92 protein-coding genes, 3 tRNA genes and 1 riboswitch are annotated in these 111,405 nt (G+C 40.6%); of the genes, 37 read left to right on the forward strand and 58 right to left on the reverse strand.

What is annotated here, in order from left to right; translation table 11 throughout:
- Positions 1-23: 23 nt before the first annotated feature.
- On the reverse strand, positions 24-590 hold the full coding sequence (gene gmhB / locus M998_RS06045; RefSeq protein WP_068441349.1) for a D-glycero-beta-D-manno-heptose 1,7-bisphosphate 7-phosphatase: 567 nt from the start codon (positions 588-590) through the stop codon (positions 24-26).
- Between the two features lie 170 nt (positions 591-760).
- Between gmhB and metN the strand changes: the two genes are divergently transcribed.
- From metN to proS, 6 genes are all read left to right on the forward strand, one after another.
- Entirely contained in the window at positions 761-1,792 is a 1,032-nt protein-coding gene (gene metN / locus M998_RS06050) for a methionine ABC transporter ATP-binding protein MetN (RefSeq protein WP_068441345.1), read from the forward strand.
- A complete protein-coding gene (metI, locus tag M998_RS06055; protein WP_068441342.1) occupies positions 1,785-2,438 on the forward strand; it encodes a methionine ABC transporter permease MetI in 654 nt (217 codons plus the stop codon). The genes metN and metI overlap by 8 nt, the downstream gene beginning before the upstream one ends.
- 120 nt (positions 2,439-2,558) lie before the next feature.
- Complete coding sequence (locus M998_RS06060; protein WP_068441339.1) at positions 2,559-3,380, forward strand: MetQ/NlpA family lipoprotein; 822 nt, start codon at positions 2,559-2,561, stop codon at positions 3,378-3,380.
- Between the two features lie 236 nt (positions 3,381-3,616).
- On the forward strand, positions 3,617-4,018 hold the full coding sequence (rcsF, locus tag M998_RS06065; protein WP_068908064.1) for an envelope stress sensor lipoprotein RcsF: 402 nt from the start codon (positions 3,617-3,619) through the stop codon (positions 4,016-4,018).
- Between the two features lie 7 nt (positions 4,019-4,025).
- Positions 4,026-4,745, forward strand: a complete 720-nt coding sequence (gene tsaA / locus M998_RS06070) for a tRNA (N6-threonylcarbamoyladenosine(37)-N6)-methyltransferase TrmO (protein WP_068441333.1) — start codon at positions 4,026-4,028, stop codon at positions 4,743-4,745.
- Positions 4,746-4,865: 120 nt separating this feature from the next.
- Positions 4,866-6,596, forward strand: coding sequence for a proline--tRNA ligase (gene proS / locus M998_RS06075; protein WP_068908065.1), 1,731 nt, complete (start codon positions 4,866-4,868; stop codon positions 6,594-6,596).
- 91 nt (positions 6,597-6,687) lie between these two features.
- Here proS and chbG read toward each other — a convergent pair whose 3' ends face one another.
- The 7 genes from chbG to nlpE form a co-directional block, all read right to left on the reverse strand.
- Positions 6,688-7,443: a chitin disaccharide deacetylase gene (gene chbG / locus M998_RS06080; protein WP_068908067.1), complete on the reverse strand. Its 756-nt coding sequence runs from the start codon at positions 7,441-7,443 to the stop codon at positions 6,688-6,690.
- A gap of 49 nt (positions 7,444-7,492) precedes the next feature.
- Positions 7,493-8,842: a 6-phospho-beta-glucosidase gene (locus M998_RS06085; RefSeq protein ID WP_068441323.1), complete on the reverse strand. Its 1,350-nt coding sequence runs from the start codon at positions 8,840-8,842 to the stop codon at positions 7,493-7,495.
- Positions 8,843-9,005: 163 nt separating this feature from the next.
- A complete protein-coding gene (gene chbR / locus M998_RS06090; RefSeq protein WP_082787524.1) occupies positions 9,006-9,872 on the reverse strand; it encodes a transcriptional regulator ChbR in 867 nt (288 codons plus the stop codon).
- A 27-nt stretch (positions 9,873-9,899) separates the two neighbouring features.
- On the reverse strand, positions 9,900-10,244 hold the full coding sequence (chbA, locus tag M998_RS06095; RefSeq protein WP_068441320.1) for a PTS N,N'-diacetylchitobiose transporter subunit IIA: 345 nt from the start codon (positions 10,242-10,244) through the stop codon (positions 9,900-9,902).
- A gap of 42 nt (positions 10,245-10,286) precedes the next feature.
- Positions 10,287-11,645, reverse strand: coding sequence for a PTS N,N'-diacetylchitobiose transporter subunit IIC (chbC, locus tag M998_RS06100; RefSeq protein ID WP_068441316.1), 1,359 nt, complete (start codon positions 11,643-11,645; stop codon positions 10,287-10,289).
- Positions 11,646-11,760: 115 nt separating this feature from the next.
- Positions 11,761-12,081, reverse strand: a complete 321-nt coding sequence (locus tag M998_RS06105) for a PTS sugar transporter subunit IIB (RefSeq protein WP_068441313.1) — start codon at positions 12,079-12,081, stop codon at positions 11,761-11,763.
- Between the two features lie 370 nt (positions 12,082-12,451).
- Positions 12,452-13,108: an envelope stress response activation lipoprotein NlpE gene (gene nlpE, locus M998_RS06110; protein WP_068441731.1), complete on the reverse strand. Its 657-nt coding sequence runs from the start codon at positions 13,106-13,108 to the stop codon at positions 12,452-12,454.
- A 271-nt stretch (positions 13,109-13,379) separates the two neighbouring features.
- On the opposite strand from nlpE, the gene rof reads away from it, so the two are divergent.
- Positions 13,380-13,643, forward strand: a complete 264-nt coding sequence (gene rof / locus M998_RS06115) for a Rho-binding antiterminator (protein WP_068441311.1) — start codon at positions 13,380-13,382, stop codon at positions 13,641-13,643.
- A 63-nt stretch (positions 13,644-13,706) separates the two neighbouring features.
- On the opposite strand, the gene tilS is transcribed toward rof, so the two are convergent.
- From tilS to rpsB, 18 genes are all read right to left on the reverse strand, one after another.
- On the reverse strand, positions 13,707-15,059 hold the full coding sequence (tilS, locus tag M998_RS06120) for a tRNA lysidine(34) synthetase TilS (RefSeq protein ID WP_068908068.1): 1,353 nt from the start codon (positions 15,057-15,059) through the stop codon (positions 13,707-13,709).
- A 135-nt stretch (positions 15,060-15,194) separates the two neighbouring features.
- Entirely contained in the window at positions 15,195-16,154 is a 960-nt protein-coding gene (accA, locus tag M998_RS06125; RefSeq protein ID WP_068441305.1) for an acetyl-CoA carboxylase carboxyl transferase subunit alpha, read from the reverse strand.
- A gap of 12 nt (positions 16,155-16,166) precedes the next feature.
- The gene (gene dnaE, locus M998_RS06130; protein ID WP_068908070.1) at positions 16,167-19,649 is read right to left on the reverse strand and encodes a DNA polymerase III subunit alpha; all 3,483 of its coding nucleotides are present in this window, start codon (positions 19,647-19,649) and stop codon (positions 16,167-16,169) included.
- Between the two features lie 11 nt (positions 19,650-19,660).
- A complete protein-coding gene (gene rnhB / locus M998_RS06135) occupies positions 19,661-20,254 on the reverse strand; it encodes a ribonuclease HII (RefSeq protein WP_068441297.1) in 594 nt (197 codons plus the stop codon).
- Entirely contained in the window at positions 20,254-21,408 is a 1,155-nt protein-coding gene (gene lpxB / locus M998_RS06140; RefSeq protein WP_068908072.1) for a lipid-A-disaccharide synthase, read from the reverse strand. Before lpxB ends, rnhB begins: the two co-directional genes overlap by 1 nt.
- 52 nt (positions 21,409-21,460) lie before the next feature.
- On the reverse strand, positions 21,461-22,258 hold the full coding sequence (gene lpxA / locus M998_RS06145) for an acyl-ACP--UDP-N-acetylglucosamine O-acyltransferase (protein WP_068441291.1): 798 nt from the start codon (positions 22,256-22,258) through the stop codon (positions 21,461-21,463).
- Position 22,259: 1 nt separating this feature from the next.
- A complete protein-coding gene (gene fabZ, locus M998_RS06150) occupies positions 22,260-22,712 on the reverse strand; it encodes a 3-hydroxyacyl-ACP dehydratase FabZ (RefSeq protein ID WP_068441286.1) in 453 nt (150 codons plus the stop codon).
- 130 nt (positions 22,713-22,842) lie between these two features.
- Entirely contained in the window at positions 22,843-23,880 is a 1,038-nt protein-coding gene (gene lpxD / locus M998_RS06155; RefSeq protein WP_068441281.1) for a UDP-3-O-(3-hydroxymyristoyl)glucosamine N-acyltransferase, read from the reverse strand.
- Positions 23,881-23,883: 3 nt separating this feature from the next.
- The gene (gene skp, locus M998_RS06160) at positions 23,884-24,378 is read right to left on the reverse strand and encodes a molecular chaperone Skp (RefSeq protein WP_068441278.1); all 495 of its coding nucleotides are present in this window, start codon (positions 24,376-24,378) and stop codon (positions 23,884-23,886) included.
- Positions 24,379-24,466: 88 nt separating this feature from the next.
- Positions 24,467-26,887 (reverse strand): outer membrane protein assembly factor BamA, encoded by a 2,421-nt coding sequence (gene bamA / locus M998_RS06165; RefSeq protein WP_068908073.1) that lies wholly within the window; start codon positions 26,885-26,887, stop codon positions 24,467-24,469.
- 42 nt (positions 26,888-26,929) lie between these two features.
- Positions 26,930-28,282 (reverse strand): sigma E protease regulator RseP, encoded by a 1,353-nt coding sequence (gene rseP, locus M998_RS06170; RefSeq protein WP_068908075.1) that lies wholly within the window; start codon positions 28,280-28,282, stop codon positions 26,930-26,932.
- 8 nt (positions 28,283-28,290) lie between these two features.
- Complete coding sequence (cdsA, locus tag M998_RS06175) at positions 28,291-29,151, reverse strand: phosphatidate cytidylyltransferase (protein ID WP_068908076.1); 861 nt, start codon at positions 29,149-29,151, stop codon at positions 28,291-28,293.
- Between the two features lie 12 nt (positions 29,152-29,163).
- Positions 29,164-29,916 carry a polyprenyl diphosphate synthase gene (gene uppS, locus M998_RS06180; RefSeq protein WP_068441266.1) on the reverse strand — a complete coding sequence of 251 codons (753 nt, stop codon included), beginning with the start codon at positions 29,914-29,916 and terminating at the stop codon, positions 29,164-29,166.
- Positions 29,917-30,103: 187 nt separating this feature from the next.
- Complete coding sequence (gene ispC / locus M998_RS06185) at positions 30,104-31,297, reverse strand: 1-deoxy-D-xylulose-5-phosphate reductoisomerase (RefSeq protein ID WP_068441263.1); 1,194 nt, start codon at positions 31,295-31,297, stop codon at positions 30,104-30,106.
- Between the two features lie 147 nt (positions 31,298-31,444).
- On the reverse strand, positions 31,445-32,002 hold the full coding sequence (frr, locus tag M998_RS06190; RefSeq protein WP_068441260.1) for a ribosome recycling factor: 558 nt from the start codon (positions 32,000-32,002) through the stop codon (positions 31,445-31,447).
- A 108-nt stretch (positions 32,003-32,110) separates the two neighbouring features.
- Positions 32,111-32,839, reverse strand: coding sequence for a UMP kinase (pyrH, locus tag M998_RS06195; RefSeq protein ID WP_068441256.1), 729 nt, complete (start codon positions 32,837-32,839; stop codon positions 32,111-32,113).
- Between the two features lie 192 nt (positions 32,840-33,031).
- On the reverse strand, positions 33,032-33,889 hold the full coding sequence (gene tsf, locus M998_RS06200; protein WP_068441254.1) for a translation elongation factor Ts: 858 nt from the start codon (positions 33,887-33,889) through the stop codon (positions 33,032-33,034).
- A 133-nt stretch (positions 33,890-34,022) separates the two neighbouring features.
- Entirely contained in the window at positions 34,023-34,748 is a 726-nt protein-coding gene (gene rpsB / locus M998_RS06205) for a 30S ribosomal protein S2 (RefSeq protein WP_068441251.1), read from the reverse strand.
- A gap of 645 nt (positions 34,749-35,393) precedes the next feature.
- Between rpsB and map the strand changes: the two genes are divergently transcribed.
- The 4 genes from map (at position 35,394) to M998_RS06225 (ending at position 40,652) form a co-directional block, all read left to right on the forward strand.
- Positions 35,394-36,191 carry a type I methionyl aminopeptidase gene (gene map / locus M998_RS06210; protein WP_068441248.1) on the forward strand — a complete coding sequence of 266 codons (798 nt, stop codon included), beginning with the start codon at positions 35,394-35,396 and terminating at the stop codon, positions 36,189-36,191.
- Positions 36,192-36,296: 105 nt separating this feature from the next.
- Entirely contained in the window at positions 36,297-38,936 is a 2,640-nt protein-coding gene (gene glnD, locus M998_RS06215) for a bifunctional uridylyltransferase/uridylyl-removing protein GlnD (RefSeq protein WP_068908078.1), read from the forward strand.
- A 64-nt stretch (positions 38,937-39,000) separates the two neighbouring features.
- The gene (gene dapD, locus M998_RS06220; RefSeq protein WP_068908115.1) at positions 39,001-39,828 is read left to right on the forward strand and encodes a 2,3,4,5-tetrahydropyridine-2,6-dicarboxylate N-succinyltransferase; all 828 of its coding nucleotides are present in this window, start codon (positions 39,001-39,003) and stop codon (positions 39,826-39,828) included.
- A gap of 437 nt (positions 39,829-40,265) precedes the next feature.
- Complete coding sequence (locus M998_RS06225) at positions 40,266-40,652, forward strand: DUF3461 family protein (RefSeq protein ID WP_068441243.1); 387 nt, start codon at positions 40,266-40,268, stop codon at positions 40,650-40,652.
- A 173-nt stretch (positions 40,653-40,825) separates the two neighbouring features.
- On the opposite strand, the gene M998_RS06230 is transcribed toward M998_RS06225, so the two are convergent.
- From M998_RS06230 to M998_RS06240, 3 genes are read right to left on the reverse strand one after another with little or no spacing between them, the layout of a single operon-like run.
- On the reverse strand, positions 40,826-41,278 hold the full coding sequence (locus M998_RS06230) for a flavodoxin (RefSeq protein WP_068441240.1): 453 nt from the start codon (positions 41,276-41,278) through the stop codon (positions 40,826-40,828).
- A 24-nt stretch (positions 41,279-41,302) separates the two neighbouring features.
- Positions 41,303-42,061, reverse strand: coding sequence for a tRNA pseudouridine(65) synthase TruC (gene truC / locus M998_RS06235; RefSeq protein WP_068441237.1), 759 nt, complete (start codon positions 42,059-42,061; stop codon positions 41,303-41,305).
- A gap of 3 nt (positions 42,062-42,064) precedes the next feature.
- On the reverse strand, positions 42,065-42,403 hold the full coding sequence (locus tag M998_RS06240) for a YqcC family protein (RefSeq protein WP_068441234.1): 339 nt from the start codon (positions 42,401-42,403) through the stop codon (positions 42,065-42,067).
- A gap of 249 nt (positions 42,404-42,652) precedes the next feature.
- Between M998_RS06240 and M998_RS06245 the strand changes: the two genes are divergently transcribed.
- Complete coding sequence (locus M998_RS06245) at positions 42,653-43,558, forward strand: DUF535 family protein (RefSeq protein ID WP_068908079.1); 906 nt, start codon at positions 42,653-42,655, stop codon at positions 43,556-43,558.
- Between the two features lie 704 nt (positions 43,559-44,262).
- Here the strand turns inward: M998_RS06245 and syd are convergent.
- The gene (gene syd, locus M998_RS06250) at positions 44,263-44,823 is read right to left on the reverse strand and encodes a SecY-interacting protein (RefSeq protein WP_068908081.1); all 561 of its coding nucleotides are present in this window, start codon (positions 44,821-44,823) and stop codon (positions 44,263-44,265) included.
- A 126-nt stretch (positions 44,824-44,949) separates the two neighbouring features.
- Here syd and queF point away from each other — a divergent pair, with 126 nt between their 5' ends.
- From queF to xni, 3 genes are all read left to right on the forward strand, one after another.
- Positions 44,950-45,795, forward strand: a complete 846-nt coding sequence (gene queF / locus M998_RS06255; RefSeq protein ID WP_068908082.1) for an NADPH-dependent 7-cyano-7-deazaguanine reductase QueF — start codon at positions 44,950-44,952, stop codon at positions 45,793-45,795.
- A 97-nt stretch (positions 45,796-45,892) separates the two neighbouring features.
- Entirely contained in the window at positions 45,893-47,260 is a 1,368-nt protein-coding gene (ppnN, locus tag M998_RS06260; RefSeq protein ID WP_068441221.1) for a nucleotide 5'-monophosphate nucleosidase PpnN, read from the forward strand.
- A 62-nt stretch (positions 47,261-47,322) separates the two neighbouring features.
- The gene (xni, locus tag M998_RS06265; RefSeq protein WP_068908085.1) at positions 47,323-48,078 is read left to right on the forward strand and encodes a flap endonuclease Xni; all 756 of its coding nucleotides are present in this window, start codon (positions 47,323-47,325) and stop codon (positions 48,076-48,078) included.
- A 52-nt stretch (positions 48,079-48,130) separates the two neighbouring features.
- Here the strand turns inward: xni and rlmM are convergent, their stop codons facing one another.
- Genes rlmM through M998_RS06280 form a run of 3 tightly spaced genes read right to left on the reverse strand, consistent with a single transcriptional unit; the run spans position 48,131 to position 50,591 of the window.
- Positions 48,131-49,234, reverse strand: coding sequence for a 23S rRNA (cytidine(2498)-2'-O)-methyltransferase RlmM (rlmM, locus tag M998_RS06270; RefSeq protein WP_068441213.1), 1,104 nt, complete (start codon positions 49,232-49,234; stop codon positions 48,131-48,133).
- The gene (locus M998_RS06275; RefSeq protein WP_068441209.1) at positions 49,227-49,622 is read right to left on the reverse strand and encodes a DUF423 domain-containing protein; all 396 of its coding nucleotides are present in this window, start codon (positions 49,620-49,622) and stop codon (positions 49,227-49,229) included. The genes rlmM and M998_RS06275 overlap by 8 nt, the downstream gene beginning before the upstream one ends.
- A 27-nt stretch (positions 49,623-49,649) precedes the next feature.
- Positions 49,650-50,591 (reverse strand): transcriptional regulator GcvA, encoded by a 942-nt coding sequence (locus M998_RS06280; RefSeq protein WP_068441206.1) that lies wholly within the window; start codon positions 50,589-50,591, stop codon positions 49,650-49,652.
- A gap of 602 nt (positions 50,592-51,193) precedes the next feature.
- Between M998_RS06280 and csdA the strand changes: the two genes are divergently transcribed.
- Positions 51,194-52,399, forward strand: coding sequence for a cysteine desulfurase CsdA (gene csdA, locus M998_RS06285; RefSeq protein ID WP_068441202.1), 1,206 nt, complete (start codon positions 51,194-51,196; stop codon positions 52,397-52,399).
- Between the two features lie 20 nt (positions 52,400-52,419).
- The gene (csdE, locus tag M998_RS06290; protein WP_068441199.1) at positions 52,420-52,878 is read left to right on the forward strand and encodes a cysteine desulfurase sulfur acceptor subunit CsdE; all 459 of its coding nucleotides are present in this window, start codon (positions 52,420-52,422) and stop codon (positions 52,876-52,878) included.
- 61 nt (positions 52,879-52,939) lie between these two features.
- On the opposite strand, the gene tcdA is transcribed toward csdE, so the two are convergent.
- Both tcdA and mltA read right to left on the reverse strand, forming a co-directional pair.
- A complete protein-coding gene (tcdA, locus tag M998_RS06295; protein WP_068908086.1) occupies positions 52,940-53,752 on the reverse strand; it encodes a tRNA cyclic N6-threonylcarbamoyladenosine(37) synthase TcdA in 813 nt (270 codons plus the stop codon).
- Positions 53,753-53,779: 27 nt separating this feature from the next.
- Positions 53,780-54,874 (reverse strand): murein transglycosylase A, encoded by a 1,095-nt coding sequence (mltA, locus tag M998_RS06300; RefSeq protein ID WP_068908088.1) that lies wholly within the window; start codon positions 54,872-54,874, stop codon positions 53,780-53,782.
- A gap of 225 nt (positions 54,875-55,099) precedes the next feature.
- Between mltA and M998_RS06305 the strand changes: the two genes are divergently transcribed.
- The 3 genes from M998_RS06305 (at position 55,100) to M998_RS06315 (ending at position 55,428) form a co-directional block, all read left to right on the forward strand.
- Positions 55,100-55,176, forward strand: a tRNA-Met gene (locus M998_RS06305).
- 66 nt (positions 55,177-55,242) lie between these two features.
- Positions 55,243-55,319 (forward strand) — tRNA-Met (locus M998_RS06310).
- A gap of 32 nt (positions 55,320-55,351) precedes the next feature.
- Positions 55,352-55,428, forward strand: a tRNA-Met gene (locus M998_RS06315).
- A gap of 161 nt (positions 55,429-55,589) precedes the next feature.
- Here the strand turns inward: M998_RS06315 and amiC are convergent.
- Positions 55,590-56,840 carry an N-acetylmuramoyl-L-alanine amidase AmiC gene (amiC, locus tag M998_RS06320; protein WP_068441189.1) on the reverse strand — a complete coding sequence of 417 codons (1,251 nt, stop codon included), beginning with the start codon at positions 56,838-56,840 and terminating at the stop codon, positions 55,590-55,592.
- A gap of 367 nt (positions 56,841-57,207) precedes the next feature.
- Here amiC and argA point away from each other — a divergent pair, with 367 nt between their 5' ends.
- Entirely contained in the window at positions 57,208-58,551 is a 1,344-nt protein-coding gene (gene argA / locus M998_RS06325; RefSeq protein ID WP_068441186.1) for an amino-acid N-acetyltransferase, read from the forward strand.
- A 75-nt stretch (positions 58,552-58,626) separates the two neighbouring features.
- On the opposite strand, the gene M998_RS06330 is transcribed toward argA, so the two are convergent.
- The 13 genes from M998_RS06330 to rppH all read right to left on the reverse strand — a co-directional run bounded on the left by M998_RS06330 (position 58,627) and on the right by rppH (position 78,048).
- Positions 58,627-59,196, reverse strand: coding sequence for a hypothetical protein (locus M998_RS06330; protein ID WP_068908090.1), 570 nt, complete (start codon positions 59,194-59,196; stop codon positions 58,627-58,629).
- A 55-nt stretch (positions 59,197-59,251) separates the two neighbouring features.
- Entirely contained in the window at positions 59,252-61,114 is a 1,863-nt protein-coding gene (recD, locus tag M998_RS06335) for an exodeoxyribonuclease V subunit alpha (protein WP_197713332.1), read from the reverse strand.
- Positions 61,114-64,722 (reverse strand): exodeoxyribonuclease V subunit beta, encoded by a 3,609-nt coding sequence (recB, locus tag M998_RS06340; protein ID WP_082913002.1) that lies wholly within the window; start codon positions 64,720-64,722, stop codon positions 61,114-61,116. The genes recD and recB overlap by 1 nt, the downstream gene beginning before the upstream one ends.
- Positions 64,719-67,616 carry a pitrilysin gene (gene ptrA, locus M998_RS06345; protein WP_068908093.1) on the reverse strand — a complete coding sequence of 966 codons (2,898 nt, stop codon included), beginning with the start codon at positions 67,614-67,616 and terminating at the stop codon, positions 64,719-64,721. Before ptrA ends, recB begins: the two co-directional genes overlap by 4 nt.
- Positions 67,617-67,633: 17 nt before the next feature.
- On the reverse strand, positions 67,634-71,008 hold the full coding sequence (gene recC, locus M998_RS06350; RefSeq protein WP_068908095.1) for an exodeoxyribonuclease V subunit gamma: 3,375 nt from the start codon (positions 71,006-71,008) through the stop codon (positions 67,634-67,636).
- Entirely contained in the window at positions 70,986-71,357 is a 372-nt protein-coding gene (locus M998_RS06355) for a type IV pilus modification PilV family protein (protein WP_111750964.1), read from the reverse strand. Before M998_RS06355 ends, recC begins: the two co-directional genes overlap by 23 nt.
- Positions 71,354-71,800 (reverse strand): DUF2509 family protein, encoded by a 447-nt coding sequence (locus tag M998_RS06360; RefSeq protein WP_232007514.1) that lies wholly within the window; start codon positions 71,798-71,800, stop codon positions 71,354-71,356. Before M998_RS06360 ends, M998_RS06355 begins: the two co-directional genes overlap by 4 nt.
- Positions 71,797-72,414: a prepilin peptidase-dependent protein gene (locus M998_RS06365; RefSeq protein ID WP_068441170.1), complete on the reverse strand. Its 618-nt coding sequence runs from the start codon at positions 72,412-72,414 to the stop codon at positions 71,797-71,799. Before M998_RS06365 ends, M998_RS06360 begins: the two co-directional genes overlap by 4 nt.
- Complete coding sequence (locus tag M998_RS06370; RefSeq protein WP_068908119.1) at positions 72,408-72,893, reverse strand: prepilin-type N-terminal cleavage/methylation domain-containing protein; 486 nt, start codon at positions 72,891-72,893, stop codon at positions 72,408-72,410. Before M998_RS06370 ends, M998_RS06365 begins: the two co-directional genes overlap by 7 nt.
- A gap of 453 nt (positions 72,894-73,346) precedes the next feature.
- The gene (locus tag M998_RS06375; RefSeq protein ID WP_068908098.1) at positions 73,347-74,198 is read right to left on the reverse strand and encodes a thymidylate synthase; all 852 of its coding nucleotides are present in this window, start codon (positions 74,196-74,198) and stop codon (positions 73,347-73,349) included.
- Between the two features lie 64 nt (positions 74,199-74,262).
- Positions 74,263-75,168, reverse strand: coding sequence for a prolipoprotein diacylglyceryl transferase (lgt, locus tag M998_RS06380; RefSeq protein WP_068441161.1), 906 nt, complete (start codon positions 75,166-75,168; stop codon positions 74,263-74,265).
- A gap of 95 nt (positions 75,169-75,263) precedes the next feature.
- On the reverse strand, positions 75,264-77,510 hold the full coding sequence (ptsP, locus tag M998_RS06385; RefSeq protein WP_068908100.1) for a phosphoenolpyruvate--protein phosphotransferase: 2,247 nt from the start codon (positions 77,508-77,510) through the stop codon (positions 75,264-75,266).
- Positions 77,511-77,514: 4 nt separating this feature from the next.
- Positions 77,515-78,048, reverse strand: coding sequence for an RNA pyrophosphohydrolase (rppH, locus tag M998_RS06390; RefSeq protein WP_068441156.1), 534 nt, complete (start codon positions 78,046-78,048; stop codon positions 77,515-77,517).
- A 114-nt stretch (positions 78,049-78,162) separates the two neighbouring features.
- A riboswitch (TPP riboswitch) is annotated at positions 78,163-78,259 on the forward strand.
- Between the two features lie 60 nt (positions 78,260-78,319).
- On the opposite strand from rppH, the gene thiB reads away from it, so the two are divergent.
- From thiB to rluA, 6 genes are all read left to right on the forward strand, one after another.
- Entirely contained in the window at positions 78,320-79,324 is a 1,005-nt protein-coding gene (thiB, locus tag M998_RS06395; RefSeq protein ID WP_068441153.1) for a thiamine ABC transporter substrate binding subunit, read from the forward strand.
- Positions 79,300-80,904 carry a thiamine/thiamine pyrophosphate ABC transporter permease ThiP gene (gene thiP / locus M998_RS06400; protein WP_068908101.1) on the forward strand — a complete coding sequence of 535 codons (1,605 nt, stop codon included), beginning with the start codon at positions 79,300-79,302 and terminating at the stop codon, positions 80,902-80,904. The genes thiB and thiP overlap by 25 nt, the downstream gene beginning before the upstream one ends.
- A complete protein-coding gene (thiQ, locus tag M998_RS06405; protein WP_068441149.1) occupies positions 80,897-81,607 on the forward strand; it encodes a thiamine ABC transporter ATP-binding protein ThiQ in 711 nt (236 codons plus the stop codon). Before thiP ends, thiQ begins: the two co-directional genes overlap by 8 nt.
- Before the next feature lie 61 nt (positions 81,608-81,668).
- Complete coding sequence (locus M998_RS06410) at positions 81,669-84,020, forward strand: DNA polymerase II (protein ID WP_068908103.1); 2,352 nt, start codon at positions 81,669-81,671, stop codon at positions 84,018-84,020.
- 351 nt (positions 84,021-84,371) lie between these two features.
- Complete coding sequence (gene rapA, locus M998_RS06415) at positions 84,372-87,278, forward strand: RNA polymerase-associated protein RapA (protein WP_068908104.1); 2,907 nt, start codon at positions 84,372-84,374, stop codon at positions 87,276-87,278.
- 219 nt (positions 87,279-87,497) lie between these two features.
- Positions 87,498-88,148 carry a bifunctional tRNA pseudouridine(32) synthase/23S rRNA pseudouridine(746) synthase RluA gene (rluA, locus tag M998_RS06420; protein ID WP_175403155.1) on the forward strand — a complete coding sequence of 217 codons (651 nt, stop codon included), beginning with the start codon at positions 87,498-87,500 and terminating at the stop codon, positions 88,146-88,148.
- Positions 88,149-88,404: 256 nt separating this feature from the next.
- Here rluA and djlA read toward each other — a convergent pair whose 3' ends face one another.
- Positions 88,405-89,220: a co-chaperone DjlA gene (gene djlA / locus M998_RS06425; RefSeq protein ID WP_068441137.1), complete on the reverse strand. Its 816-nt coding sequence runs from the start codon at positions 89,218-89,220 to the stop codon at positions 88,405-88,407.
- A 195-nt stretch (positions 89,221-89,415) separates the two neighbouring features.
- Between djlA and lptD the strand changes: the two genes are divergently transcribed.
- The 6 genes from lptD (at position 89,416) to apaH (ending at position 96,163) form a co-directional block, all read left to right on the forward strand.
- Positions 89,416-91,767: an LPS assembly protein LptD gene (gene lptD / locus M998_RS06430; RefSeq protein ID WP_068441720.1), complete on the forward strand. Its 2,352-nt coding sequence runs from the start codon at positions 89,416-89,418 to the stop codon at positions 91,765-91,767.
- Positions 91,768-91,835: 68 nt separating this feature from the next.
- Positions 91,836-93,155, forward strand: a complete 1,320-nt coding sequence (gene surA / locus M998_RS06435; RefSeq protein WP_068441717.1) for a peptidylprolyl isomerase SurA — start codon at positions 91,836-91,838, stop codon at positions 93,153-93,155.
- Complete coding sequence (gene pdxA, locus M998_RS06440) at positions 93,136-94,131, forward strand: 4-hydroxythreonine-4-phosphate dehydrogenase PdxA (RefSeq protein ID WP_068908107.1); 996 nt, start codon at positions 93,136-93,138, stop codon at positions 94,129-94,131. Before surA ends, pdxA begins: the two co-directional genes overlap by 20 nt.
- Positions 94,128-94,937, forward strand: a complete 810-nt coding sequence (rsmA, locus tag M998_RS06445) for a 16S rRNA (adenine(1518)-N(6)/adenine(1519)-N(6))-dimethyltransferase RsmA (RefSeq protein WP_068908110.1) — start codon at positions 94,128-94,130, stop codon at positions 94,935-94,937. The genes pdxA and rsmA overlap by 4 nt, the downstream gene beginning before the upstream one ends.
- A gap of 18 nt (positions 94,938-94,955) precedes the next feature.
- Positions 94,956-95,333 carry a Co2+/Mg2+ efflux facilitator ApaG/CorD gene (apaG, locus tag M998_RS06450; protein ID WP_068441129.1) on the forward strand — a complete coding sequence of 126 codons (378 nt, stop codon included), beginning with the start codon at positions 94,956-94,958 and terminating at the stop codon, positions 95,331-95,333.
- 2 nt (positions 95,334-95,335) lie between these two features.
- Positions 95,336-96,163, forward strand: coding sequence for a bis(5'-nucleosyl)-tetraphosphatase (symmetrical) ApaH (gene apaH, locus M998_RS06455; RefSeq protein ID WP_068441126.1), 828 nt, complete (start codon positions 95,336-95,338; stop codon positions 96,161-96,163).
- Positions 96,164-96,459: 296 nt separating this feature from the next.
- Here the strand turns inward: apaH and folA are convergent, their stop codons facing one another.
- On the reverse strand, positions 96,460-96,951 hold the full coding sequence (folA, locus tag M998_RS06460) for a type 3 dihydrofolate reductase (RefSeq protein WP_068441123.1): 492 nt from the start codon (positions 96,949-96,951) through the stop codon (positions 96,460-96,462).
- A gap of 299 nt (positions 96,952-97,250) precedes the next feature.
- Between folA and M998_RS06465 the strand changes: the two genes are divergently transcribed.
- Complete coding sequence (locus M998_RS06465; RefSeq protein ID WP_068441120.1) at positions 97,251-97,865, forward strand: LysE family transporter; 615 nt, start codon at positions 97,251-97,253, stop codon at positions 97,863-97,865.
- A 59-nt stretch (positions 97,866-97,924) separates the two neighbouring features.
- Here the strand turns inward: M998_RS06465 and ftsP are convergent, their stop codons facing one another.
- From ftsP to nudF, 7 genes are all read right to left on the reverse strand, one after another.
- Positions 97,925-99,331 (reverse strand): cell division protein FtsP, encoded by a 1,407-nt coding sequence (gene ftsP / locus M998_RS06470; protein WP_068908111.1) that lies wholly within the window; start codon positions 99,329-99,331, stop codon positions 97,925-97,927.
- Between the two features lie 441 nt (positions 99,332-99,772).
- Positions 99,773-100,510, reverse strand: coding sequence for a 1-acylglycerol-3-phosphate O-acyltransferase (locus M998_RS06475; RefSeq protein WP_068441116.1), 738 nt, complete (start codon positions 100,508-100,510; stop codon positions 99,773-99,775).
- A 96-nt stretch (positions 100,511-100,606) separates the two neighbouring features.
- Positions 100,607-102,862 (reverse strand): DNA topoisomerase IV subunit A, encoded by a 2,256-nt coding sequence (gene parC, locus M998_RS06480; RefSeq protein WP_068908113.1) that lies wholly within the window; start codon positions 102,860-102,862, stop codon positions 100,607-100,609.
- Between the two features lie 39 nt (positions 102,863-102,901).
- Entirely contained in the window at positions 102,902-104,797 is a 1,896-nt protein-coding gene (gene parE, locus M998_RS06485) for a DNA topoisomerase IV subunit B (RefSeq protein ID WP_068441109.1), read from the reverse strand.
- 88 nt (positions 104,798-104,885) lie between these two features.
- Positions 104,886-105,467 (reverse strand): esterase YqiA, encoded by a 582-nt coding sequence (gene yqiA, locus M998_RS06490; RefSeq protein ID WP_068441106.1) that lies wholly within the window; start codon positions 105,465-105,467, stop codon positions 104,886-104,888.
- Between the two features lie 7 nt (positions 105,468-105,474).
- On the reverse strand, positions 105,475-106,314 hold the full coding sequence (gene cpdA, locus M998_RS06495; protein WP_068441103.1) for a 3',5'-cyclic-AMP phosphodiesterase: 840 nt from the start codon (positions 106,312-106,314) through the stop codon (positions 105,475-105,477).
- A 270-nt stretch (positions 106,315-106,584) separates the two neighbouring features.
- Complete coding sequence (gene nudF / locus M998_RS06500; protein ID WP_068441100.1) at positions 106,585-107,223, reverse strand: ADP-ribose diphosphatase; 639 nt, start codon at positions 107,221-107,223, stop codon at positions 106,585-106,587.
- A gap of 328 nt (positions 107,224-107,551) precedes the next feature.
- On the opposite strand from nudF, the gene tolC reads away from it, so the two are divergent.
- The 3 genes from tolC (at position 107,552) to M998_RS06515 (ending at position 111,288) form a co-directional block, all read left to right on the forward strand.
- A complete protein-coding gene (gene tolC, locus M998_RS06505; RefSeq protein ID WP_068441097.1) occupies positions 107,552-108,943 on the forward strand; it encodes an outer membrane channel protein TolC in 1,392 nt (463 codons plus the stop codon).
- A gap of 479 nt (positions 108,944-109,422) precedes the next feature.
- Positions 109,423-110,118, forward strand: coding sequence for a DUF1190 family protein (locus tag M998_RS06510; protein WP_068908120.1), 696 nt, complete (start codon positions 109,423-109,425; stop codon positions 110,116-110,118).
- A gap of 6 nt (positions 110,119-110,124) precedes the next feature.
- The gene (locus tag M998_RS06515; RefSeq protein WP_068908114.1) at positions 110,125-111,288 is read left to right on the forward strand and encodes a glutathionylspermidine synthase family protein; all 1,164 of its coding nucleotides are present in this window, start codon (positions 110,125-110,127) and stop codon (positions 111,286-111,288) included.
- Positions 111,289-111,405 lie beyond the last annotated feature (117 nt).

Consider the following 111,405-nt stretch of genomic DNA (forward strand, 5'->3'; position numbering starts at 1 on the left):
CGCTGACTTATCATCCAAAACGCTTATTTTTTGATTCTTTTTAAGGCTTCTGGCAGCTCTGCAATGCTATTAATGACAATATCCGCGTTCGCAATAGCATCATCAGTAACTGGTTCGCCGCTTTTTACTAATATAGTCGTGCCTACTTGCGCCGCTTTACCTGCTTGCATATCAGCAAGTTTGTCACCTACCATAATAGAAGAAGCCATATCAATGTTTAGAAATTCCTGAGCTTCTAATAACATTCCTGCTTTTGGTTTACGGCAATTACAGTCTTGACGGTATTCTTCTTCCGTTGCTTCTGGGTGATGAGGGCAGAAATAGATGCCATCAAGTTCAACATCACGGTCAGCAAGAGACCAATCCATCCACTCAGTAAGTTGCATAAATTGGTCTTCGCTATAAATACCACGACCAATTCCTGACTGGTTTGTGACAACCACTAATGCGTAACCCATTTTTTTCAATTCAGTCATCGCTTCAATAGCACCTTCGATAAATTGAAAGTCATCTATTTTATGCACATAGCCATGATCGATATTAATCGTACCGTCTCTATCTAGAAAAACTGCAGGTATACCTTTGCTCACCGGTTAACTCCTAAAAATAAAATGATTTTTAGTATCTCACGAAAAGAAAAGAAATGAGAATAGAATAAATACATCAAACCTTATTGACTTAGACGTCTAGACGCCTTAACATCCAACCATATTAGATACATTATCTAGAAAACAATTCCGGTAAAAATTAGAACATATAAATGATAAAGCTCTCAAATATAAATAAAGTTTTCCAGCAAGGAAGCCGTAACATTCAAGCGCTAACCGATATTAGCCTGCATGTTCCTGCTGGTCAGATATATGGCGTTATAGGTGCTTCAGGTGCAGGTAAAAGTACATTAATCCGCTGCGTTAACATGCTTGAGCGCCCAACATCAGGACAAGTCATTGTTGGAGGCCAAGATTTAACCTCTTTACCTGAAAAATCTTTGACAAAAGCTCGTCGCGGAATTGGTATGATTTTCCAGCATTTTAATTTGCTATCTTCCCGTACAGTTTTTGACAACGTGGCATTGCCGTTAGAGTTAGACAATACGCCAAAAGATAAAATTAAGCAGAGAGTGAACGAACTTCTTGAACTTGTTGGCTTAATGGATAAGAAAGATGCTTATCCTGCAAACCTTTCTGGTGGGCAAAAACAGCGCGTTGCGATTGCCCGTGCGCTCGCGAATTCACCAAAGGTTTTATTATGTGATGAAGCAACCAGTGCATTGGATCCTGCAACAACACGCTCTATCCTTGAGTTATTAAAAGATATTAATCGCCGTTTAGGGTTAACTATTTTACTCATCACCCATGAAATGGACGTTGTTAAGCGTATTTGCGACCAAGTGGCTGTTATTAGTGGTGGCCAACTAATTGAGCAAGATAAAGTCAGTGAGGTTTTCTCTCATCCGAAAACACCTGTTGCTCAAGAATTCATTAGATCGACATTAGTCATCGATATCCCTGATGATTATAAAGAACGTATGCAGAATGAGCCTGGCAAAGATTTATCTCCATTATTAAAACTTGAATTCACAGGCCAATCTGTTGATGCACCTTTAATTTCTATGGTAGTCCGTAAATTTGACATCGATATTAATATATTGAGTTCGCAAATTGACTACGCCGGTGGCGTTAAATTCGGTGTTATGTTAGCTGAATTACATGGCGTTAATGGCGGAATTGAATCCACAATTGAATTTTTAAAAGAACATCATGTCAAAGTAGAGGTTTTAGGGTATGTCTGATGGAATGATTGCACTGCTCATATCAGGAACGATTGATACCATTATCATGACTATCGTTTCTGCAATTTTGGGCTTTATTATGGGTGTACCTACCGGCGTTTTACTTTTTATAACTCGCCGTGGGCAGGTAATGGAAAACACTCTTCTTTACAGTGTGATTTCAGCGGTTGTAAATATTTTCCGCTCAATTCCGTTTATAATTTTATTAGTTTGGATTAGTCCATTCACTAAGTTTCTTGTGGGATCCGCAATAGGAATCGAAGGCGCAATTGTTCCACTGACGGTTGGTGCAATTCCTTTTATTGCCCGTATGGTTGAAAACGCATTATTAGAAGTACCAAGTGGCTTAATTGAGGCATCAAGAGCGATGGGTGCAACCCCATTACAAATTATCAGAAAAGTTTTAATTCCTGAATCATTACCAGGGATTATCAACGCCGCAACGATTACCTTAATTATGTTAGTCGGCTATTCTGCGATGGGCGGGGCTGTAGGTTCTGGTGGTTTAGGACAAATTGCAATGCAATACGGTTACTATACTTATAATCCGATGATCATGAATACCGTCCTCGTATTGTTAATTATCTTAGTATTCATCATTCAGTTTTGTGGTGAGTATTTAATGAAGAAAGTCTCACACCGATAGGTTATCTATATAAATACTTTAAGGCGCATGTATTCGATATAACCTGCGACTTGAAATAGAAAGGGTGTAAATAGCAGCGCCGTGAAGGTGCTTTAAAGCAAGTATTTAAAGGGGTTAATTATGTCTATCAAGTTAAAATCTATTGCAGTTGTCGGCGCGCTATTAGGTACTCTCGTTCTCACCGCCTGTGGCGAAAAAGAAAAAGATCCAAATAGTATTAAAGTCGGTGTAATTATGGGCAAAGAATTAGAGGTTGCTGAAGTTGCACAGAAAGTGGCTAAAGAAAAATACGGTTTAAATGTCGAACTCGTTGCTTTTAATGACTTCGTTTTACCGAACGAAGCACTAAGCAAAGGTGATATCGACGCTAACGCATTCCAGCACAAACCGTATCTTGAACAACAAATCAAGGATCGCAACTATAAGCTTGTCCCTGTTGGTAATACCTTCATTTACCCAATTGCAGCTTATTCTAAACAAATTAAATCAGTTGAAGAGCTGGCTGATGGCTCGCAAGTTGCGTTACCGAACGACCCAACTAACTTAGGCCGCTCTTTACTATTGTTACAACAGCAAGGTCTGATCAAATTAAAAGATAGTACAGGTTTAATGCCTACAGTTTTAGATGTTGTTGAAAACCCAAAAGGCCTAAAATTTGTTGAATTAGAAGCACCTCAATTACCTCGTTCACTTGACGACCAAAAAATCGCATTGGCAATTATCAATACAACTTGGGCAAGCAGTGCAACACCAAAATTAACGCCTGCAAAAGATGGTTTGTTCGTTGAAGATAAAGATTCTCCTTATGTAAACGTTATTGTTGCTCGTGAAGATAATAAAGACAGTGAGAATGTGAAGAAATTTATTCAAGCATATCAATCAGATGAAGTCGCAAATAAAGCCGATGAAGTTTTTGATGGTGGTGCAGTTAAAGGCTGGTAATCTTTTTTATTATTAAAAAAATGATTAATATACTAGATGGCTTCGCGCCATCTAGTTTTTTTTGTATTATATACTCCCATCTTACTTCAAAATGTATGGCTTGTACTGTTATCGGTCATCGCGTTATTTAGGCTACTTTAGCTATCATCGCGTGCCACCTGCATGCATTTCGAATTATTTTGTGTATAAACACATAGCAAAGAAATTTTTATAAACATATAAGAAAGGTATAACTTATGAGACTGTTATTGCTCACCTTAGCGACTTTTGTTTTAGCTGGGTGTGGAATTAACCAATACACGAGTCCAGGGCAGAATAAAGGTTTCTCTAGTATGAAATTGTCAAAACCCGTACCGAGTGTAGCTAAAAAAGACACGGCAAATGTTAAGTTAATGAATAGCCCTGAAGAATTGTTAGGTATGCCTTTCAAAGATTTAGGTGTTGTTTCTGGTGAGTCTTGCAGAGAAAGCGTGCAAAGCCCACCCGCTAATCTTAACTCTGCAAAAAACAGTATGCTAACGCAAGCCGCTTATATTGCTGCTGATGCCGTATTACTGCATCAATGTCAGACAATGACCTCTCCAGGTTGTTATCAAGCAACAATCTGTGAAGGCAGTGCATTACAAATTGTTGAATAATCAAGACATGCAATCCTTCCAATTTAATGTTATTGGGCATATCAAATCCCCATATAAAGAGAAGTTTGCTATTCCACGCCAACCTGGGCTCGTTCCAGGTGGTGTTGGAACATTAGTCTTAAGCCCGCCATTTAATGATCCTAATGCAATTAGAGGAATCGCTCAGTTTAGCCATATTTGGATTATTTTTGTTTTCCATCAGACTATGAATGCTGGTTGGAAACCGTTAGTAAGGCCTCCTCGTCTTGGTGGAAATGAAAAACTAGGCGTGTTTGCAACCCGCTCTACTTTCAGACCGAATCCTGTCGGTATGTCACTTGTTGAGCTAAAAGGAATAAATGCAAGCAATAACCAAGTCATACTTGAATTGGGTAGTCTTGATTTAGTCGACGGTACACCCGTTATTGATATTAAGCCTTATCTACCTTTCGCAGAAGCAATTACAACGGCTAAAGCGGGATATGCGCAAGATACCCCTTGCGATAATATGCAGGTTATTTTTAGTTCTCAGGTACAGCAAGAATTAGAAAGCTATCAAAATGAATATCCCGGGCTTGCACAGTTTATTGAACAAGTTTTAAGGCAAGATCCTCGACCTGCTTATAAAAAGCAATCGACTGAAATACGTGACTATGCTGTCCATTTATTAGATTTTAATGTCCGCTGGCGAGTCGTTGATAGTGTAACCGAAGTATTCGCTATCGAACGCCACGAAAAAATGACTTAACCCCTTTTGGCAAGGCTCTGTCACTGGTAGACTAGATCCTTACATCGCTGCTCAGCAGCCATAAATTATTTGGCCAGCAATCTGCTTGCCAAGATTTGTTGTTCTAATGGAACCTATACAATGCGTACTAGCAAATATCTGCTCTCAACTCTAAAAGAGACCCCTGCGGATGCGGAAGTTATCAGTCACAAACTGATGCTGCGTGCAGGAATGATCCGTAAACTTGCTTCTGGTCTTTACGATTGGCTACCCACTGGCGTACGTGTTCTGCGTAAAGTAGAAACAATTGTTCGCGAAGAAATGGAAAATGCAGGTGCTATCGAAGTCTCTTTGCCCGTGGTTCAACCAGCTGATTTATGGCAAGAAAGTGGGCGTTGGGAACAATATGGACCTGAGTTACTGCGTTTTGTAGACCGTGGTGAGCGCCCTTTTGTTCTTGGCCCAACACATGAAGAAGTGATTACCGATTTAGTGCGCACCGAGCTCACCTCTTATAAGCAATTACCTTTGAACCTATTTCAAATTCAAACTAAATTCCGAGATGAAGTTCGCCCACGCTTTGGTGTGATGCGCTCTCGCGAATTTATTATGAAAGATGCTTACTCATTCCATATAAGCCAAGAATCATTGCAAGAAACTTATGATGCAATGTATGAAGCCTATAGCAAAATTTTCACTCGCATTGGTTTTGATTTCCGTGCCGTTCTCGCGGATACAGGGTCTATTGGTGGAAATGCGTCTCATGAATTCCAAGTATTAGCACAAAGTGGTGAAGATGATGTTGTTTTCTCAACTGACTCTGATTTTGCTGCAAATATTGAATTTGCCGAAGCCGTTGCACCAACAACACCACGTTCAGCACCAACAGAAGAAATGCGCTTGGTGGATACACCAAATGCAAAAACTATCGCTGAATTAGTTGAGCAATTTAGCTTACCTATTGAAAAAACAATCAAAACATTGATTGTTCATGCGGAAAAAGATTCAGGACATACTTTGGTTGCACTCTTGATCCGTGGTGACCATGAGCTAAATGAAATCAAGGCAGAAAAACACCCTTTAGTCGCTAGTCCTCTTGAGTTTGCAAGCGAAGAAGAGATCAGAAATGCGATCAATGCAGGTCCTGGATCTTTAGGTCCAATCAACATGCCTTTACCGATTGTTATTGATCGCAGCGTTGCAGTAATGAGTGATTTTGGTGCTGGTGCAAATATTGATGGTAAGCACTATTTTGGTATTAACTGGGAACGAGACCTTGCTCTACCAGCTACTTTCGATTTACGTAATGTTGTTGAAGGTGATGTTAGCCCAGATGGTAAAGGTACATTACAAATTAAGCGTGGTATCGAAGTTGGTCATATCTTCCAGCTAGGGACTAAATATTCAGAAGCAATGAAAGCTTCAGTGCAAAATGAAGAAGGTCATAACCAAGTTGTTACAATGGGTTGCTATGGCATCGGTGTAACGCGAATTGTTGCTGCTGCTATTGAGCAAAGCCATGATGAGCGGGGGATTATCTGGCCTGACGCAATTGCACCATTCCAAGTGGCTATTTTGCCAATGAATATGCATAAGTCTTACCGTGTTAAAGAAGTCGCCGAAAAGCTGTATGCAGACTTAAAAGCACAGGGTATCGATGTCATTTTCGATGACAGAAAAGAACGTCCAGGTGTTATGTTTGCAGACATGGAGCTGATCGGTGTTCCTTATACCATCGTTATTGGCGATCGCAATCTAGACAACAATCAGGTTGAATATAAAGCTCGTCGCAGTGATGATAAAGAATTAGTTGGCCTTGATAATGTGGTGAGTTTCCTTAAAGAAAAATTAGCATCTTGCCTACGTAAATAAGACTTAACTCGCCCGCGAGTATAGTAAATATAAAGAAAGCCCAAACTCGAGATAAGTATTATTTTTATCTCATAAAGTTTGGGCTTATTCTTTAAATATCTAAATACGAACCTAATTTGAAACCACGCGTTAAAATCTGCTGTTTTAACTCTACTGATGTTAGTACTTCTAACTCAGTAAGTCTCTGGTAAGCATAATTACTTTTCAGCAATGCATTATCAATAAAAGCGGGATGGCTCATGATTTCAATTGATTGATCCCCCCGATTTTTTGAAGCATCTAAAATTTTCAAAAATAATGTTTCAGTAATCACATCACCATAAAATTCATCGCTAAAATAATCTGTGCTCCTAACGCAATAAGACATTGGTGGCCAATTTTTTTCTAATTGGCGATCAACTCTTAATGCCACGCCTTTTTCTTCCGCGAACCTAACGGCGATAGGAAAAATACCTGAAAGCATATGAACATGATGATGACTATCAATATGACTTGGTTTTCTACCAAAAATTTTGACGAAATGATCATACTGCTGATGTAATTCTTGCTCAATTTCTTCTAATGGTAAATCATTCGAATCGATTTCCCACAGCCATTTACCTAAAATACCTTCTCGAGTTAGAGTTGGCATCGAAGAAAAAGGCATTCCTGCCGTTAAAACAAAATGCATGCCAACCGCTAAACTCGGATATTCATGGCTTAATTTGGCAGCATGACCTATTGCTGGCATATTCATCATTGCACTTGTTGAGTGCACTATACCATTTCGATGAGCCTCAATAATGCCATAATTCACCGCTTGGCATAGTCCGAAATCATCTGCATTAACAATTAATAAAGATGCCATTCTTTTTCCTTGGTTTATCCCATTCACAGGCTATTGAACAAATGAACCATTATTCTTCTTCAAGTTTTTTTATCGCAGCATCAAATTGAGGAAGATAAGCTTTATGGGCAATTAACAGCTCTTTTGATAACAAGCGTGCGTCTTTATCTGAATGAATTAACGGGTTGAGATTCATCGCTAATAAAACATCATTAAAGTCACCATTGGTTGCCGCACGACTAGTTGCGATTTCAAAACCTTTTAAGGTATAGATAAGCCCAAGGACTTTATCATCAAAGTGTGTCAACCTCGGATGCGGTTTTGCCCCATTACGCCCTAAAGTACAGGTCATTTCAACCGTCCAATCTGCAGGAATGTTATCAATATGCCCCAGATGTGGAATATTGACATAGTGCTCGGTGTTTTTATCATTATAAATTGCATTAATGACTTCACAAGCGGCATCTGAATAATAAGCGCCACCACGCAACTCTAATTCTTTTGGTTTAACATCTAACGATGGATTTTTATAAAGCTCAAATAATTGATGTTCAACTTTTTGAACAATCTGAGCTCTCGCACCGCCTTTATAATATTCACCCAACTCTATAGCTAACATTTCTTTAGGCTTAAAGTAATACAGTAAATAGGAACATGGAATTAAGTTTAATGAACGTATCAACCCTTCATCAAAAGCTAAGTCAGTAATATTTTTTACTGAATTTGCACTCAGCGTTCCCGATGCAATTCCATCTAATAACTCACCAAAGCGTGACGAGCCATTAACAACGACATCCTTGATAAAAACCATATGGTTTAAACCAAATAAATCAATTGATAAATCATCTGTATCTGACAGATTAAGAACATCTGTGATAAACATTTTCATACCAATTGGAATATTACACACACCAATAAAGCGTTTAAAGTTTGTGTGCCGATAAACAGCCTCAGTAACCATTCCAGCTGGGTTAGTAAAATTAATAACCCATGCATTAGGACAGATTTCTTCAACATCTTTGATAATATCGAAGATCACAGGAATAGTACGAAGCCCTTTAAATAGACCACCAGCACCATTCGTTTCTTGACCTAAATAACCATGTTTTAGCGGAATAGACTCATCAATTTCTCGTGCTTTTAATTGCCCTACTCTTAATTGCGTTGTCACAAAATCAGCATCTTTTAATGCTTCTCTACGATTTAGGGTTTTATATACTTTTAATGGAATGCCAGCATGCTTTATCATTCGTTCACAGAGATCAAAAATAATATCTAATTTTTCTTTTCCCTCTTCAACATCAACAAGCCATAACTCAGTCACTGGAAGCTCATGATAACGCTTAATAAATCCTTCTAATAATTCAGGTGTATAGCTACTACCACCACCGATAGTGACAATCTTTAACTTCTTACTCATATTAGCCTCATTTATATCTAAAATAATTCAATATACGTATTTGCGTATCATCTATTTGAAATATAATGGATATACTTTTATATTTTGAATATAGAAAGCACTCCACTTTGTAAAAAGTGGATATGCTTAAGTTTCTCAACTAATTAATTTTCAATTAAGAATGTTAACCAACCATTCTTTGTTCAACACTAAATAAATTTTTTCGATAATCACTTGGTGTTAAAGATGTTAATTCTTTAAATTTTTTGACAAATAGGCTTGGACTGCTGTAACCCGATTCAAATGCAATATCTGTTATTGAATAATTTGTTATTTCTAATTGTTTTTTAGCAAAATTAATTCGAATATCATTAATAATTTGCATCGGTGTTTTACCATAAAAACGCTTTGTAGCTCTTGTCAGATACTCTTGTGATTTCCCTGTCATTGTTATCATATTTTGTAATGCACTCTCACTGAACATAGCAATATCATGCATTTCTTCTAATGTAGATTTAAGCCATTGAGGTGCATCATCTTGTAGGCTCTTTTCACGAAAATGGCGCAATCGATTAACTACATTGAAGGTGACTAATTCAACAAATTCATTGAATTCGTTATCACGAAAATTTAGAGATGCAATAACCGATTCAATGTAAGCCATAAATTCATTTTTTAATTGATAGCTTTGAGAGGCAACAAAGCAACTCGGTAATAATGATAGATAATGTTTATCAAAAAATGATTTACTAATTCCTACATTCAAAACTCGAGTCGGGCCAAACTCATAAGAGCTTTCGTGATTAGAGCCTATTGGTAAAAAAACAAAATCGCCTCTTTCTAATAAAACGCGTTTACCATTAATGATTTGATAGCAACGTCCTGTTAGGACAATCATATATTCATAATAGTCATGTTGATGCAATCCGCTTGCACTCTCAATTTTATTATAAATAAATACATGAAAGGTTTTGTTATTAAAAAGCTCACTTTCCTGAACCATTTTAATATCCGCATTAGTATCGGTTCTATTCATTAGTATCTGCATCATGATCCCCTTTCCTATCGGCTTACCTTTTTATCGTTCTAGCTTTTCATGAAGTTCAATTAATTCAGTAATTAACTCACGAGCCAGCATCGCATTCATTAAATGATCTTGTGCATGAACAAGAACTAAACTGACTTTTATTCGCCCTTCGCCCATGTCACTTTCAATTAATTGCGTTTGTACTTTATGTGCTTCATTAAGAGCGGAATGAGATTGTTCCATCAAGATTTTTGCATTATCAAAGTCGCCCTGTTTTGCCTTTTTTAATGCGGTATAAGCAAGGCTTCTAGCCTGTCCCGCATTAATAATCAGCCCCATAACGACTTCTTCTAATTCATTTACTGTATCTTCTTGAATATCATCGAGCTCAAACATGTTTTTATCTCTATTTTAATGGGGAGAGAACTCCCCTTAATTTTAAAATTTTAATGAGTTTGCGATATCTTCTTCACTTTCTTCTTCATCAATCGTATTTTGCGCTTTGTTCGAAATCACGACGAAAGGAATGTAAACCAATACTGCAACACCAAGGTTAAATAATGCGAGTAATAATGCAGCAATACTCCCATTTGTATTAAAGAATGCAGCTAACCCTGTAGGCATTGTCCACGGCGCAATATTTGTCACCGGTGGGATAATCCCTAAATAATAGGCTGCTACCATTATTCCGGCTAACAATGGCTGTATCAGAATAAATGGGATAAACATGACTGGGTTCATAATAATCGGCAATCCAAAGATAATAGGTTCATTAATTTGGAAGATACCTGCTGGCAACGCAATCTTAGCAACTTGGCGGTGGTCTGCGCGACGTGATGCAATGAAAATAGCAATAATCAAGCCTAGCGTTGCCCCTGTACCACCAAGGAATACATAAGAATCAAGCATAGGCTTCGCCCACATATGGAATGATTTACCCGCTGCAATTGCCGCATCAACCGAGCCATATTCTGCATATAAAGACACGTTTTCCAGTGCCCATGGCGTCATAATGCCACTATCTAAAGCGGTAAGCGCCAGTGAGCCATGAATACCAAAGAACCATAATAATGATGTAAAAATGACATATGCCCAACCCACGACATTACCCATTGATGCAAGTGGTGTTGAGACTGAATCCATAATTATTTGATGGAAGTTACTACTAATTCCAGCCAATGCCCATGAAATTATCCCCATGATAGACAGGATAATAAAACCCGGAATAAGTGCAGAGAATGAACGAGCAACGGAAGGAGGTACGCTATCAGGTAATTTAATAACCCAATTACGGCGAACAATAAAGGTAAACATCTCGGCAACAACTAACCCCAAGATGATCCCCGAGATAATATTTGCGCCACCTAGCCAATTCGCACCAACAGCATAAGCACCATTAACTTCATAAGGTGTTACGGTCATAAATGAAGCAACAGCCAATAGACCTGCCGCGAGTGGATCGACTTTGCGCTCTTCAGCTAATGCCATTGCGATAAAAAAGGGCGCCATTAGAGACATTATTCCGAGCGTTCCGTTATAAACATTCCCCCCTATGGCCTTAAACCCATTGAGAGTCTCAATCGTTGCCGGTTCAAGCCGTACACCTAATGAGTAGAAAAATGACCCTGTATCAAAGCTAAGAAAAACATTATTAATTAGAACAAACATCGCACCAACTAACGTTAGTGGCATGATACGAATAAAACCATTCTTTATTGCATTAACATGAGGTTGCTTTCCTAATCGAACAGCAAAAGGAAGGAGTACCTTTTCAAGAGAAGTGATGACGAGACTCATAAAAATACCCTCAATTATTTGAGTGTGCTCCATTTTCTAATGACAAAATCGCTGAGGATAATATCAATAGTGATGAAGTCATTATTTAGTAGAGGTAGTAAGTAGCTCTCTAGGATTAATTCGTTGTTTTACTTTTTATTATTGCAACTGCTGCTTTCAATACACCAAGCCCATCCACTTTGCCGTATAAAAGCGAATCAATAACCTCAACAGTTTTATTAGGTAATAATTTTTTAATATCATCTAACATCCAAGCAATTTGAGGCCCTAATAGCACCAGATCAGCATCAACACCTTTTTCTGCCGCTAAGCTTTCAGGGAAAGCTTCAATATTGACAGGGACATCATATTTTTCTGCCTGCATTCTCATTTTGTTAACTAACAGAGAGGTAGACATACCTGCAGAACAAAATAAGTAGATATTTTTCTTCTTCATTCTTTATCCTTGATTCATTCTTGTTATTTTGATTACCATTGTAATTTATAAATTTTCTTGCTGGCTTATCGCTTTACTCTATAAAGCCTTTAGATATATAAATTACTTCTAGTTGAATGAAGTATACGTACTTCCCCATAAAGACGATATTTCTTTGTTATCAAGAATTATCTCTCATTGACCAAGCACTATGACACCCTTCACATTTATGCAAATATTTTGCGTCAATAAAAAAGTTATACTGATATCAAATAAAGAAAGGCTTATATAGTGGAATAGACAAACTGAGGTTATTAACCAGAATTGAAACGCTTGAATAGCAAAAAGGCCCAATAAAATTGGGCCTTTTATATGAATAATTTAGTTTAGATTATTTGCAAGAAGCTGATTTATCAAATTTAACTTTACCTGTTTGTACTAAAGCAGAGTCAAATTGGCCATCTTCCATTGAGGGGCGAACTGAATAATAACCTTCAACCTCAACATATACAGGTGTTCCACCTTCTACACCCGATTCGCTATAGCCTTTTTCCAGTTCAATGCCTGAAGCAGTATATTGACGCCCTGATCCGCACTCTTTAAATACCGCGGCATCCGCCATATAACGGTACTCACCGATTTTTTTACTTGGCTTAACTTGTTCAAGGGTATAATTCATTTGTGTTTCGATTGGATTACCATCCAAATCTAGCAAGGTGACTGATTGACCATCTTCAGCTTGAGCAAAATAGGTTTTCTCATCTTTTGAATTAGCTAAATGTAATTTTTTACCCTCAGCTTCCCATTTACCCGCTTCACGAAATGCGCGGTCACCTTCTTTCGTTCCCAAATAAACAAGCTGTTCCACATAGCTACCATCCTGGTTAACTAAAAGAGTCGCCTCAATACCAGAACAATCAGCACAAGGAATAACCCCTGTATATACTTTATCAATTTGTGCCGTATTGGTATTCGTTGTAGTAGTTTGACAGCCTGCTAAGGTAATCGCACTGACAGTCATTAATGCTAACAATAGTGATTTCTTCATTATAATTCCTTTAAAATCATTCATATTTGACTCTTTAATCAACATATACATCATATCATCTTGAGTCACAAAAAGACGTGATGCTTTAGATAATTAGGACATTACTGATAAAATACGTCATGCATAAATTTAATGAATAAGAATTGTCTTTTTCATCTAGCACCGATTATAGTTATTAAAATTACTGTGCTATTATCGATTAAAGCACATTATGCTTGGTACAACATGTTCAAGGCGGCAATAACCGCCACTAACACAGTGGTGAGGGAATATGTCTACAGATACTGAATATCAACCTATCAATTGTGATGATTACGAATATCTAGAAATCGCATGCCAGCGCCAGCTAAAGTTACTCATTGAGCTTAATGGCGGCGAGAATATTGAAGGGCAAGCCAGTGATTTGCTCCTACGTAAAAAAGTAGAGTACCTGATTGTTGAAACACATGAAGGAACAAAAGAATTACGTCTGGATTGCATTAACACCTTCAGTCATCCAGAAATCGGCACGATAGTTGTCGACCACTCTCACTAACACTCGCAATTTCGAGTTCTTCTACATCCCCTTATGATAGTCACAGTCATAAGGGGTTTCTCTTTATAAACTTACTTGAAATTCATTGTTTTTTTGCCAGTTAATCGCAATCCCAACTTTCCCTTCATCAACTAAACCGAAAGGTGTAATAAAGCTGCCTACCGCGGCTATAAGTTCATCATTATAGTAAATAAGTGGTGTGCGCTCTCGCATCCAAGGAGCGATACCTAACTCTTGCCATATTTTTTTACTGCTTCTTGAATGGGTTCTTCCCACAATATTAATTGTGCCTTGTAAGCCAAAACGGACAGTCACTTTTTCATGTTCGTTGGGAGGACGAATTTGCCCTTGCCCATGCATAATTTCAAGTTGCCCAAGAGATTCCGGTAATGTGAATAAATTCGGATAATCCCAATCATATTGCTTATTAGTTAAACGAGTTATGCGCCTAACAATCCACAAAGCACCTTGGTAGCGTCTAATTTCTACATCCCCTAGGCGACAAACTGGCTCTGCATCTTGCCGAGCCAAAGCAACTTCTTGCCAAATGCGTTGTAGTTGATTAAACGGTGGCATGGGTAACTGGTGTAAACCCACCCAGCGGCGGATCAGCCCATTGCGTTTTGCCGGCGAACAACTATTTAGGCTATCAATAAATAGTCCACCATGATAATCCATCATTTCATCTAACGAATCTTGCAATAATTCATCAAGTAATGTTTCTTGTTCCCCACACAGCGCCGCACTACGCGATACTGCACTCGAAAAATGAGGCCAGCGTTCGGTCAATAACGGCATGATATGTAAACGAAGAAAATTTCGATCATATTTATCATTTTGATTACTATCGTCTTCAACCCAAGGTAGCTGGTTTTCTTGCATGTATTCTTCAAGCTTTTCTCGGGGTATCGACAATAATGGTCGTAATAAATATGTGTTACCTATCGTTGCCTTAAATGGCGTAATCTGTGGCATCGATGAAAGCCCTGTAGGCCCACTTCCTCGCTTTAACGCTAGCATAAAGGTTTCAGCCTGATCATCTTGATGCTGAGCCGTCACAATTATTTCATTCTCATGTAGTTCATCACGATAAGCTTGATAACGAGCATCTCGCGCTGCGGCCTCTATTCCGCTATGAGTTGGGTCGACTTGAACCTGTTGGCAAATAAACGGAACACTCCACTCCTTGCACAATGAAGCACAATGTTTTTCCCATGCATCCGCCTTTGTGTTTAAACCATGGTGAATATGAATTGCGCGGATTTGGAGCAAGGGATTTAGGTTATTTTTGATTTGGCAAAGGGCATGCAACAGCACAGTAGAATCAATTCCACCACTGAATCCAACCAGTATTTTTTGAAAATCTTTTATTTTGCTGAATATTTGCTCAACGATGACTTGTGATTGTTTCACCATTCATTTGCCCTTCTTCATTTTTTACGACTTTTTTCAGTTCAAATACATAGATGCCGAACACAATAACAAAAAAAGCGGGGGCTGGTAAAAACCAATCCCCGCCAGTCAATAAACGCTTAAGACAAAGTAGCGCGATTAACAGTAGCCATATCCCATCAATCGCTGATAACGACGATTTTTTAAGGCTTCAGCATCAAACTCTTCGAGCTCATTAAGGTCTTCAATAAGACGCGCTTTGAGCGATGCTGCAATTTCTTCATAATTACGATGCGCACCACCTAAAGGCTCAGGAATAACATTGTCAACAAGCTTCAATTCTTTAAGGCGTGGCGCAGTAATCCCCATCGCTTCAGCTGCTAATGGCGCTTTGTCTGCACTTTTCCAAAGGATAGATGCACAACCTTCTGGCGAAATAACAGAATAAGTGCTGTATTGCAGCATATTCACTTTATCACCAACACCGATAGCTAACGCGCCACCTGAACCACCTTCACCAATAACGGTACAGATAACCGGAACAGATAAACGTGACATTTCACGCAGGTTACGGGCAATCGCTTCAGATTGACCACGTTCTTCAGCGCCGACGCCAGGATATGCACCTGGGGTATCAATGAAAGTGATAATAGGGAGATTAAAACGATCGGCCAGTTCCATCAGACGTAATGCCTTACGGTAACCTTCAGGGGCCGGCATACCAAAGTTACGACGTATTTTCTCTTTGGTCTCACGACCTTTTTGATGACCAATAATCATGACTGGGCGACCATCTAAGCGCGCCATTCCACCAACGATAGCTTTATCGTCAGCATAAGCACGGTCACCTGCCAATTCCTGAAAATCAGTAAAAATACGTGGAATATAATCCAATGAATAAGGGCGTCGAGGATGACGAGCAAGTTTTGCAATCTGCCATGCACCAAGATCAGAGAAAATTTTACGTGTTAGTTCAACACTTTTCTCACGTAAACGAGCAACCTCTTCATCCAGGTTGACTTCTAAGTTGTTATCTTGACGGCTAACTGCAGTTAGGGAATCAATTTTCGCCTCTAATTCAGCAATCGGCTGTTCAAAATCAAGAAAATCCAGACTCATAATATTCCTATTTTAGTCAAATTCTAATTCTACCTGCTCACTACCTAGCAGAGTTCGAAGATCGTTCAGAAGGGGATCCACGGGTGTCACACGCCAAACAACGCCAAATTTAAGCTTGGCTCTGGCATCATCCTTCTGATAATACAAATGAACCGGGATCGTTCCTGAACGGTGAGGTTCAAGCGTATTACGAAGCCGGTTCAACAATTGATCGTTAATTTGTTTATCTGACAGTGATATAGCAAGTCCTCGTGCATATTTTTCCCTTGCTTCACCAATATCCATTAACTCGCGCACTGTCATTTTATTACCACCATTGAAATCATCAAAGCTGACCTGGCCGGTGGCGATTAATATATTATCTTTTTCCAGCATGTGCTGGTATTTCTCCAGAGCATCTGAAAATAACATAATATCCAGACGACCGGAACGATCATCAAGCGTGCAAATACCAATTCTATTTCCACGCTTGGTTGTAATAACTTTTGCTGAGAGTACTAAACCTACCACAGTTGTCATTTGACCACGAGGGGTTGGGTTCACATCTTTCAACCTGAGACCATTAGTATAACGCTCAATCTCACTTAAGTACCGTGTTATCGGGTGCCCAGTTAAGTAAAGCCCTAATGTTTCTCTTTCGCCATCAAGTACAACTTGCTCTGGCCATTTAGGTACACTTGCATAAGAACTTTCAACCTGTTCAGGTGCATCAGCAAGCACACCAAACATGTCAGCTTGTCCAATGGCTTCCGCTTTTGCATGTTGATCCGCCGCTTTTAATGCATCTTCAAGAGAAGACATTAACGCTGCACGATGCGGGCCTAAACGATCAAATGCCCCTGCCATGATCAATTTTTCCATCACACGGCGATTAATTTTTTTTATATCAACACGGGCGCAAAGATCAAAGATTTCTTTAAAGAACCCACCTTGTTGGCGAGCTTCAACGATTGCTTCGATAGGACCTTCACCGACACCTTTAATGGCGCCAATACCGTAAACTATCTCACCTTCATCATTCACATGGAAGTGATATAATCCGCTATTAATATCTGGCGGCAATACTTTTAACCCCATTCGCCAGCATTCGTCAACCAAACCAACCACTTTTTCTGTGTTATCCATATCTGCGGTCATTACCGCTGCCATAAATTCAGCAGGATAGTGAGCCTTTAACCATAAGGTTTGATATGAAACTAATGCATATGCAGCTGAGTGCGATTTGTTAAAACCATAACCGGCAAATTTCTCTACCAAGTCAAAGATTTTCATCGATAGCTCGCCATCAATACCATTTTTGATGGCACCATCTTTAAAAATAGAGCGCTGCTTCGCCATCTCTTCAGGTTTCTTTTTACCCATCGCACGGCGCAGCATATCTGCACCACCAAGGGTGTATCCAGCAAGAACCTGAGCAATCTGCATAACCTGTTCTTGGTACAAAATAATACCATAAGTTGGCTCTAGAACAGGTTTTAATGATTCATGTTGCCACTCTACATCAGGGTAAGAGATTTCCTCGCGACCATGCTTACGATCAATAAAGTTATCTACCATGCCTGATTGCAACGGCCCTGGGCGGAAGAGTGCCACAAGAGCTATCATATCTTCAAAGCTATCTGGACGTAGCCGCTTGATCAAATCTTTCATACCACGGGATTCTAATTGGAATACCGCCGTTGTTTCTGAACGCTGTAGCATATCGAAACTTTTTTGATCTTGCAGAGGGATCGCTGCGATATCTATAGGCGCTAAATTTTTCTTGGTGCGCCGCGCGTTGATCATTTCCAACGCCCAATTGATGATAGTTAGAGTACGCAAACCCAAGAAGTCGAATTTGACTAGCCCCGCATACTCAACATCATTTTTATCAAACTGGGTAACTGGGTTATTACCTTCCGCATCACAATAAAGTGGTGCAAAGTCGGTGATTTTTGTTGGTGCAATAACCACTCCACCCGCATGCTTACCTGCGTTTCGTGTTACACCCTCAAGCTTGCGAGCCATGTCTATCAATGCTTTAACTTCTTCATCGGCAGCATAGATTTCAGGTAGCTGAGGCTCAACTTCAAACGCTTTTTCCAGTGTCATACCGGGATCTAACGGGATTAATTTGGATATTCTATCGACAAACCCATAAGGGTGTCCTAGTACACGTCCTACATCTCGAATAACGGCTTTAGCCGCCATTGTACCGAACGTGATGATCTGTGATACCGCATCACGTCCATACATTTGCGCAACATGATCAATCACTAGGTCGCGTTTTTCCATACAGAAATCGACGTCAAAGTCAGGCATGGAAACACGTTCAGGATTCAAAAAGCGCTCGAATAATAGATCAAATTCAAGTGGATCTAGATCAGTAATTTTTAGCGCATAAGCAACAAGCGAACCCGCTCCTGAACCACGCCCTGGGCCAACAGGTACGCCATTATCTTTCGACCATTGGATAAATTCCATGACGATAAGAAAGTAACCAGGAAACCCCATCTGATTGATAACGTTCAATTCAATTTCTAAACGCTCATCATATTCTTTGCGTTTCTCAACTCTTTCTTTTTCATCAGGAAATAAGAATTCAAGGCGCTCTTCTAAACCTTTTCTCGAGCACATAACCAAGAAATCTTCAGTCTTCATATCACCCGTTGGAAACTGTGGTAAGAAGTATTCACCAAGACGAATAGTTACGTTACAACGCTTAGCAATCTCTACACTGTTTTCTAACGCTTCAGGAATGTCGGCAAATAACTCGCACATTTCCGCTTCTGAACGTAAGTATTGCTGAGGGCTATAATTTTTAGGTCTTTTAGGGTCAACCAAAGTAAAACCATCATGGATAGCAACCCGAATTTCATGGGCATCAAAATCGCTACTCTCAATAAAACAAACTTCATTGGTTGCAACGACAGGCAAACCTTTTTTTGCCGCTAGCTCTACCGCTGCATGCAAATAACTCTCTTCATCAGGACGCCCTGTTCTGATGAGCTCTAAGTAATAGCTATTCGGAAAGTGTGTTTGATAAAACTCAATGCATTCATCAACAAGCGTTTGGTTACCACGCAATAAAAATTGCCCAACATCCCCTTTTCGACCACCAGAAAGTAAAATTAAACCTTCTTTGTGCTTTGCTAGCCAATCACGATGTATTGTTGGTCCTATCGGCCCATACCCTTTCTGATAAGCTTCAGAGATAAGTAAAGTAAGATTTTGGTAGCCTTCATTATTGCGGGCTAGCACAGTTAAGTGAGCAACTTCATCACCTAACATTTCACTTTCCACACAAAAATCTGCACCAATGATAGGCTTTATACCCGCACCATGAGCCGCACCATAAAACCTGACTAATCCACATAGATTAGTAAAATCAGTAATTGCGAGTGCAGGCATGCCCATCGCAGCAACTTTTTTAACTAATGGCGCCGTTTTCGCCAGCCCATCAATCATGGAGTAGTCACTATGGACACGCAAATGAATAAAACGAGGAGAAACCATCAACCTTATACCTATTGTTTAATTTCTAAGGCGCGCCGTACTGGTGCGAAGCTCTTACGATGAAACTCAGTGGCTCCGTGTTGTGCCAGTTTTTCTAAATGGTAAGGCGTTGGATAACCTTTATGTTTCGCAAAACCATATTCAGGGAAGATTTTATCAAGCTCTACCATTTCCCTATCCCTTACTACTTTTGCTAAAATAGAGGCTGCACTTATCTCTTGAACCAGACTATCACCTTTAACCACCGCTTGTGATGGCATCAATAATTCAGGGCAACGGTTACCATCAACCAACACAAAATCAGGCGTGATAGATAACCCAGCAACGGCACGTTGCATCGCTAACATTGTCGCATGCAATATATTTATTTTATCAATTTCTTCGGGTTCTGCACGACCAATACACCAGCAAAGTGCTTTTTCTTTTATTTCATCGAACAATTTTTCACGTTTTTTTTCTGTTAGCTTTTTTGAGTCCGCTAATCCTACTATTGGATTATTAGGATCAAGGATCACGGCTGCCGTCACCACTGCCCCAACGAGAGGACCACGTCCGACTTCATCTACACCAGCAATTAAGTTGGCTTTAGGGTATATAAAATCCATTATTTTCTAACCAAATCGAGTACTGCGTCAGCAGCTTGTTTGTCTGCATCACAGCGAATAAGTTGATGCAATTGCAAAAAGGTTTCTTTCAAATCATCAACCTGCTCACCACCATTTAATAAAGGGATAAGGTACTGTGCTAATTTTTCAGGTTGGCATTCTTCTTGTAATAGCTCTTTAACTATCTCTTTTTCTGCTAGCAAATTAGGTAAGGAAACATACGGCGTTTTGACTAAACGTTTTGCCAACCAAAAAGTAAATGGCTTCATTCGATAGCCTACGACCATTGGACATTTCGTCAACATACATTCAAGGGCGGCGGTTCCCGAAGCAAGTAATGTTGCATCGGCAGAGATCATCGCATCACGAGCTTGCCCATCGAGAATATGAACATGTAGCTCGGGTGCAACCTCTTCCCTAATAGCGTCAAATTGTTGACGTCGCTTTGCATTTACCAACGGAACGACAATATGTAGATTTGTGAAGTGTTGATGTAAGATTTTTGCCGTTTTTAAAAAATCGGCACTCAACATTTCAACTTCTGAATGACGGCTTCCAGGTAATAAAGCCAAGCATTTTGCGGTCTCAGGAATACCTAATCGTGCTCTAGCGGCCTGTTTATCGGGCTGAAGTGGTATCGCATCTGCCATCGTATGTCCGATAAAACGACAAGGTACATTAAAACGATCATAGAACGCTTTTTCGAATGGTAGGAATGCGAGCACGAGATTAGTTGCGCGTCCAATTTTAAACACGCGTTTTTGACGCCATGCCCATACAGATGGGCTGACATAATGAATTGTTTTGATGCCTTTTGCTTTTAATCTGCCCTCAAGAGTGATGTTAAAATCAGGGGCATCAATGCCGACAAAAATATCGGGCTGCAATTGTGTAAAGCGTTGCGTTAAATCTTTACGAATAGAGAGCAGTCGAGGTAAACGACCTAATACCTCAACAATACCCATGACGGCAAGCTCTTCCATTTCGTACCAGGCTTCACATCCTTCGGCTTGCATCAGTGGACCTGCAACACCAACAAAACGCGCATTTGGCACTTGTTCTTTTAGTGCACGGATAAGGCCCGCACCTAAAATATCACCTGACGTTTCGCCGGCAACAAGGCCAATAGTAAGTGGGCGGTTATTATTCACCAAAATTCGCTCCTTAATAAAGGCCTTTACTTCATTCGTCTGTTAATAAAAAAAATTAACGAATGATACCACGATTAGATTGTGCCGAGTCTTCGAGGAAGTCGCTGAACACTTTGACATGCTCATTATTTTTTGCCATTTCAGCAATTTCTTCACGGGCTTCTTCTAACGATTTACCTGAACGATATAATGTTTTATAGGCATTTCGGATCGCATGAAGAGACTCTTTGTCAAACCCGCGGCGTTTTAATCCTTCGAGGTTTAAACCATACGGCGTCGCGTGGTTACCCTGAGCAATTACGTATGGAGGTACGTCTTGTGCAACCCCAGAACATCCCCCCACCATGACGTGTGCGCCGATTTTGCAAAACTGATGAACCGCAGTCATTCCGCCGATAATTGCAAAATCACCAAGGAAGACATGCCCACCTAAAGTGCCGTTATTTGCAATAATACAGCGATTACCAATGATACAGTCATGAGCAATATGCACATTAACCATCAGCAAGTTATCATCACCAACTTTTGTTAAACCGCCACCTTGTGTTGTACCTCGATGGATAGTAACGCTTTCTCTGATGCGATTTCTATCCCCGATTTCAACTCGTGTCGGCTCACCTTGATATTTTAAGTCTTGGTTAATTTCGCCGATAGAGGCAAACTGAAATATCACGTTATCACGGCCAATTTGTGTATTACCGTTAATAACAATGTGTGATTTCAATTCTGTGCCTTCGCCTATTTCAACGTCAGCACCAATATAACAAAAAGGGCCAATACGAACATTGGCTCCGATGATAGCTCCATCTTCTACGACAGATGAAGGATGAATATAGGCTGTCTTATCAATCATATCAGACCTCACGGCGACGGGCGCACATCATTTCTGCTTCGCAGGCCACTTCTCCATCAACTTTTGCAACACCTTTAAAACGTGCGACTCCACGGCGTTCTTTGATAAATTCTACTTCCAGAACCATTTGGTCTCCAGGTAGAACTGGACGCTTAAAGCGCGCACCATCGATTGCTGCAAAATAGTACAATTCACCGGGTTCTAATTTTCCAACACTTTTAAATGCAAGGATACCCGTGGCCTGAGCCATAGCTTCTAAGATTAACACGCCAGGGAAAATAGGCTTACCTGGGAAATGCCCTTGGAAAAATGGCTCATTAAAAGAAACATTTTTGACTGCGCGCAAAAATTTACCTTCTTCAAAATGCAATACGCGGTCAACCAAAAGGAAAGGATAACGGTGCGGTAGCAGTTCTAAGATTTCTTCTATATTCAGAGTATGATTATCACTCATCGAAATACTCTTCCTGTCTATTAATACGATTTAATTAACGAATCGGCCTGCTTTAACCTTTAAAATAGGTTAACTGGCAGGCCGGAAAAACGTAACTCAGATGACTATTTTAGCCTGAATTACAAAATGTTTACTGTTTTTTTTGGTTTTGGCTATCTAATTCACGCTCAATAGTTTTCAAGCGCTTATTCATCTCATTGATACTTAAGACTAAAGCTGCTGTCTTACGCCAAACTTTATTAGGCTGTAAAGGAATACCTGAAGAGTATACACCGGGCTCTGTAATTGGTCTCATGACCATACCCATTCCTGTTACTGTTACCTTATCGCAAATTTCCATATGACCATTAATAACACTTGCTCCGCCAATCATACAGTAACGACCAATTTTTAAACTGCCCGCCATGATGACACCACCAGCAACCGCAGTATTATCGCCAATAATCACATTATGCGCAATTTGACACTGGTTATCTATAATAACACCATTACCAATAACTGTGTTATCTAATGCTCCACGGTCAATTGTGGTGCAAGCACCAATTTCGACTCGAGATCCAATGATCACTGTACCTAATTGAGGTATTTTGATCCAATTACCACGATCATTTGCATAACCGAAACCATCAGATCCAATAACAGTACCGGATTGGATCAAGCACTGATCGCCAATCTCGATATTATGATAGATACTGACATTGGCCCATAAACGGGTTCCAGCGCCAATATGTGTATTTTTACCGATAAAGCAACCTGCTCCAATCACCACGTTATCACCCAGCACCACTCCGCTTTCGATAACGGCATTAGCGCCAATTGCAACATTGAGACCTAATTGGGCATCATCAGCAATAACCGCTGATACATGGATATTTTCAGCCGGACTTGGCGTGGTGTCCATGATTTGAGCCATACGTGCATAAGCAAGGTAAGGATTATCAACAACTAATGCTGAAACCTTACAAGCTTCGAGATCTTTTGCTGTGAGGACAACCGCGGCAGCCTGACATTCAGCCAGTTTATCACTATAGCGGCTATCAGATAGAAAAGTAATCTGCTGATTATTTGCTGAATGCATCGGGGCAATACCGGTGATGACGATATCGCCATCACCGTGTAATTGCGCATTCAACTGCTGAGCAAGGTCAGCCAATCGAATTGAAGACATCTATTATTTAACCTGTTTTTGAACCTGACTTGTGATGTCAATGCTATCTTTTGCATATGCAACCGCATTTGCATCAATAACCACATCATAGCCTTCTTTCGCAGCAACAGATTTAATAGAATCTTGAATACGAGTTAAGATTTTATTACGCTCTTCACCTTGACGACGACGATTGTCTTCTTCAAATTTTTGAGCTTTTTCAGCAAATTGGTCACGTTTAGTCATGAGTTCTTTTTCAAGCTTTTCGCGATCGCTTTGCTTCATTGTCGCACCATCACGACGCAGTTTTTCTACGCGTGATTGCAAATCTTTTTCTAGATTTTGCAATTCAGTACCACGACTTTTGAACTCACTCTCGAGCTGTTTAGCAACGGCTTCACGAGCAGGCATATTTTGGAAGATTTCGCCTACGTTTACGATAGCGATTTTCTCAGCATAAGCACCTGCTGACATAGCTAAAGCAATACTAACACCCGCTGCACACAACAATTTTTTCACACTAAACTCCTTAACCCATATTTATGGCTGGAAATTTTGGTTGCCCTCATTCGAAAATGAGGGCTTTCTTCGATAGAGACTGACTAGATTACCAGGTTCTACCAATATTAAATTGGAACTGTTCTGATTTATCGCCTTCGTAATCCTTAATAGGTTGCGCATAGGAGAAGACCAGAGGCCCAAGTGGTGACATCCATTGTAGAGCGATACCTGCAGAAGCGCGGATATTGGTTGCCTTACCGTAGTCAGGCATTCCCGCACGCCAATCTGAAGGAACGCTGTTCCAGTTTGTATCCCATACCGTACCCGCATCAACAAAGAGAGAAGTACGAACAGCATTCGCATATTTCTCATCTATAAATGGCGTTGGTGTAATCAATTCAAATGAGGCTGCATACATAGCGTTACCACCAACTGCATCACTTGACGGACTCCCTGGTTCAGGCTCTCCTTTACCAGTAATAGCGTTACGCTTCAAATAAACTGCTTTAGGTCCGATATTATTCGAACGGAAACCACGAATGGTACTGGAACCACCGGCATAGAAGTTTTCATAGAACGGCATTTGCTTGCTGCCAATACCATCACCATAACCTGCTTGCGCACGACCAAGAACAACCCAAGTTTCATCGGTATCAATTGGGTAGTAATGTGCGGTATCAAAACGCAGTTTATAGTATTCGTTATCAGAGCCAGGAATTGTCACTTTAGCCGACAAGTTGGTTTTATTACCCGATGTTGGGAAGAAACCACGGTTCAGTGAGTTATAGCTCCAACCTACGTTGACGGTAAAGTCATCTGCATCAAAGCTTTCTTTATTACGCCCATTTTCAGTGATTGGTGGGTTTTTACCCATCGAATCAAGATAATCCCACATTGCAGCCTGCGCTCGCATGTCAGATAGATCATTATGGACATAACCTGCCCCCACACGGAATGAGTTATTCTCATTGAATGGGAAGCTCAAGAAGCTATCTAAACCATAGGTTTTATTGTTATAACCCGAAAGGTCAGCATCTTTTGCACTAAAGTCGTTATAGAAAATACGACCACCCAAGCTGACACCATTAACGGTAAAGTACGGGTCAGTGAAGGAGAATTCAACGTTAGTTGAATAGTCGTTTTTACTTGCGTTGATACCAACCGCATTACCTGTACCCAGCCAGTTATCTTGTGTTACACCGACTTGGAAGCTCACGCCACTTTCAGTACCAAAACCAACACCAAAGTTCATTGAACCCGTGTTACGCTCTTTAACTTTATAGATGACATCAACCTGATCTGGGCTACCCGGGATTCGTTGAGTTTCAACATCGACAGTTTCAAAGAAACCCGTACGATTAAGACGTTCTTTACCTAATTCAACTAAATCGTTACCTAACCAAGCACCTTCCATTTGACGCATTTCACGGCGTAAAACGGTATCTTTACTGGTGTCATTACCTTGGAAACGAATTTGACGAACATAGAAACGATTCCCTGCATCAACATTGACATGCAGTTTAACTGTTTTATCTTCATCATTGATTTCAGGCTGAGTCATTACACGAGGATAAGCATAGCCATAACGACCAAATAGTTCTTTTATTTGGTTTTCCATGCGTGTTACTTGTGCACCGTTATATAACTCACCCGGTGTAATGGTGATGAGTTCTTTGATATCTTCTAAATGTTCAGCGGTATTACCATTAACTTCAACGCCAGAAATTTTATACTGGTCGCCTTCGGTAATATTGATCGTGATATAGATATCTTTTTTATCAGGCGTCAAACTCACTTGAGTTGAATCGATATTGAAACGAGCATAACCACGGTCAAGATAAAAACTGCGTAAGGTTTCTAAATCACCTGCCAGTTTTTGTTTTTGATATTTTTGGTCTGCTGCAAAGTTCCACCATGGCACATCATCACGTAACTGAAGTTTATTAACCAGTTCCGCTGTCGTGTAATTTTTGTTACCGACGATATTGATCTGCTGAATTTTGGCAGAAACACCTTCAGAGAAAACAAATTTCAAATCTACACGGTTGCGTGGTAATGGCGTTACGACGGCTTTTACAGTGGCGTTGTATTTACCAACACTGTAGTAAAAGTCTTCTAAACCTTTTTCAATATTCGCAATCGTCGTGCGGTCGAGAGCTTCACCAACACGGATATTTGATGCTTCCAAGTTCTGCTTTAGCATGTCATCTTTCACAGATTTGTTACCTGTAAAAGTGATACTTGCGATGGTTGGTCGTTCTTTAACTTGAACGATCAGCGTGTTTCCATCACGCAGGACCCTTACATCTTCGAAGTTACCGGTTGAGAATAGGGAACGAATCGAGCGACTAATGTCTTCGTTATCGACTGAATCACCTACCCGGACAGGTATGTTCAATAATGCTGCACCAACGGCGACGCGTTGTAGACCTTCGAAACGAATGTCTTTAACTACGAATCCGTCTGAACCGTATGCAGTGGCGCTGCCAAGAAGCAGCGACGCTATGAGCAACTTTTTCATCGCCATCGTTGTTATGCGTATTCCTTACTGGTCCCAAGCTTACAAAAATTAGAAGCGAGAGAAATCATTAAAAAGTGCAAGTCCCATTAACAGAATCAATGCCATTGCACCTATCCGAAAACTAAAGTCTTGTACACGCTCAGACACTGGACTTCCTTTAATTTTTTCAATTAACAGAAAGAGTAGGTGTCCCCCATCTAAAACAGGCAGTGGAAACAGATTGATGATACCTAAATTCACGCTAATAAGCGCAATAAACATCAAATAATATACCAAGCCTGACTCGGCTGATACCCCCGCACCTTTCGCGATAGATATCGGACCGCTCAAGTTATTGAGTTTAACATCCCCAACAACTAGTTTGCCCATCATGTTGACCGTTAGCTTCATCAACTGCCACGTTTTATCACTTGCTTGGTAAAACGCATCGAATGGTCCGTATTGCTGAACCATTCTATATTCATCTGCTAACGGTAACACTGAAAGTTCAACGCCCGCAAATCCAATTTGCTCTCCACGCTGACCATTTTGAATATCAGGGGTCAATGTGAGAGTGATGATTTGATCGGATCGCTCTACCTCTAATTTCAATGGTGTACCTGGGTTACTACGAATTATTCGCGTCACTGGATTCCATAAATCCAGTTTTTCCCCACTTACACCAATAATTCTATCTCCGGGCTTTAATCCTGCTCGCTCACCAGCAGAACCCTCAGTCACTTTCTGTATGACTGGATCGATTCTCGCAGAAACAGGCATGATACCAATAGATAATATTGGATCCTGCTTTTCAGGATCAAATTGCCACGATGTTAAATCAACTGTTTTAGTAATTGGCTCACTATACCCTTGAGGCAATACTTCAGCAGTAAATTCACGATCGCCAATTTTCCCCACTAACGCTAAACGAACTGAATTCCAATCAGGCGTTTCGATACCGCCAATCGATTTTAGTTCCATTTTCGGCGTAAAATTTGCGGCTGAGGCAATTGAATCTGCTTTTACATCTTCAATAATAGGACGGACTGATGGTATCCCAATCATAAAGACTATCCAGTAGACAACAATAGCAAGCAAAAAGTTCGCTATCGGTCCCGCACTAATAATTGCAGCACGTTGCCCAACGGTTTTATTATTGAATGCTTGGTGACGACGTTCAGGTGTTACATCCCCTGCTCGCTCGTCGAGCATTTTGACATAACCGCCTAGTGGTATCAGCGCCAGCACGAATTCCGTGCCCTGTTTATCAACTTTGCGCCATAACGTTTTCCCGAAGCCAATAGAAAAACGTTCGACATAAACACCACAACGGCGCGCAATCCAAAAATGGCCAAATTCATGTACTGTTATTAACACGCCTATGGCAATGATAAACGCAGCTAAACTCCAGATAAATCCCATTTATAATCCTAAAGACCAAAACCGTTAAAAACTAACAAATTCAGCCCCGCGAAAACGGGGATTGCGGCAGTCAGGCTATCAATTCGATCGAGTATTCCACCATGACCTGGAATTAAATGACTGCTGTCTTTTATACCCGATTGACGCTTAAACATACTTTCAGTCAAGTCGCCAAATACCGAGACAACAACAACAATAATTGATGTAACGAGTAAATAATCAGGCATCACTGGAATCGGTGCAAATGTACTAAACAACCATGAAATAATACCCGCGGTAATTAGCCCACCAATAAGGCCTTCCCACGTTTTACCCGGCGAAACTTTAGGTGCTAATTTATTACGTCCCATGGTACGACCAAATGCATAAGCACCTGAGTCCGCCCCCCAGACAAGTAACATCACATATAGCAGCCACCATGCACCAAAGAAGGTGTCACTCTGATAGCCAATAGTTCTAAGTACCATCATGCCACAATAAAAAGGAATGATAGTCAAAGCACCAAACAATAATCGAATAACAACCGATTTTCCCCATGAAGCCGAGGCGGGATAAGTCACCACTAAAAGAATCGCAATAACCCACCAAATTAGCCCCGCCCATAAGCCATAAAGAATAAGAGGCTCATTGATGAGAACATTGATATCCGGTAAAGAGAATTGGATTGCCAAAAGCACAGCAGCAAAAACAATGGCAAGCCCAACACGCTTAGTTTGTGAATGCCATCCTGCAAATTGAGCCCACTCCCATGCACCCAATGCACTAACGGCAATGACGACAAAACCAAAATTGGCAGGAGAAAGTAAAAACAGGGCAGCAATAACAATAGGTATTAGTACTATTGCCGTTAGCAAACGATATTTCAGCACATCTTTCTCCTTTTATTTGACGAGTTCGTCATCTGATTCAGCGCCACCATAACGACGTTCACGCTTACTAAAAGCATCAACCGCATCCTGAAACACCATTTCATCAAAATCTGGCCACAAAACGTTGGTGAAATAAAATTCCGCATAGGCGACTTGCCAGAGTAAAAAATTACTAATGCGATGCTCGCCACCTGTTCTGATGACTAAATCAACACATTCTTGGTCATGCATACAGACATGCTCATTAATGCTTTCCTCATTGATATCATCAATAGAAAGCTCACCACTCTTCACCTTTGCAAACACCTGTTTAACGCTATTGGCAATATCCCAACGCCCACCATAGTTTGCAGCAATATTTAGTTTCAAACCCGTATTATTTTGCGTTAACGCCTCAGCTTTATCGATTCTTTTTCTTAGACGATCACTAAAGCGATTGATATCACCAATCACTTTTAATTTAACATTGTTTTTGTGTAGGTTTTTTACTTCGTTATCCAATGCAAAAACAAATAACTCCATTAATGAACTCACTTCTTTCTCTGGTCTTCTCCAGTTTTCACTGCTAAATGCATAAAGAGTAAGCGAGCTAATTTTATTTTTCACTGCAAAACGTACAGAATTACGCACAGACTCAACACCGGCTTTATGACCAGTAATTCTGAGTTTCCCTCTCTGTTTAGCCCAGCGTCCGTTACCATCCATAATGATGGCGACATGCTTAGGTATCATCGATTCAGAGAGATTTTCACCACTAGAGTTCATTAAATATTAATCCTTGTGTGCACAGCCTTGAGAATCCAGCGCAATAATAACCTTTATTATTGAAATTACTGATAAGACACATCCTTAATTCTCTGCTAAATACTGACGTTGTCTTTCTTTTTTTAAACATGTCACATATTAAAGATATATTATGGCTATCAGCAACTAAATAAATCACATACTAAGATTAAATTTCTTGTGAAATTAACGTTGCCGCTTCACGACGTGAGCAAGCATCGATTTCTAAGACCTCATCAATCGATACTGGTTCAGAAAAATCATGTTTATCCATAGCTTTATGATTAATTTTTGCGATATCCGTAAAACGGATTTTTCCTTCAAGAAAAGCCGCAACGGTTATTTCATTTGCTGCATTAAGCGCTGTTGTTGCTGCTTGACCTTCATGACACGCATCGATAGCAAGTTTTAAACAAGGATAACGTTGATAGTCAGGTTCGACAAAGGTTAATGAAGACAGTTTTTTAAAATTAAGAGGTTCTGCACCTGAAATGATACGTTCAGGATAGGCCATACTATAGGAAATTGGCGTGCGCATATCCGGTGTGCCGAGCTGAGCAATCACGCTACCATCCCTGTACCTGACCATTGAATGGATCACTGATTGAGGATGTATAACAACTTCCATTTGTTCCGCACTGGCGTTGAAGAAGTAGCAGGCTTCAATATATTCAAGCCCTTTATTCATCATAGTGGCTGAATCCACTGAAATTTTACGTCCCATCGACCAATTAGGATGATTACAAGCTTCATCCGGTGTAACACTATCAAAATGGGAAAGTGGAGTCTCTCTGAATGGGCCGCCAGATCCTGTTAATACGATGCTGGAAATACCAGAAGCGGATAAATCAGCAAAACCCAAATTACGTTGAATAACTTCAGGTAAGCTTTGAAAAATCGCATTATGCTCGCTATCGATTGGAAAAACAGTCGCACCATGCTCACGAATCTCATTAAAGAATAAACGGCCACTGGTAATGAGAGACTCTTTATTCGCTAATAATATTCTTTTCCCTTTACGAATAGCCGCAAGCGTTGGCAATAACCCAGCAACCCCCGTAATTGCAGACATGACTTGATCTGCTTCATCTAAACCCGCAAGTTCTATGGCAGACGCAGTACCCGATAAAACTTCAGTTTTACAATTATTTTCAGACAAAATTTGGCGTAATGCCTTAGCTGAATCGTCCTCTGCCATACAGGCGTATTTCGGATTAAATTCTAAACACTGACTAGCCATTTCAGCAACATTTTTGCCTGCGACTAAAGCCGTAATTTGAAATTTTTCAGGGTTTTGTCGAACAACAGAAAGTGTATTGGTACCAATGGAGCCTGTAGAACCTAGGATTGTAAGACGTTTCATAGTGATCAGTTGCTCTGTATTAATTCAATACTGAGATTATATCAGCTTAGATGTAAGAAAGGATTGTTTAATAGGTATGAAAAATAATAAAGCCACCCTAATGCACATTAATTCAATGTGTTTAGATGGCTTTATTATCGAAATGGATTAAAAATCCATCAGCTCCGTTTCTTTTTGAGCTAACGCTTCATCAACTTTCTTGATGAAATTGTCAGTCAATTTTTGGATATCATCCTGTGAACGGCGCTCATCATCTTCGCTGATTTCTTTATCTTTCAGCAAAGCTTTAACTTTATCATTAGCATCACGACGAACGTTACGAACCGCAATACGGCCCTGCTCAGCTTCAGCACGAACCACTTTGATCAGGTCTTTACGACGCTCTTCCGTCAAAGCTGGAAGTGGTACACGAATAACCGTACCCGCAGATGATGGGTTCAGACCTAAGTCTGACGACATAATTGCTTTTTCAATCGCTGGAGACATTGAGCGATCAAATACAGAGATGGCTAATGTACGTGAATCTTCTACCGTCACGTTAGCCAGCTGACGTAATGGTGTTGCAGAACCATAATACTCCACCATAATGCCATCGAGTAGGCTTGGTGAAGCGCGGCCTGTACGGATTTTACTGATCTGATTTTTGAGTGCTTCAACGCTCTTTTCCATACGGTCTTGAGCATCTTTTTGGATTTCGTTAATCACGTTTTCAACCCTTAAGAACTTGTTATTAAAGGCCGCAAAGCAGCCTCGCTTAAATTGTCTGAATTTATGTTAGATATTACATTTAAACTCAGGTCATGTCTCTGAGTATTAGTTGTGAGAAATCAGAGTTCCTTCATTTTCACCCATTACAACACGGCGTAAAGCGCCTGGTTTATTCATGTTGAAAACACGAATAGGTAAGTTATGGTCACGAGCCAAAGTAAATGCAGCTAAGTCCATCACCTTCAATTCGCGCTCCAAAACATCTTGATAACCCAAAGTTTCATACAGAACGGCATCGGGATCTTTTGCCGGATCAGCTGAATATACACCATCAACTTTTGTTGCTTTTAAAACAACATCCGCTTCAATTTCAATACCGCGTAAGCATGCCGCTGAGTCTGTTGTAAAAAATGGATTTCCTGTCCCAGCAGAAAAAATCACAACACGACCATGACGTAACAGGCTAATAGCTTCAGCCCAACTGTAGTTATCACAGACACCGTTAAGTGGGATTGCAGACATCAGTCTTGCGTTCACATAAGCACGATGCAGCGCATCTCGCATTGCGAGACCGTTCATGACCGTTGCTAGCATTCCCATATGGTCACCTACCACACGGTTCATGCCTGCTTGCGCTAAACCTGCACCGCGAAATAGGTTACCGCCACCAATAACCACACCGACCTGTATACCCAGTTCTATGAGTTCTTTGATTTCCTGAGCCATACGATCTAAAACGCTAGCATCGATACCAAAACCTTCTGCACCTTGTAAGGCTTCGCCACTTAATTTGAGCAGAATGCGCTGATAAACGGGTTTTGCATTGGTAGCCATGGTGTTCTGTCCTAACAGATAATTTATTGGGATCACATATGCAGAGTTATATCTTCTACATATCTAAATTTTATTGGATACAAAAATTATACTCAACATAATTCAAGGTACATACGTATAACCAACAACGATACAACTTGAAATATAACGAGTATTAAAGAAAGGCCGCCAATTGGCGGCCTTTAATGTTGATTACTTGCTCATTGCAGCAACTTCAGCTGCAAAGTCTGCTTCAACTTTCTCAATACCTTCGCCAACTTCAAAACGAATGAAGCCAGTTACTGTAGCGCCTTTTTCTTTCAGCAGGTCACCAACAGATTTGCTTGGCTCCATAACGAAAGGCTGGCCAGTTAGAGAGATTTCGCCAGTGAATTTGTTCATGCGACCGATAACCATTTTTTCAGCGATTTCGCGTGGTTTACCTGATTGCATAGCAATGTCTAACTGAATTTGGTGCTCATGAGCAACAACATCAGCTGGAACGTTTTCTGGGGTCAGATACTCTGGTTTGCTTGCAGCAATGTGCATAGCAATGTGCTTCAGCAGTTCTTCGTCTGCGCCTTCAGCGGCAACAAGAACACCGATACGAGCACCGTGCAGGTAGCTACCTACATTTGCGCCTTCCAGAATAGCGACACGACGGATATTGATGTTTTCGCCGATTTTAGCAACTAAATTTGCGCGAGCTTCTTCAAATTTCGCTTTCAGTGCATCAATGTCAGCGTTTTTATCAGCAACAACAGAAGCTAATACTTCTTTACCGAATGCTAAGAAGCCTGCGTCTTTAGCAACGAAGTCAGTTTCACAGTTCAGTTCAACTAGAACGCCGGTTTTGCCATCAGCCAATACTTCAGTAAGGATAACACCTTCTGCAGCAACACGACCTGCTTTCTTAGCCGCTTTAGCTTGACCTGATTTACGCATGTTGTCGATTGCTAATTCGATATCGCCATTAGCTTCAACAAGCGCTTTTTTACATTCCATCATACCTGCGCCAGTACGTTCGCGCAGTTCTTTTACCAATGCAGCGGTAACGGTAATTCCAGACATGTGATTTATTCCTCGATATGCCTCATGGGAATCACCCACAAGGATAGTTCTGATTCACAGATATAAAAGGGGCCCAACTAGGCCCCTTCTAACCATATATAGCAATACCTGGTTAATAAGGGCTTATGCCTTATTATTCAGCTTCTACTAAGCTTTCTTCTGCTTGAACAGCCAGATCTTGTGAACGACCTTCACGAACGGTGTTTGCTACAGCGCCCAGATACAGTTTGATTGCACGGATCGCATCATCGTTACCAGGGATAATGAAATCAATACCGTCTGGATCAGAGTTAGTATCAACGATTGCAAATACTGGGATACCCAAGTTGTTTGCTTCTTTGATAGCAATGTGTTCGTGGTCTGCATCGATAACGAACAGAGCGTCAGGTAAACCGCCCATATCTTTGATACCGCCTAAGCTGTTTTCTAACTTACCAAGTTCACGAGTACGCATTAGCGCTTCTTTCTTGGTCAGTTTATCGAAAGTACCATCTTGAGACTGAATTTCTAGGTCTTTTAGGCGTTTGATTGACTGACGAACTGTTTTCCAGTTAGTCAGCATTCCACCTAACCAACGATGGTTAACGAAATACTGGTCACAGCTGTTAGCAGCTTCTTGAACGGCTTCGCTTGCAGCACGTTTAGTACCAACAAACAGAATTTTGCCTTTACGAGAAGCAATTTTGGTCAATTCAGCCAAAGCTTCGTTGAACATTGGAACAGTCTTTTCCAGGTTGATGATATGTACTTTGTTGCGCGAGCCAAAGATGAAAGGTTTCATTTTTGGATTCCAGTAACGAGTCTGGTGACCAAAGTGAACGCCCGCTTGTAACATATCGCGCATGGAAACAGTTGCCATTTAATACCTCTGTATTTAATTAGTTGGGGTTATGCCTCCACGAATCCCATACTACCGACTCCAAAGCTGCGTCTAAACGCATAAGAGCACCCCGGTGCATGTGTCGATTCGTGTGTGTTATACACAATTGAGTTTAAGTTTACGCATATCCATGCTAATCAGATTAACGTTATTACCCTAAATAGGGATAACGTCAAAACTGAAAAGAAATAATATGGATTGCCGGCGCGCTTTATACCATAAATCGGATCCAGAAGCCAACTTTTGTTATTTTTTCTGTCGATAAAAAATGGCATTAAAAGCAATTCGAAGCGCGGCTATCCAGCGGTGTGGTACATTTCTCAAGCACCTTAATTATAGATAATAAAATCCAGTAAAAAAAAACATTTTTGTAAAGACTGATCCCGCTACTTTTTGCATTTTGTGCTGTACAAAGCTCTAAATGAACAAGCCTTAGATGGCGTATCACATATTCTAAGGGTAACTTCAACTATCGAATTCTATCGACAGCTAGTTGGCAGAAAATGCGGTGGCTGTTACCATTAGCGCCATTAATGGTGAATAAATGGCAACAACATCCCATTTTTCAAACCCTTTTATTAAAATGTCACATAGCACGATTGCTGACATAAATGGACTGAACTCATGGCTATTATTATCAAGACTGAAGAAGATATTCAGAAAATGCGTGTTGCTGGCCGCCTTGCAGCAGAAGTGTTAGAAATGATTGCTCCGCACGTTGTACCCGGAGTAAGTACTGGCGAATTAGATAGACTTTGCCATCAACATATTGTTGAAGCGCAGCAAGCTATCCCAGCTTGCCTTAATTACCATGGTTTCCCGAAATCTGTTTGTATTTCGGTGAATGATGTTATCTGCCATGGCATTCCAAGCGATGATAAAATTCTAAAAGACGGTGATGTGGTTAACATCGACGTTACTGTGATTAAAAATGGCTTTCATGGGGATACTTCAACCATGTTTATTGTTGGGAAACCGACTATCCAAGGCGAGCGTCTTTGCCAAATCACACAAGAAAGCTTGTACTTAGCATTACGCATGGTTAAACCAGGTATTCGCCTGCGGACATTGGGTAAAGCAATCCAAGAATTCGTTGAAAAGAATGATTTATCCGTTGTGCGTGAATATTGCGGTCACGGTATTGGTGAAGGCTTCCATGAAGAGCCACAAGTCTTGCATTATGATGCGGATGATAGTGGTGTTGTTCTACAAAAAGGGATGGCATTTACCATTGAACCCATGGTAAATACGGGAGATTACCGCATTCGTACCATGAAAGATGGCTGGACAGTGAAAACCAAAGATAGAGGCTTATCAGCACAATATGAGCATACGCTAGTTGTCACTGATAATGGCTGTGAAATCATGACACTGCGCAAAGAAGAAGAACCCTTTATTTCCGCTATCTTAGTGAACGAATAAGTTCTACCAAGATCCCTCTTTCAGGGGGATCTTTTCCTGTTCATCTTTCTTTAAAAGCCGTAAGCTGATACCCGTTTCTATACCGCTTATTAATACGGAAAGATAATGATGACAGCACCCTCCTCAACGTTTTTGATGCCTCACTTATTTGAATCCTCTGACCTTGAGTTATCGAAGCTCCGTCTGCATGTTGATGCCTTCGACCATTGGCTTGAAAATGCCTTTAATCAAGACCAACCGGTAGTAGAGCTCGTCCATGCCCGCAGTGATTATCTGGATTCTCTCTTAACGAGATTGTGGCAGGAATATCAATTTGATAAATACCCCAATATTTCGTTAATCGCGGTTGGTGGTTATGGTCGACACGAGCTGCATCCCCTTTCCGATATTGATATTTTAGTGCTCAGTAAAGCGCCACTCCCTGAAAATGTTGCCGCAAAAATAGGTCAATTTATTACCCTACTTTGGGATTTACGTTTTGATATTGGTCACAGTGTTCGCTCATTAAAGGAATGCATTGAAGCTGGTAATGCCGATTTAACAACCGCCACTAACTTAATTGAATCACGGCTAATTTGTGGCGATATTGCGCTATTTTTGCAACTACAAAAAACGATTTTTAGTGATGAATTTTGGCCTTCAGCGACCTTTTTTGCTGCGAAAATTGAAGAGCAACAAGAACGTCATCAACGCTACCACAGTACTAGCTATAACTTAGAACCTGACATTAAAAGTAGCCCTGGAGGCTTGCGAGATATCCACACATTATTGTGGTTAGGGCGACGCCATTTTGGCGCAACCACCGTTGATGAAATGGTTGGTTTTGGTTTTTTAACCGAAGAAGAACGCCAAGAGCTTAAAGAATGTTTAACCTTTTTATGGAAAATTCGCTTTGCGCTTCACTTAGTGGTCAAACGTTATGATAACCGACTGTTATTCGATCGCCAATTTAGTGTTGCACGGTTACTTGGCTATGAAGGGGAAAAAAATCAGCCCGTCGAACGGATGATGAAAGATTTCTATCGTGTCACTCGACGCGTGAGAGAACTTAATCAAATGTTATTACAGCTGTTTGATGAGGCTATTTTAGCCCTTAATCCCGATGAAAAGCCCCGTCCTATTGATGAGCAATTCCAGTTACGGGGATCATTAATTGATGTCATTGATGACGCTCAATTTACCAATGAGCCTGCCAGTATTTTAAAAATGTTTTACCAAATGGCTCGCTACCCGAATATCACCGGGATCTATTCAACCACGCTGCGGCAGCTGCGCTTCGCACGAAGAAATCTACAGCAACCCTTATGTGAGCTTCCCGAAGCAAGAAAGTTATTCTTAAAAATACTCCGGCACCCACGCGCTATTAAGGGCGCATTTGTTCCCATGCATTTGCACAGTGTATTAAGCGCTTATACCCCTTTATGGAGTAATATTGTCGGCCAAATGCAGTTTGACCTTTTTCACGCTTACACCGTTGATGAACATACCATTCGGGTACTGCAAAAAATTGATAGTTTTACATTAGAAGAAAATCGGCGAGATCACCCGCTATGTGTCAGTGTTTATCCTAAACTATTACAGCCTGAGATTTTACGTTTAGCCGCAATGTTCCATGATATTGCAAAAGGACGCTCAGGGGATCATTCCGATCTCGGCGCTGAATTTGTTTACGATTTTGCTATACAGCACGATTTTTCAATCAAAGAGGCTGAACTTGCTGGTTGGCTAGTAAAAAAACATCTATTAATGTCCGTGACAGCACAACGACGAGATATCCAAGATCCTGACATCATCAAACAATTTGCGGGGGAAGTTAAAACCGTTTCACGCCTTAATTATTTAATGTGCTTAACGGTAGCCGATATCTGCGCAACAAATAGCACACTATGGAATAGCTGGAAACAAAGCTTGATTAGAGAGCTTTTTTTATCCACTGAACATCAGTTAAATCAAGGAATGCAAAGCACGCCAGACTTGCGTGAACGTATTCGCCATCATCGTCACCAAGCCTTATCACTACTACGCCAATCATCAATTGATGAACAAAAACTTAATGCGCTATGGGCACGCTGCCATGCAGATTATTTTTTGCGTCACACGCCATCACAGTTGGCATGGCACGCCAGTAATTTGCTAAAACACGATTTAGAGTGTCCTCTTGTGTTGATTAGCACCCAATCAAAGCATGGGGGAACCGAAATATTTATTTGGTGCCCTGATAAACCTCACTTATTTGCTGCGGTTGCCAGTGAGCTCGATAGACGCAACCTAAGTATTCATAGTGCACAAATCTTCACCAATAAAGATAATATGGCGATGGATACCTTTGTCGTATTGGAACCTAATGGCGCCGCATTATCGAAAGATCGATACGACCAAATTCGTAAAACATTACTACTGGCGATCCAACAACCCGCCATTACATTGCCTAAACCCCGGACTATTCCTGCGAAATTGCGCCACTTTACCGTACCAACAAAAATTAATTTTCTACACTCAACTAACGAGCGTCGAACGTATATGGAGCTTTTCGCACTCGATCAGCCTGGATTATTGGCTAAAATTGGGCACATTTTTGCGCAAATGGAAATTTCACTACATGGCGCTCGTATCACTACCATCGGTGAAAAAGTGGAGGATTTCTTTGTGTTAGCGGATAAAGACCACAAAGCGCTAGGTAAAAATATGCAACAAGAGTTATCAGAAAGGTTGACAGAGACCCTTAAATCGAAGGATAAAATATAACGTTCATCACATTTTTATGATGAGCCATCACATCTTTAAAGTCATTCAAGGGGAATTATTATCAATGCAGCATTTACAAGCGATCATTGAACACGCATTTGAAGAAAGAGCAACCATTACGCCAAACACGGTTTCAGCACCGCTCAAACAAGCCGTTATGGACACAATTGCATTACTCGATAGCGGTAAGCTACGTGTTGCAGAAAAAATTGCAGGGGTTTGGGTTACACATCAATGGCTAAAAAAAGCGGTTCTACTGTCATTTAGAATTCATGATAACCAAGTTATTGATGGCGCTGAAAGCCGCTATTTTGACAAAGTACCTATGAAATTTTCTGACTATGACCAAGCGCGTTTTGAGAAAGAGGGCTTCCGTGTTGTTCCACCCGCAGCAGTACGTCAAGGTGCTTATATCGCCAAAAACTGCGTTTTGATGCCATCGTACGTTAATATCGGCGCCTATGTTGATGAAGGCTCGATGGTTGATACATGGGCAACAGTCGGTTCATGTGCACAAATCGGTAAGAACGTGCATTTATCTGGTGGTGTTGGCATTGGTGGTGTTCTCGAACCATTACAAGCAAACCCTACCATTATCGAAGATAATTGTTTTATCGGCGCGCGATCAGAAGTGGTTGAAGGGGTTATCGTTGAAGAGGGTTCCGTGATTTCAATGGGCGTTTATCTTGGTCAAAGCACTAAAATTTATGACCGAGAAACCGGTGAAATATTTTATGGTCGCGTCCCTGCAGGCTCTGTTGTTGTTTCAGGTAATCTTCCATCAAAAGATGGTAGCTATAGCCTTTACTGCGCGGTTATCGTCAAAAAAGTTGACGAAAAAACCCGAGGTAAAGTGGGTATCAATGAATTATTAAGAAGTATTGATGAGTAATTTATTTTAATAACGTCATCAAAACTCCGCACTTTATAACCTAAATACTTAGGTTCAATCAGGTGCTAAGCGAAGCTATCCCGATGAGCATACAAAAAGTATGCAACTCGGGTGGCCAAGTGACCCAGCTACTCATCATTGCCGCTTCAAAACGCAAAGTGTGATAATACACACAGCAAACCATTATTTTCTGATCAAGAGAAATTGGTCAAATTTCAAAAAATCGCGCATAATATCACCGTGGCTTTTGCTGATTAACTTCAACAAAACTGGATTATTTTATTTTTCGCAACAAAAATATGGCCAATTCAAATGTTTGGCATTGAATTAGCGTGGTCATATTGCTAAAGCGCTAAAAATAGAATGGTATTGTTACGGCAAGTTCACATCATCACTCTTGTTCATCGACTCTGTCTTTTACAGTTAAGTGAGTTTACATGTACGATAATTTGAAAAGTTTAGGCATCAGTAATCCTCAGGATATCGACCGCTATACCTTACGCCAAGAAGCAAATAACGATATTTTGAAGATTTATTTTCGCAAAGACAAAGGCGAATTTTTTGCAAAAAGCGTGAAATTTAAATATCCACGTCAACGCAAAACAATTGCAGCTGCAGATGGCAGTAATAATTTCAAAGAAATCAATGAAATAAATACAAACCTTCGTTATGCCATCGAGGAACTTGACCAAATTTGTCAAACAGATAAATCAGATATTGATTTGAAACACAAAATTCTTGATGACTTACGCCACCTAGAACATGTTGTGTCGAACAAAATCGCTGAAATTGAAGCTGACCTTGAAAAACTAACACGTAAATAGTTCAAGAATTTGTTTATGTACTCAAAATAGTTCGAGTTGCAGGTCAGTAAAAAGCAAAGACAGCCAATAACCCTGCAACTTGAAATATGAGAATATGGTCGCCAATGACTTACTGTTCCGTAAAATTAGCTTTCATCTGGTTTTTAAAGCATTCTATTTCGCGGTGCAGATATTTACAGCAGAGCACTCCACGACTCAATCCATGATTTAGCAAATTCTTCAGGTGCATCCACCTCTATCCCATCAATAAACAAGATATCGCCAATACGGATAGCGGATTGCTCAGTTAGTAATTCATCAAAGCGTTTCCCTGCGCCACAAAAGCTCTCATAACTACTATCACCTAAAGCGATCAAGCCGTAGCGTAAATCAGGCTGATAACCAACAACATCTTGAATCTCATAAAACAATGACGCGATGGTATCGGGGAAATCACCTTGACCGGTGGAGGATGTAACGATCAATGCAACGCATTCTCCTGAATTGTAATTTTGCCAATCCGATAACGTCGGCTCATCAAAAACAACAACTTCGTGACCTTGTTGTTCTAATATATCCTGAGCTGTTTCCGCTACCGCTAATGAATTACCATAGACAGTTCCAACAAAAATCCCGACTTTAGACATAATCCTCTCCACGTGACTTCAAATTTAAGTAGGTTGTTTAATGACGTTAACACCTAACTCAGTAGCCAAATCTAACCATTCAAACTGTTCAATAAGTGATAGCCATTGTGCATCCCAAGAAGCAACAAGGGATATTTTCTCTTTTGTTATTGGGTGACTTAAAATTAACTCGCTCGCATGAAGCATTAATCGAGACACGGCAAAATGTTCGGTAACACCCCTATTTTGGCGCAAATCCCCATGCTTACTATCCCCAATAATGGGATGTCGAATATGAGACATATGACGCCTTAACTGGTGCTTTCGACCTGTTTCGGGTTTTAGCTCAAGGAGACTAAAACGAGCGGTTTCATAACGCCCGATTGCCACCGGACATTCAACAACCGCAATTGGCTCACAATGCGTTACGCACTCTTGTAATACGGGTTCTCTTGTCGCGCGTTTATCTGCAATTTTATCCAGCTCTTCAAGTAATGGATAATCAATTGTTTGTGCTTCAGTTACATAACCTCGCACTATCGCATGATATTTTTTTTCAATATGATGATGCTCAAATTGTTCGGAAAGTAATCTAGCAACTTCACTCGAAAGGGCAAAAAGGAGAACACCTGACGTTGGTCTATCCAAACGATGAACGGGGAACACATACTGACCAATTTGGTCGCGTAAGGTTTGCATCACAAATACCGTTTCTTTACTATCTAACCAACTACGATGCACTAACATTCCCGCGGGCTTATTAATCGCAATTATATGCTCATCATGATAAATAATTTCTAGCATTAATTAATTACCTATTGCCGTGAACTGAAAAAAACCATCAAGTTCACGTAAATGATCAAGTAAAACAATATAACGCCCTTCATCATCCTGCTTATAAACCTCATCAAAATAAGGTGCGATGACAAAATTACTCGGCAATGTTGCCCCTTGATCCATTAATGCATATAGACGAGGGATTAAAACCCACTGTAGCCATTCCAGTGCTTCCATAGTATCAATTGAAAAGGGTTCCACACTCTCAAAAGCTTCAGAACCCGGTGGTTGCGTCTGCCAAAGTGATTGCGCTTTCATTTCATCTTCTATATGACGAAGTTTTTCACTGATGCATTGTTCAATATTCATTCTAAAACCTATTTAATGGTGATAACCCAAAATATACTGTATTTTTTTCACTAATTCTGTCGGAAATATGGGGATTGATCCAATAAAATGCAAGCTAGCTCAATTATGTCTATTTAGAGGCCCGTTTCTTGATAATTAAACTATTAATGAATTAATTGGTGTTTGTTTATCATTCATTGCAGTAATCGCATTTATTATCAAATGTTTTTAAATTGATGTATGTGAATTACTTAACGAAGAATGGTTATTATGGGTCTACTAAAGCAGTGGCGTAAGCAAAATAAGATATGGCAATCCTTTAACAATCGCTATATTCATTTAAAACACAAAATACGTATCGCAAAGCTACCTTCTGAGCAATATCAACAGTATCAGTTTATGTGCGACTCTTATAATTGCGCGAAATTATCATGTGTCATTAATAGCATACCTAATTTTATTGAGCGCCCAATTAATAAGTATTTACACAAGTCATGGAATGGTAAACAGAAACTACTTACCGCTAGCTATACACTAAATCTAATCGAAAACACATTTACACCTGATGCGATTGAGTCGATGTTCTCAACTGAACGTAAAGGGCTCGTTGTTGCCAATATCGAACTTAAATCGGCCGATTTCTCACAGTTAAGGATGATTTATTCCCAGTATCCACGGGAGGGCGACTTAACACTTCAGCTACTGAATGAAACAGGTGATGAAATTTATTTGATGAGTTTTTCTTTTGGCGCTGAAGGACAACTCTATGTCTGTTCGCTTCAAGGCCCATCGACTGAACAGAGCGTTGAGCAAGTTAAGTCTATCACCAAACAAATGCATGGTATGAGACCTAAGAATTTATTGATGTCCGCTATTTATGCTGTCGCAGCCTATTTCCATGTTACATCAATCCTTGGTATCTCCAATAACAGTCACATCAAAAGCCAGCATTTAAAATCAAGTTACGATAATTTTTGGCAAGAATGTGGGGCGACACCCACCACTGATGGTTGGTATCAACTACCACTTCAAGAACCCGTTCGGGATATCGAGCAAGTAAAAAGTCAACGTCGTGCAGAATTTCGTCGCCGCGAAGCCTTAAGAGAAGCGATGTTCCAAAACATTTTGTCCTCTCTGGCACAAAACTCGGTACAAGCTGTAACTCAAGTTGCTTAATTTTAGACACTTTATGTGTATTTTTCGGTTTTTTCGTCAGATTTATCATCTAAATAGTTCGAGTTGTAGCAAGGCCGCAAGCGAAATTATCCCGATGAGCTTACACAAGTAAGTGATTCGGGTAATTGAGTACAGCTAACGCAGCTACAGCTTGAAATATGACGAAGATACCCCCTCTAAATAGTTCGAGTTGTAGCAAGGCGGCAAGCGAAATTATCCCGATGAGCTTACACAAGTAAGTGATTCGGGTAATTGAGTGCAGCTAACGCAGCTACAGCTTGAAGTATGACGAGGGGAAAGGATAAAAAAGCCAGCCAATGCATATACACTGACTGGCTCATTATGTTTTAAACAAGTTCTATTAAGCATCCTGCAAAACGGCATCCTGCCGTATGACATCCTGTCATATAAAAACAATTTAGCAGATTATAGAAATCTACGTGCCATCCATGACTTTGTTTTTACTTATAAAAATGCTAAACAATCTACCCTGTCCAGCCGCATAAGAATGTATTAAAACTATTAATGAAACAAGCTATCACGGCAAACTAAAAGTCATTACAAAGCACAATGGTATTATGTTTTCATAGTAACGTCATGAAATTAAAAGTTAAATAATTATCATTTCACTATCATTAAAAATATTTGAGATATTGCTTAACCAAATTGTAGGTAAATACTTACATTTTCTATCAGCAAATATCCTACCCTTGCGGTTTAATAATCGGTAATAATGCCTTCATAAAATGATTGATATCAGGGGAAAGCACTCTTCTGTCTTTACTACCAAATTTTTCTAAGATGATTTCGCCCGTTAAATTGCACATTGAGATCATTTCGATTTCAGAATCTAAGGTCGCAATAAAAAGTGTTGGTGAGAGTTTCAAACGCTTTTGAGTGACTAAATGGCCAATCAAGTTCTCTTGTAGTCGAATAAAATCATCTTCATTCCACACCTGCACTAAGCTCAACTCTAACCCTTCAAATGATGCTTTCATATCACCCGCGAGTTGAGTGGTATAAAAACCATGAATATCTTCCTGCAAATTTATATCAAGCGCTGTAGCGACCTTATGCAAGCTTTTATCTTCTAACGGAAAAGGTTGTGGTTCCCAATAAACCCAATTCTCCCCCGTACGTACAACACAAGGCGAAGGGATACCATATAAATCAACAGATGCGGGTGGTAAGTCCGTTTGTTCAAGCCATTGAGACACATATTTTTTAGTGAAGTTACTCAGTGATTCAGAAGTTATTGTGTTCATAGTTATATGATTTTTTAGACCAATTTGAATTGAAAGGCGTCAATAAGGTAGATAAGTGATATTATGACAGAAGTTTAACTGTGAATGAAATACGCTTATTTGAGTTTATGAAGTATAGGGATCAATATGTCAGACTACCATAACAATCCAGCACTTGATAATTTAACGCTTGGAAAAAAAACAGCCTATCACGATCAATATGATCCTGCATTATTACAACCTGTTCCGCGCAGTTTAAATAGAGATCCTTTAGATATCCACGCCGACTCCCTTCCTTTTCACGGGGCTGATATTTGGACGCTTTATGAACTCTCATGGCTTAATCATCGGGGTGTTCCTCAAGTTGCAATAGGCTCCATCAGCGTTGATGCCAATAGCCAAAACCTGATTGAATCAAAAAGTTTTAAGTTATATCTCAACAGTTTTAACCAAACTCAGTTTGAAACTTGGGAAAATGTGCGAAGCGTTTTGCAAAGTGATTTAAGTCACTGTGCGAATGGGGATGTTAGCGTTACACTCCATAAGTTAGATTATTTTTCACAACAAACTATTCATCAATTTCATGGAATTTGTATCGATGAACAAGAAATTGATATCGATAATTATGAATTTAGTCGCCACTATTTGGCAGACTGTACAACCCGTGAAATTGTCGAAGAAACCCTCATCAGCCATTTGTTAAAGTCAAATTGTCTGATTACTAACCAGCCTGACTGGGGTTCAGTCCAAATTCACTATCGTGGCGCTAAAATTGATCATGAAGCGTTGTTACGCTATCTCGTTTCATTTCGCCATCATAATGAGTTTCATGAACAGTGTGTGGAACGTATTTTTAATGATATCGCTCAGTTGTGTAAACCTGAAAAATTAACTGTCTATGCACGCTATACACGTCGCGGTGGCCTTGATATCAACCCGTGGCGAAGTAATGAACAATTTAGACCTGAAATGGGTCGGTTAGCACGACAATAAATACAAATGTTGTTGAAAAAATACAGTTGAAATGATTGTGACTGAAGTTTTTAGCACAATCCTTCGTCAAGAGCCCTACGGGGTAAAGGAGTGTTACTTGATTACTCATGTCAGTCCATTAGGATCTATGGATCTACTATCTCAGCTTGAAGTTGATATGTTGAAACGTACTGCGAGCAGCCATTTATATCGGTTATTTAGAAATTGTTCATTAGCCGTATTGCATTCAGGTAGCTTAACAGATAGTAGTAAAGAGTTACTGGAAAAAAGTATCGACTTTGATATCAATGTATTGCGTCGTGAACGTGGTGTGAAGCTTGAGCTTATCAACCCGCCTGAAGAAGCCTTTGTTGATGGTAAGATTATCCGTACTTTGCAAGCAAACTTATTTGCTGTTCTCCGCGATATTCTTTTCGTTCATGCGCAAATCAACACCGCAAAAGAGCAATTACATTTAGATCTCGAAAATGGTGCTCATCTCACAAATATGATTTTCTCTATTCTACGTAATGCACGCGCTTTACATATTGATGAAGAACCAAACATGATTGTATGTTGGGGTGGGCACTCAATTAATGAAACTGAATATCTATACGGCCGGAAAGTCGGTAATGAGCTCGGATTAAGAGAGCTTAATATTTGCACTGGCTGTGGCCCAGGAGCGATGGAAGCGCCGATGAAAGGTGCTGCGGTTGGTCATGCTCAACAACAATATAAAAATAGCCGTTTTATTGGCCTGACAGAGCCCTCCATCATTGCCGCTGAACCACCTAACCCATTGGTTAATGAGCTGCTTATTATGCCTGACATCGAAAAACGCTTAGAGGCTTTTGTTCGATTAGCCCATGGCATCATTATTTTTCCTGGTGGTGTGGGCACGGCAGAAGAACTGCTGTATCTATTGGGAATATTGATGGACCCTGAAAATAGTGAGCAAGTACTTCCTTTGGTTCTAACAGGTCCTAAAGAAAGCGCAGAATATTTCTCAGTACTTGATGATTTTATTCGCCACACATTAGGTGATGATGCAAGTAAACACTACCAAATCATCATTGATGATCCACAAGAAGTCGCGCGAGTCATGAAGAGAAACATGCCATTGGTGAAAGATAATCGCCGCAGTACCGGTGATGCTTATAGCTTTAACTGGTCAATTAAAATTGCCCATGAACTACAACATCCTTTTGAACCAACACATGAAAACATGGCTTCATTGAACTTGTATCCAGGCCAATCACCCGAAAAATTAGCGTCAGATCTTCGTCGCGCTTTCTCCGGTATCGTCGCGGGTAATGTGAAAGAGTCAGGTATGAAAGCCATTGAGAAACAGGGCCCATTCAAAATTCATGGTGATACTGACATCATGAGGCGTATGGATATTTTACTGCAAGGATTTGTCAGCCAGCACCGCATGAAGCTACCCGGTGGTACCGCTTATGAACCTTGTTATGAAATAGTGAAATAAATTAAGTAGGCCAAGGATGGCCTATAATAACAATACCCCCCACATTGATATATACGGTATTTATGATCCATTTATTAATTATTGATGCGCTAAACCTAATACGGCGGATCCACGCCGTACAAGGAAGTCCATGTGGAGATACCTGCTTATCTGCTATTTCCCAACTAATCAATCATACGGATGCAACGCATGTTGTCGCTGTATTTGATGAGGAAGGGCGACATCAGAGTTGGCGACATAACCTATTGCCCGACTATAAAGCTGGCCGGCAACCCATGCCTGAGGACTTACAAACAGATCTTCCGGCATTAATAGCCCAATTTGAAACTAAAGGTCTTCATTGCTGGCAATCCCAAGGTGATGAAGCTGATGATTTAGCCGCTACTTTAGCTGTCCGCATCGCTGAATCTGGGCATACTGTGACCATCGTATCGACAGATAAAGGCTACTGCCAATTATTATCCCCACACATTCGAATTCGTGATTATTTCCAAAAACGCTGGTTGGATGTCCCCTTTATTGAAAAAGAGTTTGGTGTAAAACCAGAGCAATTACCCGATTATTGGGGCTTAGCTGGCATTAGCAGCAGTAAAGTGCCTGGAGTTGCAGGTATTGGGCAGAAAAGTGCGACAATGCTGTTACAGCAATACCAAACCATTGAACATTTATTCGCTAACCTCAATAATCTCGAAGATAAATGGCAGAAGAAATTAGTCAATAATCAGGAAATCGCACTTATTTGCCGCGATATTGCGACATTAAAGACAGATATTGCCCTGCAAGGAAATTTAAACCAATTACGTTATCAGCCCAAATAGCAGGAACAAAAAAGGTCACATTCGAAGTGACCTTTTTTTTATCTTAATCGTTCTAATAGAACTCACGAGCCATTGGATTTGCGGACCAAACACGCTGAACGTGCACTGTCACTTCTTCTCGGTCATGATAAAGCTGTTTAGCTTGAATTAGGACATTTATACCGTGCTCTTTTAACTGAGTCTGCATCTTACTTAAAATATGAGACACTTCTTCATAGCGTTTTTTCATTGGCAGTTTTAAGTTAAAAATCGCTTCACGACAACGCCCTTCCTGCAACCATTCGGTCATCAGCGCAGCAACTTTAGCTGGTTTTTCAACCATATCGCAAACTAACCAAGTAATATTTTGCGATGGTGGCAGAAATTTAAAACCATCAACTCGGTGATGCTTAACTTGTCCTGTATCCATCAAGCTTTCAGCCATAGGGCCGTTATCGACAGCGTGAACCATCATACTGCGTTTTACTAGTTGATACGTCCAACCACCTGGACATGCACCCAAATCGACGGCATTCATACCACTTGCTAGACGCTCCTCCCATTCCCCATAAGGAATAAAAACGTGAAATGCTTCTTCTAGTTTTAACGTTGAGCGGCTTGGCGCATCTGAAGGAAGCTTCAGTCGAGGGATCCCCATATAGAAATTAGAACTATTATTGGTATACGAGTAACCTGTATAGCAGCAACCCGGCGCAATAAAAAAGACATGAATAACAGGTCGTTTAAAATTTTCTGTTGCGAGAAGTATTTTTTCTTTACGTAAAGCATTACGTAGAGGAACCGTAAATTTACGGCAAAACTTCATTAGCTCTTTACATTCATTAGTATCAGCAACTTCGACACGAAGATCGCCTGCTCGGGCAACTTGTTGGCTGAGTACATTAACAATAGGTGTAATTCTGTCTTCTGGTGGTAAATCTTTGAGTAGATCCCCAACCACTATCATTTGGCGAGCAAAAATTAGCTCACGAAAAGGTAGAGTACGAACGAGTTTATCTGCATCTTCTTCTTGATAACATTCGAAAATAACATAACCACTATTTTCTTTTACTCGAGCAAAACCAAAGATTTCTTTCTGCCCAGCTTTATCTGTAATCTCTGCTGCGCACTCTTTTTCAAAGCCTGGGCGGCAATATAATGCAATTTTATTACTCATTGCGTGACGCCGATTTCCTTAGACGCATAGCGCCAATAACAACTAACAGCCAGCCAATAAGGAAACATACTCCCCCTATTGGCGTAAAATAAGAAAAGTATTTTACCTGCAATAGGGCCATACAATAAAGACTACCGCTAAAAAGAAGTATACCAACCGAGAAAAAAACACCTGACCAGTAAAACCACAGTACAACTTTACGTAATAGAATAGCACCTAAGACCATCAAAGCCACAGTATGTAACATTTGATAGCGAATACCTATCTCAATCCACTCCATTTGATGGACACTCATGATTGAAGATAGAGCGTGAGAACCAATAGCGCCAAAAGCGACAGTAAAAAAGCCACTAATTCCCGCGAAAATTAACATCAAACGACTATTCACAGTAACACCTTTTTATTGAATATTTGATTACTGAATAGGCGCCACATCTTGGTCACCCGTAATAAAACCTAATTTTTCTTGTTCGCTGGCAGCCTGAGCTAAGATCCATTGGCGAAATGCCGCTATTTTTCCTAAATCAGCCTGACTCTCTTGGCAAACAAGATAAAATGCATTTTTACTCACTAATACCTCGCTAAAGGGACAAACTAAACGCCCTGCATCGATTTCATTTCTTGCCATTACATTATTTGTTAAAGCGACGCCTTGTCCATGTACAGCCGCTTGAATAACCATTGAGCTATGACTAAAAATGGGGCCTTGCTGTACATTAACCACATTCTGTAATTCTAATTGCTTAACATACGCTTGCCAATCTCGACGAGATGAATCATGCAACAACGTGTGCTTAGCTAAATCTTCAGGATGCTTCAACTGAAGGCCTCCTGTTAATAATGAAGGTGAACAAACTGGCATTAAATACTCTGCATAAAGCCTATCTGTCCTTAATCCTGACCAATTCCCTCTGCCGTAGAAAATAGCGACATCTACGTCATCTGCCAATTTATCTTCTTCTCTGTCCACTGCTTGGATTCGGACATCAATTCCAGGAAAAGCTTGATTAAAACCAGAAAGGCGCGGTACTAACCATTGAATCGCAAAACTTGGTGATAAACTTACCGTTAATGCCCCTTTCGCACTACGTGCCTGAAGCTTTCTTGTTGCTTCATTCAGCGAAGAAAAAATTTCTTTAATATCAAGATAGTAACTTTGTCCCTCTTCCGTTAGCAGTAAGGAACGATTGCGTCTACGAAATAGCTTTAACCCAAGAAAATCCTCCAAGGATTTCATTTGGTGGCTAACAGCAGCTTGTGTTACAAATAACTCTTCTGCCGCTTTAGTAAAACTTAAATGACGGGCAGCGGCATCGAAGACTCTCAGTGCATTAAGTGGCGGTAATCTTTTAGACATATTCACTTCTATTTGGCATATTAATATGCATTAGTTTTTCTCATCCGAAGCATTATAAATTGTCCCTTGAGGATACGCCAGTAAATACCTATAGTATGCACACTTCCTAAGCCGGAACGAAAAGTTTCAGAGTTTGGTTACTTTGGAACTTTTGGCTTTGTGGTTGTGATGTTGTGTTTGCAAGTTGTCTGGGTATGCCAGACTTTGTAGCTATTGCTACTGTTTATTTTCACTTCCTGTACATTTACCCTGTCTGTCCATAGTGATTTTATAGTGCACCGCCTAAGCGCGGTGCTTTTTTTTGTGTTATTTACTTTAATAAATACAACAAACTATGGATATGCACTAGTTTACCGAAAAAACATTCAGTTAGATATTTAAGATAATTCTTGAAATTAATTGATTAATAAAGACAAAAGCAATGCATTCTTCATAAAAAAACAGATTGTGATGTAAAAAGCATCATCAATTTAGCGAATAATTTATTTTTCTGAAACAATTAATACCAAACGTAACAAAATATTTCAATGGGTATATTGAAAAATGACAGGTTATACTTAGCGAAAATAACTTCCCAAAATAGATATATAAGCCTATACACTATGATAGATTTCAACGCGACGCAATTTCGTCAAACCTTTCCAGCGATAGATTCAACAACCGTTTTCCTTGATAGCGCAGCAACCGCGTTAAAACCAATGCCGATGATTGATGCATCTAATCGATATTATCAACTATCGGGAAGCTCTGTTTATCGCGGACAATCTGTTGAATCGTCAAAAACAACCCATGACTATGAACAGGGTAGAATTCGTGTAGCTAAATTCATTAATGCACAGAGTGAGAAAAATATTATCTGGACTCGAGGAACCACTGAGTCCATCAATTTTATTACGCAAAGTTTTTTTCGGAACCAACTACAACCTGATGATGAAATTATTATTAGCGAGATAGAACATCACTCTAATTTATTACCTTGGCTTATGCTTGCAAAGCAAACTGGCGCTAAAATTGTTAAATGGCCAATCAGTGATAATTTCACATTAAGCATAAATACACTTAAATCCCTAATTAATGTCAAAAGCAAAGTCGTTGCCATCACACAGATGTCGAATGTGACTGGCTATCAACCTGATTTAGCTAAAATAACTAAACTAGCACATGCAAATGGCGCATATGTCGTTGTTGATGGCGCTCAGGGCGTTGTTCACCATCCTCTTGACGTATCAACAAGCAATGTAGATTTCTATGCTTTTTCAGCACATAAACTTTATGGCCCAACAGGTCTCGGTGTTTGCTATGGTAAATCCGATTTACTCACTCAAATGACCCCTTGGCATGGTGGTGGGAAAATGCTTACTGAAGTGAATTTTGAAGAATTTACGCCTGCTGCAATTCCACAATGCTTTGAAGCTGGAACTCCCAATATCGCAGGCGTAATCGCATTTTCGGCTGTGTTAGAGTGGTTAGATGAGATAAACTTAACGCAAGCAGAAAAGCATAGCTGCTCACTTATTCAATATGCCCATGACCAGCTATCGCAATTAGATGGTTTTATTTGTTATAGTTCCCCAAATTCACCAATGTTGTCCTTTAATTTTAAAGGTATTCATCATAGCGATCTCGGACTACTCTTGACCGAGCAAAATATTGCATTACGCTATGGGCAACATTGTACTCAACCCTTAATGAGTGCTTTGAATATTAGTGGTTGCCTACGGATATCAACAATGCCCTATAATGATAGGCATGATATTGATAAATTTATTAATGCAATAAATTTTGCGCTTACAATACTTAATGATTAAACGATGAAAAAGGAAGCCTAATGACTTCGACTAAACATGAACTTGCTCCGCACCCTTTTGGTACAGAGATAAACATTCAAGGAATAGTTGAACAATTCTCAACGCATAAAGCATGGGAAGATAAATATCGCTTGCTGGTTCAATTAGCTAAACAGCTGCCTGCACTAACCGATGAAGAGAAACAACAAACTCAAGAGGTTAAAGGCTGTGAAAACCGAGTGTGGATTGGAGCACTGCTAAATGATAATGAAACTTTCCATTTTTATGGGGATAGTGAAGGCCGTGTCGTTAAAGGCTTATTTGCCATTTTATTAGCAGCGATTGAACTGAAAACAGCTCAGGAAATCCTCAACATCGACTTCAATGAGATCTTAACCCAAACCGGTTTATCTGGTCAATTAAGTGAGTCTCGCCAAACTGGTCTTCAATCACTCATTACTGCAATTCAAAACATTGCAAATGAAATGACGCCAGCCTAAAGAGAATAAACAGGCTATTATAGTTCCATCAATATAATGGCCTGATACTTCTATTCTGCTTTTATTTCTCGTCTTCTCGTCGTGCTTTCGCGACCATTTTTTTCAAAGCGTGTGACACCGCAATAAAACCAAAAGTTGCAGTCACCATAGTCACCGCACCAAAACCTGAAGCGCAGTCCATTCTTTTTGAACCTTCCGCAGTACTTTTTGCAGCGCAAACAGTCCCATCACTTTGAGGGTAGACCAGCTGTTCTGTTGAAAATACGCAATCAATCCCTAACTTCCCTTTACTGTTTTTCACGACATTAAAGTCAGATTTAAGACGCTCTCGTAATTTTGCTGCAAGAGGATCTTGAATTGTCTTGGCTAAATCAGCAACTTGTATTTGGGTCGGATCAATTTGCCCGCCAGCGCCACCTGTCGTTATCACTGGAACTTTAAAACGTCGACAGTAAGCCAGCAGAGCGGCCTTAGCCCTAACACTATCAATTGCATCAATAACGTAATCAAACCCTGTACTGAGGTATTCAGATACATTATCAGCAGTAATGAAATCATCGATGACATTCACCACGCATTCAGGATTGATCGCTAAGATCCTCTCCTTCATTACGTCTACTTTGGGTAACCCAACCGTAGATTTCAATGCATGTAGCTGACGATTTGTATTCGTTACACAAATATCATCCATATCAATCAATGTAATTGAACCAATACCTGAGCGAGCTAATGCTTCCGCCGCCCAAACACCTACGCCACCAATCCCGATAACACAAACATGGGAACGCGCGAAAAGATGAAGGGCTTGTTGCCCATATAAGCGCCCAATTCCAGCAAAACGCTGCATCCAAGCATCAGAAAGCTTAGTTTGCATAATAACAAGTGACCTTAATTAAAGCGGCTACAAGCTAGTACCTAAAAGTTGTTGGTTCTTTTTGAGTACCCAAACACGCCCATAATGGTTATAAAAACCTGCCATTTTACCTGCTTCATGGCCTGTTCCGTGGTAGATATCAAAATGATGGCCTTTAATTGCACCACCGACATCTAGAGCAACCATCATACGCATTTCATACTGCCCCGTAAATTTACCATTATTATCAAGTACCGGAATTTCTGCCAATAATGCAGTTCCTGGTGGGATCAGGGTTTTATCTGAGGCAACGGACGCTTTTGCAATTAAAGGAACAGCACTAGCGCCTCGCACTGGTACAAAAGATTGCGGTTTAAAAAAGACAAACGACGTATTTTCTTCTAATAGCTGGCGAACTTCATCCTCACTATGACTATTTGTCCAATCATGAATTGCCTGTAATGACATTTTTTCCAGTGGAACTTCACCACGGTCGACTAAAACCTTACCGATGCTTTTATAAGCATGGCCATTTTTCCCTGCGTAGCCAAAGAAATTCAGTGGACTACCATCACCAAAGTTAACATAGCCACTCCCTTGAACTTCCATCATAAAGTTATCAACCGCAGAGTCACTGTAGGCCAAAATTAAGTTATTACTTAGCGCGCCACTATAAATAGCGGCTCGGCTTGGCAAACGTTTTTTCCCTTTCGATGGCATAGCATATAAAGGATGGCGGAATTCCCCTTGCGGTGTGCGTCTTGCATTTATAACAGGCGTGTAATACCCGGTAAATTGCACGTTACCATAATTATCTTTCCCTTCCATTTGGAAAGCCGCTAAGTTGTAATTTGCTAACTGTGCAGGATCACCACCCGCCATTAACCAGTTTTCAATTGCATGGTAAGTATCATTGTTGCTTTTAAAAAGACGCGGAGATGCATTTTTTATTTCTGTCACTTGTTGATTAAAATCAGACGGATTAATTGGGCGGCCTTGAACATTTACTTGGTTAACTTTCTGTAATTCACTTTCCAAGCGACCATCTTTATATTGTTGGCCTTTATCCGTAGGATGAGACTGACACCCCACTAAAAAAGAAAAAAATATCCCTGTTACTAGCCACTTTTGCCACAATTTCATGATTTCATACCTGCACAAGTCCAATATGAAACGCACAATAGCAAACCCAAATTAATAATGAAACGGCTAAACATATTTAGTCCCTCTATTTATGGCCCCCCTATACGATAAGGTTAAAAAAACATCGCTACGAGCATATTTTGCTCGACCGAGTGTAATAAATGAAAAAAAAACACGAAAAAACTTGCATCAGATCTCATCCCGAGTATAGTGCCCGCTATCGGACGCGGGGTGGAGCAGTCTGGTAGCTCGTCGGGCTCATAACCCGAAGGTCGTCGGTTCAAATCCGGCCCCCGCAACCAGCTTCTGTTTATGACAAACAGAATAGGTAAAAGTTTTAAGTTTCAAAGTAGTAAAAATATTTCAGGCGCGGGATGGAGCAGTCTGGTAGCTCGTCGGGCTCATAACCCGAAGGTCGTCGGTTCAAATCCGGCTCCCGCAACCAACTTATTTCCTGAAATATTTTACCTCTTCAGTCGCGGGGTGGAGCAGTCTGGTAGCTCGTCGGGCTCATAACCCGAAGGTCGTCGGTTCAAATCCGGCCCCCGCAACCAATTTCCTTTCATTTTTCTCTCTTTAGTTATCCTATTTCATCTTTGAAAGTATTTCTCATCTATCTAATCTAATCTAATCTAATCAATTTTAAACCAAAAATTAAAAAGGCGACTCACTTTTCAGCTTGTCACCTCTTTGTTTTATAAGAATTGTGGCTAAATTAGTTTCTAACCGCCAACTCTCCGCCATTTTTAAAGTAGGCTTTAATACCTTGAAAAATTGATTCAGCCATTTGTTGCTGAAATTTGGCCGTTTTTAATTTACGTTCTTCTTCTAAGTTACTGATAAATGCAGTTTCAACCAATATTGATGGGATTTCAGGCGCTTTCAGTACAGCAAAACCTGCTTGGTCGACTCTATTCTTATGTAATTTATTAACTTTACCCATTAATTTAAGAACTTCATCACCAAATTTCAAACTGTCATTGATTGTCGCTGTCTGCACCAAATCAAGCATAGTATGATCGAGGTAAACATCTCCACTTTTACTCACGCCACCAATTAAGTCAGCTTCGTTCTGAGTTTGAGCAAGAAAACGGGCAGCGCTACTGGTTGCACCTTTTGTTGATAAAGCAAATACCGACGAACCACGCGCAGAGCGATTTGTAAAAGCATCCGCGTGGATTGATACGAACAAATCTGCCTGCATTTTTCTTGCCTTAGCCACCCTGACTTTTAACGGAATAAATACGTCCTCATTACGTGTCATATAAGCACGCATTTTAGGGTCTTTATCTATCAGGGCTTTAAGGCGTCGAGCGATTTGCAGCACGACATCTTTTTCGCGTGTTTTATACTTACCAATCGCACCAGGATCTTCACCGCCATGACCAGGGTCTATCATAATAATGATTGGCCTATCTTTACCCGCCTTTCCTGGTTTCTTCGCCTGAGCCGGCATATTTTCTTCTAGGTCGCCTTTATTATAGTCTTCCAGAAGGGCTAATAACGGGTCATCACTGGTATCTACCCCTTTTCCAGGATAGAGATCCATCACTAAGCGATGCTTAAACTCTGCAACAGGCTTCATCGCAAAAATTTGAGGGCTAATTTTACTTTTCACTTCAAAAACAAGACGAACTGTTTTTGGATCAAATTGCCCTGCCCTAACCAATTTAAGGTAAGGATCACGAGACTGAACTTGATTACCCATTTGTTTCAGAACGTTATTTAACTGAACCCCTTCAAGATCGATAACAATACGCTCGGGGTTGCTCAACACGAACTGACGATATTTTAGCGGCACGCTAGATTCAAGTGTCACTCGCGTATAGCTTGATGCTGGCCATATACGCACCGCGACAATACTGCTACTCGCAGCAAAACCGAATGGGCTGACACTTAGCAGCATTACCGCTGCAGCTCCTTGAATGAAGCGACGTTTTGATGGACTGTGATCTTGATGACTCATCAATAATTCCGAACCTAGGACTGAAAAATAAGACGATTTTAGGAAAATAGCCAATATATTGACCAGAACTAAGCACTCTAACTAATCATTTGCGCTCTGTCATTAATAATATGCTAGTCAAGCTTCAAATTACCTGAATATAAAATTCACAGGATCATCAAAACGAATACTTTGAAGAGCTCATAAATAACGGCTCTCTGATGCATGTAACTTGAATTATTTTGAGTATACACACTTGAATTTAGAGATATGTAAACCTTAAAAATAAAATTGTTACTATCTTTGTCCTATCTTTTACTTGATATTTCCCTCCAAAAAGAATAAAAATACAGTAATTACGAATAAAAATTCACTCAAGAGGGTAATTATGAAAGAGCGCAGCACCGAATTGGTTGATGAGTTTCGCCATTCGGTTCCTTATATAAACGCCCACCGCGGCAAAACTTTTATTATTATGCTTGGTGGTGAAGCGATTGCGCATGAAAATTTTCCAAGTATTGTCAACGATATAGGGTTGTTGCATAGCCTTGGAATCCGGATTGTCGTTGTTTATGGCGCTCGTCCTCAAATTGAGGATATTTTATCTGAACATAACTATGAAGCGATTTATCATAAACATACTCGAGTCACAGATGCGAATACTCTTGAATATGTTAAACAAGCATCGGGAGCATTGCAGTTAGATATCACGGCTCGTTTATCGATGAGTCTCAGCAATACCCCTTTACAAGGGGCGCATATTAATGTGGTCAGTGGTAACTTTGTTATTGCTCAACCTCTTGGCATTGATGATGGCGTTGATTATTGCCACAGTGGAAGAATTCGTCGCATAGATGAAGATGCTATTAATAATCAATTAAATCATGGTTCAATCGTTCTAATAGGCCCTGTTGCAGTATCCGTTACGGGGGAAAGTTTTAATTTAACTTCAGAAGAAATTGCAACTCAACTCGCCGTTAAAATCAAAGCTGAAAAATTAATCGGCTTTTGTTCTTCCCAAGGTGTTGCTGGCAAAGATGGTAATATATTATCTGAGCTATTTCCGAATGAAGCAGAAAGCCTCATTCAGGAACTTGAATCTGAAGGCGATTACTACTCTGGCACCGTTAGATTCTTACGTGGAGCAGCGAAAGCCTGCCGCCGTGGTATACGCCGAAGCCACCTACTCAGCTATCAGGAGAATGGCTCGCTAATTCAAGAATTATTCTCTCGTGACGGTATTGGTACTCAAATTGTCATGGAGAGCTCAGAACAAATACGCAGAGCTAATATTAATGACATTGGGGGCATTTTAGAGTTAATCCGCCCACTTGAGCAACAAGGCATATTAGTGAGGCGTTCCCGTGAGCAACTTGAAATGGAAATTGATAAATTTACCATTATTGAGCGTGATAATTTAGTGATTGCATGCGCAGCTCTGTACCCATACCCCGAAGAAAAACTGGGCGAAATGGCCTGTGTTGCAGTACACCCTGACTATCGTAGCTCTGCACGAGGTGAAGAATTACTACATCGTGTTGCAGTACAAGCTAAGCAATTCGGGCTTGAAAGACTATTTGTTCTCACAACTCGCAGTATTCATTGGTTTCAAGAAAGAGGCTTTGTACCGGCGGAAATTGAAATGCTGCCATTGAAAAAACAAGCTTTATATAACTATCAACGGCGTTCTAGAATTTTGATGTTAGATTTGAAGAATCAAGCAGATAAATAAATACAGTGTCTTTATTGCTCACCTGTTACTTTTGATAGCAGGTGAGCAAATGCAAATAGTTTTGCAAAAAATTTATTATGCTATCTGTATAACTCTGGCTTTTTGGCAAAGAGGTATTGTTTCTAAATGTGGCTTTAGTACCGCTTCCATTTCCGCGAATGAGGAACCATAAAAATAAAATGCAGTTTCTGTTGGTCCATCCCATACACCATGAATACTGCCAATATCTTCAACGGCCTCATCTAAAATATCGAAGACATCGCTAATATCGCCGTTTTCATAAACTTCCTCAGACAGTTCTGTCCCATTGAAGTAAATGGCTAAACCTTCATCATTACCAAAATCTATTTGGGTATCTTCCCCATGAATAAATAAGCGGGACCCCTTCGGCGCTAACATAGAGGAAAAGAGCTGAATAATTAAGCTGATATTTTCATCACTCGCTTCAGTCATCGAAAATTCAATATCACATTCTTCAGCTTCGCCATTATCAGATAATGAAGTTCCTCCTCCCGTCACATGGATATCTTTCCCCATCCCTTTCATCACTTCATCAAAGGCGTCTTCTAAATCAGCGCGACGTTTCGGTTCAAGGCGAGCCTTTAATGTGACTGTCACTACTGTCATTTCTTGCGGGTTATCCATATACTTACCTTCAAATCATAATTATCAAAAAATATAAATTAGCGTATTAATTATATCAGTCCAATAGCTGCAAAGTTAGGCCACTACGTCTTTTTGTCGGCATTTCAATTGCACGGCGCAAAATTTTCGGGCAGCCATAAAGAGATAACTCTTTTTTAGCTCTAGTAATCGCGGTATAGACAAGCTCCCGAGTAATCACAGGAGAATATACCGTTGGTAAAACAAATGCGGTATGAGCAAACTCCGAACCTTGAGATTTATGCACTGTCATCACATAGGCAGTTTCATGCAATGGTAGACGATTTGGTTGTATCCCACGAATTGTCCCATCAGGGAATTGAAAGTAGGCTCTTAAAGCATTTTCTTCATCCGCTAATATAATACCAATATCCCCATTAAATAGTCCTAATGGGCTATCATTACGGCTGATCATAATCGGGCGTCCCGAATAATGTTTGTTCAATTTATTAAATGGACGATGAATTAACCCTTGCCGATGAAGTAATCTCTCTAATTTATCATTGAGCCCAACAACACCATAAGGCCCATCCCTCAATGCAGTTAATACGCGATACTGATTGAATTTACTTAAAATTTCTTCGGGAGTTTTAGCTGATTTAACCGCTAACAAGTAATCTTGGTAGTGCTTTGATGCATCGAGTAGTATTTGACCATAATCATCCTGAGTATCCAGAACATTATTGATCATATGGTTATGGATATCAGTTAAAGGCTCGCTAAGTAATCTCAATGAAAGTTTTGTATTTCCATCATTTACTGCCGTCGCTAATTGACCAATCCCTGATTGAGCGGAGAAACGGTAACTTTTCCTCAATAAACATAGGCTATCTCGAATTCTTGGGCCATTATTCCCAGTAAAATTAGCCAAACTCTGCCCCGTTAATTTAGCGAGCTGTGCTGCCCGTTCTGAGCTGTACCCTAAATTAGCAAATTGACATATGTCACCAAGCACTGCTCCAGCTTCAACAGAAGCAAGCTGATCCTTATCACCAAGAAAAATCAAGCGGGCATCGGTGGGTAGCGCCTCAATTAGTTTGCCCATCATGGGTAAATCAACCATAGAGGCTTCATCTACAATTAAAATATCCAAAACGAGCGGATTATCCCGATGATAACGAAATTGCTGGCTTTCAGGTTGAGCGCCCAACAAGCGATGAAGTGTTTTTGCTTGATTAGGTAACAGCTTACGCTCACTCTCAGTCAAAGGGATCTGCTGCATCGCCATGCTCAATGACTCGGTTAACCTTGCAGCGGCTTTCCCTGTAGGAGCGGCTAATTCAACCCGAAGATGATGCTTAGTTTTACTTTCTAGCTTAATTAATGCCGCCAATATCCGGGCGACTGTGGTCGTTTTACCGGTTCCCGGACCGCCTGAAATAATCGAAACTTTACTTGTTACCGTGACTGCCGCCGCAATTTTCTGCCAATCAATTTCATCACTTTTAGGGAACAATTCATTTAAAATAAACTGAGTATCTTCATCATTTTGATAACTGATCGTCGAATGCGAAAAATAGTTAGCAACACTTTGTTCGTATTGCCACATGCGTTGAAAATATAAATAGTCACCAGAGAGGATCAACGGTGAAATTTCATGTCCAGTGGCCAAGGAAACAGGCTCAGCACTATTAATAACTTGATAAATTGTTTCTTCGTCAGGGTTTCCCATTATCTGCCAAAAACTTACAGCCAGCTCAGGATGTCTCCCTGAAAATAATTTATCGACAGTAATATCCGATAATGCGAGGCAAACATTACCCGACATAGTCTCGGCACTTAATAATGCCGAAACCATTAATAAAATAGGATTATCTTCACCTGCAATGCTATAAGCAAACTGAACATCTAGTGGCGTAAACAATCGAAACTCAATCCCTTGATTAAAAAGTGCTTTCATCATAGCTGCTCCTTAGATTGGGCATCACGAAACAGTTGATCAAATTCCTCAATAAAATTTAGGGCTGGCCGATAAAAAAAGATACCATTTTTAGACTCAGCGCTATCGATACCCCGCAGAAAAAGATAATAGACGCCCCCAAAATGCGTTTCATAATGGTAGTTAGGTATTCTTTGCTTAAGATAACGATGTAAAGCTAATGAATATAATTGATATTGAAGATCGTAACGGTGGTCTATCATCGCCTCAGACATCGCTTTCGGCGTATAACAGGATGCATCCTCACCAAGATAATTAGATTTATAATCAAGTAGATAAAACTTTCCTTTCCAAATGAAAGTTAAATCAATAAATCCTTTTAAGATCCCCTGCACTTTTTCAAAGTTTAAAGGAGGGCACTGGATGGATAAAGGGTCATATTGATGAGTGATTCGGTCAACATCCTTTGCATCTAATAGTGATTCAATTGGCAGATAAAATTGCATTTCATCAAGCATATCTTCTGCTTGTAATACCGATAGACACAGCCCGTCATCCGATAACGGTGCACTCACTATCGATGTGAGCCAATCTTGCAACATCAAAGCCCAACGACTATCAAAACCTGACGATTCTAATTGCTCAATTAGCCACTCTAAAGAAGGTTCCTCAGAGAAATTAATTTCTTCCATCAAACTATGCAAAAAAGTGCCTGGTGATGCGCCTTTAGGAAATTGATGAGGCGTTAAGGCTACTTCATCTGTTTCTTGCTGCTCGACGTCATTACTTACTTCAACATCCATTTTTGGAGCCAATGAATTAGCAAATTGTATCGCAGATATTGCCTGCCCATCATCAATATAGCTTGTGCTATAACTAAGACCGGAATAGCTCGTTACCCGCCAGCGATCATCAAAATGCCGAGTAATGCCCCTCGCTGTAAGTAAATTATGATCATTTTGCGCTATCGATAAACGCTCAAATTCAGGGGTATCAATAATATTTACATTGATGGTTTCATTACTAATTTCAGCTAACATTTTATTTAGTAATGCATTATCACCTGCTTGCCCTTGTTGAAGTAAGTAGCCAAGTGCGGATAAATGTAAGTCAGTCTCACCACTTTTTTTACGATTACCCTTAATCAGCGGGGCAACACCAACACTGCAATGATAAATCGCTCTTGTTAATGCGACATAGAGCAAGCGTAAGTCCTCGGCCAGCCGTTCTTCATCGGCTAAGGCTACATATTCATCTTCATCATTCAAATCTAACCTTGAACCATAATCATCTCTATCATGATAAAGCCCTTTTGATTGTGGTAAAAAGTTACTGGCAAAAGGTAACCACACAATTTTATACTCAAGCCCTTTCGATTTATGAATAGTACTGATTTGCACTAAGTGTCTATCACTTTCAAGACGCATTTGTTGAGCATCTGATTGGTGATCAGGATGGGCAATTTGCTGGGCTAGCCAACGTGTTAGTGTGTGCTCACCTTCAAGTTGTAGTGACATTTCCTGCAACAGCTCACCCATATGCATAATATCCATTAAGCGCCGCTCACCCTCTAATCCTGAGAGTAATGTTTCTGCAATATGTCGCTCAGCCATCAAAATTCGTAGCATAGGTAAAACACCCTGTTTATGCCAAATAGCAGCATAACGAGCAAATTCATCAACTAATTTTTCCCAAGCTTTTTCATTATAATTAAATTCATCAATATCTTTCGCATTTAGCCCTAAAATCCCCGTCGCTAAAGCGCTGCGGAGTATCCGCTCTTTTTCTGGTGTAAGCACTGCCTGCAAAAGCCATAATAAATCTCTAGCTTCTTGGGTTGAAAATACACTTTCCCTATTTGATTGAAACACCGATGGAATATTGAGTTGATTTAATGCATCTCGAATCAATACCGCCTCACGTCGGCTACGAACCAAAACCGTGATGTCAGAGGCGGCTACTGGAATATTTTCATTTTTATTAAGGAAATAGGTATCCCCTTGTAATCCACCTTGTAAATAATGTGCAATTTTCGCGGCACATTGACGAGCAATCGCTTGTTCATACTCCGCAACAGAGACTGCCTCTGCATCTAACTGCCAAAACGTCAGTGCATTAACTTCAACGCCATCATGATATAACTTTTTTTCGATATTATTTGGTGCAAAATTAACTGGCTGAAATGGTATTTGTTCAAAAATAAAAGGGGAATCGCAGTGACTAAATAGACGATTAATGGCTTCAACCATATTTTTAGAAGAGCGATAGTTAGTCTCTAATGTATAGTGAGCACTAACTTGTTTTTTAGCTTCGATATATGTGAAAATATCAGCGCCACGAAAAGCATAAATAGCCTGCTTAGGGTCACCAATAAATAATAGAGCACTATTATCAACGCCTTGGTAAATACGCTGAAAAATACGATATTGCTGTGGATCTGTATCTTGGAACTCATCAATCATTGCAACGGGAAAGCGTTGGCATATTGCATCCGCAAGAAATTTTCCACCTTCTTGTTTTAATGCATTATCTAAACGAGTCAGTAAATCATCAAACCCCATTTCCCCACGGCTATACTTTTCATCAGCAATAGTTTGCCTTACTTGCGTAATCGCTAAAGGAATAACCAAATCTTTGATCGTTAAAGACTGTGCAAGCAATTCTTCTATTTGCCTAAAAACAGCATGCTCAGGTCCTCTTCCTGTTTTTGATTTTTCATGTAATACAGTTTGAGAAAAACGCATTAAATCTTTAGGTAACTGATAATCTTCTGTTCTTTCTTCAGCCCATTCAGTTATTTTAACTAGCCAATTAGGTAAAAAACGAGCGCTATAACTGCGTTTATCAACATCAGAATCAGTAATTATTTTTTCAAAATCCGCGACACTTAATAACCAAGACGATTTTACTGCCTCAATTAAAGAAATAAGCCGATGATGACGTTCTTCTAAAGTTTCTTGCTGCTTTGGTTGGTTGATAATGACTGGAATATCACCCTGTAAAAAAGGCCTAATTTCAGACAAAAGCGCTTCAGGACCATTCCACAGAGACTGAACTACCTTAGTCATTGAATAATCAAGGGGATAAAAATGGCGGCGCCAGAAATCCGCACAAGCTTGTTTCTGAATCGGAAATTCATCTTGGATCATCGTTTGCTCAAATAATATCCCTGACTCAAAGGCATTATGAACAAGCATCCTTTGGCAAAATCCATGAATTGTGTAAATAGCGGCTTCATCCATTTGTCGCTCAGCCGCTAACAACCAATTCGAGGCAAACGTTCTTTGCTCTTGTTCAGGTAACTCTTTAAGCAACTCTAAATATTCAGGCTTAGATTCAAAACCTACACCATTTCTTAAACAAGCTAAGCGCATTTCATGAATACGCTCACGAATACGTCCGCGTAACTCATTAGTTGCAGCTTCGGTAAATGTCACAACTAAAATTTCTTCAACACTGAGCGGTCTAGGGAATGCATTTTCACCCCCTAAACCTAATAAGAGGCGCAGATAAAGGATCCCTATAGTGTAAGTTTTACCTGTACCTGCTGACGCCTCTATTAATCTTTGTCCTTGTAAAGGCAAAGAAAAAGCATTTAGCAATTGGGAACTCATCTGCACTTTATTCACTCAGCATCTTCCTTTATTGGTAGGATTTTTTGTAACTCTGAAGCAATAGGGTAAATAACCCAATCTTTTAATCGGGCATACCCCGTTTTGTCATCAACGTCTTGACCAATTACTTGAGAAGCCAAAGCTAATCCTTGGCGTTCGATTACCGCTTTTTGGTAATATTCAATCACCTGAGCTTGAGTTGCTGTATTTAGCGACGCTAAAACTTTCTCTCGGGTATCAAAGCCAAAAATATTACGTGCGAAATCAGAAGAATAACGCCCCACTTCTTCATAGAATGTCTGAGGTGGTTGATTCATTTCAGTAATAATCGATTGTTTATACTGTTCAAATTCTTGAGCAGGTAGATTTTTCAGCTTATCTAGAGCGGATTGATAGAACGCTTGATAGCGGGTATTGAGGTAATCAGGTGTTTTAGCATTACTTTGCAAAACGAAGCCCATCCCCCACTGGTCACCAATTCCAACCTTAAAAGCAAATACAGCATAACCAAGCTGCTCATTTGTCCTTAATTGGTCATAGAACCAAGGCTGAACAATTTTGGCTAAAATTCCAGATAAAACTGCACCATCAATTCGGCTATATCCTTTCGGTACAAAAATTTCAGCTAAAGCATTGTCTGAACTATTACCTTGTTTATGAAAATCAGCTAAATAGTTTTTATCGATAACGACAATATCACCACGCCACCAGTTACTTCCTTTGCTTTTGAGAAGCTCTCTCACATCTTTTATCGTCTTAATACTTTGTTGTTCAGTTAAATTACCGACAACGAGGGCTTGCAAAGCCGCACTTTCGACAATCATTGAACGATAGTCAGTGATATCTTTCAATGAGATAGTGTCTAGAGCGACTAAACGTTGTTCTTGTTCAAAATACGGTACGCTATTAATACGTTGAAGCGGCTGCATCGATAACTCATAAGCTTTAGCATTGTTCGCAACTTCAATTTGCTCTTTATACCAAGATTTAGCCTGTTCGAGTTCTCTTTGTGTTGGTTCAAAACTTAAGTACAGCTTAGTCATTGATAAAAATAGCTCAGGCAGATGTTGTGTATACCCACTTGCATTAAGCTTTAGACCAACACCTTGAGAAACCGATACTGACATGCCAGCAACAGATGCTTGATATTGCAATTCATCCATTTTTAGTGAGGAAATATATTGCAGTAATGCGCCACTTACTTGAGATTTCGCATTTTTATCACCTTCATTCGTACGTAAATCTAATGTGATACTTGCCTTTGGCTCATCAGCAAAGTATTGACTCGGCATATACAGAACTCGAGTGTTTCCATCTTGATAAATAAACTCTGGATGCTTATATATCTTACTCGTTTTTATTAACGATAAATTATCAGGAATGTAAGGGTTTAAAACCGGTAATTTAAAACTCATTTGTGATTCTAATTGAGCCCAATTAGCAAATTGCTTTGCCGTAATTTTATTGACTTGATAAGGGGCTTCCACGAAATAGGCTTTCTTATTACTAGGCTCTTTCGGACTAATAAACCAAATACGTGCATTTTTTGCCGTAAGTTCTGATAACCGTTGCTTAATAGCTTCAGGATTATATTTATCTGCAATATAATCGGAATCGAGAACATGATTGACGGGTACATCAATCATTTGGTCGGATAACCATTCAATATAGTTCATGTCTCTAACAATGGAGCCATACCTAAATGATAGGTTAAGAACTTTGGCTATTTCATCGAAATAATTTTTGCTAACACCCTCTTTTTTTAACAGTTCAATATAAGAAAATATGGCAGCAACTATTTGATCTTTCTCTTCTAGTCCTTTATCGGTCAAAGTGACATAAATAGAAAATGAACCATAATTACGATCTGCATTTGGTAATGCTGAAGCGCTAATGCCTTCTGCTAACCCTTTTGATATTAGCCAATCGGCTAATGTGCCAGGGCTTCGATTTCCAATTAAATAGCCAATATATTCGTCACTTTTGCTACGAAAATCAGCCATATTGTTTTTAATACTAAATTCAATTTGAATCGCTTTTTGAGGCTGCGCAGGAACATAATGGATTAAAACACCTTGTTCCTTTTCTGTCACTGCGGGGATGTTAATAGCCGGTACACTGGCATTAAAATTAGGAATTCGGCCAAAAGTATCTTGTGCAATTTTAGCTAATGAATCAATCGACTGATCACCATACAAAACACCATTCATTAAATTAGCCGAATAATAACGCTTATAGAAACTGACTAGCTCATCTTGTAGTTTACTGTTTGGTTTATCTTTTAACGTCTCTAAGTTACCACCAGAGAAACGGGAGTTAGGGTGCGCAGGATTTAATGTTTCTGATCGCACTTGCCATATCCGCATGCCGTCACGGGAACGTGCCATTGTTAGCTCGGCATTAACCGCATTACGCTCTCTATCTGCATTAACAGGGTCTAAAAGAGGTTCAGCTAACGCATCGGCAAGCCTATCGGTTGCCGCTTGTAGCGCGCCATTTTCAACTTCAAAATAGTAAGCAGTACGGTGCGGTGCCGTACTTGCATTATGGCTTCCACCATGCTTTTGCAAAAATTCTGAAAAGCTGCTTGGTTCAGGGTATTTTTTCGAGCCCATTAAAACCATGTGTTCTAAGTAATGCGCTAACCCTAGTTGGCTATCTGGATTTTCTATGCTTCCCACCGGTAATGATACCGCTGCCAATGACTTTGTTGCTTTTGGATCTGAAACCAATAAAACAGTCATATCGTTATGCAGTTTTATTGCTTTGTATTCTCTAGGGTCACTTTCACTCTTACTTATCGTATCCGGAAGAACCTGCCAAAGAGGTTGTGCAGCAATCGCATTCCCCCCAAGAAACAGTAACGATAATAAAAAAAAGTGAGCGATATTTTTGGATAAACGTAGCATCCTGTAATGCTCTCCCTCTATTTGGAGTATTCTGCCATTGGCAGTAAGAAGCGCCGAGTATTACCCAGCAGCGAGTTAATCATTGTACTATTAATATTTCTACAAGCTCTCAACACATAGTCATCTTCCATGTCACCTCGTTTCATTTGGCTTCCTTGAAGACTTTGCACCAGTGCAGATAACGCTTTTTGTTGTACTTCCTTTGAGACGAAATCGTACTGTTTAGTTTTTTTATCAAAGCAAGCTGCAATCCAGTTCCAACCACTTTGATTTAATAGAATAAGAGGAGAGTTTTGGCCTTCACAATAACCCAAGACTAAATCTTCTAGATAACGCAACGCTTCATTTTGTGCGATAGGTGAAAATTGCCAAATACTGTTATCACGTCCCAAAGCAACACTTTCACCATTGCCAATTAGCCAATTAAACAGAAGGTGCTCTACCCATAACTGCACACCATCATTAGCCGTTAGATAAGCAGGTCGATAACGTAGCATTCCTTTCTCATGAATATCTTTTAGTAGCCCCGTTATTTTTATACCGTTAATTTCACAATCAATGGCGTAATTAAATTGAGGCGCACGATATTCTTTTACTTTTTCAGCTAAAGGAGTGACTTCATTAAGCTGTTGCTCCCAAAACAATTGACCAAACTGCTTCGCAGGTAAATGACCCGACGCTTTTAGTGCCTGAAAAAATTGGGATGGATTTTCATCTTTAACAAGTAACCCTAAAACTTTGTCATTAATTTTATACCGTTGTAACCGACCAAGGATGAAAGGTTCATCCTCAGGTAATTCCGTCTCTTCAATGGAAAAGTGGACTTTAAGTCGCTGTTGAAAAAAAGCTCTAATCGGATGTCGATAAAAGCGAAGTAATTGCTCAAGGGATATTTCAGTAATAGGTTCTCGAACATCAAGTTGTGAACAAAACGGTTTGTCCTCTTGGCTTGTTGTTTTTGCAGCTGGTAGCCATTCTTTAGCAAAACTTTGATAAGGTGCATCAGGAATAAAATTTTCTGTAGCAAAAGGGACTCTGCTATGCTGAATAACCAAATGTTGTTTTAAGTGATCTGCACTTTCATCAATATTAAGCTGGCTATCTCCCGCTAAGCAAAAGCTTTGGCCGACATAATCTAATAGTTCAGTCACAAGAACAGATGGATTGCACGGCTGATTATCTCTAATTGATAACCCAACATAGCTGATATATAACTGTTTAGTCGCCGAATTGAGCGCTTCCAAAAATAAATAGCGATCATCATCACGGCGTTTCCTATCCCCTCGAACTGGTTTTTCAGCCATTAAATCAAAACCTAATGGAGGAATACTTCTAGGATATGCGCCATCATTCATACCTAACAAACAAACAACTTTAAAAGGAACTGAACGCATTGGCATCAACGTACAAAAATTCACTGAACCGGCAAGAAAACGCTGGCTAATCTTCTCATCATCAAAGCAAATCGAAAGTTCATCGCGAATTAAACGTAACGGAACTGTTTCTTGATAACCAGAAACAAGTGCATTTTCGATAATTTTATGCCACTGTTCTGTCACCAATGCCAACACCAGCTCAGTATCACCATCAACCATAAAGAAACTATCAACCAGTTGCTGGCAAACCTCTTTCCATTCCTCCAATGTACGCTCTTGTTCCAGAAAACTACGCCATTCTCTTAATGTATTAACTAATAACGCTAATTTTCCAGCCAGCTGCGCAGCTAAGCCGCTACATTCATCATAAGGCAAAATACCTTTCCAAGGACCTTTTCTACTGTCCATCGCATAACCCAATAACATGCGACTTAAACCGAATTGCCACGTATTTTGCCCTATCACTGGCAAAGCCAGAGAACGGACATTATCATCATCTAAGCCCCAACGAATACCTGATTCATTGACCCAACGCCTGAGTAAACTTAATTCACTTTCATCAATGTCAAAATGTGCAGAAAAAGCAGATACTTCAAGTAAGGTAAGAACTTGTTCTGTAGAAAAGCGACTCTGCGGCAGATCCAGCAGCATGATAAACGCCTGCAAAATGGGATGTGCTTGCAAAGCTTTTCTATCTGAAATCGAAAATGGGATATAACGGGAAGATGCTGTATTACCAAATACTGCCTGAATATAAGGCGCATAGCTGTCGATATCAGCCACCATAACAATAACATCTCGTGGTGTTAAAGTTGGGTCTTGCTCAAATAAAGCCAGCAACCGGTCTTGCAATACCTCAACTTCCCGTTGAGCGCTATGGCATGAATGAAAAGTTATCGAATCGTCGTTATTATCTATAATTCGCTTATTTTTACTACTTTCGTAACCTTCTATCGTTTTACCTAACTGAGCATGGTCTTCAAGGTCTAAAATATCTTGCTGTAAATTCTCTAGCAAACTAGAGCGATTTGTATCAACAAAGGCAGATATTTCATTTGCAGCTTCTATTTGCGAAATAAAATAAAGATTATCACGACCCAGTTTTCCCCATGAGGCTAATAAAGGGTTAACAACGTCTTGCTCGCCATCTTCATTAAATAAATGTATGGCATGGTCTTCGGCTTTAAACCGCGAAAGTTCGTATTTATCAATATAATGTCGTAATTTTCGTTGCTGTAATCTCGCTAAAAATAAGGAATTTTGGATATCCCCCCAATAATAACGACATGGATTAGTAAACATCAGATGAATATCTGTATGCTCCGCTATCGCATTTAGCGCCTGTAAATACATCGGAGGTAGAGAGGCAATACCACAAATAAAGATACGCTTTGGTAGCGATTGACCCAGAGAAGGTGTAGCGGATAATTTTTCGATAAAGCTTTGATAAAGATTTGCACGGTGCCAGGGTGATTGCTCTAATTTGCTAGTGTACTCTACAAGGCATTGCCATAATCGTTTTTGCCATAGCTGATTTAAACTTAGCCCATCAACAAGCTCATTTTTTTGCCACTTCTCAACCCAATCAGGGCGATAGACCAAATATTGGTCAAATAAGTCAGCAACTCTACCAGCAAGCTGATGTAACTTCCGTTTATCAGTATCCTTTTGGAGATAAAGTCTTAGTGGCTCGAACTCTTCTTCATCAATTACAGTAGGCAAAATAGTCATTAATTTCCACGTCATTGCCTGTTTGGTATAAGCACTTTCTTTTGGTATATCAGGTAAAACACGACGAAACATGTCCCAAATAAAAGTCGCAGGCAAAGGATAATTAATATTTGCTGCAATCCCAAAATGTTTAGCAAGCTCAATTTGTAACCACTGAGACATCCCTGGACTTTGCACCAAGATAATTTCTTGCTCAAAAGGATGAGACAATGGTTCGCTTTCCATTAAATGTGCAATGAGATCTTTTAAAAGATCTAATTGATTAGAATGATAAACCTGAAACATGACTCTCTCCTATTGCACAAAACCAGCGGCTTAGTGATAACGGTGGCCTTTTTCCTGATAATAAGGAAATAGCTGATTCAGTGCAGTGCTGCGTTTGCGATGATTGAATTTCTTTCCACTGCCAATCAGGATGGCTTATCTCTGAATCTACAGAAGTTATTTCCATAGAGGAAGCTTTTCTCTCTAATGAACTTTGTAGCGCTCTTATCGCTGTTGACTCTTGATATATCTGATTAAAATTCAAGGTGATATACTGAGTATAGTTTAACAGAGCTATCAGTAAGATAGCAAAAACAACCACAGCAGCCATTGACTCGATTAATGCGAACCCTTGTTGCCGCATCTTCATAAGCAAAACCCTTTTTTTTCAACCGGGCAATAATCTAGCCAACTTTGCGTGCGTGCTTGAATTTTCTGAGTACCTGCCACTAATTTCACCCATCGATAAACATTGATTTGTTCACCTTGTTTAAAATTACTTTTGCCGGATAATATAAAAATAGAGCCTGAGTAATGCTTTAAGCAGCTATGCCAAAGTAGGGTAGGTACTTGTTTACATTCCCATGAAGCTTTCCTACTTCTATCTCCTTTCCATAACTGCCCTAGTCCCCACGCAAGCGCTGATTCAGCTTGGTTAAATACTTCCACGTACTTTATTTCACGGAGAAGTTCATCTCTGGCCCGCTCTTGATAATAATGTATAGCCTTCAATAACAGTAATCCCATTGTCATCAATACAACAACCATAATTAAAGCGACGTTTCCCTTTTGATAACCTATTTTTTTCATCATAAATTCCTCAAGAATATAGAGGTTTTATAATTGAAAATTTTATCGGGTAATGATTTTGTTTCTACGCTAAGGGTCATTTCAAGTAAACTATTGGCTTGATACCAATTAAAATATAATTGATGGACTTTCACGAGTTTCGCATCAAATAGTGATTGCCAACGAGAACCATTACAGTTGGTCACATTACGATTAGATTCTAATTTATTTGCATTTAATCGATATCCAAAAAAATCAGTATCAATCTTTTTTGTATTTTTATTTATCCAATCGCCTGATAAATCTTGATCATAAGCAAAAATAATACATGAATTAGTCTGTGAGCTTGATTGTGTGTTAATTTTGATAGCATCCCCCTGACATGAGGAACTACCACAGTACCCTATTCGTCTGAAATCTTTTTCCATATTAATAAGCACCATCCGAACTTCTCTATCTAGCTGATATTGAAAATAAACCTGATATGTTTGTTTCAATAATGGTGGGATTGCTGTCATCGCAGCAATACAAACTACACTGCTAATTGCCATTGCGAACAAAGTTTCGACTAAAGAAAAACCATATTCAAAATGATACGCCCCTATAAAGCAGGATTTTTTAGAGTAACGATTTAACATCGGGGGATCCCTGCGAATAATTGAGAACTGCAACCTCTAATTCGCCCTACCGCTGACATAACAATTGTAATTTGTTCATTTTTATTTGTCAGACTAATACTAAAAGCACGGCTTGTACCTTGCTTGCCATATAAATCAACAGATGTCCGCGTTACTTTATTAATTTCTATTCCCTTAAACATTTCCGCTGTTAGTTTGTTTCTCTCTCTTTGAGTTACAGCATCTTTAACCACTAAACTCCAATTACCTCGTCCTTGATTAATTGATAGAATACGATGCTGATTGAGATAAATCCCTTCCATTAAATTACTATAAATAAACTCAGAGACTTGCCTTGCAGTATCAATTAAATGATGTCGCTGCAATTGTTGCTGCCAGCTATATAACCCAGGAAGAATAACTAACGAGCATAGGAATAAAACAACTAAAATCTCAATTAATGTAAATCCCTTTTGACTGTTATTAATTGCAATTTTCATTATTTCCCCCTCCTTTTTCTTAATTTTACTTTCCTTAATGACAATCGAATCTTGACAAACAAAAACAAAACTACCAGTCATCACATACTGATTTACGTAGCGCTTCCCAACAAATTAAATAGATTTCACAAAATAAAAATATTTTTGGGAACGGCCTCGCAAAATAAAATGTGAGCAAAAAATAACGATATAAAAATTCGTGGTAAAAAGGCGATGATATTGAAATGAAGGGGATATTTATTTTTAACGTTTATTTTTAGAGCGTGATTTTAAAACTAAACGTTAATCAGCTTACGAATAAATATTTTAGTAATAATAAAATATTAGCTTAAGAGGGCGAATGCCTGATTAGTCACCATATAGAGAAGAAAAAATAGAAAAAGGCCAACGTGCTCATGTTTAACTGATAACACCTTGGCCTTTAAAAAAGACAATTAACTAAGAGGCAATTAACTAAACTGTAAATGGGTATTTAATCGCTTCGTAGCATTGATACCCTTCCAAGGTGAAATCTTCTGTAGTCACCCAAGTTTCAAGGTCCTCTAACGTTTTAATTGCAGGATTAATGGTCAATGAGGGCAATGGAAGTGGTTCACGTTTTAGTTGAACATCACGCATTAACGGTAGTTGGTTTTCATAAATATGTGCATTAACTATTTTATGATATGCCTTACCTGCCTTATGCCCAGTAATACGAGCCATAAGAGCCAACAATACAAAACATTGAACCTGATTAAAATTTAAGCCAAGCGGGACATCACAGCTGCGTTGATAAGAGGTTAGATATAACGTATCGCCTAATAATGAAAAAGTATGAGTATGCATGCATGGGCGCAAGCAACCCATTTCAAATTCACCCGGGTTATAGAAAGTGATTATTTCTGCGCGGTCATCAATACCTTGCTTGAGGTTATTGACCACTTTTTTCAATTGGTCAAGGTGTGAGCCATCAGGACGTTGCCATGAGCGGCCTTGTACACCATAGACGCGCCCCATGTCGTCTTCGCCTTTACGCAGCGGGTTACTTAGCCATGCTTGGTTTTCATTAGCATTTGCATTCCAAGTATTACAACCGATCTCACGAAATTGGGCTGCATTATCGTAACCACGTAAATAGCCAAGTAATTCAGCAATTGCAGCTTTATAAAAGCTTTTACGGGTCGTAATAAGTGGAAATTGATTATTGCCAACATCATATTCAAGATCTGCGTTGATAACCGTCAAACAGCGTACGCCAGTACGCTTGTTCTCAACCCATTGACCTTCATCGATAATACGTTGGCATAATTCTAAGTATGGCTTCATAGTCGCTCTCTTACTCACAGGCTAATGCTGAATCAACAACACTAGCCCTATTATATTTATTAATTTATTTACTTTTAGCAGCTTTGCTTTCAGGTTCAGGTTTATGTGCTGGAATATTTTTACCGTATTTATATGCCCATACAATCATCAAGATACCAATAATAATCATCGGAATAGACAGTATTTGCCCCATGCTAATTCCACCAAATAAACCTAACTGAGCATCGGGTTGTCTGAAGAATTCAACAATGATACGGAACGCGCCATAACCAATCAGGAACAAGCCTGAAACACTTCCCATTGGGCGTGGCTTACGCACAAATAAATTAAGAATAAGGAACAGCACTATCCCTTCTAACGCCATTTCATAAAGCTGTGATGGGTGTCTTGGTAGAACACCATATTGCTCTAATATCGGCATCAATGATGGGTCTTGAATGGCAAGTTGAATATCTTCACTTCGGGAATGAGGGAATAAAAACGCCCAAGGCGTATCGAGGGTAACACGGCCCCAAAGTTCCCCATTGATAAAGTTACCTATACGCCCCATACCAAGACCAAAAGGTATTAAAGGAGCAACAAAATCAGCAACCTGTAAGAATCGACGACGAGTACGATGAGCAAACCACATCATGGCACAAATAACACCAATCAACCCACCATGGAATGACATACCGCCATCCCAAACCTTAAAGAGGTATAGAGGATCATCAAGGAATACAGGTAAATTATAGAAGAATACGTAGCCTAGCCGCCCACCAACAAACACCCCGACAAAGCCTATATAAAGTAAATTTTCGACCTCATTTTTTGTCCATCCACTATTTGGCTTGGATGCACGGCGGCCAGCTAACCAGAGGGCAAAAACAAAACCAACTAAGTACATAAAACCGTACCAGTGAAGAGCCACAGGTCCAATAGAGAACATTATTGGATCAATTTCTGGAAATGCTAAGTAGCTAATGCTCATCGTTCCCCACTTTAAATTGTTAAGCAAAAATCATAGCGCATCATAACACAGCACTATCACACATCTACCCTAGATAATTAACATAGAAAAACAAATTAAATCCCACCGCGAACGAACCCACCAAGCCCGTTTTTTTCCATAAATTCACCCACAACACGCCTAACGCCATTGCTCGTTTCAGCGGCGAGTAATTCAGGAACAAGGTCAGCAGTAAGATTTGGATCGAGTTGTCTAATTAAATATTTCATACGGGGAACACTTCGCCCACTCATACTTAACGAGCGATATCCCAGCGCGATTAACACCATTGCACTCACTGGTTGCCCAGCCATTTCCCCACAAACACTTATGGGTAAGTCTAAACGGCGGCACTCTTCATTAACCCTTGCGAGAAAACGAATGACAGAGGGATGAAGATTATCATATAGCGTAGCGACATGTGTGTTGTTACGGTCAACGGCAAGTAAATATTGTGTAAAATCATTCGTGCCTATCGATATGAAATCAATTCGTTTTTTCAATTCAGGTAACAAGAAGAGGAGTGATGGCACTTCAAGCATGACACCGATTTCAGGCATCCTAATAGGCTGTTTTAATAGTTGGCTAACCTCATCTTTTGCCCGATTTATCAGCTTAATTGCGTCATCAACCTCATCAATACTGGTGATCATGGGTAATAAAATTCTCAAATTACCTAAAGGCTGATCGGCTCGAAACATCGCTCTGAGCTGGATAAGAAAAATCTCTGGTTGATCGAGCATAATACGAATGCCTCGCCAGCCTAAACTTGGATTTTCTTCATTAATCGGCATATAAGGTAATTGTTTATCTGCCCCAATATCGAGGGTTCTGAGTACAACCGGTTTTGTCGAAAATAGCTGAAGCACTTCTCGATATAACTGTTTCTGCTCATCTTCAGAAGGGAAACCATTGTGCAACATAAACGGAAGCTCTGTGCGATACAAACCAACACCATCAACCCCAACATTAATTTGTTGCTCGTAACGCGGGCTTAGCCCTGCATTAAGATAGATATTGACTGATTCGCCATTTTTTAAAACCGCATCTTGCTCTAGCGCACCTTCGGCTAACTCGCTTAAAACATTCTCTTCTTCAATAATTTGTTGATATTCTTGTGCAATAAAACTTTCAGGCTCAATAAAGACTTCACCACGATAGCCATCAAGGATCAAAAGCCGGTTATGTAATAAAGATGGCTCGATATCTGCCCCCATAATCGCGGGGATCCCCATTGCACGAATAAGGATCGCAGAATGAGAATGCGTTGCACCGTCACGAACAATTACGCCGGCTAGCTGCTCTAAAGGTAATTCAGCAAGCACACTCGCACTAAGTTCATCTGCAACTAAAATAAAACGATCCGGCCATTGGCTTGTTGGTGCAAGCGAATCATCCAAATGAAACAGCAAACGCTGCCCCAAAGCTTTAAGATCTGCCCCTCGTTCTCTTAGATAGAGATCTCGTAACCGAGAAAACTGTTCAACATAGTTTTCAATAACCGTTTTAACCGCCCATTCCGCCACATTTCCTTGCTCAATAGATGAAAATAAATGTTTTTTGAGCTGAGGGTCATTGAGTAGATGGCTGTAAAGATCGAAAATAGCCGCGCTTTCTTTTGATGAGTTAGCCATAAAGCGTTTACTAATACGCCGACACTCCGATGCCGCATTTTCTAAAGCCGCGACCAAACGCTGCTTTTCTTCATCGCCATCGAGGGCACTGGCTTGGCGGATACTATCAAAAGAAGGTTGAGAACTGTCCTGCCAACCATAAGCCATTGAGATACCTTGCGATACCGCGATTGCTTTTAGGCGACTTTGCCTATATTGACCAAAAACGCCTTTGGCTTGGGCTTGTGATAAAATCACTGCAAGCTGCATCGATAAAGTCACCAGAAACGACTCTTCTGTTTCATTAAATAGCCGCTTTTCTCGTTGCTGTACCACTAAAACACCTAATAATTGGCGTCGATAAACCACAGGCACACCAAGGAAAGCCTTGAGCTGTTCTTCTTTTAATTGCGGGAGGTATTTAAATTGAGGATGTTCGCGGATGTCCGCTAAATTGAGCATTTCAGATTGGCGCCCAACTGCGCCAACGACACCTTCATCAAACCCAAGGCGAATGGCAATCCCGCTAGGTTTCTTCAACCCGCGGGTTGCCATTAAGTAATAGCACTGACGAGGATGGTCTGCTAAATAAATCGAACACACATCAGTTCGCATCGCATTGCAGGTTTCATTCACTAAAACTTCAAGTGCTTCTGTCAAACTCGTCGCCATTGCAACTTTTTCGACAATTTCACGTAAACGCGTCAACATAGGCTTACTTAACTCCGCGCCTACGGTTATTAAACACAGGTCGTTGTGGTAATTTGTGTTCCTGCAAAGGCATAACAACTGGAGCGAACTCTTTCATTACGCGGCGATAAACTTCCCGCTTAAAAGAAACCACCTGCCTAACAGGATACCAATAACTGACCCATCGCCAGCCATCAAATTCTGGCGATTTACTGCGCTGCACGTTTATATCGGCTTCATTACATTGAAGTTGAAGTAAAAACCAACGTTGTTTCTGCCCAATACAAACAGGTTTTGTATCCCAACGCACCAAACGCTTGGGTAATTTGTAACGTAACCAGTTACGGGTAGATGCCAATAACCTGACATCCTTACGCTGTAGCCCGACTTCTTCGTACAATTCACGATACATCGCCTGCTCAGGTGATTCCCCTGGATTTATTCCTCCTTGAGGGAACTGCCATGAGTGCTGACCATAACGGCGAGCCCATAAAACCTGCCCTTGCCGATTACAAATTACAATTCCTACATTCGGGCGGTAGCCATCATCATCGATCACTAGACTACCTCAATAACCAAATTTGAAAGATACCCCAATTGTTTCACACATACCCTAACTGGTAAACCTATATCAATACAGTTTGCAGATATGTCTGAAGTCACTACAATGGTATCCGTCTCAACGGGGTGCCTAAATAAATTGGCTGAGAAATAACCCGTAGAACCTGATCCGGTTAATACCGGCGTAGGGATTTGAGCTACCGCCTGCAAGCCATTGCCTCGGTACCCTCTCAAATCCTGTGTATTTTTATTTTTGGCGCAGGAAATATATGTTTAAAAATAAATTATTTACTTCTCTTATTGCTCTGAGTGCGCTGAGTTTTGCGAGCTTTTCATCGGCGGAAAAGCCCACTTTAACCGTTTATACTTATGATTCATTTGCCGCCGAATGGGGACCTGGCCCCCAAATCAAAAAAAGCTTTGAGGAACAGTGTAATTGCGAGTTGAAATTGGTCTCACTGGGTGATGGTGTTTCTTTGCTCAACCGATTAAGAATGGAAGGTAAAAAAAGCAAAGCTGACGTCATTCTAGGTTTAGATAATAATTTAATTGATTCCGCTGAGAAAACAGGTTTATTTGCGACTGCGGATATCAAAACTGATGCCCTCAAACTCCCTATTAAGTGGAATAACTCCATTTTTATTCCTTATGATTACGGTTATTTTGCCTTCATCTACGACACCAATAAAATCAAACAGCCCCCAAAAAGCATGAATGAATTACTAACCAGCGAAAATAATTGGAAAATTATTTATCAAGATCCCCGTACCAGCACGCCCGGGTTAGGTTTAATGCTATGGATTGAAAAATTATATGGTGATAAATCTGCCGATGCATGGAAAGCGATGGCGAGTAAAACGCTAACAGTCACCAAAGGTTGGAGCGAAGCTTACGGGCTATTTTTAAAAGGTGAAGGGGATTTTGTTCTCAGTTATACCTCATCACCGGGCTATCAAATCTTGAATGATAATAAAGATAATTATGCCGCAGCTTTATTTGATGAAGGGCATTATATGCAGGTTGAAGTTGCTGCAAGATTAAAAAATAGCCCAGAACCTGAATTAGCAAAACAATTCTTACAGTTTATGTTAACCCCTGATTTTCAAAATACGTTAGCAACCACAAACTGGATGTATCCGGTTATCGATATTCCGCTACCCGAGGTTTATAAGGTACTACCATTGCCTAAAAAATCACTGCAATTTAGCGCACAAGAAGTTGCCAAAGAACGTCAATCATGGACTCGTTTATGGCAAAGTGCCGTCAGTCGTTAATTAACGCTACACTATTACCGGGGGCTCTCGCTTCTGGTTTATTAATCACAGTAGCCTTATTAGCGTTTGGCTCGCTGTGGTTTTTTTCGCCTGAGATTTCAGTGAATGAAATAATCAGTGACAGCTATTTATGGCATGTCATTGGATTTACTTTTTGGCAGGCATTTTTATCCGCACTATTTTCAGTGCTACCTGCTATTTTATTGGCAAGAGCCTTGTACCGACGGCGATTTTTTGGTCGAACTCTATTTCTTCGTCTTTGTGCGATGACATTGGTGCTACCTGTTTTAGTCGCCGTTTTTGGTATTTTATCCATCTATGGCCAAACGGGTTGGCTGGCAAAATTATGCCAGCTACTTGGCTTCGAATATCATTTTTCCCCCTATGGACTAAAAGGTATTCTACTCGCCCACATTTTTTTCAATATACCACTAGCAACGCGCATGCTGTTGCAATCACTCGAAAATATTGCCATCGAACAACGCCAAAGCGCAGCACAATTGGGTTTCAATGAATGGCAACAATTTACTATTCTTGAATGGCCTTATTTGCGCAGACAAATTCTCCCTACCGCAGCACTGATATTTATGTTGTGCTTTGCCAGCTTTGCTACCGTATTAGCGCTTGGCGGCGGGCCCGCAGCAACCACAATTGAACTCGCCATTTATCAGGCTTTAAGTTATGACTTTGACCCAGGCCGCGCTACCCTACTCGCTTTAATCCAACTCACTTTTTGTGTTGGTTTGATGTTTATTTGCCAAAAAATTAATAACTTATTTTCGATTGGATTTAGCCACCAAACTCAATGGCGCGATCCCGCAGATAATCTTTTTCGTCGTATCCGTGATGTGGTTTTAATTATCGTAGCCATACTGCTATTAATTCCCCCCCTAATTGCCGTTGTTATGGATGGTTTGAATGGGGAACTAATACGTGTTTTACAGCAGTCCGCTTTGTGGCAAGCCACAGCGACCTCGTTATTTATTGCACTGTGTGCGGGAGTTCTGTGCGTTTTACTCACGCTCATGCTGCTATGGAGTAGCCGTGAGCTTCGTCTACGTCGCGCAATTCGTTTTGGACAAGCGATGGAGCTTAGTGGACTGATCATTTTAGCCATGCCCGGTATTGTTCTCGCGACGGGCTTCTTCATCTTTTTCAATGAGACTATCGGGATCCCTGAATCCCCCTATGCTCTCGTGATCATGACCAACGCCTTGCTCGCAATTCCTTATGCATTGAAAGTATTAGAAAATCCGATGAGAGATATTGCTCAGCGCTATAATCCCCTATGCCAATCACTATCAATTAGCGGATTTAATCGCTTTAAGATCATAGAACTAAAAGCATTAAGAAAACCAATAGCACAAGCTCTCGCATTTGCCTGTGTTATTTCTATTGGCGATTTTGGTGTCGTTGCATTATTTGGCAATGAAGATTTTCGCACGCTACCTTATTATCTTTATCAGCAAATTGGCGCTTACCGGACTAATGATGGCGCAGTAACCGCGATGCTATTATTATTGCTCTGTTTCTTTTTATTTAGCCTGCTCGAACGTATATCTGGGAAACATGATGATTAAACTGACTCAACTAAGTTATCAGTACGATAACCTGAATATGTTTTTTGATTTTGCGATTGAGGCAGGGGAACGTGTCGCCGTTATGGGTCCTAGTGGTGCGGGAAAAAGTACGTTACTTAGTTTGATTAGCGGCTTCCAGTTTCCACTCAATGGCACAACCCAATTAAATGGAACAAACCATACTTTTAGCCCACCCGCAAAACGGCCTGTTTCCATGTTGTTTCAAGAAAATAACCTATTTGCTCATTTAACCGTTAGGCAAAATATAGGATTAGGCCTACAACCCAGCCTGCGCTTAAAAAAAGAACAAATGGCACAAGTTGAGCTGATAGCCCAGCAAGTTAGCCTTACTGATCTCCTCGAAAGGTTACCTTCCCAACTGTCAGGTGGGCAACGTCAGCGTGCTGCACTGGCTCGATGCCTAATTCGCAATCAACCCATTTTATTGCTAGACGAACCTTTCTCTGCCCTAGACCCAGCGCTACGCAATGAAATGCTACAGTTATTAAATGATATCTGTAAAACAAAGCAAATCACGCTATTGATGGTTTCACATAATATCGAAGATGCTCTGCAAATTGCGCCTCGAACTTTAGTGATCGCTGACGGGCTAATCGCCTATGATGGCAGCACGTTACAGCTATTAGAAGGCCAAAATTCGGCCTCTAAGTTACTCGGGATTTCAGTTTCCGCTCACAAATAATACTGTATAAATCCACATTACTCGCGTATATTTATGGGTAAATAATTAATGCGAGTAACCCATGACCCAATTGATGCCAACCGCAGAAAAAGGCTTTATTTTAAGCCGACACTGGAGAGATACCCACCAAGGTATCGAGGTCTCATATTGGTTACTCACTGACTCTCACCCTCGTAAAGTCACCGTGCCTTATCAACAAGCCGTTGGTTTTTTACCTTCATCCAAACTGCCCATTGTTCGTCATTTATTAGATGAGCAAGCAAATATTTCCTATCGGCTGGTTGATTTAGCCGATTTTCAGCGTGAAAAAGTCTACGCCATTTATTGCTTTCACTATCGCCAGCTACAGAATCTTGATAAAAACTGTAAAGAACTCGGTGTTGAATTACTCGAAACCGATATCCGCCCTTGCGAACGTTATTTAATGGAACGCTTTATCACCGCGCCTGTCTGGTTTTCTCGTAATCAACGTGGGGAATATCAACTTAAACCTTGTGAAGGTTATCGTCCGCTTATTAAAGCGGTTTCTCTCGATATAGAAACCAGTCAACATGGGGAACTTTACTCCATTGGCTTATCAGGCTGCGGCGATAATGTCGTATTTATGTTAGGGCCTGAACAAGACCCATCTTTAAGCCGCGATCATCGTTTAGTCTATGTGAATAGTCGTCCTTTACTTCTCAATAAGCTCAATGAATGGATACAACAATACGACCCCGATGCCATCATCGGTTGGAATCTGATTCAATTTGATCTACAAGTGTTACAAAAACATGCACAGCGCTACGGTATTCCACTCCTGTTTGGGCGACAAAATAAAAAACTTGAATGGCGTGAACACGGCTTTAAACAAGGCGTATTTTTTGCCTCTGCGGAAGGTCGGCTCATTATTGATGGTATCGACGCATTAAAAGCAGCGACATGGAGCTTCCCGTCATTTAGCCTAGAATCTGTGGCACAGAAGCTGCTTGGTGAAGGAAAGGCTATCAATACCCCATATGACCGAATGGATGAAATTAATCGCCGTTTTGCTCACGATAAACCCGCCCTTGCCCATTACAATATTCAAGATTGCATTCTGGTTCATCGTATTTTTGAAAAAACAGATTTAATGGCATTCTTACAAGAGCGCTCAAGTGTCACCGGTTTAGTGGTCGAAAAAATGGGAGGATCCGTTGCCGCTTTCTCTCATCTGTATATTCCTCGTTTACACCGACTTGGCTTTGTTGCCCCCAATTTGACCGAACAAAAATTTCAGCTCAATCCTGGCGGGTTTGTGATGGATTCGCAACCCGGGTTATATGATTCGGTATTAGTGCTTGATTATAAAAGTCTTTATCCATCAATTATTCGCACATTTTTAATTGATCCCGCAGGCATGATTGAGGGCCTTGCCCACCCCGATAAACAATACTCTGTATCGGGCTTTCGTGAAGCATGGTTTTCGCGCACAGTTCATTGCTTACCCGACATTGTTAGCCATATTTGGCAAGAACGTGATAAAGCCAAAAAAGAACAAAATGCGCCATTATCTCAAGCACTAAAGATCATCATGAATGCCTTCGCTGGTGTACTTGGTGCTGAAGGCTGCCGTTTTTTTGATCCTCGCTTAACCGCTTCCATCACGATGCGGGGGCATGAAATTATGCGAACCACAAAAAAATTAATTGAATCTCAAGGCTATCAAGTTATCTACGGTGATACCGATTCGACCTTTGTATGGCTTAAAGAGGCTCAGACTGAGGAACAAGCGCAGGAAATTGGTTTTACATTACGTGACCATGTTAATACATGGTGGAAGCAACATTTGCACGAAGAATGGCAACTTGAGGGGGTTTTAGAGCTTGAGTTCGAAACTCACTATCGACGATTTTTAATGCCAACAGTACGCGGTGCAGAAATGGGAAGCAAAAAGCGTTATGCGGGGTTAAGTCAAGACACCATGATATTTAAAGGGCTAGAAACCATTCGTTCTGACTGGACACCACTCGCTCAAATTTTCCAAAAAGAATTATATACACGCATTTTTCATCGCCAACCTTATCGTGAATTTATCAGTGAATATATCCAAGCCATACGTTCCGGTCTATATGATGAACGCCTTATATATCGCAAGCGTCTGCGCCGTAAACTGTCTGACTATCAACGCAATGTACCGCCGCATGTCCGAGCGGCACGCCAAGCAGACGAGTATAATTTAAAATTACAGCGACCTTTACAGTACCAAAATGGCGGCTGGATAAGCTATATTATTACGCAAGCAGGCCCTGAGCCCCTTGAAACGGTGACGGCTCATCCCGATTATGAACACTATATACTCAAGCAAATTAAGCCGATTGCTGACGCAATATTGCCGTTCTTACAAGATGATTTTGATACCATTTTGACAGGGCAAATAACACTCTTGTTTTAGATAAATAACATGATTTTTTATGCGTTGATGTTTTTTAACAGGTGACGATAAGCCTCGCTTGAATTACTATAACGCCCCTTTGATATCTCGCGCCCCATTTACACACAAGTTGACGAGATTATCGATTATACTCTTCATATTTCGAGTTGTACGGATATTGGCTTCACCCCATGCCACTTGAATAATTAAGCGTATATAATTACCCGTCGGGAAACGACAGTTTTTAAAAATTCGAGACACCCCTTGTTTTATTGATATTGAGTTGTACCAACACAGGGTCAAGACATTAATAAAAATCGTCTTAAAAAATCTAAAAATAAACTATCAAAATTATGGAATTAAGTTAAACCTATGCCATTTACTCTTGGTCAACGCTGGATCAGCGATACAGAAAGCGAACTTGGATTAGGCGCCGTTGTGGCTATTGATGTCCGCATGGTGACTTTGCTTTTCCCTGCAAGCGGAGAAAACAGACTCTACTCACGCAGTGATGCACCAATTACCCGAGTCATGTTCAATGAAGGTGACACCATCACCAGCCATGAAGGCTGGCAACTGCGGATCGAGCGCATTGAAGAAGATAAAGGCTTACTCACTTATATTGGTACTCGGTTAGATACCGAAGAAACCGAAGTAAGTCTGAGAGAAGTTTTTCTCGACAGTAAGCTGACCTTCAATAAACCACAAGACCGCTTGTTTGCCGGTCAAATTGATCGAATGGATCGCTTCGCATTACGTTTTCGTGCGCGAAAATTCTACAGTGAACAAGTGAAGCACCAATCAACTGGTTTACGTGGCATACGAGCAAGTCTTATCCCTCATCAACTGCATATCGCCAATGAAGTCGGTAAACGTCACCATCCTCGCGTATTACTTGCGGATGAAGTCGGCCTCGGAAAAACAATCGAAGCTGGCATGATTATCCACCAACAATTAATGGCAGGTCGTGCTGAGCGTGTTTTAATCATTGTTCCTGATAGCCTTCAGCACCAATGGTTGGTCGAAATGTTACGCCGCTTTAACCTGCGCTTTTCATTATTTGATGACAGCCGTTATAGCGAAGCGCAACATGATAGCGATAACCCGTTTGAAACAGAGCAATTGGTTTTATGTTCCCTCGATTTTGTTCGCCGTAACAAACAACGCTTTGACCAATTAGTCGAAGCGGGTTGGGATATGATGGTTGTCGATGAAGCTCACCATTTACAGTGGAGCGAAGCTGCCCCCAGCCGCGAATATCAAGTCATTGAAACACTAGCAGAACATGTTCCATCTATTCTGTTACTAACCGCGACGCCAGAACAACTCGGTCAAGAGAGCCACTTTGCTCGCTTACGCTTACTCGATCCAAGTCGCTTTCATGATTATCAAGAATTTATTGCTGAGCAAGAAAACTATCGCCCTGTTGCGGATGCAGTCTCTCTGCTGCTTTCTGGCGTGAAATTAACGCGTGAACAGCAAAACTTGCTGAATGAATTGATCAAAGAGCAAGATATTGAACCCTTATTGAAAGCGGCAAATCTTGAAGGTGAAGATAGTATTGCGGCGCGCCAAGAGCTTACCAATATGTTGATGGACAGGCATGGTACAAGCCGTCTGTTATTTAGAAACACACGTAATGGTGTCAAAGGTTTCCCTTGCCGTGAACTGCATTCATTAAAAATGCCACTGCCGACCCAATATCAAACAGCAATCAAAGTAGCTGGCATTATGGGTTCGAAAAAGGATGTTGAAACCCGCGCAAAAGAGATGCTTTACCCAGAGCAAATTTACCAAGAGTTTGAAGGTGAAAATGCCACTTGGTGGAACTTTGATCCTCGTGTTGAATGGTTAATGGGCTTCCTGACAGCTAATCGACATGAAAAAGTGTTAGTGATTTGCGCAAAAGCAGCAACCGCTTTGCAACTCGAGCAAGTTTTACGTGAACGTGAAGCCATCCGCGCTGCCGTATTCCATGAAGGACTATCCCTATTAGAACGCGACCGTGCTGCAGCTTACTTTGCTTCTCAAGAAGAAGGAGCCCAAGTATTACTGTGTTCAGAAATTGGTTCTGAAGGCCGAAATTTCCAGTTTGCAAATCAGTTAGTGATGTTTGACTTGCCTTTCAACCCAGACTTACTTGAGCAGCGCATCGGTCGTTTAGACCGCATCGGACAAACCCGCGATATCACTATCCATATCCCTTATTTGGAAAGTACGGCTCAATCAGTCTTATTGCGTTGGTATCATGAAGGCTTAGATGCTTTCGAGCACACTTGCCCAACCGGCCGTGCTATTTATGATAAATATTACCAGCCGCTATTACAGTATATGGCCGAGCCAACCGTCACTGATGGGTTTGATGATTTTATTAAGGCTTGCCGTGAAGAGCACGACACACTGAAATTGCAACTTGAGCAAGGGCGTGACCGCCTACTTGAAATGCATTCAAATGGTGGTGAATCAGGCAATAAATTGGCCGAAGAAATTGGTGCGGGTGATAACGATACTGAATTAGTTAATTTTGCCCTTAATCTGTTTGATATTGTTGGCATCAATCAGGAAGATAAAAGTGACAATTTAATTATTTTAACGCCATCTGATCATATGCTAGTTCCTGATTTCCCTGGGCTTCCGCAAGATGGTTGCACGATCACATTCGATCGTGAACAAGCGCTTTCCCGAGAAGACACCCAGTTTATTAGCTGGGAGCACCCGATTATCCGTAATGGGCTCGATTTGGTTCTATCGGGAGATACAGGAAGTTGTGCTGTTTCATTATTGAAAAATAAAGCATTACCTGTTGGCACATTACTGACAGAGTTAATTTATGTGGTTGAAGCGCAAGCGCCCAAACACTTACAAATTAGCCGCTTCTTGCCAGCAACTCCGGTGCGCCTACTCGTTGACCTAAAAGGCAACAACCTATCCTCTCAGGTTGAATTTGAAAGCTTTAACCGCCAGCTCAATGCGATCAACCGCCATATGGCAAGCAAGTTAGTCAATGCGGTTCAAAATGAGGTGCATTCTGTTTTACGCCTCTCCGAGCCTATGATGGAAAAAGAAGCCCAAACTATCATTGAGAGTGCGAAGGAAGCTGCCGACAAAGCGTTAACGTTAGAGCTTTCTCGATTAGAAGCTCTCAAAGCGGTCAACCCAAATATCCGTGATGAAGAGCTAGACATTATCGAAGAAGAACGCCAACAGTTGATGACGAATATCGACCAAGCCACATGGCGACTTGATGCCATCCGCTTAGTCGTAGTAACGCATCAGTAAATTAGGTAGGCGGCAAACGAAGATATCTCGGAGAGTAACGAATATAAATAGTGATATCCTCAACAAATTAAGTATAAAAGTATTACCCTAAATAATTCGAGCTACAGGTAGGCGGCAAGTAAAGATATCCCGATGAGCATACATTAGTATGTGATTCGGGTGGCTTTATGAAGCCAACACCCCTGTAGTTCGAAGTATGACGGGTCATCAGGAGTAATAATGTTACCTTATAATCCGCCGATAGACCCTTGGTTGTACGTTCTTTATCAAGACGAGCACATCATTGTCGTCAACAAACCAAGCGACCTACTTTCTGTGCCTGGGAAAGCGCCTGAACACCACGATAGTGTTATGAGCCGCGTTCAACGCGACTATCCGGCGGCTGAATCTGTGCATCGTTTGGATATGGCAACAAGTGGCGTCATGGTTGTCGCATTACATAAAGCCGCTGAGCGTGAACTAAAACGCCAGTTTAGAGAACGTGAACCGCGAAAATTCTATATTGCTCGAGTATGGGGGCATTTAGAGAAAGAAGAAGGCTTGATTGATTTACCCTTGATTTGTGATTGGCCAAATAGACCAAAACAAAAAGTCTGTTTTGAAACGGGGAAATCGGCGCAAACTGAATACCAAGTATTGGAATATGAAGATAAGGCGACACGAGTCAGGTTATCGCCTATTACAGGCCGTTCACACCAATTACGCGTCCATATGTTAGCTTTGGGCCACCCAATTTTAGGTGATAGGTTCTATGCCCATGACGAGGCTAAAGCCCTTGCACCGCGCTTGCAACTTCATGCCCAAGAACTGTTCATTACTCACCCTAAGTATGGCACACCAATGCATTTTACCTGCCAACCTGATTTTTAGGTTTATTTAATCAATTGATTGAATTTCAATACAGCCAGTGCCGTAAATATTACCCTATTTCGGCACTCGACATCACTCCACAACGATACAACCATTCACCTTCTTCGCAAAAACATACTTTAAAACACCACACACTAAATAAATTTTGTTGTAGCTAAGCAAAAAGGGAATGAATCCCTAGTCGCGTAGATAACTACGTCACTAGGGTTCGTGAATGAAGATAACAAAGCGACAGTGCAAAATATGACGGGGAAAACTATTTAAAGCCAAGCTCTTTTTTGACTAAGTCATAAGCTGCTTGGATTGACTGTGCCTTTTGCTTTGCAATTTCCATCATTTCTGGCGGTAAACCTTTTGCCACCAGCTTATCCGGATGATGCTCACCCATTAACTTACGATAAGCACGTTTAATTTTCGTTGGTTCATCATCTGGTGACACACCCAGCACTTTGCATGCATCTTCTAATGTTGGGCCGCTGGATTGCTGATAATATCCGCCTGATTGCTGCTGAGAGTAGCCTTGGCCAAACTGACGTCCACTTTGGATCATACTGAGAAATTGTTCGAACTGAGCTTTTGAAATACCAAGCTCTTCCGCAATAATAAATAACACCTTTCTTTCGTTTGGATGTAAATTGCCATCCGCAAAAGCTGCCTGTAATTGAATTTCCAGAAACATCTGAATAAGATCAAAACGACCATAACAAGCCATGCGTAATTGTTTAAGAACATCTCTTAATGGAAAGTCGGGCGATTTACCTTCTCGAAATGCTTGTTGAGCGGCTTTTCGTGTTTCCCCATGCAGTTGCATTCTATCCATTAAATTTGACGCAAGTTGAATGTCTACCTCGGTTACTCGGCCTTTAGACTTAGTCAAATGTCCCAAAATTTGGAAGGTACTGGCAAAGAAAATAATTTGACGATCACGTTTACTCATACCACCCGCAAATTTGCGCTGAGCAGATGCTTTATCAAAACCATGTCCTAAAATTAAGCCAGCTAACGCCCCCCAAAACCCCAAACCAGAGACGATCGCGAGTACAACTCCAATAATTTTGCCCCAATAGTGCATATAACCCTCAATTCTTCAATGCTCAGAATGCAATTTTGCATTATCATACTATTCATTCTGCTCTGTGCATAACTACAATGTGTGCAACTACAAACACGCAAAGTTTATTACATTATACTGGCGTAAAGTGGTTGGCTAAGTTAGTCTTTGAGCGTTTGCCGGCTTGCCAATTATGACGGAACCGCATATTTAATGATGAAGAAAAGTTATCCAACAATATTAGCCACCATGGTATGGGCGGCAATTTATAGTCAGCAGGCGCATGCTGACCTTGCACAGCAATGTATGCTGGGCGTCCCGGTTTATACCAAACCCATTGTAAAAGGTGACGCCAACAACTTGCCTATTCAAATAACTGCTGAGGATGTCCAAGGGGAATATCCTAACTTTGTTGAATATAAAGGTGATGTTGATATACAGCAGGGAAATCAAACATTAACCGCTGACAATGTTAAGCTGACACAAACACAAGAAGACGGTGCTCAGCCTGTTCGCGAAGTGACAGCAACCGGTAATGTTCATTATGATGACCCTCAAATTATCCTGAAAGGCCCTTCTGCTTGGTCTAATCTGGATAATAAAAATACTGACGTTAATGATGGTAACTACATGATGGTAGGCCGTCAGGGGCGTGGTGACGCCACAAAAATGAAAATGCGTGATGAAAACCGTTATTCCATCATGGAAAACGGAACATTCACCACCTGTTTACCCGGCAATAACAGCTGGAGCGTTGCAGGCTCTGAAGTCATCATTGACCGAGAAGAAGAAGTAGCTGAAATTTGGCATGCACGTTTTCGTGTCGGTGATGTACCCATTTTTTATAGCCCTTACATGCAATTGCCGATCGGCAATAAGCGTCGTTCTGGTTTCTTAATTCCAACAGGTAGTTATTCAACAAATGACGGCTTAGAGTTCTCTTTGCCTTACTATTGGAATATCGCCCCGAACTATGATGCAACTATCACACCACAGTTTATGACTCACCGTGGTGTTAAGCTAAATAATGAGTTTCGTTATCTTATTACACCAGGAACCGGAACGGTTGCATTTGATTTTATTAATCGTGACCGCGCATACATCAAAGATAAAGATCGTGAAAAACGTGATGCCCGTGATAGCGATGACCGCTGGTTATTCTATTGGCGTCATTCAGGGACCTATGCACAGCACTGGAACTTCAATGCTGACTACACCAAAGTAAGTGACCGCCAATACTTTACTGATTTTAATTCCCAATATGGTAATACCACTGACGGGTATGCAACGCAAAAATTCAGTACTGGTTATTCTGATACCAACTGGAATGCAAAATTAAGTCATAAGCAATTCCAAATTTTTGTTGATGATCCGAATAAACGTGCTTATAAAGCAGAGCCTCAATTAGACTTTAATTACTACAAAAATAATTTAGGTGTATTTGATTTTCACACATATGCTCAAGCTGCACGTTTCACTAGCGTCGGAGAAAATAATCCTGATGCGACACGTTTACATATTGAACCTGAAGTAAACCTACCGTTATCTAATGGTTGGGCGAACATGAACAATAGCTTTAAAGTGTTTGCAACACATTATGACCAAGATATTCCTAACTCAAATAGGGATACAAATTTAGAGAAAAATGTTACCCGTGTTCTGCCAATGTTTAAGAGTGATGCAAAAGTCGTCTTCGAGCGTGACCTTTATCAAGGGAGTGACTTTGTTCAAACATTAGAGCCACGTGTTCAATATCTGTATGTGCCGTATAAAAATCAGGACAATATCAATAACTTTGACTCCTCACTGATGCAGTCGGATTATAGTGGATTGTTCCGTGACAGAATCTATAGCGGCTTGGATCGTATCGCCTCCGCTAACCAGTTTACGACAGGTGTAACTACCCGACTGTATGATGATGCCCTTGCTGAACGTTTTAATTTTTCTGTTGGGCAAATCTACTATTTCGAACGCCCTCGAGCAGGTAACTCGAACCGATTAATTGATGATAAAAGTAATACTGGCTCATTATTGTGGGCAACTGACACAATGTGGCGTATTGATGAAAACTGGGGTATTCGTGGTGGGTTACAATACGACCGCCGTTTAGGCAACGTCACCATGGGGAATGCGGTCACGGAATATCGCTTTGATGCTGACCGTTTAATTCAACTGAATTATCGTTTTGTTGATCGTGACTATATTCAAGCTACTGCGCCCCAAAATAATTTACAAAATGGTTATACTCAGCAGGGAATTTCACAAGTTGGTACTGTTGTCAGTTGGCCATTAAATGACCGCTGGGGCTTTGTTGGTTCATATTATTATGATACGAAACAACAACAATCTGCGAGCCAATTAGTTGGTTTGCAATATAATACCTGTTGCTGGGCAGTTAATTTAGGCTATGAACGTAAGATTGTGGGCTGGCAACGTGACAAGTTCAGCAGTGAGTATGATAATAAATGGTCAGTCAATGTGGAACTTAGAGGCCTAAATAACAATCATAGTTTAGGTAGTCAGGAAATGTTGCAGCAAGGTATTATGCCTTATCAACGTGCTTTCTGATAAAAAACAACATGAATACAACGATTAACCCGCTTTTTGCGGAACCAAAATCAATTTATAGGACCATTATGAAGAATTGGAGAACGCTTATTCTGGGACTGATGTTCGCAAGCTCTGCTACCCTAGCTGCGCCACAGCAAATGGATAAAGTGGCTGCGGTCGTCAATAACGGAGTTGTGCTGGAAAGTGACGTCCAGAATATGATCAACACGGTTAAATTGAACGCACGTAATGCAGGCCAGCAAGTCCCTGATGACCAAGCTTTGCGCCATCAAATCGTTGAGCGTTTAGTTATGGATAACATCATGCTGCAAATGGCAAGCCAAATGCAAATCAACATTCCAGAAGAAGCGGTTAATGCAACCATCGCCGATATTGCCCGCCAAAATGGATTAACATTTGAGCAAATGCAAAAACGTTTAGTTGCTGATGGCATCAACATGTCACAGTATCGTAGTGAAATCCGCAAAGAAATGCTGATTGCAGAAGTACGCAACAATGAAGTTCGTCGCCGTGTTTCTATTTTACCGCAAGAAGTTGATGCGCTTTCCGAGCAAATGAATTCACAAGCAAGCTACGAAACAGGTATGAACTTAAGCCATATCTTAATCCCTCTGCCAGAAAACCCAACTCCTGAGCAACTGCAAAAAGCAGAAGATCTGGTGAATAAAATTCTTGCTGAGCTGAAAAAAGGTGGCGACTTCGGTAAATTAGCAATTGCGTATTCTGCTGATCCACAAGCTCTCAAAGGTGGAAATATGGGTTGGTCTCGTCTACAAGAGCTACCGGTCGTCTTTGCAGAAAAACTCAAAAATGCGAAAAAATCTGACATTGTTGGCCCAATTCGCTCAGGTGTCGGCTACCATATTCTGCGCGTTAATGATGTAAGCGGCGGTAACCAGCCGATTTCAGTGACTGAAGTTAAAGCTCGCCATATTTTGATCAAATCATCCCCAATCATGGATGATACCCAAGCAAGACAAAAGCTGGTTCAAATTGCTCAAGATATTCGTAGTGGAAAAATCTCTTTTGAAGACGCTGCTAAAGAAAACTCAGAAGATCCAGGTAGCGCACTAAAAGGGGGGGAATTAGGTTGGAACATGCCTGATGTCTACGACCCAGCCTTTCGTGATGCCTTGATGAAATTGAATAAAGGCGAGCTAAGTCAGCCTGTACCTTCAAACTTTGGTTGGCACTTAATTCAGTTAGAAGATACCCGTAATGTTGATAAAACAGATGCGGCTCAAAAAGATCAAGCATACCGCTTACTCTTTAATCGTAAATTTAACGAAGAAGCACAAAGCTGGATGCAAGAACAAAGAGCATCTGCTTATGTGAATATCATGGATGGTCGTAGCAGCCAATCAGATGATGAAAAAACTAAGTAAACCCATAGTGATAACCCCCGGCGAACCTGCCGGGGTAGGTCCTGACCTGTTGATTCAACTCGCACAAACATCGTGGCCTGTTCAACTGGTTGCTTGTGCTGATCCCAATTTGCTACTTGAGCGAGCCAAAGCCCTTAACCTACCATTGACGTTGACAGAATATTCAGCCAATACAAACTCTAGCGCTCAAGCGCCAAGTACTTTGTCCGTTATACCTGTTTACCTGAATACTCCAACTACCGCAGGCGTATTGAATGTACAAAATGGCGACTATGTCACCCAAACGCTAGCAAGAGCCTGTGATGGTTGTTTAAATGGTGAATTTTCGGCAGTCGTGACTGGGCCTGTACACAAAGGCATTATTAATGATGCGGGCATCCCTTTTAGTGGACATACCGAGTTTTTTGCGGACAGAAGCCATTGTGAACGTGTTGTAATGATGCTTGCAACACAGGAACTGCGTGTTGCATTAGCCACCACACATCTTCCTTTAAAGGATGTTTCTGGTGCGATCACAGAGCAAAGTTTACGAGAAGTGATCACTATTTTACATCAGGATTTACAGTCTAAATTTGGTATCAAAAAGCCGAATATCTACGTTTGTGGCCTCAACCCACACGCAGGTGAAGGCGGTCATATGGGTACAGAAGAAATTGATACCATCATCCCTGCTCTTGAAAATTTAAGAAAGCTGGGTATAAACCTTATCGGACCATTGCCTGCAGATACTCTCTTTCAGCCTAAGTATTTAGAAAATGCTGATGCAGTACTGGCAATGTATCACGATCAAGGTCTTCCTGTGCTAAAATACCAAGGTTTCGGCAGAGCGGTGAATATCACCTTAGGTCTGCCATTTATCCGTACCTCTGTCGATCACGGCACAGCGCTAGAATTAGCCGGTACGGGTCATGCCGATGCGGGAAGTTTTATCACCGCATTGAAGTTAGCTATCCAAATGACACATAAGAATTCATGAATAATCGAGTCCACCAAGGGCATTTTGCCCGCAAACGTTTCGGGCAGAACTTTTTAACTGACCAATTTATTATCGACAGTATTGTGGATGCAATGAATCCACAACATGGTCAAGCCATCGTAGAAATCGGCCCCGGCCTCGGCGCACTTACCGAGCCTGTCGGCAGCCGAATGGATAAAATGACCGTTATTGAAATTGACCGCGATCTGGCTGCGCGTTTACACGTGCACCCGCAGCTCAAAGATAAACTGACCATCATCCAACAAGATGCGATGAAAGTTGATTTTAGTGAACTTGCTAAAGAGGCAGATCAGCCGCTACGCGTATTTGGTAACCTACCCTACAATATCTCTACGCCCCTTATGTTCCATTTATTCACCTTTACAAGTTCCATCGCTGACATGAGTTTTATGTTACAAAAAGAAGTCGTGAATAGATTAGTCGCAGGTCCTGGTAGTAAAACATTTGGTCGTTTAAGTGTCATGGCACAATACTATTGCAATGTGATCCCCGTATTAGAGGTTCCACCTACTGCATTTACGCCAGCACCAAAGGTAGATTCCGCTATTGTTAAGCTTATTCCACATCGTGAAAATCCTTATCCTGTTAAAGATATTAAATTTTTAAGCCGTATTACAACGCAGGCATTTAATCAGCGACGTAAAACTGTCCGTAATAGTCTCGGTGATATATTCAGTATTGAAGAACTCACTGAACTCGGTATCAATCCCGGAACGCGCGCTGAAAATATTACTGTTGAAGAATATTGTAAAATGGCAAACTATCTTTCTAACCGTTCAGAATAGAATGTCGTAGGAGGCACTATGCTTAATGAACCGAATGTAAGCATCCAAGTTCAAAGTGTCTACATAGAGAGTCAATCTCAACCTGAAATTGCCAGATATGTATTTGCGTATACCATTTGCATCCGTAATTTAGGTCGGGAAACGATACAATTAATGAGCCGTTATTGGCTCATTACCAACAGTGATGGCCATAAAACTGAAGTTCAAGGTGAAGGGGTTGTAGGCGAACAGCCAATTATTCCTCCCGGAAAAGAATATCGTTACACCAGCGGTGCAATCCTAGAAACACCAATGGGAACGATGGAAGGCTATTACGTCATGATAAGCGGTCAGGGTAACAACTTCCACGTTGATATCCCTGCTTTCCGTCTTGCAATACCAACGCTGATTAATTAATTATGTCGACATACGTTATTGGTGATATACACGGTTGCTATCGTGAGCTACGTGAATTACTTGAAAGTGTTAATTTTGATCCTCAGCAAGATACTTTATGGTTAACGGGTGACTTAGTCGCCCGAGGGCCTGAGTCTCTGCAAGTTCTCCGTTATGTTAAAAGCTTAGGCTCTTCCGTTCGCTTAGTGCTTGGTAATCATGACCTACATCTTCTCGGTATTTACTGCAAAATTAGCCGTAATAAGCCTAAAGATCATCTTGATGAATTGCTTAATGCACCCGATATTGATGAGTTAATCAATTGGTTGCGTCGCCAGCCTTTATTACAGGTTGATGACGAGAAAAAGATGATAATGGCTCATGCGGGAATAACGCCACAATGGAATTTAGAAACCGCACGGATGTGTGCAAGGGAAGTCGAAGCCGTGCTCTCTAGCGATGCCTACCCGCTATTTATTGATTCTATGTATGGTGATATGCCAAACAATTGGTCTGATAGCTTAATGGGGCTCGCACGACTGCGTTTTAGCACCAACGCGCTCACTCGTTTGCGTTACTGCTTCCCTAATGGCCAACTGGATATGATTTGTAAAGAGAATCCGAAAAAAGCGCCCGCACCACTAAAAGCGTGGTTTGACCTTCCTAGCCAAATCCCAGAAGACTATTCGATTTTCTTTGGTCACTGGGCTTCTCTAGAAGGAAAATGTACGCCAGAGAATGTGTATGCATTGGATACGGGCTGCTGCTGGGGTGGCGATTTAACACTATATCATTGGGAAACACAGCAATATCATCGACAGAAGTCTTATCAGAAAAGCCGTAAAGAATAAATATCTAGAGATAATGACCTCAGAAAAACACTTCAAGTTTTAGCCAACAACGCGACGGCTTGAAGTATCATCTAGCTCAATCAATAATACCCAATATAATTCGAGTCAGCCAAGCCCAAAATAGAGCGTAGCCAACAACGCAGCGGCTTGAAGTATCATCTAGACCAATCAATACACAAAATAATTCGAGTTGTCGCTAGGCGGCAAGTGAAGCTAAGCCCTAGAAGCATACAAAAGTATGTGACTAGGGTTAGTGAGCGTAGCCAACAACGCGACAACTTGAAGAATGAAGGGTATTAGCGCTTAGTTAAAATCTCAAAACAATACCCATGCGTATCATGCTCATCGGCTTCATGATATTCAGTAAATACTGAATCCCACTCATCCGGCTCATAAATAGGGAAATGAGTATCACCAATAACTTCTGCATCTACATGTGTCAAATAAAGCTTGTTCGCGAGTGGTAGGAACTGCTGATAAACTTTACCACCACCGATAACCATAACTTCATCATTGCCTTCAATAGCTTGTGCCGCAGCCAATGCCTCTTCTATGGAGGTTACCCAAATAACACCGCTGTCAGCACCCGGTTGGCTGCTTAAAACAATATTAACGCGCTGAGGTAATGGACGGCCTATTGATTCATAAGTCACACGCCCCATGATAACGGGTTTATTTAACGTATTACGTTTAAACCATGCGAGGTCGCCAGGTAAATTCCAAGGCATCGCTTTTTCCATGCCGATAACCTGATCGATCGCCATTGCTGCGATTAAGCTAATATTCATTTACTCACCTTAGAAACTAGATATAGATATAAAAATTGAGCACACTATACGTAAAGAGAATTGCTTCGTCGACTAAATTTAAGCTTCCTTAAACAGGAACTCTTAACTTATACTCGAAATGTTAAATTCAATACATAAAGTGACATTAAAAAATAAAATTTATCCCCCAGACAAACCCAAAATATGCGTATCGGCCTATAAAAAACCCGATTCATGACGATTATCCCATACGCTAAATCGCCATTAGTAAACCAATGCATAACTTGAAGTATGACAGGCTATATAAAAGAGATAATAACATGTACGAAACCAGTATAATGGTTGCCACCATTGCAGCACTTGGCATGCTTTCTCCAGGACCCGATTTCTTTCTTATCGTTAAAAATGCGGCGCGATACCAGCGCTCAGCCGCATTGATGACAGCATTAGGCGTCATTACCGCCATTGCGCTACATATGTCTTACTGCGTTGCCGGTCTTGCCGTATTAATCACCACTACGCCTTGGCTATTTAATATTTTAAAATACGCAGGTGCGGTGTATTTGATTTGGATAGGCATTAAAAGCTTATTGCCACAATCGGGGCAACACATCGATTTAAATACCACTCAACATGAAAGAGTGTCATTTAAAAAGGCCTTTATGCAGGGCTTCCTATGTAATGTTTTAAATCCCAAAGCAACATTATTCTTCCTTGCCGTATTTACCCAAGTACTTGATATTAATTCTACCTTCAATGAAAAATTATGGTACGCATTTATTATCTGGGGATTAGCCATTATTTACTGGCCAATATTAGTATTTTTGATTCAAAGTGCCCCCGTTAGAAGGGGTTTAGCTAAAGTTCAAAAATATGTTGATAGAGTGTTAGGCGTTATTTTAATTGCCTTCGGAATCCGTGTTGCACTGAGCTAATATATTCACTAAACTTGAAAACATATAAAAAAAGCAGGTATTTAGCCTGCTTTTTTTATTTACTCTTGTGGCGCAACCACCATCTGTCCTACTGAACCTAAATCCGCTTTTTCTAAATTTTGGCTATAGAATAAGAATGGAAAATGGTTATACGATGGTTGCATCATTTGGACTAATAACTCTGTGCGTCCATCAACCCAAACGGTATCTTTCCAACCATAGTCTTCAGGTTGCGTTGGTTGCCCGTTGCTATTGATCACTTTAAAACGTACACCTTCAATATGAAACGCTTGGGGCTCGCTACTCGTAACCGTCCAACGCTCCCAATTACCTTGGCGGCTTGCAATATCCACTCGGTTAGTATCAATGGTCACATTATTAATACCAAAGGGCTCGTCTAAGCGGATCTCGCGGTTAGTGATCCCAGAGGTAATCTGCGTTTTATCTTCAACAAGTTGTGTTGGTAAAGCATCAGTCACTAATGACATCAACCCTGTTGCTTTAATCGTTAGTACATTAGTTGAAATTAATGAACTGGATGGCTCAAATAACCCTTTCATTCTATCCATAAATGTCGCTGACTCCCCTGCGGAGATCGTCAACTCTTGGGTTTTCGTCATATCAACCAAAACTTCTCGACGCTCACCGGGTGCAAGTGAAAGTTCTTGAATATTGACTGGCACGGTCAAGAAACCTTGATCTGAAGCTATCAATGCAAATGGTCGACCATCGCTGATTTTCATCACATACCGTCTTGAGTTAGATGCATTTAATAATCGTAAACGCACCCAACCTCTCGAAACTTCAACATAAGGATCCTGCACTCCGTTAACAAGCAATGTGTCACCGAGAAAACCACGCTCTTCAGCTTTATACTCAGGAACGCCAAAGTTATCTAATCTTTTATCTTGAATAATAATGGGGAAATCATCAACACCGTAATGGTTCGGTAAACGTAAACTTTTACTTGAGTCGTCATCAATAATCCACATACCAAGCAGACCATTATGAACTTGCTCGCCCATTTGTCCTTGTGTATTCGCATGATACCAAAGTGTTGCTGCCTTTTGGCGGATTGGGATCACTGGGGACCAATCCGCATTGGGGGAAATTAATCTCGCCGCACCACCAATTTGCGTCCCAGGGATTTGCAACCCACTGATTGTCATGGAAACGGGAACCGTTAATCTATTGCTATAAATTAGCTTTAAATCGTCTCCATCTTTGACTCTAATTGTAGGTCCAGGTGATGAACCATTTACACCCCATGTATCTGCTGAGTATTTACCATCAAATGACCAATGTATTTTTTGTAATGTTAAAAATAAAGGTTGGCCTGAGCGTGACTCTAATAATGGAGGAACAGGAAGTGCCCTTGCTCCATTCGCACTAACAATAGTTGGCGCATAAGACAGGCACAAAGCCACCCCTGCGATAAGAAGGGATTGGCACCGACTGAATGACATAAATTCTCCGCTAAATAAAAATTCCAGCGCTTGTTATTGTTAGATATTCGAAATGTTTCGCCATTTTTATGGCTGTTTTAGGTTAGCGCCAGCAATATTAATACTCGCCATACTTTAAGTCGCCTAATTGTTGATTATGTTTAGCAACTCGAATTAATAAAACTATATGGAACGGTATCTTCGTATCATGATATCGCGAAAGATGCTTAAATTCTAAAAGTATCTTTGTGAATAATTAAAATTTAATTAATAGGTATAAAAATAGTAAGGGTTATTTATTAGATGGATGCAAAATAAATGTCGCTAAATAAAAATAATTCTTACTTCAAATATTTCATTAAAAAATAAGGCAGTTTGTAATGACGCTCTTAAAATGAATAATGAGCGAGAAACTTACAAGAAGCCACTCGCTCACCAATAATTTTTCCGTTTAAAAAACAGTTACTTTTGTGCTTTTTTATTCATTTGAGCCACTTCAAGATCAAGCTGTTTAATTTTATCTTCCATTAGGCGATGGCAATACTCAGACAGCTCCCTGACTTGTTCACGACTGTATTTTGAAGTGTCTATTGGGTCTAACATTTCAATAATGACATGGCCGTTATCCCAACGGTTTAACTTGACTCGACCTTCAGTGCTAGAGGCACAGACGGGTACAATCGGCACACCGGCAGCAATCGCGGCATGGAATGCACCTGTTTTAAAAGGTAATAAACCACGACCACGGCTACGCGTTCCTTCAGGGAACATCCAAACTGATATTTTACGCTTAGTAATTTGGTCAGCAACTTGGGAAATTGTATTATGCGCTTTAGAGCGATTCGCCCTATCAATCAAAATATTTCCCGTGATCCAGTATAAAAAACCAAAAAACGGCACAAACAGTAAACTTTTTTTACCCACGGTTACCGTTCTTGCCTGAACACCATTAGATATAGTGACCATGTCATAATTGTTTTGATGATTACCAATATAGATACTTGGGCCATACTTTTTTGCCGCTTCAGGTATACGGTAAACCATTTTAATACCGAGTACTCTCGACAGTCGGCCAAACATATGACCAAAGGTCATCACATGTTTAGGATTACGGGGGCTAAACAGACAATAAATTGTTCCTCCCACGCAGATCAATATCGTACAGATAATGATAATAATCGCTCGAATCAGCGCTAACATACTAACCCCAAATTTTAAGGGGCTTACCGCCCCATAGTTAAAATTACTTCTCCATTATTTCTACCGGAAACAATGGAGTTTTTACTTAAAATATTATTAACTTGCGTCTACAGGCTCAATCTCTATACGTTCAATATTATGCATTCCACGAGGTAAAGATGTCCCCTTACGCCCACGTTCTGAACGATATTTTTGCAAGTCTTCTGCTTTAAATTTCAGTTTACGCTTACCAAAATAAAGTGTCATCGACGCTTGAGAGGGTAATATCATTAACCAAGCCAGTAAATCCTCGCCCGTTGCCGCTTGAGCGCCGGTAATATTAATAATTTTATTCCCCTTACCTTTAGAAAGTTGAGGTAGATCAGCAACAGGGAATATCAACATACGACCCGCTTTGGTGATTGCCAACAAGAGATCTTCTTGCTCGTTATGCAACTCAATGGGCGCAAGAACTTTTGCATTTTCAGGTAATGAAATTAGTGCTTTACCCGTTTTATTTTTCGTTACTAAATCATTAAATGTACAGATAAAACCATAGCCGGCATCTGATGCCATCAAGTATTTTTGCTCTTCTGGCGCCATTAATACGTGTTCAATGGTTGCACCAGGCGGTAGCGTTAACCGACCAGTTAGTGGTTCACCTTGACTGCGGGCAGAAGGTAGCTCTAATGGATCAACCGAGTAGCTTCGCCCCGTTGTATCGAGGAATACCGCGGCTTGATTAGTTTTACCTTTTGCTGCGCTTTTAAAGCCATCACCCGCTTTATAATTCAGGTTAGTCGGTTCAATATCATGGCCTTTAGCACTGCGTACCCAACCCATTTCGGAGAGTACAACGGTAACCGGCTCTGACGGCAAAATCTCGTGCTCACTCATTGCCTTCGCTTCTTCACGCTCATGCAATGGGGAACGGCGATCATCACCATACAGTTTGGCATCCGCCTGAATTTCTTTCTTAATTAAAGTATTGAGCCTACGTTCTGACCCTAGAATAGCTTGTAATTCATCGCGCTCTTTTGCTAATTCATCTTGCTCACCACGAATTTTCATTTCTTCAAGTTTGGCTAACTGGCGGAGTTTTATCTCCAGAATTGCTTCAGCTTGCGTATCTGAAATATTAAAGCGCGACATCAAGACAGGTTTAGGCTCATCTTCTCCACGAATAATTTCAATTACTTCATCAATATTCAGATAAGCAATTAATAAACCATCAAGGATATGAAGACGTCTTAGCACTTTCTCTAAGCGATGACTTAACCGATTACGTACAGTTTGACGACGATACTGGATCCATTCATTAAGGATCTCAACCAGGCCTTTCACTGATGGTCGGTTGTCTAAGCCAATCATATTTAGGTTAACACGATAGCTTCTTTCTAAATCTGTTGTTGCAAATAGGTGGGTCATTACCTGTTCAAGATCAACGCGATTACTGCGAGGAATAATCACCAGACGTGTTGGGTTTTCGTGGTTGGATTCATCACGTAAATCTTCTACCATCGGGAGTTTTTTCCCCCGAATTTGGCTGGCTATCTGCTCAAGGACTTTGGCACCAGAAACCTGATGAGGCAATGCAGTAATAACGGCATTACCGTCTTCTTTTTCCCAAACAGCACGCATGCGCACAGAACCACGACCCGTTTGATAAATCTTACGAATATCATAGGGGGACGAAATAATTTCCGCTTCAGTTGGATAGTCAGGCCCTGGCACAAAGGCCATAATATCTTCAAGTGTTAGGGTCGGTTTATCCAGTAACGCAATCACCGCATTGGCAACTTCACGGGCATTGTGAGGTGGAATATCGGTCGCCATTCCCACCGCAATCCCAGTGGTGCCATTAAGCAGTATATTCGGCAAACGCGCTGGCAACATTTTCGGTTCATTCATTGTCCCGTCAAAGTTAGGCACCCAATCAACGGTGCCATGTGCGAGTTCACTGAGCAATGTTTCTGCGTATTTAGATAGGCGTGACTCGGTATAACGCATCGCAGCGAATGATTTAGGATCATCTGGCGCCCCCCAGTTACCTTGACCATCAACTAATGGGTAGCGGTAAGAAAAGGGTTGAGCCATCAAGACCATTGCTTCATAACAAGCACTATCACCATGTGGATGATATTTACCCAGTACGTCCCCGACGGTTCTGGCTGATTTCTTATATTTAGCTGAATTGCTAAGTCCAAGTTCTGACATAGCATAGACAATACGGCGCTGAACAGGTTTTAGTCCATCGCCAATAAACGGTAACGCCCTATCCATGATGACGTACATCGAATAGTTCAGATAGGCGCTCTCAGTAAAGGCATGGAGCGGTAAACGCTCGACACCATCATGAGTAATTTCACTCATTCAATACGTTCCTTACTCTTTCTCATCACTTTTCGGATGTTAGACATCAATTTCCGCCATGTCGCCTTTCTCTTGTAGCCAGTTTCGACGGTCTTCTGAGCGTTTTTTCGCGAGAAGCATATCCATCACAGCAAGAGTTTGTGGGTAGTTTTCATCATCAATGATTAACTGAACAAGGCGACGTGTATTAGGATCTAACGTTGTTTCACGCAATTGAAGCGGGTTCATTTCCCCTAGCCCTTTGAAACGCTGGACGTTTGGCTTGCCTCTTTTGCGGCTTAGCTTATCGAGGATCGCATTTTTCTCGCTTTCATCCAATGCATAGTGGGTTTCTTTACCTAAATCGATTCGATATAACGGCGGCATGGCCATGTAAACATGCCCTGCTTTCACTAAGGCAAGAAAGTGACGCACAAATAACGCGCACAACAGGGTTGCGATATGCAATCCATCCGAGTCCGCATCCGCAAGAATACAGACTTTACCATAGCGTAATTGGCTCAGATCTTCACTGTCAGGATCCATACCGATCGCAACAGAAATGTCATGTACTTCTTGTGAAGCGAGTACCTCATCAGAGGAGACTTCCCAAGTATTCAAAATTTTACCGCGCAACGGCATGATGGCTTGATATTCACGATCACGTGCTTGCTTCGCCGAGCCCCCCGCGGAGTCCCCTTCCACAAGAAATAACTCAGTCATACTTAAATCTTGTGAGCTACAATCTGCCAGCTTACCGGGTAATGCAGGGCCACTGGTCAGTTTTTTGCGAACCACTTTTTTCGCCGCACGCATACGACGCTGAGCACTCGATATCGCCATTTCGGCTATTTGCTCTGCAATTTGGACGTTTTGATTCAGCCATAGGCTAAAGGCATCTTTCACGACACCAGAAACAAATGCCGCACATTGGCGTGAAGAAAGACGTTCTTTTGTTTGCCCTGCAAATTGCGGATCTTGCATTTTAACGGAGAGAACATAAGTACAGCGCTCCCAAATATCTTCCGCCGATAGTTTGATACCACGGGGCAATATATTGCGAAACTCGCAAAATTCACGCATGGCATCCAATAACCCTTGGCGTAACCCGTTAACGTGAGTACCACCTTGCGCTGTTGGGATCAGGTTAACATAGCTTTCGGTGAGCATTTCCCCACCGTCAGGTAACCATAATAACGCCCATTGCGCCGCTTCTGTTTCACTCGAAAATTCGCCAGTAAAAGGCTTTTCAGGTAACGTTTCTAAGCCATCAACGGATTCCATTAAGTAATCCGTTAACCCATCACTATAACACCAGCTTTGCTCAGTATTATTGAGCTTATCTTTAAACGTGATTTTCACGCCAGGGCATAAAACGGCTTTTGCTTTTAAGTTATGAGTTAACCGTGAAACCGAAAATTTAGGGCTATCAAAATAACTGACATCAGGCCAAAAATGTACACTGGTTCCGGTGTTACGCTTACCACAAGTGCCTATTACATGTAGATCTTCGACCTTATCACCATTTTCAAATGCGATTTGATGGACTTGACCATCACGGCGGACAGTAACTTCGATGCGTTTAGACAGTGCATTAACGACGGAAATCCCTACACCATGTAGTCCGCCAGAAAATTGGTAATTTTTATTTGAAAATTTCCCCCCCGCATGAAGCTGACCTAAGATCAACTCAACAGCGGAAACTTTCATTTCAGGGTGAATATCAACAGGCATACCACGACCATCATCAATAACTTCTAATGATTGATCGGGATATAAAATAACTTCGATGTGCCCCGCGTGCCCAGCAAGGGCTTCATCGACACTATTATCAATTACTTCTTGTGCCAAATGATTCGGTCGACTGGTGTCGGTGTACATACCAGGACGACGGCGAACAGGCTCCAAACCACTGAGGACTTCAATGGCCTCTGCGTTATAACTAGATTGAGTCATGTTGTCATTCTGCGGTAAATGGGTGATTAATTGAACTATTCAATCAGTGAGTTACTGGTGATAATAACAGTGAACATACGTTTTGGCACTATTTCTCTATTAATTCCAGAAAACGTATCATTTGAGGGAAGTAGGCTTCAATACCAACAAATGCATGATTACCATCGGGTTCTACCGTTTGCTTGCTCTTTGAAAGATAGGTAACAGCTTCACGATAATCAAGTACTTCATCACCCATTTGTTGAAGAAGCCAAATCAAATTGGGTGATTTCAAGTGTTCAATATGCAACGCTTTTAGCTCATCAATATGCTTTGGTTCCAACATATAACTTTCTTGCGTATAGGGATTAGTATTTTCCCCTAAATAATCTTGCAACAAATCAAAGGGACGAACCGCAGGATTAATGACCACCGCAGGAAGGCGGTAACGCTCAGAAAACCAAATAGAAAAATAGCCACCAAGAGAAGAACCGACTAGGCCTATTTTCTCATGCTGATGCTGTGAAATAATTTCATCCAACATGGCTTCTGCTTGTTGTGGGAAATTCGGCAATTGCGGCACAATCATATTGATATGTGGATAGTTGGCTTCAACCCATTGCTTTAAGCTACTCGCTTTAGCAGACTGAGGGGAGCTATTAAAACCATGTATATAAAGGAGAGTTGGCATAAGTAAATTAATAACCGTCTGAATCTAAATCAGGGCTAAACTCCCGGGTATTTAAACGATGAACTATCGTATTCACCTGCTTTTCGCCTTGAGAATTAACGCTCAACTCAAGATAACGCCAACCTGGTGCAACGGTATCTAACGCAAAATTAGTGCAATGAGGTTTAAATTGAACGCATGTGGATGGCGTAGCCAATAAACGAATACCATGCCAAAGTTCATCCATTTCTTGATGAATATGACCACATAACATGGCTTTTACATTGGTATAAGGCTTTAGATAGTCAGCTAATATATGCGAATTTCTCAGACTATGCTGATCAAGCCATGTGCATCCAGAAGGGAGAGGATGATGATGTAACATCACTAATGTCGCTCGTTCTGGTTGATTATCTAGACAATGCTTCATCCATTCGAGTTGCTGTTCCGAAAGCTCCCCATGAGGGACGTCTTGCAGTTGGCTATCAAGCATCAAAACCTGCCATTCATCACCAATCAAAATTTGCTTAGCACAGGAAATGCCCGCGACTCTCAGTGATTCCACCATCGCGGGTGGATAGTCATGGTTGCCCGGTAGCCAAACGCAAGGTGCAGGAATTCTTTCAATCCCTTCAGCAAAATGTTGATACGCTTTTGGTGATTGATCTTGAACTAAATCCCCTGTCGCCACGATTAGGTCGATAGGCAAATTTTGTTCTATAATAGCATCAAGAACCGCTTGATAACTTCGGTAAGTGTTAATCCCTAAAAGGGTTTTTTCCGTATCAGCAAAAAGATGCGTATCAGTAACCTGTAAAATTCTCACGACGTTTGAGTTCTTTGCAGTCACTTCAAGCTGGCTGTCCAAAAGTATTCCTTTTCCTTAAAATATTATCTAAACCCTAAACTATTCTATTCGCTATAACTATACAGAGACTCAACATCTATATAATTTGAAGTATAGCTTACCGTAATTATTCTAGATAACCCGAGTTACAAGAAGGCGGCAATCGAAGCTACCCCGAGGAGCATACAAAAGTATGTGACTTGGGTCGCTGAGTACAGCCAACGCACTTGCAGCTTGAAGTATGACGAGTAATGGGTTGAATATCTGCTAATCAGCACACACTTCCCTAATTTAAAACACTTTCATCCATTTTTCATGGAGTTTTTGATAATTGAGTTGTAGCCACTGGATAGCGATGACTGTTGCTGCGTTGTCAATAGTACCATCGTTAACCCATTGATAAGCTTGATCACGGCTCACGACATGGACTCGTATATCTTCATTTTCTGTCGATAATCCATGTATGCCTTTGGCTTTTTTACTGTCGACTTCACCGATATAAACGTGCATACGTTCGGTTGTTCCCCCGGGACTCGAAAGATAGCTTAATGCCTTTTCTGCCCGTTCAATCACTAAACCCGCTTCTTCCACCGATTCACGACGAATAACCTCTTCTGGTGATTCATTTGGCTCTATCATGCCTGCTACGGCTTCGAGCAACCACGGTGTCTCACTGGTTTCTATTGCAGGAAGGCGAATTTGTTCAATCAAAACGACATTTTCTGTTTTGGGATCATAAGGTAAAACAACGCCAGCGTGTCCGCGCTCAAATACTTCTCGGGTTATCTCATTGCTCCAAGAACCTTCAAATAATCGATGACGAAAACGGTATTCTGTCATTTGAAAAAAACCGTTAAATAATTTACGCTTAGATATAATTTCAATATCATCTTTACCGTATTTAAATGGGCGTTCTGTTTTATTTTCCATTGCATTCTCCTAAGCCACAAATTCCATATTAAGGAAAAATTGTGGATTAAAACAGTTTTTAAGGCTTTTTAACCTCAAATGAGGTAATGTTTAAACAAATTGGGACGAAATGGCACAAAAGGCTACCGTTATCACAACCGATACTCTGTTACAATGTGCGCCATTATTTAAATTTATGAGCAACAATAGGCCTGTTGTAATGACTGCCTCTAGAGTCAATGACATTGAATTATTTACAGTAATAATTAAATGTCATTGACCATCAAGAAGCACGATACGTTTTCGGTAATAGGCTCAACATAATTTGCTGTTTAATCAAGGAATCCAAATGAAGAAACTGCTTCCCCTTTTTATTGCAATGAGTTTTGTGGGTCTCAGTGCTAATAGCTATGCAGAAGATTTACTTCAGGTTTATCAAAAATCAAAAGAAGGTAACCCTGAGCTCAGAAAATCATTAGCAGAACGTAACCAAGCTTTTGAGAAAATCAATGAAGCACGTAGTCCATTACTACCGCAACTCGGTTTAGGGGCTGGTGCAAGTTATGGCAGTGGTTACCGTGATGCAAGAAATACAGAAAGTACAGGCCTGAATGCGTCATTGAAATTAACCCAAGTCGTCTTTGATATGGCTAAATGGCGTCAACTGACTGTTCAAGAAAAAACAGCCGGTATTTCCGATGTCACTTACCAAACAAGCCAACAACAACTTATTTTAGATACTTCAACGGCTTATTTTAATGTGTTAAAAGCCATTGATGCATTATCTTATATTGAAGCAAACAAAGAAGCTGTTTACCGTCAATTAGACCAAACAACTCAACGCTTCAATGTTGGGTTAGTCGCCATTACTGACGTGCAAAATGCCCGTGCTAACTATGATAGCGTTATTGCCCAAGAAGTTTCGGGTCGTAACGACTTAGAAAATGCGGTTGAAAAATTACGCCAAGTCAGTGGTGTTTACTATAACCAGCTTGCATCATTGAATATCGACCGTTTTAAAACAACCGATCCTGATCATGTTGATGCCATTTTAAAAGAAGCAGAAGAGCGTAACCTTAGCTTACTGAGCGCACGCTTAGCGCAAGATGTTTCACGTGAAAACATCCGCTTAGCTGAAACAGGTCATATGCCAACGGTGAGTTTAGACGCAGGAACCAGCGTGACGAATACTTATAACCATGGCAGTGGTTATAACAACCAAATGACGGGCACGGGTGCTAGCAATAGCTATAACGGTCAAAACAGTGTTGGCCTGACCTTAAGCGTTCCTCTTTATTCTGGTGGTGCAATCAGCTCACAAGTTGAACAAGCTCAATATGGCTTCCAAGGTGCCAGTGAACAGCTTGAAAGCATTTATCGCAATGTTATTCAATTAGTTCGCTCATCTTATAACAACGTTTCTTCATCTATTAGTAGCATCAATGCATACAAACAAGTTGTTGTATCTGCACAGAGCTCTTTAGATGCAATGGAAGCAGGATACCAAGTAGGTACTCGTACTATTGTTGACGTGTTAACTGCAACGACAGCGCTTTACCAAGCAAAACAAAATCTGTCCAATGCCCGTTATGATTACATGATCAATCAACTGAATATTGAATTTGCTCGCGGAACATTAAATGAAGACGATATTTCTCGTCTGAATGCTAGCTTGGGTAAAGAAATTGCAACCTCACCAAGTAGTATTATCCGTAATATCAATGCCCCGAAAATTAATTAATTTTTAATTTTCAATAAAATAACCCGCTAAAATAGCGGGTTATTTTTTATGCTTATTCAAAAGTCCTGGCAATTCAATAAGCATAAAAATATAAATATACAACGTTGACTGCACTAATCTGGTCAGATTAATTTTTATTTACCTTCTTTTGTAAAACTTAGCCAATTCTCACTCTGCTTTCTTTTATTTTGCTTCAAAAAAAACCATCTATTAATCCATTGATATTAAAGAAAAATCAATAATTAGTAAGATTAAGATAATGAATCAATCATCAAAAACTGGGTTAATCTCATAAAAATGATAATTTCGCCTTATTTGTACTGCATTTCTGCTTTAATTTTCAGCGCATATCCCCTATCCTAGAGCTATTATTAATATACTTGCCATACTTCAAGTTACAGGGCTATTGCTGCCATGCAGCTTCGAGTATTTTGGGTATAACACCTTACTTACTTTTATTCAGGGTAATAACCATGACCATGAAGCGCACCAAAAATATTAACCAAAACGCCTTCCGTAAGTCTTGGCGTTCATATCGTTTAGCGCCAGTTGCCGTTGCAGTTAGTGCTGTTTTTATGCTTTCTGCCTGTGAAGAAAGTGATGAAACCGTTTCGCTGTATACCAATGCACAGGATTGTAGCCAAGCGAATCCTTCACAAGCTGAACAGTGCACGGTTGCTTATAACAATGCTTTACAAGAAGCAGCAAAAACTGCGCCTAAATATGAAACGCAAGCGGACTGTATTGCTGAGTTTGGTGAATCCATGTGTACTCAAGCACCAGCGCAAGCAGGCCTTGCAGGAACTAGCTCAACCAATGGTGAACAAACTGCACAAGCACAAAGCGGTGGCGGCAGCATGTGGATGCCATTGATGATGGGTTACATGATGGGCCGTATGATGGGCGGCGGTGCAGCCTCTCAACCATTATTTAGCTCAAAAAATCCAGCTAGCCCAGCTAACGGCAAATTTGTTGATGCATCCGGCAAAAGCTATGGCTCTGCAACGGCCGGTGGCCGTTCAATGAGTGTACCAAAAACTGCGATGGCGCCTAAGCCACCGACAACATCGACTGTCACTCGTGGCGGTTTTGGTGATAGCATTAATAAACAAGCTATGGCGCAACGTTCGTCTTCATCTGCAAAATCAACTTCCTCCCGTTCAATGGGTGGTTGATAAGTAATGAAACGAGTACCCATTGTTGAACGCCCGAATTGGCGTGAAAAAGCCTCTGAATTTGGTTTTGAATTTCACACTATGTATGGTGAGCCATACTGGTCTGAAGATGCTTACTACCAATTTACGATGGCTCAAATTGAAGAGATTGAAGATGCAACGGCTGAATTGCACCAAATGTGCTTGAAAGTCGTTGAGCGTGTTATTGAAAGTGATGAATTGCTCGCGCGTTTTCAAATTCCTAAGCACTGTTGGGAGTTTGTCCGTAGTTCATGGAAAAGCGAACAGCCTTCATTATATTCAAGGCTTGATCTAGCCTATGATGGCGTGAATCCACCAAAACTACTTGAAAATAATGCAGATACCCCCACGTCTCTGTATGAATCTGCCTTTTTTCAATGGGTTTGGCTGGAAGATCAAATCGCAGCTGGGAATCTACCAGAAAATGCGGATCAATTTAATAGTATTCAAGAGCAATTGATCGAACGTTTTACACAGCTAAAAGATCAATACGGTTTCCGTCTACTGCACATGTCATGCTGTCGTGATACTGATGAAGATAGAGGCACCGTGCAATATCTGCAAGATTGTGCAAATGAAGCAGGTGTTGCCACTGAATTTTTGTATATCGATGAAATTGGTTTAGGTGAAAAAGGTGAGTTCTCCGATACGCAAGATCAGGTTATTAGTAACCTGTTTAAATTGTATCCTTGGGAATTTATGCTACGCGAAATTTTCTCAACTAAATTGCAAGATGCCGGTGTTCGCTGGTTAGAACCTGCATGGAAGAGTATTATTTCTAACAAAGCGTTATTGCCAATGCTGTGGGAAATGTTCCCAGATCACCCAAATTTACTGCCCGCATACTTTGCTGATGGTAATAGCAAGCCAGAACTTGATAAATATGTGATTAAGCCACTATTCTCTCGCGAAGGTGCAAATATCCGTATTATCGATAACGGTAAAGAAATTGCCTCTGCTGATGGCCCATATGGCGAAGAAGGGATGATTATTCAACAATTCCACCCACTCCCTCAATTTGAAGGTAGCTATACCTTAGTCGGAAGTTGGTTGGTAAATGATCAGCCTGCAGGGATCTGTATTCGTGAAGATAAAGAATTGATCACTCAAGATTTATCGCGTTTTTATCCACATACGATCATCGACTAAAAATACGTTAATCATTTAAATTAGCCCAAAGCATTGATGTGCTTTGGGCTTTTTCCTGTATGTTTCTTATCTTTTAGGGTTTCCCCAAAGAACCTCCCACAACATCCTAAATAATTT

It is taken from the genome of Providencia heimbachae ATCC 35613 (assembly GCF_001655055.1).
Classification (GTDB): domain Bacteria; phylum Pseudomonadota; class Gammaproteobacteria; order Enterobacterales; family Enterobacteriaceae; genus Providencia; species Providencia heimbachae.

Bases quoted from the DNA above. Each gene is read 5' to 3' on its own strand.
- pyrH (WP_068441256.1), bottom strand. From the start codon at position 32,839: ATGGCTACCAATGCAAAACCCGTTTATCAGCGCATTCTGCTCAAATTA.
- ispC (WP_068441263.1), bottom strand. From the start codon at position 31,297: ATGAAACGTCTTACAATCCTAGGTTCTACAGGCTCCATTGGTACCAAT.
- djlA (WP_068441137.1), bottom strand. From the start codon at position 89,220: ATGCACTATTGGGGCAAAATTATTGGAGTTGTACTCGCGATCGTCTCT.
- chbA (WP_068441320.1), bottom strand. From the start codon at position 10,244: ATGTTTGAGCTCGATGATATTCAAGAAGATACAGTAAATGAATTAGAA.
- parC (WP_068908113.1), bottom strand. From the start codon at position 102,862: ATGAGTGAAATTACTCATGATGGTGTCGAGCGTTTACCGCTCCATGCC.
- M998_RS06230 (WP_068441240.1), bottom strand. From the start codon at position 41,278: ATGTCTAAAGTCGGGATTTTTGTTGGAACTGTCTATGGTAATTCATTA.
- dapD (WP_068908115.1), top strand. From the start codon at position 39,001: ATGCAGCATTTACAAGCGATCATTGAACACGCATTTGAAGAAAGAGCA.
- syd (WP_068908081.1), bottom strand. From the start codon at position 44,823: ATGAACACAATAACTTCTGAATCACTGAGTAACTTCACTAAAAAATAT.
- thiB (WP_068441153.1), top strand. From the start codon at position 78,320: ATGTTTAAAAATAAATTATTTACTTCTCTTATTGCTCTGAGTGCGCTG.
- xni (WP_068908085.1), top strand. From the start codon at position 47,323: ATGATCCATTTATTAATTATTGATGCGCTAAACCTAATACGGCGGATC.
- M998_RS06365 (WP_068441170.1), bottom strand. From the start codon at position 72,414: ATGTTAAATCGTTACTCTAAAAAATCCTGCTTTATAGGGGCGTATCAT.
- chbC (WP_068441316.1), bottom strand. From the start codon at position 11,645: ATGAGTCTCGTCATCACTTCTCTTGAAAAGGTACTCCTTCCTTTTGCT.
- tilS (WP_068908068.1), bottom strand. From the start codon at position 15,059: ATGGTGAAACAATCACAAGTCATCGTTGAGCAAATATTCAGCAAAATA.
- M998_RS06515 (WP_068908114.1), top strand. From the start codon at position 110,125: ATGAAACGAGTACCCATTGTTGAACGCCCGAATTGGCGTGAAAAAGCC.
- mltA (WP_068908088.1), bottom strand. From the start codon at position 54,874: ATGAAATTGTGGCAAAAGTGGCTAGTAACAGGGATATTTTTTTCTTTT.
- amiC (WP_068441189.1), bottom strand. From the start codon at position 56,840: ATGAGTCATCAAGATCACAGTCCATCAAAACGTCGCTTCATTCAAGGA.
- truC (WP_068441237.1), bottom strand. From the start codon at position 42,061: ATGCTAGAAATTATTTATCATGATGAGCATATAATTGCGATTAATAAG.
- thiP (WP_068908101.1), top strand. From the start codon at position 79,300: ATGGCAAAGTGCCGTCAGTCGTTAATTAACGCTACACTATTACCGGGG.
- M998_RS06510 (WP_068908120.1), top strand. From the start codon at position 109,423: ATGAAGCGCACCAAAAATATTAACCAAAACGCCTTCCGTAAGTCTTGG.
- M998_RS06355 (WP_111750964.1), bottom strand. From the start codon at position 71,357: ATGAAGATGCGGCAACAAGGGTTCGCATTAATCGAGTCAATGGCTGCT.
- tsaA (WP_068441333.1), top strand. From the start codon at position 4,026: ATGCAATCCTTCCAATTTAATGTTATTGGGCATATCAAATCCCCATAT.
- queF (WP_068908082.1), top strand. From the start codon at position 44,950: ATGTCAGACTACCATAACAATCCAGCACTTGATAATTTAACGCTTGGA.
- parE (WP_068441109.1), bottom strand. From the start codon at position 104,797: ATGACTCAATCTAGTTATAACGCAGAGGCCATTGAAGTCCTCAGTGGT.
- M998_RS06465 (WP_068441120.1), top strand. From the start codon at position 97,251: ATGTACGAAACCAGTATAATGGTTGCCACCATTGCAGCACTTGGCATG.
- ptsP (WP_068908100.1), bottom strand. From the start codon at position 77,510: ATGTTGACGCGTTTACGTGAAATTGTCGAAAAAGTTGCAATGGCGACG.
- fabZ (WP_068441286.1), bottom strand. From the start codon at position 22,712: ATGAGTGATAATCATACTCTGAATATAGAAGAAATCTTAGAACTGCTA.
- recC (WP_068908095.1), bottom strand. From the start codon at position 71,008: ATGTTTCAGGTTTATCATTCTAATCAATTAGATCTTTTAAAAGATCTC.
- M998_RS06280 (WP_068441206.1), bottom strand. From the start codon at position 50,591: ATGTCTAAAAGATTACCGCCACTTAATGCACTGAGAGTCTTCGATGCC.
- rluA (WP_175403155.1), top strand. From the start codon at position 87,498: ATGTTACCTTATAATCCGCCGATAGACCCTTGGTTGTACGTTCTTTAT.
- chbR (WP_082787524.1), bottom strand. From the start codon at position 9,872: ATGATGCAGATACTAATGAATAGAACCGATACTAATGCGGATATTAAA.
- M998_RS06085 (WP_068441323.1), bottom strand. From the start codon at position 8,842: ATGAGTAAGAAGTTAAAGATTGTCACTATCGGTGGTGGTAGTAGCTAT.
- M998_RS06225 (WP_068441243.1), top strand. From the start codon at position 40,266: ATGTACGATAATTTGAAAAGTTTAGGCATCAGTAATCCTCAGGATATC.
- M998_RS06370 (WP_068908119.1), bottom strand. From the start codon at position 72,893: ATGAAAATTGCAATTAATAACAGTCAAAAGGGATTTACATTAATTGAG.
- recD (WP_197713332.1), bottom strand. From the start codon at position 61,114: ATGAAAGCACTTTTTAATCAAGGGATTGAGTTTCGATTGTTTACGCCA.
- rseP (WP_068908075.1), bottom strand. From the start codon at position 28,282: ATGGGATTTATCTGGAGTTTAGCTGCGTTTATCATTGCCATAGGCGTG.
- tsf (WP_068441254.1), bottom strand. From the start codon at position 33,889: ATGTCTGGAATTACCGTTACCGCTGCATTGGTAAAAGAACTGCGCGAA.
- chbG (WP_068908067.1), bottom strand. From the start codon at position 7,443: ATGGCATCTTTATTAATTGTTAATGCAGATGATTTCGGACTATGCCAA.
- folA (WP_068441123.1), bottom strand. From the start codon at position 96,951: ATGAATATTAGCTTAATCGCAGCAATGGCGATCGATCAGGTTATCGGC.
- M998_RS06360 (WP_232007514.1), bottom strand. From the start codon at position 71,800: ATGATGAAAAAAATAGGTTATCAAAAGGGAAACGTCGCTTTAATTATG.
- M998_RS06330 (WP_068908090.1), bottom strand. From the start codon at position 59,196: ATGGATAACCCGCAAGAAATGACAGTAGTGACAGTCACATTAAAGGCT.
- pdxA (WP_068908107.1), top strand. From the start codon at position 93,136: ATGATGAAAAAACTAAGTAAACCCATAGTGATAACCCCCGGCGAACCT.
- nudF (WP_068441100.1), bottom strand. From the start codon at position 107,223: ATGGAAAATAAAACAGAACGCCCATTTAAATACGGTAAAGATGATATT.
- lgt (WP_068441161.1), bottom strand. From the start codon at position 75,168: ATGAGCATTAGCTACTTAGCATTTCCAGAAATTGATCCAATAATGTTC.
- csdA (WP_068441202.1), top strand. From the start codon at position 51,194: ATGATAGATTTCAACGCGACGCAATTTCGTCAAACCTTTCCAGCGATA.
- thiQ (WP_068441149.1), top strand. From the start codon at position 80,897: ATGATTAAACTGACTCAACTAAGTTATCAGTACGATAACCTGAATATG.
- argA (WP_068441186.1), top strand. From the start codon at position 57,208: ATGAAAGAGCGCAGCACCGAATTGGTTGATGAGTTTCGCCATTCGGTT.
- lpxA (WP_068441291.1), bottom strand. From the start codon at position 22,258: ATGATTGATAAGACAGCCTATATTCATCCTTCATCTGTCGTAGAAGAT.
- metN (WP_068441345.1), top strand. From the start codon at position 761: ATGATAAAGCTCTCAAATATAAATAAAGTTTTCCAGCAAGGAAGCCGT.
- dnaE (WP_068908070.1), bottom strand. From the start codon at position 19,649: ATGGTTTCTCCTCGTTTTATTCATTTGCGTGTCCATAGTGACTACTCC.
- uppS (WP_068441266.1), bottom strand. From the start codon at position 29,916: ATGAACTCTAGTGGTGAAAATCTCTCTGAATCGATGATACCTAAGCAT.
- apaG (WP_068441129.1), top strand. From the start codon at position 94,956: ATGCTTAATGAACCGAATGTAAGCATCCAAGTTCAAAGTGTCTACATA.
- yqiA (WP_068441106.1), bottom strand. From the start codon at position 105,467: ATGCCAACTCTCCTTTATATACATGGTTTTAATAGCTCCCCTCAGTCT.
- M998_RS06240 (WP_068441234.1), bottom strand. From the start codon at position 42,403: ATGAATATTGAACAATGCATCAGTGAAAAACTTCGTCATATAGAAGAT.
- M998_RS06060 (WP_068441339.1), top strand. From the start codon at position 2,559: ATGTCTATCAAGTTAAAATCTATTGCAGTTGTCGGCGCGCTATTAGGT.
- accA (WP_068441305.1), bottom strand. From the start codon at position 16,154: ATGAGTCTGGATTTTCTTGATTTTGAACAGCCGATTGCTGAATTAGAG.
- tolC (WP_068441097.1), top strand. From the start codon at position 107,552: ATGAAGAAACTGCTTCCCCTTTTTATTGCAATGAGTTTTGTGGGTCTC.
- tcdA (WP_068908086.1), bottom strand. From the start codon at position 53,752: ATGCAAACTAAGCTTTCTGATGCTTGGATGCAGCGTTTTGCTGGAATT.
- nlpE (WP_068441731.1), bottom strand. From the start codon at position 13,108: ATGAAGAAATCACTATTGTTAGCATTAATGACTGTCAGTGCGATTACC.
- lpxD (WP_068441281.1), bottom strand. From the start codon at position 23,880: ATGTCTTCAATTCGATTGGCTGACCTTGCTCAGCAGTTGAATGCGCAA.
- ftsP (WP_068908111.1), bottom strand. From the start codon at position 99,331: ATGTCATTCAGTCGGTGCCAATCCCTTCTTATCGCAGGGGTGGCTTTG.
- metI (WP_068441342.1), top strand. From the start codon at position 1,785: ATGTCTGATGGAATGATTGCACTGCTCATATCAGGAACGATTGATACC.
- lptD (WP_068441720.1), top strand. From the start codon at position 89,416: ATGAAGAAAAGTTATCCAACAATATTAGCCACCATGGTATGGGCGGCA.
- rnhB (WP_068441297.1), bottom strand. From the start codon at position 20,254: ATGGATTTTATATACCCTAAAGCCAACTTAATTGCTGGTGTAGATGAA.
- rof (WP_068441311.1), top strand. From the start codon at position 13,380: ATGTCTACAGATACTGAATATCAACCTATCAATTGTGATGATTACGAA.
- M998_RS06245 (WP_068908079.1), top strand. From the start codon at position 42,653: ATGGGTCTACTAAAGCAGTGGCGTAAGCAAAATAAGATATGGCAATCC.
- apaH (WP_068441126.1), top strand. From the start codon at position 95,336: ATGTCGACATACGTTATTGGTGATATACACGGTTGCTATCGTGAGCTA.
- rapA (WP_068908104.1), top strand. From the start codon at position 84,372: ATGCCATTTACTCTTGGTCAACGCTGGATCAGCGATACAGAAAGCGAA.
- proS (WP_068908065.1), top strand. From the start codon at position 4,866: ATGCGTACTAGCAAATATCTGCTCTCAACTCTAAAAGAGACCCCTGCG.
- glnD (WP_068908078.1), top strand. From the start codon at position 36,297: ATGATGACAGCACCCTCCTCAACGTTTTTGATGCCTCACTTATTTGAA.
- M998_RS06375 (WP_068908098.1), bottom strand. From the start codon at position 74,198: ATGAAGCCATACTTAGAATTATGCCAACGTATTATCGATGAAGGTCAA.
- bamA (WP_068908073.1), bottom strand. From the start codon at position 26,887: ATGGCGATGAAAAAGTTGCTCATAGCGTCGCTGCTTCTTGGCAGCGCC.
- rcsF (WP_068908064.1), top strand. From the start codon at position 3,617: ATGAGACTGTTATTGCTCACCTTAGCGACTTTTGTTTTAGCTGGGTGT.
- rsmA (WP_068908110.1), top strand. From the start codon at position 94,128: ATGAATAATCGAGTCCACCAAGGGCATTTTGCCCGCAAACGTTTCGGG.
- rpsB (WP_068441251.1), bottom strand. From the start codon at position 34,748: ATGGCAACTGTTTCCATGCGCGATATGTTACAAGCGGGCGTTCACTTT.
- map (WP_068441248.1), top strand. From the start codon at position 35,394: ATGGCTATTATTATCAAGACTGAAGAAGATATTCAGAAAATGCGTGTT.
- surA (WP_068441717.1), top strand. From the start codon at position 91,836: ATGAAGAATTGGAGAACGCTTATTCTGGGACTGATGTTCGCAAGCTCT.
- M998_RS06410 (WP_068908103.1), top strand. From the start codon at position 81,669: ATGACCCAATTGATGCCAACCGCAGAAAAAGGCTTTATTTTAAGCCGA.
- M998_RS06475 (WP_068441116.1), bottom strand. From the start codon at position 100,510: ATGTTAGCGCTGATTCGAGCGATTATTATCATTATCTGTACGATATTG.
- rlmM (WP_068441213.1), bottom strand. From the start codon at position 49,234: ATGAGTAATAAAATTGCATTATATTGCCGCCCAGGCTTTGAAAAAGAG.
- M998_RS06105 (WP_068441313.1), bottom strand. From the start codon at position 12,081: ATGAAGAAGAAAAATATCTACTTATTTTGTTCTGCAGGTATGTCTACC.
- csdE (WP_068441199.1), top strand. From the start codon at position 52,420: ATGACTTCGACTAAACATGAACTTGCTCCGCACCCTTTTGGTACAGAG.
- ptrA (WP_068908093.1), bottom strand. From the start codon at position 67,616: ATGCTACGTTTATCCAAAAATATCGCTCACTTTTTTTTATTATCGTTA.